Origin of the sequence: Mesobacillus jeotgali, from assembly GCF_031759225.1 — a bacterium.
GTDB classification, from domain to species: domain Bacteria; phylum Bacillota; class Bacilli; order Bacillales; family Cytobacillaceae; genus Mesobacillus; species Mesobacillus jeotgali_B.
In genome coordinates this window covers 1,398,529-1,513,871 of the sequence record NZ_CP134494.1, presented here as the reverse complement: position 1 = coordinate 1,513,871, position 115,343 = coordinate 1,398,529, and the positions used below count along the sequence as shown (strand labels likewise).

Below are 115,343 nucleotides of genomic sequence, written 5' to 3'. Positions count from 1 at the left end.
TGTAAAAGGTGACTCTGAAAGAGATGTACGGACAAAAATAGCTGATCGCCAATATAATATTGAATATGTCGAGGCAGTTGAGGGTAACTATTTTGAGTACGAAAGACAAAAAGAAGACTTTGAAGTATTGGAGATCGAATAATTTATGAAATTTGTTAAAAATGACCAAACGGCCGTTTTTGCGCTTGGTGGTTTAGGCGAAATCGGTAAAAACACATACGGGGTGCAGTTCCAGGATGAAATCATCTTGATTGACGCTGGAATCAAATTCCCTGAGGATGAATTGCTGGGGATTGATTACGTTATTCCTGACTATTCGTACCTTGTAAAAAATGAAGATAAAATCAAAGGACTATTCATTACACATGGCCATGAAGACCATATTGGCGGCATCCCCTATTTGCTGAGAGAAATCAACGTCCCAATTTATGGCGGCAAGCTTGCATTGGGCTTGATCAAAAACAAGCTAGAAGAGCACGGTCTATTGCGAAAAGCGAAGCTGATCGAAATCAAGGAAGACGACATCATCAAGTTCCGTAAAACTTCGGTCACATTCTTCAGGACAACACACAGTATACCTGATTCATATGGTGTCGTCGTGAAAACACCTCCTGGGCAAATCGTCCACACGGGTGATTTCAAGTTCGATTTCACACCAGTTGGTGAACCTGCCAACCTGACTAAAATGGCTGAAATCGGCAAAGAGGGTGTCCTCTGTTTGCTATCGGACAGCACTAATGCTGAAGTACCGCACTTCACAATGTCTGAGCGCCGTGTTGGTGAAAGCATTCATGATATTTTCCGAAAAGTGGATGGACGGATCATTTTCGCCACATTCGCATCCAATATCCATCGCTTGCAGCAGGTAGTCGAAGCTGCAGTCGCAAATGGAAGAAAAGTCGCTGTTTTCGGCCGAAGCATGGAATCAGCCATCAATATCGGACAAGAACTAGGGTATATTACTGCACCGAAGGATACATTCATCGATGCACAGCAAATCAACAGACTCCCTGCCAATCAGGTTACAATCCTTTGTACTGGAAGCCAGGGCGAGCCTATGGCCGCTTTATCAAGGATTGCCAACGGAACACATCGTCAGATCCAGATTCAGCCTGGCGATACAGTAGTGTTCTCATCTTCACCTATTCCAGGGAACACAATCAGTGTTAACAGAACGATCAATATGCTCTCCCGTGCAGGTGCCGATGTCATCCACGGTTCATTAAATGACATCCATACTTCCGGACACGGTGGTCAGGAAGAACAGAAATTGATGCTTCGCCTGATCAAACCAAAATACTTCATGCCTATCCATGGTGAGTACCGTATGCAAAAAATGCACACAAAACTCGCTACCGATTGTGGAGTACCTGAAGAAAACTGTTTTATTATGGATAACGGAGAAGTTCTTGCTCTTGGGGACAATGAAGTGGGTGTTGCCGGTAAGATCCCTTCTGGGAATGTATATATTGATGGAAGCGGTGTTGGCGACATCGGGAACATTGTTCTTCGCGACCGACGAATCCTTTCCGAGGAAGGCCTCGTCGTTGTTGTAGTCAGCATCAATATGAAGGAATTTAAGATTGCTGCGGGTCCAGACTTGATTTCGCGTGGATTTGTCTATATGAGAGAATCTGGCGACCTGATCAATGATGCCCAGAGCCTGATCAATAAGCACTTGAATAAAGTAATGGAAAGAAAAACAACTCAGTGGTCAGAAATCAAAAACGAAATCACTGATACACTTGCGCCTTTCCTTTATGAAAAAACAAAACGCCGCCCAATGATCCTGCCGATCATTATGGAGGTTTAATAGAAAAGCCGTTGCGATTATGGTCGCAACGGCTTTTTCCTGCTTTGAATTAAATTTCAATCAGGATCCTGGCACCTCTTTTCTTTAGCTATTGGAATCCACGTTATTATTTTGCCTTCGCAAAGCTTTCTTTCTAACAAAATAAATGACCGCTGCTACCACGGCTCCTACGATTAAGAGAATTGGCAGGTTTCCAATAAAGAATACAATGATCCCTGAGCCAGCTGCCAGCAAGATATTGATATTATCTGCGAACTGCTTTTTGATTTTCTGCCAGGTATTGAGGCTGTCATTGTCTATTTTCGGAACAGGCACTTCATTTTCCTGCAGGGTAATGGTCACCGTAGAAAGTGCAGTCTGGTTTTCGAGGAATTTCTTCCTTCCGGCAATTTGTTCAATTTCCTCCTGGACATTGGCCAGGTCAGACGAAATTTTCAACAGGTCCTCCGTTTTCTGAGCCTGCTTCATGAAATCCAGCAGCCTCCCTTCAACAGCTTTCTTGGACTTTAATCGTGATTCAAGGTCTACATACTCCTCCGTAACGTCCTGACCGCTAACACGGCGATGATTAACTTGAACAGATAAACCCTCAGCCTCACTCAAGAAAGCATTAAAATGCTCCTGAGGAATCCTGAAAGTCATCGTACCGCTTTGCTGTTCTCCATCAAAACGATTTGAATCAGACTGTACAATATAGCCATTATAGGCTATTGCTTTTTGCTCAAGGGCATTGCGCGCTTTTTCAAAGCTCTCCACCCTGATATCCATTTCTGCATTATAGATGACCATCCGCTGGGCTGCCGTATCGTCTGCCTTTAGCTCGGACTGTTCCTCTGCTTTTGATTTCTCTCCGGCAACAGCGTTATCTTCTTCATTTTCCGAAAAAGCAATATCATCACTTGAATTTTCCATGTCAGCAGCAGAATTCATATCACCTTCAGAACTCATCTTGCTACTGTCATCCTGTGACATCCCCCCGCTGCAGCCTGCCAGCAAAAGGACGAACAGAATACCCATAATACCTATCTTTCTCAACAATGAAAGGCCCCCTTAAAGCACGTCTATTTATCAATTGGACGGTTACTCTGCTAAAAAGTTACAGATTGGCTGAGAAACCAGTTTTGCTTCAGCTTCGAAAAAAAAGCCTTCACAAGGAAGGCTTTTTACACTGCATCAAGCATATTGAATTGTGCTTTAACAAGATCATGGTATTCTCCCTGAAGATCCATCAATTGATCATGATTGCCTCGTTCAATGATCAGGCCATTCTCCAGCACGAAGATATTATCCGCTTCCCGGATGGTCGAAAGTCTGTGGGCAATGATGATCGCCGTTCTGCCGTTCAACAGTGTTTTCAATGCCTTTTGGATTTTCACTTCTGTTTCAGTATCAATGCTGGCTGTCGCTTCATCCATGATCAGGATTCTTGGATTCGCAAGCAATGCCCTGGCGAAGGAAAGGAGCTGCCTTTCACCGACTGAAAGGATATTTCCCCTCTCTTCCACTTCTGTTTGATAGCCATTAGGGAGTTTCTTGATGAATTCTGACGCCCCTACAGCTTCGGCAGCCGCCTTTACTTCTTCCTCTGTGGCATCCGGCCGGCCAAAAAGAATATTATCGTAAATCGTCCCAGAAAAAATGAAGGTATCCTGCAGGACTATGCTGATATGTTTCCTAAGGCTGCCTATAGAAACCTCTTTTAAATCATGGCCATCTACCAATACTTTCCCTGAAGTAGGGTCATAGAACCTGCTGATCAAATTGGCGATCGTTGTCTTACCAGACCCTGTGTGGCCGACGAGGGCAACCGTTTGGCCAGCCTTCATTTCAAGATTGATTCCTTTTAGTGCCGTTCGCTTGTCATCATAGGAAAACACGACTTTGTCAAACTTGATTTCCCCTCGCATATCTTCAAGTTCGATAGCTTGATCCGCTTCAGAAACAATTGGTTTTTCATCAAGGAACTCAAAGATACGTTCTGATGAAGCCATCCCCATTAATAATTGATTATACACCTGTCCGAGCCTTGAAATTGGCTCCCAGAACATGCCAAGGTAAAACGCAAATGAGACGAATACCCCAATTGAGATCGTTCCATTCTGGATCAAGCTTGCTCCGTACCAAATCAAAACTGCCGTTCCAAGAGCATTGGTCAGTTCAACCATCGGACGGAACATCGCATTTTTCTGTGAAGCAGACTTCCAGCTCTGGAAGGTCTCATCATTGACTCCATCAAAAAAGGCCATGTTTTCTTTTTCCTGAGTAAAAGATTGTGTAACCCTGATTCCTTGAATGCTTTCATTCAAGTGGGAATTCAACTTGGATTGCTTCATACGCACATCCTGCCAGGAGCGTCGGATGTTTTTTCTCAGCTTTGTTGAGATCAAGAACATGATCGGTAAAATGATCATGATTGCCAATGTAAGCTGTGGACTTAGCGAAAACAGGATAAAGAAGATACCGATCAGCAAAACGATGTCCATCAATAAATTGATGACACCATTGGTGAATAATTCCTGGAGGGAATTGATATCATTCATGATTCTGACTAGTATGGACCCCGCTGAACGCTGGTCAAAAAAGCGATGAGATAGATTTTGCACATGTGTGAATAAATGTTTGCGCAAATCATAAATGACATTCTGGCCTAATTGATTCATCCAGCGAATCCTGAATATATTTGCGAAATAAGAAGCTGAATAAAGCCCTGCTATGAGTGCGACCAGCCAGAAAAGCATTGTGGCGTCCTTGTTTTTTACAGCTCTGTCAAGTGTGTAGATCCCAATCAAAATTGGGATCGCCAATCTTACTGCTGTTGTGATTAATACCATAGCAATCGACAGCGGAACTAGCGTCTTTTTGTATGGAAGCATATAACCGAAAAGCCTTGACATTTGTTTCCAGTTAAAAGGTTTATCAATAACCTGGTCAGTAGAATAATGGAACCTTTTTAAAACTTGAGAGTTTTTATTCTTGCTCAAAACCTTCCCCCCTGTACATTGTAGATAACTGGTGCAATGACCAAAACGGCGAACAGATATTAACCATTTTCAGTTTCCATTTCAGCCAGTTTGCGATACCTTCTGGCGGTCTTTAAACTGAATATCATAGATTTTTTGATAGCTTCCGCCATTTTTGATCAGTTGTTCATGGGTTCCTCGCTCAGCAATTGACCCATTTTCAAGAACAAGAATTTCATCTGCATGCTTCAGGGAGGAAATACGGTGTGCGATGATGAAGGTCGTCCGTCCCTTCATGACTTCCATCAGCGCTTGTTGAATCTTGAATTCAGTTTCCATATCTACTGCGCTTGTGGCATCATCAAGGATCAAAATGCTTGGATTGACACAAATCGCCCTGGCAATCGCAATCCTTTGCTTTTGGCCACCAGACAACCCCATTCCTCTTTCTCCAAGAATCGTATCGTAGCCATCCGGAAGCTCCATTATAAAACTATGTGCCTGAGCCCTTTTAGCAGCAGCGATGATTTCCTCCATCGTGGCATCTGGATTCCCGTAAGAAATATTGGCCTTGATCGAGGAAGAAAAGAGGAAGGATTCCTGAAGGACAATTCCTATATTGCTCCGAAGCGAACGAATGGAATAATCCTTTATATCCCTGCCATCGATCAGTACCTGGCCAGCGACCGGTTCATAAAACCTAGTCATCAGCTGGGTAATGCTTGTTTTTCCTGAACCTGTCGAACCGATCAAACCAATGGTCTGCCCAGGCCGTGCTTTAAAGGTAATATCATATAATGCTTCATTTTCGTCATTTCCATAACGGAGGGTTACATTTTTGAACTCCACATCACCCGACAGCTTTTCAATCTGCAGTGCTCCACGCTTCTCTTCAATCTCCTCATCAGCTTCAAGAATTTCCAATAATCTTTCGCCCGATGCTTTCGATTGGGAAAATAGGTTCACAACGAATCCCAAGTTCATGATTGGCCACATGATGTACCAAACAAGACTGTAGAAAGCTACCAGCTCCCCTGGAAGCAAGGAGTCATTCATAACCAGGAAACCACCATATCCTAAGAGAAGGACGACACTCAGATTGCCCAAAAACTCCATTAACGGGAAATATTTAGCCCAAATTTCTGAAGTGAACAAATATTGGTCTTTGTAATTTCCATTCGATGCATTGAATCTGCCTATCTCATAATCTTCACGGGAAAGAGATTTGACCGTGTTGATGCCACTGATATTCTCCTGGACTTTAGTATTCAGCTTACCGAATGATTTACGGATTCCCCTGAACGCCGGATGGACTGCCCGGTCAAATTTATAAACAACAACAGCCAGGAATGGCAGCGTAGCTAGAGTCACAAAAGTCAATGAAATAGAATAATAGAACATGACTGAAAAACTAATTCCAATCAAAAGGACAAAACGGATTAATTCCGAGAAGCCAAAGCTGAGGAAAAAGCGGAATCCTTCCACATCGGCAGTAAGCCTCGACATTAAATCTCCGGTCTTCGCATTGTCATAGTATCGGAAGGATAAAAACTGAAGCTTTTCATAGAGCGAGTTTCTTAGCTTATAGACGGAATGGATCCCGAACAGGTCGCCTGTATATTGATAAACGTAAGTACAGATCCCTTTCACGACCATAGATCCCACAAAACCGGCAGCCAGGATCGGAATCAGATCATAGCGCCCCCCAATGACTGCTTCATCGATGGTAAGCTGCAGGATCATCGGATAAACGACTGTGATTGCCGTTACGACCAACATGAATAATATTGACCATATAAAATAATTTTTAAAAGGCCAATAATACTCCTTTAATTTTTTGAATGTCTCCATTCATTTCCCCCCCTTTGGAAAATTAGAGATCTTTAGGCGTTTTTCTTTCTCTGTAAAAGCTTAAAGGTCCCAGCAATTCGAAAAATTATGGAAAAGCTTAGTAAAAATAAAATGCACGTATACATTAATATATCGAGTTTCGAAATATTTTTCCAGTACTTTGTTAGAATTTTTTTATTTTTTTGTATATGGGAATTGTCTGATATTTACTGATAAGAGGAAAATTCGAAGGTTTGATTGGAAGAAACCAAATAGTTTGCAAACAAATGCCCGTTAGAGAAACTCTAACGGACAAACTCATGGTTTTATGAAGGAAAATGTCCATTAGAAGAGCTCTATCGGACAAATTTGGAATCATAATGAAGAAAAATGTCCGTAAGAAGCATCCTATCGGACAAATTCGGAATCTTTATGAAGGTAAATGTCCTTTAACAGACCCTCTAATCAACTCTATTCTTCTTTTTCCGTTTCTTCGAGGACTCGGATCACACGCTTTTCAAGCATCTTCAGCCCACTGCCGCCTGCCTGGAAATGCCTCAATTGACCGCTTCTGTCAAAGAGATAGTAGGCAGGGACATATTGGTTTTCAAAGGATCCAGTTAATTTAAGTTCATCATCAACGAAGATTGGCTGGGTAATCTGATGTTCTTCTGCGACCTGTTGGATTTCATCGATATTCTTGTCTTTTTCTGACCTGGGCATATGGACAGACATCACATTCAATTTGTCTTTATAATTGTCACGAAGTTCATTCACTGATGGCATCGCTACCTTGCATAGATGACAGCTGATTGACCAAAAATGGATCAATGTCGGTTTTTCACCAACCAGCTGTCCTCTAGTATACTCGCCATTGAGCCATTGAGTGGCTCCGGAAATTTCAGGCATAGGCTGGCGCAATCTCATATCGAACACCTCTTTATTGGAATGTCAGTTATAATCGGTCATTAAAGATGAATGACAAACCCAGTGATCTATTTACTTTTATACTTAATATAAGTAGTAAGAAGGTCAACTGCCGTCTTAATAGCATCCTCATCCGGATCCAGCTTTGCATGATGAAGTCCATGGTCTGAATTAACGCCGAGCCAGAACATGAAGCCAGGAATTTCTTTAAGCATATAGCCAAAGTCTTCTCCCGTCATTGCTTCTTTACAAACAATCACGTCGATATTCTCTTTTTCCTCAGCAAATGCGATAAAGTCACGTGCCAGTTCTTCATTATTATAGACTTGATGGTACATGGCTCCATAGTCGATCGACGTCCTGCATTGATAGCCGACCTCAACTCCCTTGACCAGTGCCTCAATTCTTTCCTTCACTCTAGCCATGGATTCAACAGACAGGGTGCGAATCGTTCCTTCAAGCCTTGCTGTTTCTGCGATGATGTTTTGCACGGTGCCTCCAGTGATCTTGCCAATCGTAATGACAGCACTGTCGAGTGGATCAACGTTTCTAGAAATAACAGACTGAAGCTGATTCACAAGAGCACATGCTGCGACGACCATATCATTAGTCTGGTGCGGATATGCCGCATGCCCGCCTTTTCCTTCAAGATCAATGAACAACTCGGATGTATTGGCGAAAAGCAGGCCTTCTCGTGTTGCAATCGTTCCTACCGGGTATTCAGGAGCAATATGCAAGGCAATGATCATATCTGGCTTCCATTCCTGCATGACCTCAGTCTTAAGCATTGGCTCGGCACCACCGGGCCCTTCCTCCGCAGGCTGGAAGATGAACAGCAAATGGTCATCAATCGGATGAGCAACGAAATAGGAAATCAACCCAAGAGCTATGGTCATATGAAAGTCATGGCCGCATGCATGCATTTGCCCATCGTGAAGGGACTTGAATTCCAAACCGGTTGCTTCTGTGATCGGAAGTCCGTCGATATCTGCTCTATAACCAATCGTTTTTTTGGGGTTCATTCCCTTAACCCTTACAAAAATCCCGGTCTTCCATGTCTTAATTTCCAGGGTGTCCTGGGGAAGTCTGCTTAAGTATTCAAGGAGATAAGCCTGAGTTTTGAACTCCTTGAAACCCAATTCAGGAATTTGATGCAAATCTCTTCTAATTTTAATGAAAGTATTAAAATCCATAGCGTTCTCTCCCTTACTAAAGAAAGCGCGGACCCAATATCCACGCTTTCTTTCTCCCTATTAAAGCTGGCGAAGCTCTTGCTTGATTTCAGTTTTTGATTTCGTTTTCTCATCGATTTCCTTGATGACGCGTGCTGGTGTTCCAGCTACAACTGTGTAAGGAGGCACATCGTCGATTACAATTGCTCCCGCAGCGACTACAGCACCCTTACCTACTGTTACGCCCTCAAGGACAACAGCATTTGCACCGATGACTACATCATCTTCAACAACAACTGGCTTAGCTGAAGGTGGCTCAATGACACCAGCAAGCACAGAGCCAGCACCGATGTGGCAATTCTTGCCGACAGTTGCACGTCCGCCAAGGACAACATTCATGTCGATCATCGTGCCCTCGCCTACAACAGCACCAATATTAATGGATGCACCCATCATGATAACTGCATTGTCTCCGATTTCAACCTGGTCCCTGATGATGGCACCTGGTTCAATACGTGCCTTGATATTTTTCATGTCCAACAATGGAATGGCTGAATTCCTGCGGTCATTTTCAATGACATAATCTTCAATTTTAGCCTGGTTAGCTTCGATTGCCGGGTTGATTTCAGCCCACTCACCGAAAATAACGCCAGTGTTGCCTGTGATGAATGTCTTGGCATTCTCGCCAAAGTCGATTCCTTCAAGATCACCTTTAATATATACCTTTACTGGAGTTGCTTTTTTGCTATTTTGAATAAACGAAATAATTTCGTTTGCATCCATCATCTTCATATACGTTTACCTCCAAATTATGTATGATTTGCCTCATCCCGCTAGCGTGATGTCTTTAATAGAATTAATCTATTTAAGCAAAACAGGGGAAACAGGCTTTTCTAAAAATTACTTTAACAAACAAAAGTTTTTAAAACAAGAAAAACTATTTATCGGATTCGTTCGTTTCAACTATATGTTCTTTGACGATATCAATGAAAGCCTGGACTTGCTTCAAACGGAAGGCAGATTCATACCCCAGAAGCCAGGTATCCCTTCCCAAAGGTTCATTGTTTTCGTCATGAAGCGGAACTTTAAAGATGTCTTTTTCCGCCCCGTTCAGGGTTATTGCCGGAAGAATTGCGTAGCCAATGCCGTTGAAGGTCATTTGTTTACAGGTTTCAATCTGGTCAACAATGATTGTTCTTTTCGGCGCTGTCTGGAATTGCCTCAACCACCAATCCTGTATTTCCTGATAATAATTCGAATCACTTTTAAACTGGATAAATGGCCTGTCTGTATCCAATACTTGTTCAGGACTCGTTATTTCTGTATCAACTAAATAAAGACTGTCCTTGAATAAGTGGATTTTGACACCCTTCCAATCTGGTGTGCCCCTGATGATCCCTATGTGCACCTGATCTTCATATAATGCCTTTGATATTTCACTGCTCCAGCCAGTCACAAGTGATATTTTCGCCTGGGGATAACGGTTAACGTATTTCTTTAAGACCTGGGGCAGCCAATTCTGTCCAACAATAGATGCTACAGCTATTTTAAGGGTTCCATACACCTCCGAATTAAATGCATGGATGGATTCCCTGGCTTTTTCTTCCCTGGCAATGGTGTCGTTGACAAATTGGATGACGACTTCTCCCGCAGGAGTCAATGTCAGCCCTTTCTGGGAGCGGAGGAACAATTTTGTCCCCCAATCCTTCTCAATCGATTGCAGTCTTTGGGATAAAGCAGGCTGTGAAACAAATAACCTCTCCGCTGCCTTACGCATATTCATTTCCTGCGCTAGCACAGACAATAGGTGGAATTCGGAAATTGATGACATAACTAGACCTCTTCATAAGTATTTCTTATATTATAAATAAAATTCTTGTCTATTACATTATAATATAGGCCTGGCTAGACATTGGCTTGTTGTTTTTGAACATATGGAATTTACGAAAAAGCATAAGAAGAAACTGCAGATCACTCACTCTGCAGTTTCTTCTTTTTTGGGTAAGAATAGGATGAACAGCAAACTGACGATAGCAAAAATGAAAACGACAATGTAAACCGAATGAAGTGCAGTCGTCAGTGCATCCTGAAGAATTGTCTTAAATTCCACCGTAAGTTTCATCCGCTCTGATTCATTGAGCAGGACATTCGCTGCATCTATCGAGAGATCCTGACCTTGGGCTCCATTGCTTTTCATGTAGCTCAAGATACTGCTATTCAATACCCCTCCAAGTAAGGCAGCTCCCACTGTATTTCCAAGGTTCCTCATGAACATATTGGCTGCGGTCGCAATCCCTCTTTGCTGCCAGGCAACAGTGCTTTGGATGGAAACAATGAATGCCGTACTAGTAAGACCCATCCCGACACCAACGAAAAACGACCCTGCTGCTGCCCACAAAGGTCCAGCTTCAGGTTTCAGGGTCACAAACAAAATACTTCCGAGTATCAATGCTGCACCGCCAAATAAGGATGTCTTGCGGTAGCCGATACTCAAGAGCAAACGCCCGCTGGCAGCAGATGCAATCGGCCATCCTATTGACATGGCTGTCAAGGTGAATCCAGCCACAATCGGTGACCTCTCCATGACTCCCTGTACAAAAGCTGGCAAAAAGCTTGAAATACCAATCAGCATGACACCCGTTGTCAAGGAAGTCATGTTGGCAATGAATATCGAACGTTCCCGCCAAATATTAAATGGCATCATCGGTTCTTCTGCCCTTCTCTCTTGAAGGATAAAGAGGATCAAGGTCAGCACGCTAAGTGTGATCAGGCCTAAAGTTTTAGGTGATGTCCACGGCCAATTCGCACCCGCTTCAACCAGGACAATCATCAGCGAACTTATGGCTACTGTAAGGAGAATTGCTCCTGGATAATCGATCTTATGCTTCTTTTTCTCAATATCTTCATGCAGGTAAAGCCAGAGGCCTGCGATTGCCAGGATTCCAAGTGGGACATTGATCCAGAAGACATACCGCCAGCTTGCATATTCCACCAGCAAGCCCCCAAGCGCTGGTCCCGATACAGCTGATATGCCCCATACACTGGAGAGATACCCCTGTACCTTCGCACGCTCTTCCCTGGAATAGATGTCCCCTACTATGGTAGTAGCGATCGGCATGACTGCACCTGCTCCAAAACCCTGTATGAACCGGTAGAGGATCAGCATTTCCATCGTTTCTGCCGTTCCGGATAAAATCGAACCGATCAAAAAAATGATAATCCCAAAAGTTAAAATTGGTTTCCTTCCAAATAAGTCCGATAATTTCCCATATATAAGGACAGTAACGGCATTCATCAGCAAATAAGCAGAGAAAACCCAGCTATATAAGGCAAAACCGCCGAGGTCACCGACAATTGCCGGCATGGCGGTAGAAACTATCGTGCCTTCAACCGCTCCCATAAACATGGCAAGCATGACTGTTGCCAGTACAAAAGAGCGTTTCGTTTCCTTCTTGTTCATTTTTTGTTCAGCTTGTCCCATTTACACACCTCTAAAAGAAAAGCGCAAGCGCCTTGCTCAGCCCAGACAAGCGCTGGAGCTGGCCAGTAGTCAAGTATTAGTTTCTCATAAAGTAAAAAATTCAGCCCCCGAATCCGGGAGCTGCCGATTTCTCTATTTCTTATTATACCTTTTAACTTGTTTGCTCAATTTCAGCAATACGGTCCGCCTTGTCAGGATACCCTCAAATATACCAGAGTCATCTTCTATGCAGAGAAAGGGGTGATCAACAAGAAGGTCTAATGAGGATATAAGGGTTGAGTGGATGTTGATTCTGGGTATTTTCGTGTTCATGGCTTCTTCTACTCGCTTCCTCTCAAGCTGTTCAAACTCGATTCTTTCGAGGCCGAGGATGGAATCCATTATGATCGGTGTACTGATTAAACCCATTAGACGATAATGAGGATCAAGAACGGGAATCGCAGTGTACCCGCTTTTCGTTAGAACAAGCAGTGCATGCTCCAGGCTATTGCCAACTTGGACATGTGCTACGCGTTCAGAAGGAATCATCAGGTCTTTAATTGACACTTCCAAAAACTCACCGCTGTAAAGACTAATCATGGCGAAAACTCCCTAAAATGGATTTCTTCTTTCCTTACCATTTTATCACAAAATGGAGGAAGAGGCTTTTATTTAGTTTACTGCTTATAAGCGAGGAAATAAAAAGGGACCTCAAATGGGTCCCATTGTCATGATGGATTACTGAATGAGATCAAAGATTTCGATCGTAATCATATCAATGTTGTCGAATTGATATTTCTTAGGCTTTTCCTTGTCATTGTATATTTCCAATTCGTATGTTTCCGTTTTTGGATGGTATGTAACCTGGCATTTACGCTCACCATTCACTTCAAAAAAGCGTTGAGCAGGTTCTCCTCCATTGGACTGCTCTTGCAAATTCTTCAAACGAGTGATTATTCCCTGAAGCTGTGACATTATGCTCCCTCTCCTTTCAAAACAAAAACCAATAACTTATAAATAGATTTTGCAATTGGCCTATTTATATCCATGTAAAATGATTTCAGAATCTTCTATACACAATTCTTTACATGTCAATATTAACAGAATAAAATAATGTCAGACGATGTACAAGTAAAAGCTTTGAGAAAAGGAGTGATTTTTTGAAAAAACCAGTGCAGTTAACAGAAAATGTCTTTCTAATCGATGATTTTGACCTAAGTATGCCAGAACGCACCGGTACATATGTTTTAACAGAGGATAAGGTGACGCTTATCGAAACTTCAGCAAGCCCGTCCATTCCCCATATCCTTGAAGGCTTACGAGCACTAGGAATATCACCTAGTGAGATTTCATACATCATCGTGACACATATACACCTCGACCATGCAGGCGGTGCAGGCGTGATGCTTCAGCATTGCCCGAACGCGAAGGTAATCGTACATCCCAAGGGTGCAAGGCATTTGGCTGATCCTTCAAGACTGATTATGGGAGCTAAAGCTGTTTATGGGGAAAAGTTTTCGGAACTTTTTGATCCAATCATTGCCATTCCGGAAGATCGCCTGATTATTAAAGGTGATGGTGAAACTCTAAAACTAAGCGAAAAGCTTACCCTGAAGTTCTTGGATACTCCAGGCCATGCCAACCACCACTTCAGTATCTATCATCCGCTTACTGACGGAATCTTCTCTGGTGACACCGCCGGTATTTTCTACCCGCAGCTTGACCGCGAAGGCATTGAATTCTACCTGCCTACGACTTCGCCTAACCAGTTCGATCCTGAAAAGATGCTGCAATCCATCAGCACTTTTAAAGCACTCGAAATAGAAAGGATTTATTTCGGACATTATGGAATGTCCGAAAATCCAATTGAAGCATTCAGGCAAGTAGAGAGTTGGCTTGAAGTTTTCATTGAAGAAGCAAAACATGTTTCCCAGGAAGAAAAGAATCCGCAAAAACAAGTTGAGCAGATTACACAGAGGCTTTATGATAAAATAAAAGCCCACTTGACCAAGCGAGGACTGGCTGACAAGCACCCTATCTATGAACTGCTATATCTTGATGTCAATGTCAGCGCCATGGGGCTTGCTCATTATTTGACTAAAAACGCCGGAGGAACCAAATAAAATGAACGACATCATCGTATATACCCAGAACGACTGCCCTCCTTGCCAGATCATAAAATTGTTCTTAAAGGAATTCGGTTTTTCGTACACAGAGAAAAATATCACCCTTGATGACAAAAGCAAGCAGGAGCTCACACAAAATTACAACTCCTATTCCACACCAACCATTGTGATTGGGGAAGAAGTAATCACAGGGTTTGATCTTGAGAGACTGAAAAAAGTATTGGATATCCGGGAATAATCAAATATAAAAGGCGTGAAATCCAATCAGGTTTCACGCCTTTTCTTTATAATAACCCGAACAATATTGTTCTGTTTTCGTTCCTGAAAATAACTCCCAGCTCCATGAAAGTCTTCAGCATGGAGAAGTTTGGTGCAAAGACGATTTTCCCAACCATATCCTCATCTTCATTGGCAGCTTCTGCAGCCTGTTTCTGTTCCTTTGCTTTTTCCGGGTAGGCTTTGTCGATTACTTCCTGTGGAACTTCATCATAGAGGTAATCAGCTACCTTCCAGCTGCCTTCACTCATGACAAGCTTCAACCCTTCATAATGATCATCATAGCCTACAGGTCCTTCCGCATTGCCAGGAAAAAATTCGACTACATAAATTTCGTTTTCCATTTCCACTACCTTCGTCTTTTCTGAGAAAGCGTAAAACGGAATGTAATATGGAGCGAAATCTGTTCCATAGGTCTGGTATTCATTTTCCTGTCCTACCACGTTTTCATCAATGAATCGGGACTTATAGTCTTTTGTAAAATAAGGATCCAATACTGTTTCAATTTCTTCCATCGTCCTGGCCTTCTCACTTAAGGATACTTGTGAATCAAAGGCTTTTCCGAGGAATGAAAAAACTTCTTCCCTGCCATCCAGATCGGAATTGGCAAACGCATTCGCAGGCAAAACCAACAAAAATGATAACAAAAATAATAGCTTTAACCGCTTGTCCATTTTCTCCCCTCCTCCATGATGACTAGTAAATACAATTTTACCAACATTTACCCTATTTGATTACGAAATTCATTCGCAAAATAACATCAGCATCTGACACGAAATATGGTGAACATTATCAATTTACCCTTATCTGCCTCGAACTAACGCAAATGTTAAAAAAATTGTAATATTATCAGGAACTTATACAAAAGCTTATTCGTAGCTGTTTTACCTTTCGGTTACAAAAGCACTAAAGGTTACGCAAAAGTTTTCAATAAAAAAAATAACCCCCGCTTTGGAGGTTAATATCCGGTTCCTGTGGTCACGGCAAAATAAACGACGAACAACAGGGCAATGGAGATGACGATTATATAGGTTAAAAAAATCGGGTTGCGGATGTAAGCATGCTCCTGGACAGCCTCTGGGGCCTGTGAATCGAGATTGCCATGAGCCCTTTTCTGCCCTTTTCCGAAAGCCCAGGTATAGAAAAGGCCGGCAACCAGAACCCCTGCCCCTGCCAATAAGAGCATGGTTGTATATATACTCATATGAAATCCCCCTTTATAGAAGGCTGTATATATAAATTGCACATTTTTCAAATAGGCTATGCGCTATCCTGTTTGTCAAAATAACCCTTCCCGTTCATTAAGAAAAGATGCGCTTAAATCCACAAATAAGAATTCAGACCCATTCAAAGGCAATGAAAACGTCCGGATTACCTCCCCTGTTTCAATATCACTGTATCGGTCTGACAGGATTCCCTTTTTCCCTGTTCTCATCCTAATGATGTTCTCAAGAAAATAGGGTCTCCAGCTCCAATTCTTATCCATATATTTTGGCTGGAGAATCCACTCTTCACCTGATTTATAAAGGTTGGGTGATAACTGGAATCCGTCTTCATCACATATATACATTCTAAATGCGATGCCGTCTAGGCTTGCACCCAGAGACATCAGGAACTCATTTGAATTCTGCCCTTTTTTATTGCGGCTGATCAGTTCCTGGAACTTCGTGTTCAACTCGATGCGCAGATCAAAAAAAGAGTGAAGACGTTTCTTTTCGGATAAGATAAACCCGTGAATTTCTGACTTAATTTTTTCCTTAAGAACATTCTTATCCACCAAGTTACGCTCTGGTTTCCTCAAATAAAACCCTTGATAAAACCTGCCTCCGTTCTTCCAGGCAAACTGTAACTGATAGGGTGTTTCAATGTTCTCAAATAATAGCGTCGCGCCAATTTTGCGTGCAAGGATGGATAAAGAGTGAAGGACATCAAGATAAGCAGGGCCTGTATGATTTGACCTTAACGAGGACATATCGATTTTCAGGATTTCAGGTTCAATGCCAGCTATCCGCTCAAAGTAGCTCCCTTCACTTCCGACTTGTGCCATGGCAATTTTTATCCCAAAGGATTTGTAGTAATTGATGAGATGCTCTATTGGGCTTTGTACGTTCCGATCAGAGATTTCCAGAACGATTTGGTCGGGTCGGATCCCCTGTTCATGAAATGAAAGGAGCAACTGCAAAAACCCCTCTCCATCATCCACCATCAATAAACCAGCATCCTTGTTGACAAACCAAAGAAGATCCTGGTCACCTGAATGGGAAGCCGTTTCCATCGCTTTGGAAAAAACAACATTCTCCACTTCTATTCGATACTCTTCAGGGATGGTATCATCCTGAAAAAAAGAGCCAAGGCTGATCTCATCATTTCCGCTTATAAAACGGCCTAAAATTTCATATCCAATGACTTTATGCTCCTCCGCATTGAAGATTGGCTGAAAAAATGGGACGACATGTTCTAGGTCGGTTAAAATATCAAGAGCATCCAATTTAAACTGAAACCTCCCCCAACATCTTCATAATATGTTCTTTCCATATTTATATTTAATGTCTTATCATTAATTTGATATGAACAATTTTACCATAATATGAGCATTCCCTCAGTTATACTGTTTCCATTTTCCTCATGTTATAAAAACAGCATTTGGACTAAAAATATAAATAAGCTTATGGAAGGATGATGACATGAAAAAGTGGCATTTCATCGGCATTCTTCTTCCATTGCTTGGATGCAGCCACGGCTCGCCCGCCGAAAATGAAGCACAAACACAACAAAAGAAAGATGAACCCTTCATTATGGAAAGTCCTGAGCCAATTCAGGAAATGGCGGTCCCAAAACCTATTCAGAAACAGGAACAACAGCAACAGAGGAAAACCAATGCGTTATTGAACGTACCCTTGATAAAACAAAATCCAGAACTGAAGTATGGATGTGAAGTGACCAGCCTGGCGATGATGCTGAAATATGCCGGAGCTGAAACGAATAAAATGAAGCTTTACACGGAGATTCAAAAAGATCCTGATCCTTTGAAAAGATCGGCAAGTGGTGATATTTTAAGTTGGGGCAACCCAGATGAAGGTTTCGTTGGAGATATGAAAGGTAAAAGCGCCGGCTATGCCGTCTTCGATAAACCGATGATTGATTTGATCAACCGATATCTACCAGGAAGAGCCGTTAACTTGACCGGAAAGGATTTCGAGAATGTACTTGACCATGTATCCTCTGGTTACCCTGTGGTTTTATGGACTACAGGTGACTACAGGCTGCCAGATCGCTGGGAATCCTGGACGCATGGCAATGAGGTGATCAAGACACCATTGGACTTGCATGTAGTCGTCCTTGTGGGGTTCAATGAAACCACCGTCTACCTGAATGACCCCCTATCCGGTCGAAAGCAAGTCCCGGTAAATAAAAAGCGCTTCGTTGAAACATGGAAAGTGATGCAGTCAAGAGCAGTCAGTTACCGTTGATGATATTATATGATAAGGCTGGATATTATTCCGGCCTTGTCTTTTGTTTTTACAATTTATAAAAACTCTTTTACGCATACTGCAAAAACAGTTAGTTTTCCCTCCTTTTTTTTACAAGCAATCTGTGAAGCTTTGAAAGGGAATGGACGATTGTCCTCTTTTTATTGAAGCCTTTAGCGCTGGCGCTTACCCCATTAAAGACAGCTACTGCACTTCCCGATGTGCCTAAACGATTAAAGCCGTAAACAAACACCTTAATATATCCATTTTTTGATGGTATAAAAATCATTTCCATCCTAGTATCGTAATCGACCAACAATAACACCTCGATTTCCGCTTAGCTATAGAAGGCTCGTCATATTTCCTTTCTCTTCCCTTATGTCATATGTTGAAAACACCCAAATATCATCATTAAAGGACCTTCCCTAAAATGGCACTTCTATTTTCCATGTATGTTTGCTAGTATAGTAGAGAAAATTCGGAGATAGGTTGGTATTTTTCATGTCTGAACAAATCACTCGGAGGACTTTTATCAAAAGGGCAGCTGGAACGGTTTTAACTGCTGCAGGACTTGGCACAGGGGGATATTTTTATGCCCGTGAAGTCGAACCGCGCATGCTTGATATTACCCGGCACAGTATTAAAAATGCAGCATTGCCGTCTGGCTTTGATGGCATTAAGCTAGTTCAATTCAGCGATACACATATTGGATTTCAGTATTCAATGGAACAGCTGATGCAGTTGATAACGAAAATTAATAAGCTGGCCCCTGATTTGATTGTTTTTACAGGGGATTTACTCGATGATCCGCGACACTTCACTGAAAAAACCAAGATTATTTCCATGTTAAGCAGCTTGAAAGCCCCTATGGGTAAGTTTGCCGTGTACGGTAACCATGACCACGGAGGATACGGATCCGACCTTTATAAACAAATAATGGAGCAATCAGGATTCACTTTATTACTTAACAATTCAGCTAACATTAAGCTTCTTGATGGCAGTTCGATCTGGATTGCCGGAATCGATGATGCCATGCTCGGCAAACCTGATTTAAAGGCATCTATGGCCAATATACCCAATGACTCGTATACCATCCTTTTATCGCATGCCCCTGACAAAGCAGAAGAGGCTGCGCATTTCCCGATTCAAATGCAGTTAAGCGGTCATAGCCATGGCGGCCAGATTCAAATCCCATTTTACGGACCGCTGGTCACTCCGCCTTTTGCCGAAAAATATGTGGAAGGCTTTTATACAGCAGGCCCCCAAAACTCTCTGACTCTATATGTAAATCGCGGACTTGGAACGACCAGGCTCCCGTTCAGGTTTTTATCTCAGCCTGAACTTGCCGTTTTTACCTTTATAAGCGAAAAAACAAGCAGCTGATCAGCTGCTTGTTTTTGATTTCAGAATGAATTTACCCTCTGCTTCTTGAGCCCTTAATGGCCTGGCGAAAAAATATCCCTGTGCCTTTTCGCAATCTGCATTCAACAGGAAATCAACCTGACTCTGCTCCTCGACTCCTTCAGCAATCACTTCCATGCCAAGACTGTTGCCCAGGTGGATGATTGTCGTGATGATCGCGGCGTCCTTACCATTGTACTTGATATCTCTTATGAAGCTTTGATCAATTTTCAGGACATCAATCGGGAACTGCTTCAGATAACTAAGCGAAGAATAGCCCGTACCAAAGTCATCTACCGAGATTTTAATTCCCAGATCCTTCAACCTTTTCAGGATGGGAATCGTTTCTTTTGTATCCTGCATGGCGCCCTCGGTAATTTCTATTTCCAAAAGGGATGGATCAATATTATGCTTCTCGATACAGCTCTTGATGACCCTCACTAAGTCGAGCTGCATGAATTGCTTAGGAGATATATTGATGGCAATCCTGATAGGCTTTCCTGCTTTATCTGTCCATTCATTGATTTGCCTGCATGCCTGGTCAATCACCCAATTCCCAATCGGGATAATCAATCCGGTATCCTCTGCAAGAGGAATGAATTCAGCTGGGGAAATAAAACCCAACTCTCTGTTGTTCCAGCGCAGCAATGCCTCGAAGCTCGATATTTCATTGGAAACTAAATGGATTTGCGGCTGGTAATAGAGTTCAAGTTCATCACGTTCGATTGCTTTTCGCAAATGAGCCTCAAGTGCAATGATATTAACCCCGGTGGACTGCATATCAGAACGATAAAATTGATAGTGGGCCTTCCCTTTTTCTTTAACACTATATAAGGCTTCATCAGCATGCTTAATCAGTGATTCTGCATCCTTTCCATCATTCGGAAAAAGGCTGATCCCAATACTTGGTGTAATATAATACTCCTGGGAATCGAAATAAAAAGATTCATTGAATCTTAATAATACTTTTTGAGCAAACTCCCCAGCATCATTCCTGCTTGTTTTTTCAAGGACAATGATAAATTCATCGCCGCCCTGTCTATAAACCGTACAGTTTTCTTTTTGGATATCGATTAAGCGATCAGCTACTTGCTTCAAAATCTGGTCACCTACAAGATGCCCCAGCGTATCATTCAAGTACTTGAAACGATCTATATCCAGAAACAGAAGGGCAAACTCCTTTTTTTGCTTTTCCACATTTTTAACAAGACTATCCAGTTGATCCAGAAGTGCACGCCTGTTGCGCAAACCTGTCAGCTGGTCATGGAATGCCATGTACTTAATGAGTTCTGTACTTTTCGCCTGGTCGGATAAATCACGAATGATGATGTACATACCCTTTATTTCAGAATGGATCACAATGGGAATCGTCTTAAGATGGATCGTCAAGAATTTACCTTTTCGGTGCATGAACCGGCAATCGAGCGATTCTTTTGAATTACCCAATTTTGTATCTGATAAGACATCCTTAAAAGTCGGCAGATCACTTTCACATATCAAGCTGCTGATTTTTTTAGTCTTAAGCTGTTTGACAGTATAACCTGTCAATAAATGCGCTGCCGGGTTGACATCAAGGATTTTCCCGTTTAAATCAACAGAAAAGACAGCATCCAGATTATGGTCAATAAGTGAGCGATACCGCTGCTCGCTATCAATCAATCTATTCTTTTCCCTGAAATTCTCTGTCATATCCCTTGTGATTGCAACAACATATTGAACTTCCCCGTCTGCTGCCTTAATCGGGGTTAAAAGGGTCTCAGCAAAAACCTGCCTTTCGTTCTCCAAACCTACCTCATCATGGAAAACAACCTCCACTCCCTCTTTAACCGTCTTCATATATTGTTTTTTCAAAGGGTGCAGATGAGTCTGAGGCAGCACCTCATCCATCGTCCTGCCAATATCATGCGGAGCCATCCTGGCGTGGAGCAGACCGTTCTCATTGGCAAATAGATATCGGAATTGGTTGCCAGGTTCGACCTTCATAATAAAAACAAGATCCTTTACATGTTTAAAGATGATATCTGTAATCATCTTTTCTATTTTTTCAGGAGGTTTGCTCCTTCGTTTCGTTATTCTTGATTGCTTGATCTGATTCATCTAACCATCCTCATTCCAGAAGTACAATAGTACCTGGTTCATGACTTGGAACTAGTTTTATATTCCTATTTTACCTTTTAAAATATGGAAAAACGATACTATTTTTTAAAAATTTACACTGTTTCGCTAAAAAACGACATTTTCCAACCGCAGGGAGCCCTCTCCTGTCATTCAGCATAGACTGCATTGAGGAGGAGATTCTATGTATCATATTGTTAAAAGAGGCGAAACGCTGGCAGTAATTGCCGCAAATTACCGCAGGCCATTTCAGCAAATCCTTGGAGCAAACCCCAGTATTGCAAATCCCTCACTTATCTATCCTGGCCAGCGAATTTTGATTCCGGGTCTCCCTGATCCTGCTTCCATCCCTTTCTCGATCTCGGTATCATTGGGCGGTAAGAGGCTTACACTATATCGTTCCGGCAGACAGGTTAAAACTTATCCTGTTGGTATAGGGAAAATGCTGACGCAAACTCCTGTTGGTGAATTTGTGATTGTGAATAGAGAACCTAATCCTGGCGGACCATACGGCGCCATGTGGCTGTCATTATCAAAACTCGGTTATGGCATACATGGTACAAACAATCCTGGCTCAATTGGCAAGGCCGTTTCGAAGGGGTGTATTCGGATGCATAATAAAGATGTACTAGAGTTGGCAAGGCAAGTACCGAATGGAACAAGAGTGACGATCACACGATAGTTCTCAAGGCTACTATTTCTCAATCAGCCAGATAAAGGGTATAATGGTATTAGGGTATTAAATGCCTTGTAAAAACATTGCTTTAAAAATGAAAGGAGCCTAATCCATTGTATAATGAAAGGAACAAGATCCCCCAACTCCGTCCAACGATTGAGAACCTCTCACAAGCAATCTTCACTGTGAATCGTCATGCCAAGACTGCTCCAAATCCAAAATTTTTATATCAGTTAAAACATGATGCGATTAAAAAAATGCTGCAAGAAGGCAAAGCTAAAAAAACCGGACTTCACTTTTCCAACAACCCGAGAAACAGCCAGCAGCAATCCGACGTCTTAGTTGTTTGCGGTGAATACACCTTCCATATCCCGCCGACAAAACAGGATTTCGAGCAGCTTCCGCATCTGGGAAAGCTTGATCAGTCAGTAAGGAATCCACGAGCTTCCATTTCATTGACCAGTGCAAAAAGGTTATTGTCAACCTACACAGGATTGAAGGAATCCAGCGAAACCGCTGCAGACGGCAAGACGAGGAAATATGCCAAGCCGGTATTCAAGAAACTTGGAGAACGTTACCCTTAAAAGAAAGCTGGAAATCAGCTTTCTTTTTTTATTTACTCAGTCTATAAAATCAGCTCATCCATTTTTAGGACGAGTTTACTGATCTCCGGCTTGCTAATCTGGGCATCCGCTCCCACAATGCTGCCCTTGTGGCGCAATTCATTTGTGATAAGGGATGAAAAAATAATGACGGGCAGTTTTTCAAGGACAGGATGCTCCTTGATCCTCTTTGTCAGATGATGTCCATCCATCTGCGGCATCTCTATATCTGTGATGACAAGCTGTACGGCCTCTGAAAAGACATTTTCATTTTCCGCAAGATGTTCTAGGTATGTAATTGCATCCTGGCCATTTTCAAAGAATTCAAGGTACTGGAATCCGGCTTCAGTTAAAGTGTCGTGCAGCATTTTCCTTAACATCGCCGAATCTTCCGCAATCACGATTCTTTTCGTGGAGCGTTCTCTCGGACCAAGTTTTTTGACATCGCTCACTTTTATTCCAGACTCAGGATTGATTTCCAGAAGGATTTTTTCAAAGTCCAGGAAAAGGACCATATCTCCTCCCAGCTTGATTACTCCGATAATTTGGCTCTCTTGCCCCTGATACATATCTGACGGCTTTTCAATTTGGGTCCAGGAAATGCGGTGGATTTGTGAAACGGTATGGACATGGAATACCGCCTTTTGCTGATTGAATTCCGCAACGATCAACTTATCCAGCTGCGGATTCGTCGATTCCTGAAGTCCTAACGCCGCTGCGACATTGATGACTGGCAGCACTTCACCCCTCAGTTCCATAATTCCTTCCACATAATGATGGGCGTTCGGGATCCCCACTACCGGTACAGGGTTGAGAATTTCTTTGACTTTCATGACATTTATCGCAAATTTATTCTGGCCTATGCCAAACTCGACAATTTCAAGTTCATTCGTGCCTGATTCTAATAAAATACTGCTATCATTCATCTTTTTCTACCTTCTCTTTATAAAATTAGTCCTATATACCTCTTATCGGCAGTATGCTTTGGACTGTTTAGTTTAAAGAGTGCCCTTATTATCAAACAAAAAAAAACAAACCGAAACTTCGGTTTGCTCTGTATATTACACCAGTGTCTTGCCTAATGCCTGGTTGACCTGCTGTTGATGATGAATGTCGTGCTCGATAAAATCCTTGATATATGTACCGACCGTCAAGTGGTGATCAGATATTTTGAATGACACAGCCAACTTTTCATTGTCCATCCCATCAAGCATCCTATGAAATTCTGCGCGGACGGCAAGAAGTCCATCAAGGATTTCTTCCTTTGAACCAGTATTTTCGGCGTACTCTCTTGCACGTTCGTTGACACTTTGAAAATCAGGAAACGAAGGCAGCTCGGCTCCCTCTTTGAAATAAGGGAATCTTTCTTTTAATGAGTATTGGTCCCAGAGAAGCAAATGTGATACAACCGCTGCAACAGACCACTTCCCCTCTCCCAGAGGCATATTCCACTCAGCGTCCGTTAGTGCTTTCAATGAATGAATCCATCCATCAAATTCTTTATAATGTGCTTTTATTTCTTCCAATTTCAATCAAACCACTCCTTTTGGTTACTACATTAATAATATTCTACTCTTAAATGAATTTACCTTTTTGTTTATGGCGACGATTTTTACACCTTTGAAGTTCGTCATGGTAAAATAGTGATATTCAATCGGAGGGATGAAAGAAGTGGAACATTTAATTAACGATAGAGTAAAGAGTATTGAAATTTCGGGAATCAGGAAATTCTTCAATATGGTGGCAGATGTTGAAGGCATGGTGTCCCTGACTATAGGCCAGCCTGACTTTCCGACACCCGATCATGTCAAAGAAGCGGGCAAGAACGCAATAGATGAAAACATCACTACATACACCCATAATGCTGGACTAATCCAGCTAAGAAAAGCAGCAGCTGATTTTTATCGAAAAAAATATAACGTAAATTATTCAGCCGAACACGAAGCGATTATCACAGTAGGCGCGAGCGAGGCTATCGATATCACTTTCAGGACCATTCTTGATGAAGGATGTGAAGTCATCATCCCAGGTCCTGTTTACCCGGGCTATGAACCAATCATCAAGCTATGCGGAGCCAAACCCGTCTATGCAGATATCAGAAATACACAATTCAAGATGACTGCACAGCTGATCGAAGGTTTGATTACTGATAAAACAAGATGTATTGTCCTTCCCTATCCATCGAACCCTACAGGAGTCAGTTTGAACGAAGAAGAACTGAAGGAAATAGCTCAGCTGCTTGAGGACAAGGACATCTTTGTACTTGCAGATGAAATATATAGTGAGCTTGTTTATGAACAGCAGCATATTTCCATTGCTCAGTTAATCAAGGAAAAAACAATTGTCATCAACGGTCTATCTAAATCCCACTCCATGACCGGATGGCGGATTGGCATGTTATTTGCGCCTGAATATCTTGCGCAGCATATCCTGAAAGTGCATCAGTACAATGTGACCTGTGCAACTTCGATTTCGCAAATGGCTGCTTTAGAGGCTTTGACAGCAGGAATCGATGACGCATTGCCGTTAAAAAAGGAATATGCTTCAAGAAGAGATTATGTATTCAGCAGACTGCAGTCAATGGGACTTGATGTAATCAAGCCTGATGGCGCGTTTTATTTCTTCATCAAAATCCCAGCCAACAATATTTCATCATTCGATTTTTGCATGGATTTGGTCAATGAAGCTAAATTGGCAGTCGTTCCAGGGAGTGCATTCTCTGAATTTGGAGAAGGTTATTTCCGCCTTTCATATGCTTACTCAATGGACACGCTAAAAGAAGGACTTGACCGGTTGGAAAGGTATTTAAATTAAGAGGAAGGCCGTTCCTGCACTGGAACGGCTTTTTGTTTTGGAATCACGTTGGAGAGTGTTATTAACCCTTGTATTTCCCGTTATTCTTTGGTGCTTTCTCTTTTTTCGCTTTATCCTTGTGAATCTTATTTGTCGCTGCACTGCCAATCTCATGTGAGAACTCAGAATCAATTACAGCAGAATCAAACCCTTTTTTGTTCTTTTGCTGCGGGTCGTTCTTTTTCGTCCTTTTAGCCATAGATATCCCCTCCTTTAGGTTTATTATCTTTACCCAAGGAGGGGTCTATGACTAGCAAATATTATGATTGTTTCCAGTACTTATACAGCGCCTGTGTGCCGCTGTTTTCTTCGCCTTTTTCCGCAAGCTGTTCATATAATGATAAGGCAAGCGACAGGCCAGGCACTTCTATATCCATCCGCGTTGCTTCATCCAAGGCGATTTTCATATCCTTGATAAAGTGCTTGATGTAAAAGCCTGGTTCAAAATTACCGTCGATCATCCTCGGTGCCAGATTAGAGAGCGACCAGCTGCCTGCAGCTCCCGTCGAAATGCTTTTTAAAACGGTTTCCGGATCCAGACCTGCTTTTTCAGCATAAATAACCGCTTCGCATACACCGATCATATTGGAGGCAATCGAGATTTGGTTGCACATCTTCGTGTGCTGCCCGGCACCAGCCCCACCCTGATGAACAATATTGGTTCCAAGGATATTGAGGAGAGGTTCTACCTGAAGAAAAGCTTCATCATCACCGCCTGCCATGATTGCGAGCTTTGCTTCACGGGCACCAATATCCCCTCCCGAAACAGGGGCATCAATTGCGTGAATGCCTTTATCTTTTGCTTGATTGTAAATTCTTTGTGCCAGGGACGGAGTCGAAGTCGTCATATCAATCAAATAACTGCCCTGCTTCGCATTGGCAATAAGTCCGTCCTCACCCAGATAAATTTCCTCCACGTCTGAAGGATATCCGACAATTGTAAAAATGACATCTGCCTTCTGAGCCATGTCACGTGGTGAATCTGACCAAACAGCTCCTTTTTCCAGCAAATCATCTGCCTTTTCCTTCGTTCTAGTATAGACAGTGAGCTGATAGCCCGCCTCAAGCAAATGCCTTGCCATACTCTTCCCCATAACTCCAGTACCAATGAAACCAATGACCGTATCTTCCTTAGACAGCATATGACTCCCTCTTCCCTTATGTATTTTAGATATATTTTAACATTAGAAACAGCAAAAGGCCGAGAATTTACTTCTCGGCCTCCAGAGCGATCTACCATTTTATGCGCAATATTAGTGTACCCTGACAGCGGCAAATCCAAACCTAAAAACATCGGTTTTTGTTTAGCTTAACAGGTAAACATTAATAAAATGTAAAAACTGCGGATTGTTCAATTTGACCTTGAGACAAATATCTACCTATACTATGTCTATACTATTGATAGAGGTGCAGATATGTTTTATAAAGAGCTTTATGTATTTGACAGCAACAAACCAATAAAAGCAACCATCCGTAATTATACAAAAGATGATTTTGACCAATTGATCAGAGTACAAAAGGAAGCCTTTCCTCCTCCTTTTCCAGAAGAACTTTTGTGGAATGGCGAACAGCTGACCAACCATATCACTTTATTTCCGGAAGGTGCACTTTGTGTAGAAATTGAAGGCAGAATTGCTGGTTCCATAACTGGCCTCGTTGTTCAGTTGGCAAAAGGTGATGAAGATCATCCTTGGGCAGAAATAACTGACAATGGCTACATACGGAATCATGATCCAGAAGGCAACACCCTCTATATTGTCGATATTTGCATAAGCCCCGCTTATCGTAAACTCGGTCTTGGAAAATGGATGATGCAAGCTATGTATGAGACAGTCGTCCATCTGGGTCTTGATAGACTCTTGGGTGGCGGCCGGATGCCAGGATACCACCAGCACTCTGCCGACATGTCCATAAACCAGTATGCAGAAAAGGTGCTGAAAGGAGATTTGAAGGACCCCGTCGTTTCCTTTTTGCTGCGCTGTGGCCGTACACCAGTTAAACCCGTAGCAAATTATCTAGAAGACGAAGAGTCGTTGAATTATGGGATGTTGATGGAATGGAAGAATCCTTTTAAAGTTTAGAAGCTGCATGTTTTGGCAGTTTTTTTACTTGTACAGCCTTTTTTGGGGGAATTAATCGGTACTTTATGAACTGGTTTTCTGCTTTTTCCTACAAACCTGTCTGAAGTTGCTCTTTCTTTTGACAGCTTTTCTCCTTTTTCCTCTGAACCTGTCTTAAGTTGGCCCTTCTTCTGACAGCTTTTCTGTTTTTTCCTTCAAACCTGTCTGAAGTTGCTCCTTCTTTTGACAGCTTTTCTGCTTTTTCCTCTGAACCTGTCGGAAGTTGACCTTTCTTTTGACAGCTTTTCTGCTTTTTCCTCTGAACCTGTCGGAAGTTGATCCTTCTTTTGACAGCTTTTCTCCTTTTTCCTCTGAACCTGTCTTAAGTTGGCCTTTCTTCTTACAGCTTTTCTCCTTTTTCCTCTGAACCTGTCTTAAGTTGGCCCTTCTTCTGACAGATTTTCTGCTTTTTCCTTCAAACCTGTCTGAAGTTGGCCCTTCTTCTGACAGCTTTTCTCCTTTTTCCTCTGAACCTGTCTGAAGTTGGCCCTTCTTCTGACAGCTTTTCTGCTTTTTCCTTCAAACCTGTCTGAAGTTGACCTTTCTTTTGACAGCTTTTCTGCTTTTTCCTCTGAACCTGTCTGAAGTTGATCCTTCTTTTGACCGCTTTTCTGCTTTTTCCTTCAAACCTGTCTGAAGTTGCTCTTTCTTATGTCCTGCAGCATAGCTTTTAACAAAAAAAATGCCGGCTGATTAACAGCCGGCCAAATCTGGGGGAAAATGAGAATGATTAGCTTACTTTCAGTCTAACCAAAGTGCTTACTCATCTATACCCGCCCTATATGGGTTAAAACATTTTTTATATTACAGTTATGTTACAAAGAAATTGCCTGGTTTACTGCTTCAACAACTTCTTCTGTGGTGCTCATGTTCAAGACCTCAGAAGCGAGCTTTTCCATATCGGCTTTGTTCAGGTTCCTGATCAATGAGCGTGCTTTCAGAATCGAAGAGGCACTCATTGAGAACTCATCAAGGCCAAGGCCAAGCAGGATTGGAATCGCTGTTTCATCACCGGCCATTTCACCGCACATTCCAGCCCATTTACCTTCTTTATGAGCGGCATCAATGACCATCTTTACAAGACGAAGGATTGATGGGTTATATGGCTGGTACAGGTATGATACTTGCTGGTTCATCCTGTCGGCTGCCATCGTGTATTGAATTAAATCGTTTGTCCCGATGCTGAAGAAGTCGACTTCCTTCGCAAACTGGTCTGCAAGGACAGCAGTTGAAGGAATCTCCACCATGATGCCGAGCTCGATATGTTCAGCAACCTCGACGCCTTCCTGAACCAATTTTGCTCTTTCTTCTTCAAGCATTGCTTTCGCTTCCCTGAACTCGTTCAGAGTAGCGATCATCGGGAACATCACTTTCAGATTGCCATGGACACTAGCTCGCAATAGCGCGCGGAGTTGTGTACGGAAAATATCCACTTCTTCAAGGCAAAGGCGAATCGCCCTGAAACCAAGGAAAGGATTCATTTCTTTCGGCAAGTTCAAGTATGGAAGTTCTTTGTCGCCTCCGATGTCCAATGTACGAACAACAACCGGCTTTCCTTCCATACCTTCAAGCACAGCTTTATATGCTGTATATTGTTCCTCTTCAGTAGGAAGCTGGTCCCTGTCCATGTAAAGGAACTCTGTACGGTAAAGACCTACACCCTCGCCGCCATTTTCAACTACACCTTTCAAATCCTTAGGTGTACCGATATTAGCTGCAAGTTCAACATGATGGCCATCAGCCGTCACAGACTTTTCATTGACTAGTTTAGCCCACTCGGCTTTTTGTTTTTCGAAATCTTCCTGAATCTTCTTATAAGCTTCAAGCACTTCAGGAGTAGGATTGAAATGAACTTCGCCTTTCAAACCATCAACAACGACAATATCCCCATTGTTGATCTCTTCTGTTGCAGCCTTTGTGCCTACAACTGCAGGAATTTCCATGGAACGAGCCATGATCGCAGAGTGTGAAGTCCGGCCGCCGATATTCGTAGTAAAGCCTTTGACAAACTCGCGATTCAATTGAGCAGTATCTGAAGGAGTCAGGTCCTCAGCCACGATGACCACTTCTTCAGCAATCATGCTAGGATTAGGAATCTGGATTCCAAGCAGGTGAGCTAATACCCGTTTTGTTACGTCGCGGATATCTGCAGCTCGTTCTTTCATATATTCATTGTCCATTGACTCGAACATGCCAATGAACATATCTGCCGTTTCTTTTAATGCATGCTCTGCATTGACATTTTCAGTCTTGATTTTATCTTCGATGGGTGAAATCAATTCTGGATCGCTTAATACTAGAAGATGAGCATCAAAAATGGCTGCTTTATCGGCTCCTAAAGCAGTGCCAGCGTGGTCGCGGATTTTTTCAAGCTCAGCTTTCGCTGTCTGAAGCGCTGATTGGAAACGAGCAATTTCTTCAGCAGGAGCATCGATTGTCTTTTTTTCAAAAGAAAAATCCGGTTCTACAAGCTTATAGGCTTTCGCGATCGCAATGCCGTTTGAAGCTGCAATACCTTGAAGAAAGCCCATTATTCAGCTAAACCTTCTTTTTTCAAAGTTTCTTCTAGTGTATTAAGAGCATCTTGCTCGTCGCTTCCTTCAGCGATGATCGTGATTTCAGCTCCCTGGCCGATACCTAATGACATTACACCCATGATTGACTTAAGGTTAACCTTTTTTTCTTTATATTCTAAGTGTACTTCTGAATCGAACTTGCTTGCCGCCTGTACCAGCATTGTAGCAGGGCGTGCGTGGATTCCTGTTTCAGCAACAACCTTGAATTGTTTTTGTACCATATTATATCAGTCTCCTTTTAAATAGTTGATTAAGATGACTATACATGATGCCTTTCCAAACTAAATGGTTCAATTCAGCGAAAGGTCAAGACTCAGGCCTAGCCAAAATGATATTTGTATTTTACCCATTTGTATTGTTCTTTCACACCATATATTGTTTCCAATCATTTCCTCAGAAATTTGGATTGGCATCCCACACAAAAGAATAGCATGTTGCATAGGCATAGACAATGAAAAAACCTTGATTTTTAAAGGTTTAGAGCATTTTTTTCAGTAAAACGTTTTCATTTTAACGAAATTGTGACAAAAAGTTTTTTACCGTCTGAAAAGGTGTTTAAAGTTTTCCTTCAAACTTTTTTTGTTCTCATCCTTTTTTAATTTTTCCAGTGCAATAATTTGCTTTTTTATCTTCTTTATTTCGTCTTTGAACCAGCCATTCGATATTTCGTCCAGATGGTCACCATACCTAACTCTTTCATACTTCTGGATTGTCCGTGGGTCATATTGTATCTCGAGTCTGTCGAACCATTCTTTGACATCTTCATGGGTTAGCCTGCCTAGTTGCTTTTTATGAGCATATTTTTCAAGCTGGAAAACTTCCTTCCTTATATAATTTTCAGGTGCCGATCTCTGCCTTCCTGTAAATTCACTACTATTTGCTCCCCCTTCGATTTGGGCAATCGTGATAAATCCTGCTTCTGACGCTTCTTCCTCCTTCAGCGTGCTGAAAAGACTGGTCTTTTTATAAATGAAATAAAATCCAATGCCAATCAGGGTAGCGAAAAGAATAGGTCCCCAAAAATCCGGGTCGAAAACCTGCTTGGCCTGCTTAATTGATGTTTCATTTTCCATATTGGGCAAATTCTCAGAAAATACTTTGTTGGCTCTGGCCTGCATATCCGCAGAACCAATCCAGGCAAAAAAGGGATACAGCAGCATGGAAAGCGTCCACCCAACCAATTGCAGTACAAAAAAGAAAAATTCTTTTAATATTCCTCTTCCGAAAGTTAATACAGCAACAAGAAGAAAAATCATCCCCAGCAGCTTCGAGTAGGTAACTGCAAATCTCTTTTTCGAGGCAAGTTCGACATCAATCCACTTCAGTAAAAATTGACCTGACAGGATAAAGAGCAACTGAAAGATTAGAAGGAAGACAATTTGAATTAAATATGAACCGCCATAAAAATAAGCAAGCGGGGATACAAATATCCCTATCAGAAAGGTGAGGACAAGCCATACACTTTCTGAATGGCTCGTTGAATCCTGATGGAACTTAAGTACTCTCCAAAAAAGAAATAACGCCATAACCCCTGTATAAAAGTTTCCCAGATTGCTCAAGTTGCCTGCAACAAAAAGAAGGGGCATGATTGCAAGTAAATATATAGGCTTCGCAAGCTGCGGCTTCAACTCCAATACAAATACGAAAAGAACGGAAGCTGCAGCGGCCAGGATCATCGTTGAATACAATGGCATTCGTTGTGAAGATAGTAAGTGAAATAACACCAGAATGAGGCTTACAAAAGTCCACTCTATAAAAAAGCGAAAAAATACATTTAAGACACGGCTCTTCATTTACCCGCCACATCCTTCAGAATAATTTTCATCGGCTCCAATACTGCATGTTCCTTATCTGTGTTCAGCTCGAGTAACTGGACACTTGCATTTGCCCATTCCTGGATATAGGCATCTGCTGCTCTTGTCCGGATTCCTGCATGGATCATGGTCGGCGCTACAGGCAAATGCCGCTTGTAAAAATAAAGCATCTGCTCGTACGGGATCGTTGGTGAATGAAAATCGGCAATAGCCAGAAGGTCAAGAAGTTTTTGCAGATGATCCTTGCCAGACCCTAATGGCAGATAAGTAAACGGCGTGAATCCAGCAGACCTGATATTCATGCAGAGCGAGAATGGAATATTCCTTCGGTTAAAGAAGTAAGCCATATCCGCTGTGCTGCTCATCAAAAATTCCAGCTTCCCAGTAACTGAATAACCATCTGAAATATTGATGAACAATACAGCACCTGCTTCATTAATTCGTTCATATTCTTTCGTCTGCAGGATCATCTTCCTAGCACTGGCTTTCCAATTGATTCTGTTGAAGCTGTCTGTCGGCAGATAATCCCTTGTACCAATTGGTCCCATATTGTCTTCAAACAGTGAAAAGGATGAAGGATTCTGGCCTGGCTTAACTGACTTATGCTTATCCATGTTTTTCACCGAAATAGTTTTTGGATAGACGAGTGCCTCGATATTAATCACGTCAGAGAACTCAAGAATTGTATCTCCAAAACCAAAGAAATGCGGGATATGAATCTCCATTTTCCTTATTTTTGATAATCCTCGCTTTTCTGCGGCAAATGGAACATTAACAGTAATTCTTTCTCGCTGTCCAACCGAAAACGGCAGGCTTACATCGACCCTTGACGAATGGATATGATACTCGCCCGCTACAGGGACAACCGCACTATCAAAATAAATAGAGAGATTCCCTTTCATGATTGGAAGTCCTTGATTTTGGAATTGAAGACTCCACTCGCCTTTATCCCCGATAAAAAAGCGATTCCGCTTCCGATCATTATCAAAGAACAAGCCTTCTCCTATATGTTTCAGATAATAGGAATTGCCTCCTGCGATGAATAGGACCATCAGGCCGACTCCAAACATCAGCCAGGAATTTATGTAAAAGCTTGCGATCAGTAATAGAAGCGCGAGAAAAGCCAATATGGATAGAAAACGGTCCTCAATGACGATTTTTTTCCATTGCATGTGCTTAAACCTCAACTTCAACAGGGAGAGGAATGGATTCCAGCAATTCTTCAAGTACTTTTTCCGGGGTCATGGTCAGCGATGCTTCTGCAGATAAATATATTCTGTGCCCCAATACGAAGGGAGCCATCTCTTTGACATCATTCGGCACTACATATTTCCGCCCCTTAATCAGGGCTCTTCCTTGGGCAGCCTTTACTAATGCAAGCGTCCCCCTAGGACTGATACCTAATTCGATTGAAGAATGGTTCCTAGTTTTCCGTACGATTTGCAATAAATAATCTTCGACAACCTCAGTTAACTTCACATTCATGATTTCCTGCTTCAATGAATTGATATCCTCTTCATTCATAACCGGTTTGACTTCCTTCGCTGATGTTCCAAACCTATGTTTCTTGATCATTTCCCTCTCTTCATTTATTTCTGGATACCGGAGGGATAACTTAATAAAGAAGCGGTCCATCTGTGCAACCGGAAGCTGGAATGTCCCCTGCTGTGATTCCACAGGATTTTGGGTCGCGATTACAAGGAAAGGAAATTTCAAGGGAATCGTGTGGCCGTCTATTGTAACTTGGTGTTCTTCCATCGCTTCCAGCAGGCTTGACTGTGTCCTAGGTGTGGCGCGATTGATTTCATCTGCCAGAAGGATATTGGTGACAATTGGACCTGGTTTTAATTCGAACTCCTGAAGCTTAGGATTAAAAAACTGAATACCTGTAATATCACTAGGCAAGACATCAGGTGTAAACTGAATTCTGGAGAACTGTCCGCTTATTGTACATGCAAATGTTTTAGCAAGTAATGTTTTCCCCGTCCCAGGCACACTTTCCATGAGAATATGGCCATTACTCAGAAGGGCAATCATCATCATCTCTATTTCGTCATCTCTGCCTACCACATTTCTGCCTATTTCTATTTTTAACTGCTCCAGTTTATTTGCCACTTCCATTCAATTTCCCCCTATTGTGTTTTCTATTTTTACTATTTCTTATAGAAAGTTTACCATCTGTCAATAAAAATGTGAATTTTCAACCAATTTTATCCAAATGAAAAGGAGCACTTTAAAAAGTGCTCCCGACAGATTTATTTTGCTGAAATGAACTGTTCTTCCTGAACTACATTTAATAGCTTGGCCAGCTCCTGGCTTGCTAATATGGTCTGAACGCTTAGAAAACCTGTTTCCTTCGCGGCTGAAATCATTTCTTTCCGTTTTTGTTCGATTTCTGTCATTAACCTTTCCGGGCAATAGGTTCCCATACGCGCTCACCTCACCAGTCTGTGTTAATATTTTACTACTATTCCACTAATAGGGATAGCAAAACTTGGACTGAAAAGTCATTTTCTTCATTTAACTTCTGGCCTCATCCATATATGTAAAGATTACATCTCCGCCTCTTTGAGCGATTCCCCTGAAATGTTTGAAATCCTCTCTTTTCACCAGATATTCGCGAAATTCCATAAAATCTTGTTTCGCGACGAAGATTTCTTCTACTTCTTTATTTTTCAAGCTTTCCAGCATCCTAATAGCCTGTTCTTTATCCAACTCAACCACCTCAAGTTTCTTATACTATGACTATTTTATCGTCTGGTGATGAATTTGCAAATTCCTTTGGCCATGTTTCTGGTTATGTATAATGGGGTATAATGGGACTATTTTCATTTTAATGATGTTGTTCGTCCATGTTCCAGAAAAGCCTAAAGGTTGCAAAGCAACAAAGTTTACAAAAAAGAGCCTATGGGAATGAAAAGGATAACATTATCATTTTTTTCTGGATGGAAATGTAATTATTTTATATAATAGGTTATATAAATTGAATTTTCTAACTTTTATAAAATGAAAATTTCGTGAACATTCAAATTTAATGCGAATTTTCCTTTACGCAAGTTAAAAATTAAGGCAAAATGTTAGTAATTCGAAATATAACGAAGGAGCGAGTTTATTTGAAGAAAGCCGAAGTTGGAAATGTAATCGAATTCAAAGAAGGTCTGCAAGGTGTTGTAGAGAAGGTAAATGAGAACTCAGTAATTGTTGATTTGACATATATGAACAATTTCAGGGATCTGGAACTCGATCAACGTACTGTCATCAATCATAAAAACTATAAAATTGTTAAAGAAGCAGCCTACTAATATAGTAAGGGGAAAAGCAGCCTGAGCTGCTTTTTCTTGTTTTAGCTTTTATTTTCCTTCCCGGCAAGCTCTTTAAAGGATTTTACTTTTCCGTGCGGATGCTGATCCTGCTTGCGGACAGTCCAATTGCGTTCTTGTTCGCGCTTTGATTCTGACATGGTCTTCCCTCCATTCAATTGTGGTTCCTCATTACTATTCCCAAACTGGAAGAAATCATTTCCTTACAAATTCAATGAATTATTTGGTACAATAAATTTTGTTTCTGGAAAGGGGTTTTTTTAAAAATGAGGAATTGGATGGCGGATCGCAGATTAATCATTGGTGTTTTGATCGCGCATCTTCTAATGTTTTTTACCTTCGAGGATAAAAACGTATTCTGGTATATATTCACAGCTTCAATGCTGGTTATGATCAGTTATTCGATTATACACGAAGAAATCGAAGACGATACTCCGACTATATCTTATTTAACGCTAGGAGTTGCTTCCGGACTCGGTTTATTTGGTCTCTTCTGGCTTGGGAGCTTCCTGATCGATCTACTCAACTTGCCCTTCGCTAATCAAATTTCCCGTCTGTACAGCAGATATTCACCTGACTTATTCTGGCATTATCTTGTCCTGGTGTTAATCATTGCTCCCGGCGAAGAAATATTTTGGCGAGGATTCATTCAAAAACGGCTCAGCCAATACTTTAATGTGAAATTGTCGATTAGTCTTTCCGTTTTATTATATGCTTCTGTCCACCTCTATTCCGGTGAGTTCATCCTGGTTTTAGCGGCAATCATTGCTGGAATGGCGTGGAGTGCTTTATACGCATGGAAACGGAGTATGCCTCTTGTAATCGTCTCACATATCGTATTTGATTTATTACTATTTGTTTTTCTTCCACTTAACTAGGAAAAAACAAAAGGTTTTACCTTGACAATGACCCATGCCACTTACGGCTATGGGTCATTTTCATTATTGTCCAATCCGCCCGTCCATGATATTTTGTAAATGCGACAAAAATTGTAACTTTCGTCATTCCATTCCGTCTAAAAATGTAGAAATCATCATCATACGAAATATCAGGGGGTAAACAGACATGAATAAGCTTTTAAAACCTTTAGCACTTATCGGACTATCATCAATAATCATTGCAGGCTGCGGCTCTGCCGAAGAATCAAAGTCCACAGACAAGGCACCAGCAGCACAGCCGGCTGCTGCTCCTGAAAAAAATGAAGAGAACCACCAGGAAGAAAATAACGAAGAGGGCTTGATCCGGATCATGGAGCAAAACATTTCCTATACCGTGGGCGGTGAACAAAAGGAACAGACTGCTTTCCTGAAATACAATGATAATCAAAACTACTCCATGTACGTTTTGCCGGAATATGAATTGACAGCAGAGGAACCAAACAAAGATGTGCTAATGTGGACTGAAGACGACAGTGTATTCATGCGGATTGAACTACTGCCAGCTGATGCAGAGTGGTCGTTAGTCGAAGAAAATTCAAAAGCCCAGCTTGCTGCTGTCGGTCCTGAAGTAAAAGAGGTGCAAACACCTGAAGACCCATTCTTCAACAATGCATGGGCAATGGAAACTCAAAGCGGATCAGATATCGTAACTACTTATATAATAAAAGATGAAGTACAACCATTAAAGCTGACTTTGTTCACAAAAGATGGTGCTGACCACCGAAGTGCATTCCTGGAAATGGCCCAGACAATTATGAAAGAAAATAAATAAATAAATGAAAAAGAAGGGGCTGCCCCCTTCTTTTTTCATTTATCCACATGGACCGGTTTCATCCATAACAAGACTATAAATATCAGACTGATATAGCCAAAGACCGGGTACAAGACTGAAAGAAGCGTCCCATAATCGATCAGGCTGATGAAATAACAAATGACAAAGAGCAGTGAAACGACGAGAAGGCTTGGCACCCTGATATACTTTTGGATCTGCCTTTCCAGGCCAAAAATATTGCCGATTACTGAAGTAAAGATTTCTCCATATACGATCAGGACAAAAATCCAGTAAAGACCTGCTGCAAGCTGTTTCATGACTACAGCCATCGGGATCTCAAATGTTTCGAATCCAGGGAGCATGATTAAAGTCAAATGGCTTGATAACAAAATCAAGGTCAGCGCAATGCCTCCCAGGATTCCACCCCATTTTACAGTATTATCATCTTTGATTTCTGCTGCCACAGGAACGAGGACTGCCTGGGCAAGTGACAGGTTCAGAGCTGTATATGAAAATGGTCCGATCACAGCCTTCCAGCCATCCTCTGCATATGGAATAAAAACAACCTGTTCAATGAATCCTGGCAATTTAACTGACAGGAAGAATAAGATAAGACTGAACAAGATCATCATCGGCACGACAAAAGTGTTCACAGCGAAGACGCCCTTTAACCCGACAACCATGACGGCAAGTGACAGTGCTATGGTGATAAAGATCCCCAATGATTTGGTCAATCCTAGCTGCTCCTCAAAAACGGCCCCTGCACCCGATAACATTACAGCACAAACTCCAAGCAGCATAAATAGCATCAAAACATTGATGATTCCACCAAAAAATTTCCCGAACAAATGTACATTCATTTCTTCATATGAACGGGCGCCGATTGCCGCTGCGATACGCATCAATTTTGCACCCATATATGTAAGAATATATCCCGCCATGAAAACACCAATCAATCCAAAAAGTCCAAAGCGGGAAAAGAATTCGACGATTTCCCTCCCTGTCGCAAAGCCGGCGCCCACAACAGTACCGACATAAACAGCAGCGATTTGAAAGGCAGCACCCCAATTTGTCTTCAAAGCGTTCCCCTCCCTCCTTCTCAATATATGTATGGATAGACAAACCATGACGAGCTTTTTTAAATAGTTGCTTTGACAAAACATCAACCAAAAATTTCCACAAACAAATATCTTGAAAGTCAAAAAAGGTCAAAGTATAATAAGGTTAAATTGATCAAAGATAGTCAAAGTCAAAAAACTATATTTGATCAATAAATATAGAAATGAATTTTTGAAGGAGGAATTTAAATGCTTTGCCAAAATTGCCACGAGAAACACGCCAATATTCAGTTAAGAGTCAATTTAAACGGTAATCAGAAGCATTTAATGCTCTGCGAAGATTGCTACAAAACAGAAAAAGAAAAATTAGGTGCTTCCTTTGGCAGCCAAATGTCCGGTTTTTCCGGTTTTGGAGGCTCGCCTTTCAATGATATATTCAAACAGTTTCCAGGCAACATGAATAATCCAGACCAGAACCATAATCCAGCGGCAGCTACAAAAACAGCCGGCGGAGGAAATGGCTTTATTGACCAATATGGCAGGAACTTGACCCAAATCGCCAAGACCGGCTTGATTGACCCGGTGATTGGACGAGACGAAGAAGTCACACGAGTAATCGAAATCTTAAATAGACGGAATAAAAATAACCCTGTTTTGATTGGGGAACCTGGCGTAGGTAAAACAGCCATCGCTGAAGGACTCGCTCTTAAGATTGTTGAAGGCGATGTTCCGGATAAGCTGAAAAACAAAGAAGTTTATTTATTGGATGTCGCGTCAATGGTTTCGAATACAGGTATTCGCGGGCAATTCGAGGAAAGAATGAAACAGCTGATTTCTGAATTGCAGGCTCGCAAAAATATCATTCTGTTCATCGATGAAATTCATCAGCTTGTTGGAGCAGGATCTGCCGAAGGATCCATGGATGCAGGCAATATCCTGAAGCCAGCACTAGCCCGCGGTGAGCTTCAAGTGGTCGGTGCAACAACACTGAAGGAGTATCGACAAATCGAAAAAGATGCGGCGCTTGAAAGACGTTTCCAGCCAGTTCATGTCCTCGAACCAACAGTGGATGAGGCTGTCGAAATCCTGAAGGGAATTCAGTCCAAGTATGAAGATTTCCATCAGGTCACTTTCCCGGAAGAAACAATTAAGGCATGTGTACAGCTTTCACACCGTTATATACAGGATCGCTTCCTTCCTGACAAAGCGATTGATTTAATGGACGAAGCTGGGTCAAAGCTTAACCTAGTTTCAGATTACACAAATAAAAATGATGCTGAAAGCCGCCTAGCTGAAATCGTAAAGGAAAAGGAAGAGGCATTAAAGCAAGAGGACTATGAAACAGCTGCAAAGCTGCGTGATGAGGAAACCAAGCTTGAAAAGGCATTGAATGAAAATCGCAACACAGCACGTCCTTTTGTCACAATCCAGCATATCCAGGAAATCATTGAGAAGAAGACTGGAATTCCAGTGGGCAAACTACAGGAGGACGAACAAGTCAGGATGAAGAATCTTGTCGCAAACCTTAATGGCAAGGTCATCGGCCAGGAGGATGCTGTACAGAAAGTAGCCAAAGCAATCCGCCGCAGCCGTGCAGGTCTGAAATCTAAAAACCGTCCGATTGGGTCCTTCCTATTCGTCGGCCCAACAGGTGTCGGTAAAACAGAACTGACCAAAACATTGGCAGAAGAACTGTTTGGCTCCAAAGATGCAATGGTGCGTCTTGATATGAGTGAATACATGGAAAAACACAGCGTTTCCAAGCTGATTGGTTCACCTCCAGGTTATGTAGGCCATGATGAAGCCGGCCAGCTGACCGAAAAGGTAAGGAGAAATCCATACAGTATCATTCTGCTGGATGAAATTGAGAAAGCACACCCAGATGTACAGCATATGTTCTTGCAGATTCTTGAAGACGGACGCCTGACTGACAGCCAGGGCCGCACCGTAAGCTTCAAGGACACTGTCATCATCATGACAAGCAACGCTGGAGTCGGACATAAAACAATCAAGGTAGGATTCGACCAGAGCACCGCTGTCAACGAATCAAGTATCCTTGACTCCCTGGGTGGCTTCTTCAAGCCTGAATTCCTGAACCGCTTTGACAGCATCATCGAGTTCAAGGCACTTGAAAAAGAACATCTTCTTCAAATCGTTGACTTGATGATTTCTGAACTGAAGGAAACACTTTCAGAGCAGAACATCAGCCTTGAAGTCGAAGCTGAAGTGAAGGAAAAGCTTGCTGAGCTGGGATACCATCCAGCATTTGGTGCACGCCCTCTGCGCCGCTCCATTCAAGAACAGCTTGAGGATTCCATCGCGGACTTCATTCTTGAAGAACCAGATGCGATTGAATTGAAAGCAGTCATCGAAAATGATGATATCACCATAAAACGCAAATAATTACCTCGAAGGTTCGGATTGACTCCGAATCTTCTTTTTTATGCCGTGCAATTTAAAATATCCCTTTGAAAAGCGCTCCGGTTAGCCTGTTCCTGCAACCGCATCATGGCAAGTAAACTATTTTTAAATTTTACAGTTTAAAAATGAAATATACATAAAAGACATATAGAATAAGAGCATAACTTTTTAGAAGAAACGAGGTATACCTAATGGGGTTTCTGACACGGTTCAGTCTGAAAAATGCTTTTGCTGTTTTTATTATTTCATTTTTACTGATACTCGGCGGACTGTATTCCTTCACTCGTCTGAAGGTCGATTTACTGCCGAATATTGAATTCCCTCAGCTATCTGTGGAAGTCTTTTATCCTGGTGCATCACCTCAGGATATCAATGAGCAAGTGACCGAAAAGCTGGAGACTAAATTCAAAGGGATAGATGGATTAAAGAAAATCCAGAGTTCTTCCTTTGAAAGCATCGCAATAATCAATCTGGAGTTCCCTTTCGATACCGAACTTGATGATGCTGAACAGCAGGTCAATTCCTTCATCAAGGAGGCAGGACTACCCGAAACAGTTGAGACAAATGTAAACCGATTCTCATTTGGCACATTCCCGATCTTCAATATTTCCCTGTTTGCAAAAGGAGATCAGGACCTGGAACAGCTTGTGAACGAGGAGATCATTCCTGAACTGAATAAGATCCAGGGAATAAACAGTGTTTCAGTTGGCGGCATGACGGAGGATATCCTTCAAATTACCGTTGATCAGGAAAAGGCTGCCCAGCTTGCCCTTAGCTTGAATGAGATTAAAGAAAGTATTAATGCTAAAAAATTCAGCTTTCCAGCTGGCAACTTGAATGAAAATGAAATCCAGGTACCGGTAAGGGTTCAGGAAAAAATTGAAGAAATCAATGAACTAGAAAACCTGGTTTTACAGTCAAAATTCGCTCCAAATGCACCACCAGTTAAGCTGGGGGATATTGCCTCGATTGAGGTTGTAACCGAAAAGCCTGAAATCACCCGCTATAACGAAAAAGAATCTTTATCGATGGCTATCACGAAAAAGCAGGATGCGAATACGGTTGAAGTTGCCGAGAAGGTATTATCAGTCATAAACAGCTATGACGACCGGCTTGAATACGCGATTGGGTTTGATTCCGCGGAAGGAATTGAAAAATCGGTCAATACCCTCGTAAAGGAAGGTTTGCTCGGAGCCCTGTTCGCATCAATCGCTGTATTGATCTTCCTAAGGAACTTCAGGGCGACGATTATTGCCATTGTATCGATTCCGCTTTCGCTATTGATTTCGTCAATCTTTTTGAACCAGCTTGATATCTCATTGAACATCATGACGCTAGGCGGCATGGCTGTCGCAGTTGGCCGGGTGGTCGATGATAGTATCGTAGTTATTGAGAACATTTTCCGAAGAGTCCGTAAAGAAAATAAAGCCATGACAGATGAACTGATCCAGGATTCCACGAAGGAAATTCTGAAGGCGATCACGTCCTCAACCATAACCACGGTTGTTGTATTTTTACCATTGGGACTTGTCGGGGGCATTACCGGGGAATTCTTCCTTCCGTTTGCACTGACAATTGTGTTTTCATTGCTGGCATCTTTGATTGTAGCCGTAACAATCGTTCCGATCCTGGCAAAATTCTCTTTCAAGAAGGTGCCTAAGGAAGAAAAAGAAGGTGCAATGCAAAGAGCATATGCGTCATCAATCAAATGGTCACTGAACCATAAAACCCTTGTCATCTTCCTGTCCATTGCCCTGCTTGCGGGTTCAGGATTCCTTGTCAAAGGTCTTGGTTTCACATTCATTCCAAATGAAGAGCAAAAACTCCTGGTTGCTACATTCCAATTGCCATCTTCAACATCATTGGAAAAGACGAATGAAGTTTCTTTGAAGGTCGAGAACATGTTCGCAGAACAAAAAGATATCAATGATGTCACCGTTGGAATCGGCAGCCGGGACTTCCAGACCGGACTCAAACGCCAGAACCAGGCTAACTATTTTATTAGTCTTGGAGATGGTGTAAGTGTTTCTGAGTTTATACCAATGCTTGAAAAAGAAATGGAAGAAATCGTCCTATCAATAGAGCCAGATGCAAAGATCGGCATTCAGGAACAATCTACAGGCGGTCCACCATCAAATAATAATGTCAATATTGACTTATATTCTACTGACCTTGCTGTCTTGCAGGACGCAGCTGCAAGTGTTGAAGATTATATGATGAAGCAGGAAGACCTGAAATATGTATCCAACAATTTTTCCGAGAAACAAAAGCAAGTGATTGTCGATATCGACCCTGAAAAATCTGCTCAATTAGGGGTTTCCGGGTTCCAGGTTCTTGGTACGATCACTGATAAAACCAAACCTGTAGATGCTGGTTCCATGAAACTCGGCGGTGAAGAACGACGTGTTTCCATTACCTATGATGAAAAATCCAAAACGATTGAGGACCTCAGAAACACGATGATCTTCACTCAACAAGGGCCGGTTCCTATCACTGAAATAGCCAGTATCACCGAATCGGAAGCTTTTACCTCGATCCAGAAATTAGACGGCAAGATATTCGCCCGCGTTTCTGCACAAATCGATTCAAATGATATAAGAGCCGTTTCAAGTGCTGTCATTGATGGTGTCCAAAATGACATCGAACTCCCTGAGGGTGTTTCCCTTGAAGGTGGAGGAGGCAGTGACGAGACAGTTGAAACATTCACTCAGCTGGGAATTGCGATGGTCGTGGCCATTGGGCTTGTCTATCTGACGATGCTGATTACTTTCGGCCAGGCGAGGATTCCGTTCATTATCCTCTCATCCTTGATTTTCGTCCCAATCGGCTCTCTGCTCGGATTGTGGATTGCCGATGAACCGATGTCAGTAAGCGTCATGATTGGACTGCTGATGCTGATCGGGATCGTAACGACGAATGCAATTGTCATGGTCGACCGTATTGGCCAGAACCGTACAGAGAAAGGAATGCCTATACGCGAGGCACTTATTGAAGCAGGCATCACAAGACTGCGGCCAATCCTGATGACTGCCTTTGCGACGATCGCTGCATTGATTCCATTGGCGCTCACTACTTCATCAGGCACCCTGATCTCCAAAGGTCTGGCAGTAACCGTAATTGGAGGCCTGACCTCCTCCACCCTTTTGACGTTGATTCTGATTCCTGTTATTTATGAAGTATTTTTCTACAGACAGGTGAAAAAAGAACGAAATATGTAAGGAGAAAGCCCGCATGAAAATGCGGGCTTTTTGAATGAGAAGGTGAAGACAACTGTAAGTGCGATTGGTGACCAATATTCGTCAAAATCTCGAAAAGTAGTCACCAATAAGGGCTATTGGTGACCTAAAATCCTCGAATTCTCGAAAAGAGGTAACCAATAAGGGCTATTGGTGACCTAAAATCCTCAAATTCTCGAAAAGTGGTAACCAATAAGGGCTATTGGTGACCTAAAATCCTCGAATTCTCGAAAAGTGGTAACCAATAAGGCGGTTTAGCAACTCACATATCTAACAAAGAGAATAAAAAAACTGCAGACAAACTGATTTTCATCAAGTTTGCCTGCAGTCTGAAGCGAAACCACTAGAAGCTTCGTATTTCCTATTTACAGCTTGCTATCGTCAACCGAATCAAGCCAGTTTTCGATTTCGCCAATCACTGACTGGACACAGCCTTCTTCGAATGGGGAAATCAGGTTCGCTTCCTTGACGAGGTCAGTGAAAGCCATACTTCCTCCCAGCTTGCATAGGTTAGCATAATCATTCCATGCTTCTTCCTGATTTTCCCTTGAACGCTTCCAGAACTGGAATGCACAAATCTGCGCAAGGGTGTAATCGATATAGTAGAAAGGTGAATTATAGATATGGCCTTGTCTCTGCCAGAATCCTCCTTCTTCCAAGTAAGTGTTTCCGTCATAGTCTTTATGAGGAAGGTACTTCTTCTCAATTTCTCTCCATTGTTGCTTTCTTTCTGCCGGTGTTGCTTCAGGATTCTCATAAACCCAGTGCTGGAATTCGTCGACAGATACTCCGTATGGCAGGAATAGCAGCCCGCTGCTTAGGTGCGAGAATTTATATTTATCGGTATCCTCTTTGAAGAATAATTCCATCCATGGCCATGTAAAGAATTCCATGCTCATCGAGTGGATTTCACACGCTTCATAGGTTGGCCAGTTATATTCAGGTATCTCAAAATGGCGGCTGGAATATACCTGGAACGCATGCCCTGCTTCATGTGTAAGGACATCAATATCGCCTGAGGTGCCGTTAAAGTTCGAGAATATGAATGGTGACTTATAGTTTTCAATGTATGTGCAATAGCCTCCGCCTGCTTTGCCTTTCTTCGCCACCAGGTCCATCAGGTTGTTTTCATTCATATATCTGAAAAATTCACCGGTTTCAGAAGATAGCTCATCATACATTTTTTGACCATTTTCAATGATCCACTCAGGACTTCCTTTTGGAGCCGCATTGCCAGTTTTGAAGTCAAATGGCTCATCAAAGTACTTTAACTCTTCCACACCAATACGATTCTTTTGGCGTTCCTTAAGCTTTGAAGCTACCGGAACAATGTATTTATGAACCTGGTCCCTGAATGCTGCTACCATGCTGCTGTCATAGTCCGTACGGAACATACGGTAGTATGCCAGCTCTACAAAATTGCTATAGCCAAGCTTGTGGGCCATTTCAGTCCTGACTTTGACAAGCTCATCATAAATCCTGTCGAACTCTTCTCCATGCTCAGAAAAGAATGCAAATTTTGCTTCACTTGCTTTCTTTCTTGTTTCACGGTCTTTTGACTCTGTAAAAGGATCAAGCTGGGCAAGAGTCCTCTCTTCCCCTTCAAACATGATTTTCGCTGATGCAACAAGCTTTGTATATTCTGTGGAAAGCTTGTTTTCCTTCTGCATCAATGGAACGATTTCAGGTGAAAACTGCTTTAACTGTGCTTCAGCCAGAGCAAAAAGCTGACGTCCCCATTTTGCTTCTAGTTCATCGCGGAAAGAGGACGAAACAAGTGCTTCATAATATTTTGTCACCAAGCCCTCTACCTGTGGAGCCAGTTCATCAAGGAAATCCTGCTCTTGCTTATAGAACTCATCTTCGGTATCGATAGAATGGCGGATATAGCAAAGATTGAACATCGTGCCTACATCATTGCGCAAATCATTGATCCCATTCATTGCCGTGCTTTGCTCCTCAACAGAACCTGCACTTTTGAATTGCTCAAGCAGTTTATCGAATTTGGCAGTGACTTCATCCAAATTCGGGCGAGTGTATGTATATTGTTCAAATTTCACGGTATTGCCCCCTTTTTCTTTATACGGGAAGTATTATCCCCATCCCTTTCCTATTCTACGGATATTCCCTTTTTCCCTTTTTATTACTTGTTCTTTCCATAAAATTTTCAGAAAAGGCAATAAAAAAAACGGCATCCGCCGTTTTTTAATATTTGCTCACAGAAAGGCCCAGCTTTTTTAGCAATTCAATCGCTGTGTCTTTTTCATCATCATTAAGACTGTCCATGAGTTCATGGATCAAGGCGCTATGTTCAGGGAAGATTTCTTCTATTAATTTTCTTCCATCATCAGAAATTTTCGCATATGTGACTCTTCGATCTTTTGGACAGGCTACTCTATTTAAATAACCCTTCTCTTCAAGCTTATCGACTACATAGGTAATGCTGCCGCTGGCGAGCAGAATCTTGCCCCCAATTTGCTGCAATGGCTGTTCGCCTTTATGGTATAAAAGCTCTAACACAGCAAATTCTGTCGGGTTGAGTCCATTTCTTTGGATGACCTTGTTCACCTTTTCATTGACAGCCCTGTACGCTCTGGACAATACAATGAATAACTTCAAAGATTTTTCTGTCTCATTGTTCATACAAATTCATTCCTTTACCTTAAACGACTAATCCATAACTAGAGTATATCTGAATTCGTTGTTTTTATCAGTATTTCCCTTAATTTTATATCAAAAACTAAATAAAGTCCTTCCTGAGTATCTAATCTTCCAAAGCGAAAGAGAAATCATCAGCAATAAGTTTAAAACTCTTGCATTTGAGGGAAAAATACGGGCATCAACAAACAACTAAGAATTAGGAGTGGCTATAGTGAAAAAAGGATTAGGAATTGTTATTGGAATATTAGTGATACTAGGAATCTTCATCATGATGGGAGTTGGCAGCTATAATAATTTTGTCGCCGAGGAAGAGAATGTCAATCAGGCATATGCGCAGGTAGAGAACCAGCTGCAGCGGAGGCTTGACCTCATTCCCAATCTTGTCAATTCGGTAAAGGGCTATGCAGCTCATGAAAAAGAAGTCATACAATCCATTTCGGATGCTCGCGCCAGATTAGCAGGAGCGAATACACCGGAGGAACAGGCAACTGCTAATGCCGAGTTGTCCAGCGCATTGAGCCGCTTACTTGTCGTTGTTGAAAATTACCCAAACTTGAAAGCGGATAAGCAGTTCACTCAATTGATGGATGAGCTTGCCGGTACAGAGAACAGGTTGGCTGTGGCAAGAAAAGATTATAATGATCAGGTATCCGTTTATAACCGGAAAGTGAAGCAATTTCCAGGTGCCATCATCGCGAACATAACAGGTTTCGATGCTAAGGAATACTTCAAGGCGGACCCTCAGGCACAGGAAGCCCCTGAGGTTGACTTTGGAGGCTGACGATGAGCATTAATAGATTCCCTCGCCTGGCAGCAATAATTGGCATCCTGCTATTGCTGCTTCCTGCCGGGGCAATCGCGGCACCAAATGAGATACCTGCACCAGTAGGTGATATCTATGTTCAGGATTTCGCCAATGTTTTAAGCGAGAAAGAAGAAATACAATTAAAGAACATCGGAAGGTCGATTGATGATCAGACTTCTTCTCAGATTGCTGTCCTGACCGTTGACTCGATTGGTGAATCCAGCATTGAGGAATACACGGTCGAAGCTTATCGCCAGTACGGACTGGGCACAGCAGAAGATGATAATGGCGTTTTGCTTGTAATTGCCATGCAGGAAAAGAAAATCAGGATTGAAGTCGGCTATGGGCTTGAGGGAATCATTCCCGACGGCAAGGCAGGTCGCATCCTTGATGAATATGCGATTCCGCATCTGCAAAATGGGCAGCCTAACCTTGCTGTCATGAATACGTATCAGGCGCTTGCCAATGAAGTATCAGGTACAAATGAATTCGGGAGTGCACGAGGTGATGTTCAGCAACAGCAAGAACTGCCGATACCTTCGTGGCTGATTGTCATCATCGTAATCGGCGTCGTTGTCCTCGATTTTATGTTCTTCGGCGGGACCTTAACCTATCTGCTTTTATCGATCATTTCGAGAGGCGGCGGTGGCGGCGGACCTCGAGGAGGAGGAGGAGGCTCATCCGGGGGCGGCGGTGCAAGCCGTGGCTGGTAAATGACAAAACCACCAGAAGCATTTGCTCTGGTGGTTCCTTTTTATATTTTTATATTTATGATTGGCTGTTTATTCCGGATCCTGTTCGCGATTTCTTCCATCATCTCCTTCAATTTTTCGTCCCTATCTTCTGGGGCGATTTTTTTATGGAGAACTGCGTACAGTACAATATCACGAAGCATCAGGAACAAAGGTACTTGTTCTTTCCAGCCGTCTGGCAGCGAATTCGCTTTTTGATATCCCTCGATAAAAGCATCCAGAAATAATTTGCCAAAACGATTTCGTTCTGCTTCCTCGCTGGCAGGGATTCGGTATATGATCGAATAGTACAGAGGGATCGCGATATCCGAAGTGAACCAGTGGTAACTCGCATCATCGAAATCGAAAACATGAATCTGTTCTCCATCATAAAAGAAATTCCCGGAATGGATATCAGTATGGATGATCCCGTAATTATCCTTGTTTTTTGGCAGGTCTGAAATCAAGGCAATCACTTCTTTTGCATTTTCTACTAATTGCCTCTCTTCGGAAGGATAATATTTTTCAATTGACAAGAGATCGTCATCATCCCAGCTTGATCGTTCTTTTATTCCTTTAGACGGCTCATAGGATTTTGTGGCATGATGCATCCTTCCAGTCGTTTCTCCCCATTTTTTGAACAAATCTTCATTGAATTCATCAGAACGGACACTGATAGCCTTCCCATTGGCTTTGGCGTATAGGCAGCCATAAAATGAACTATCATCGGCTGCCCTGATTTCTTCTGCGAAGTTACCGTCTTCCGATGGAAAAACCTCGGGAACAGACAAACCTCTGCTATTCAAATGCCTCATCCAGTCCAATTCAGATAATACCTCATCCATGTCCCGGTGCGAACTGTGGGTGAGCCTCATGATATATGGCTGGCCATTTTTATAAGTTTCATAAACATAATTCTCGAAATCCCCAAGTTTCTTCACTTCCTTCTCCAGCCCGAAGCGCCCCAGGAATTCGTCTAAAATTTCTTGGTTCATCAAATTGCTTACGGCTTTTTCCATACACTGTTTCCCCCGAATGAATAATCTGTATTTTCTAAATTATATTAGACCATATTTTTCACCAGAAAAGCTATTTTTATCTGGTGACTTTTTCTGTAAAATGATATGTAGGAAACCGAAATATTTTTAGAAGGAGACAAACATGAGCCAATCAGCCGCCGCCGTTAGCGCCAAACCGCAGAATCAAAATGAGACAGCATATAAGATACTCTTTATCATCGGGTTAGTACATTTATTGAATGACTCCATTCAATCCGTCATTCCCGCCATGTTCCCTATCCTTGAGAAATCGATGGGTCTGTCATTCACTCAATTAGGAATGATCGCCTTTTCATTGAATATCGTTTCTTCCATCCTTCAGCCTTTGATAGGTATGGCAACCGACAAGAAGCCCATGCCTTATGCCTTGCCGCTGGGTTTGACCTCGACCATGTTCGGAGTTCTTGGACTCGCATTCGCTTCGAGCTTTGAGTTTGTTATTCTTTCCGTTTTATTCATCGGACTTGGGTCAGCCGTGTTCCATCCTGAAGGTTCCCGGGTTGCCTATATGGCAGCCGGTCCGCGCAGGGGACTGGCACAATCCATTTACCAGGTTGGAGGCAACTCCGGACAGGCCCTTGCCCCTTTGATCACGGCACTCATCCTTGTTCCGCTCGGCCAATTTGGAGCAGTATGGTTTACGATTGTCGCGGCTATTGCTGTTGGGCTGCTTTTATACATCGCCGCCTGGTACAGCAGGAAACTGGATTATGAAAAAATAGCTGCCAAGGTCAATCAAGCTAACAAACGAGTAAATAAAGGTATCTCAAAAAATATCAAAATGGCGCTTGTCCTGATTTTATTTTTGATTTTCGCGCGTTCCTGGTATATCTCAGGTATGACGAATTTCTACGCATTCTATACAATCGACAAATATGGCCTATCGATTAAAGAGGCGCAAATCTTCTTATTTGCCTTCCTTGTTGCCGGTGCATTCGGCACTTTTTTCGGAGGCCCGCTGGCAGATCGTTTTGGCAAGAAAAATATTATTTTCATTTCAATGATTGCGGCTGCGCCTCTGTCCGCCATCATCCCATTTATGCCGTATAGCATCGCCTTTGCCCTGCTTACCCTTAGCGGCTTTATCCTGATGTCGAGCTTTTCTGTTACTGTTGTATACGCACAGGAGCTTGTTCCAGGCAAAATCGGCACGATGGCTGGATTGACAGTCGGTCTTGCATTCGGTATGGGGGCCATTGGTTCAGTCGGTCTCGGGTATCTTGCTGACCTAATCGGATTGCCATTGATGATCATCTGTGTCGGATTCCTGCCCTTGCTGGGAATACTGACTATGTTCCTTCCTTCAGATGAAAAACTGGCTGAATGGCACAGATAGGAAAGTTCGAATAATTACTGTTTTGTGGAATTAATTATTTCCATTTTCACTTTTATGTTTAGGCATGCCCCTGATAAGGAAAGAAAGAAAGTGAGGATTTAATGAAGGGAGATTATCATGTCTACGTTTAAGATCAATTATTTTTTCGAAAAAGATTTTTCCGTTTCACGACCAATCGAGGTGGAGGACATTTCTGGAGCCATCCAGGATGCCAAAGATCAAGAAGGGTTGATCGAATTCACTGATGAAGATGATGTTTTTTATCGTTTCGATACAAAAGACATAAAATTAGTTACAATTACTAAAGCTTAAAACGATTTAGGAAGGGTGAAGCAATCGCTGCTTCACCCTTTTTGTCTTCTTTATATTAACTGAATGCGTTCAGCCAATTCCTGTTTTTCTTCCTCGCTGAACATATTCTCCGCCATCGGGAAAAGAATGCTTTCCTCTTTGGCGAAGTGGCTCACCAAAGTGTAATTAGCATTTTTTATCATCTGGGCATTCTCAATCATCTTATCTCGTGAAAAACCTGTGGTACCATCCTTTGTATTATGAAGGAACGTTCCGATAAATCGCTTTGCCTGATCATGTTCATATTCCATAACCGCAATAGGTCCCATTTCTCTTCCAATATAGGCTGCCATCATTTCGAACAGCACGCCTTCTTCCCTCTCTGAATGCGGCTCCAGCTCTGCAAGGAACTCAATGACCATTTCCCTAAGCCTTGAGAAATTCTCTTCCATTTGCTCCCCTTCTTCGATTTTCTGTGAAAGATCCAAAAGGGTCGCAAGCATCTCCAATAGTGGTGGATGTTCATTTTTTAATTGCTGAAGACCTGCACTTAATGTAAAACTTGAATCCTGGTTAATACCGCTCATACAACCTGTCATTTTTAACGGCCTCCTATATGTTTTTATAATTTCATTATAGAAACCAATGCAATCTCAGGTTGTGATGGGTATCACAATTAATATTTATTTAGGAAAATGTGAAGGAAAAATGACACTTTGTTAAAATTTCTAAAAATTTTAACAATTCACCTTCAAATATTATCATTCCTTACATATAATAAAGTTATAGCTTATTGTAAAAGGAGTGATTTTACCTTGCAGAATAATTTGTACCGAGAATTTTATCAAAAGTCACTTATGCCAGCGGGATTAAGCGACAAACAGGCTTTCCTCGACATCCAGAATGACATGCTGCATACCCATTTATTGATTGGGCTTCAAGGGCACCAAAAAGGTGACAGTGAATATTTCAATTGGAATGTGACAATATACAAATCTGATTCTTCAGGAATTTATGATGCGGGCAAACCGGTATATGCATCAACTCTATTTGACCGTTTTGATGATGCTGTTGAAGCAGCTCGGAATATAGAAAAAGAGATCCTTAGTGACCAGCTTCACACAATGCGCAAACAAGAAAAAATCAGTTAACCCCCACCCTAAACCCTCTTTCTAAAGCTCCACCTTTTTTTGAACCCATTTGTGAATTAACTTACATATGATGTAAATAGAGCAATTATTGAAAGCTAGCTATTAAAGTATTTTTACCATCACCTTTTTTCGTTCTTTGTTCCCACTTCCAGTCCACTTATTTCATTTACCCATCTGATTCTGACTCATTATTTCGCATGTTTGAAACTAAAAAGACCGGCGAACTTTTTGTCCGCCAGTCTTTTCTTGTTAACCATTAAGCAAGCCTGAATACAATGCCGTGTCCACCCTTTGGATATTCCCATTTGATATTCTGGTAAGGGCAGCCGATCCGGCAGCTGCCGCATTCATGACAGCCTTCATAGCCTACCTGCATCCTTTTCCCTTCCCACTTGTATACTTCAGCCGGGCAGAATACTGTACAGAGTTTGTCAGGACACTGCGTCATGCAGACGTCATGGTCCAAAACTGTCAGATGTGATTTCGTGTCACACTTAAACCTTAAAAGAAATTGTTTTTCCTCGATGTTCGTCGTTGACATTATTTCACCGCCTTCCAGGCACGATAGATGTCTTGCATTACTTTAAAGGTTCCTTTTTCAGCTGTCACGCTGCGCATGATTTCCTTTTGTTTTTCTCTCTTAGGTGTTCCATCTACTGTAAAGAACTTGCTCATTGCTTTGTTCATCATTGGCAGATATTCCTTGAAATACTGCGGGTATGTCTCAAAGGTATGTGCAGCATCCTTATATTTTTCGAGGTCTTTAATGATAAAGCTGCCGAACAGTGCTTCTTTATAGCGGTTCAGGCTGTTTTCGCTAAAGTCGCCATCTTTTTTGGCTTCTACGATCGCTTCTGCAGCCATTTGGCCTGAAGCCATCGCCATGTTTGAGCCCTCACGGTGGATGGCATTGACCAGCTGTGCAGCATCTCCTACTACAAGCACACCGTTACCGGCTACCCTAGGCACGGAATTGAATCCTCCCTCAGGAATTAAGTGGGCCAGGTACTCTGCGGATTCCCCTCCCTCCAGATAAGGACGGACCATCGGATGTTTCTTGAGATAATCAAGCAGCTCATATGGCTTCAATTTGGCTTTGATCATACTTGAGAGTGTAGTACCCACTCCAATATTCAAACTTTCTTTGTTTGTATAAAGGAAGGCGGTGCCAAGATTGCCTTTTGTTGAATCACCGAATATCTCAATTGTCGTTCCATGATTTCCTTCAAGATTAAAACGTTCATTGATTTTATCCTTTGGCAGATTGATAACTTCCATAACCGTAAGGGCAACCTCATCAGGACGGAATTCCCTGTGGAAGCCAAGCTGTTTGGAAAGCAGGGAGTTTACACCGTCTGCAAGCACGACAACATCTGCAAATGCTTCTCCATCGGGGCGATCCGTACGCACACCTACAACCTTGCCATTTTCTACAATACATTCAGTGACAACAGTTTCATTGATCAACAATGCACCCTGTTCCACCGCTTTCTTTGCGAACCACTGGTCAAAGTGTGCACGCAATACTGTAAAGTTATTATATGGTTCAACTGCCCATTCGAGACCTTTGTAACCTAACTGGACGACCGATTCTTTATCCATCATCCAGAATCGCTGCTCAACAACCGGCCGCTCCAGTGGGGCTTCCTTCCAAAATTCCGGAATGATGTCCTCCATCTGTTTGCGATAAAGAACCCCGCCCATTACGTTCTTTGATCCTGGGTATTCACCACGTTCAATCAGCAATACTTTCAATCCGCTTTTGGCACAGTTGTAGGCACATGATGTTCCAGCAGGGCCGGCTCCTACGACGATTACATCAAATTTTTCAGACATAGCTCATTTCCCCGCCCTTCTCTTTGCTGAGCTCTTTGAACTGCTTGATTAGTTTCGGTACAATTTCCAATGCATCGCCAACAATGCCATATGTGGCTACGTCGAAAATCGGAGCGTTCGGATCCTTGTTGATAGCAATGATCAGCTCAGAGTTCTTCATTCCTTCGACATGCTGGATTGCCCCTGAGATCCCGATGGCAAAATAGATCTTCGGAGTGACGGTCTCGCCAGTCTGGCCTATTTGCTGTTCATGCTTCAGCCAGCCTGCCTCTACAACATCCCTTGTGCCGCCAACACTTGCTCCAATTACTTCTGCTAACTCATGAATTAGCTGGAATCCCTGGATATCGCCTAAACCTTTTCCTCCAGCGACGATGACATGGGCTTCTGCCAGGCTGGCCTTTTTTGTTACGTCCTTCACAATTTTAAGCACCTTTGTGCGCATATCCTCTTCCCTAAGTTCTAACTCTTCTTCGATGATGACTCCCTTCCTGCCTTCATCTGCTTCAAGGGCTTTCATCACCTTAGGGCGCACTGTGGCCATTTGCGGCCTGTGTTTTTTACATAGAATGGTTGCCATTATATTACCGCCAAAAGCAGGACGGCTCGCTTCAAGCAGCCTTTTCTCGATATCGACATCAAGCATTGTAGTATCCGCTGTCAAACCGGTGCTTAAATCCGTTGCGACCGCACTTGCCAAGTCCTTTCCATTTGGTGTCGCTCCATAAAGGAAGATTTCCGGCTTGTATTTTTCAGCAAGGATACAGACACCCTTCATATATGACTCAGTCCGATAATCTTTTAGGACCGGATGGTCAACAACGTAAACCTGGTCTGCACCTGCATAGATGACTTCATTCGCTAAAGGCATGACACCTTCCCCGAGCATAACTCCGGAAAGCGGCACTTCCAGCTTGTCTGCAAGCTTCCTTCCTGCACCAAGCAATTCCAGTGAAACTCCTTCGATTTTTCCATCATTTACTTCAATGAATACCCAGACTCCCTGGTTTTCTTCCATCCTGCATTCCCCCTTTTAAATCAATCAAGAGTTGGCTGTTTTTAATTTGAATAAGTCCTTTCTTTCCATCAGAATTCCCATTAACTGATCTACCTGGGCATCGGGATTTCCTTCGATCCTTTTCCCGCCTTCAAGCTTAGGGGGACTGAACATTTTTCCGACAATCGTTGGCGATCCTTTTAGTCCCAACTGGGTCTTGTCAACATCCTCAAGGTCATTCACAGACCAGATGACAGGTTCATATCGCGCGGCATTGATCATATTAGGAAGTGGTGCATACTCTATGTCATTAATCTCTTTTTCCACAGTCAGCAAGCAAGGCAGCTGCGATTGCAGGACTTCGTAGCCGTCAATTTGCTTGCGCTTGATATGGACATATTTTTCTTCCTTATTAACCTCTGAAACTTCAATTACATTCGTGATAGGGGGAATATCAAGCCGGCGCGCAATACCCGGTCCTACTTGTCCTGTATCACCATCAATTGCATGCTTCCCGCAAATGATCAGGTCGATCGGATTGTCCTTCGAGATTTTTTCAAGTGCTTTGGACAGCGCATAACTTGTAGCAAGGGTATCTGCACCTGCGAAAGCCCTGTCTGAAATCAGGTATCCACGATCAGCGCCAATTTCTACACTTTTCTTGATAACAGCGACTGCCTGTGGAGGTCCCATTGAAAGAACTGAAATTGTTCCTCCTGTTTTATTCCTGATTTTGACTGCCTCCTGTACAGCATGAGCATCATACGGATTCAAGATGGCTGGTGCGCTTCGCCTGTCCAGAGTATTGGTCTTAGGATTGATTTTGATGATTTTCGTATCGGGCACTTGCTTGACACATACGACAATGTGCATACTCTCTTTCCCCCTCCTCAAAATGTAAAACTATTAATTTGTAAGCGGTTACTTTTAGCTATTTTCGGATCAACATCGTTTTCTATAAATGAGGGTAATTATTATGCCTTGCAGAAAACGAGCAGATGAAAATAGCCGAATTTAAAGACTTATGTGACATTATTTTATGATCAATCCAGTAAAATACTTTTCACACAGCCTTATTTAAATAAAATGCTATGTAGTACGATATATGAATCGTATTACATGCATAGTACCAACAATTAAAAAAGTAGATAACATAGTTGAATTTGTTTTGTGAAATATGAGGTTCAAACATTCACGAATCTGAAGAAGTCTAATGTAAAAAAGTGATTGAAAGTAAAGAGACATATTGAGGTGTGTTAACAGTATGATGATAAGAAGCTATCTATGTTAAAAATATATAAAATAAACATATAAAAATATGATAAAAATCACACAAAGATATATTATCGTGAAAATTTGAGCAAATTGTTAAATTTTTCTCAAGTGCTAAAAGCATTGGCCGTTCCTTCGTGTTCCATTATTCCGTACATCCTCTGCCTTTTATCTTTGCCTATTATACAATTAGCCACCGCCCGTTTTACTGGCAGTGGCTAATTGTTTGCGTATGTCTGCATGTTATCACGCATGCGATAAAATATATTGTTTCTTTGTGAGCAGGATCATTTGCCTGAAAAGAATTTTAGTTTTTTGCCGCTGTAATTCTGTCTCCCTGCATAATGACTGATATTCATAAATCAGAGTGTCGAGCTCCTGGCTGCGGCGGACTGTTTCAGCACTTGTATATCCTGTTTCCAGTGCAGAAGCCACCATCAATTCCCTAACGCGATCGATTTCCTTCAACAAAGCATTTTGCGATTGATACACTTCTATATCTCCTCTACTACTTTAATTGCTTAATAAAATAAATAGATTACTTGAAGAATTATGTCAAATGCCTAGATGAATGTAAATAGAATCGCAAAATAAGACAAGATTCACGGCTGAAAAAATTTACTTCGACAAAGTTTGTGGTTTGTCCTGATTACTGGCTCACTTTTTCCTCTTCGTAAATAGGAACCCAGCCTTCAGTTGTAACGAAAATTCTAACTGCAACTACCTGTCTGTCGTCCTGAAGCGTAAAGTAGTGCCGTGTATTTTCAGGGACTGAGATCAAGTCTCCAGGATTCAGGAACACTTCAAAAAATTCTCCGTCCTTCCCCTGAATGACAAACACTCCATGTCCGCTGACAATGAATCTTACCTCATCATCTGTATGATGGTGTTCCTGCTTGAAATTCGCCAAAAGCTGATCAAGATTCGGTGTATTGTCTGACAGTGAAATGACGTCTTGAGCTTTGTAACCTCTGCGTGCAGAGATATCTTCAATCTCCTCCTTGAAGGCTTCGAGGATTTGTTGTTTTTCTTCATCCGTTAACAAGAATTTTTCTTGAAGATTTGCAGGCAATTTATTGATCTCCCATTTTTCATAGATGACTTCCTGTTCATTCAGAAATGCTTCAACCTGCTGTTCATCGAGTATTCTTTCCTGTGTGTTTTGCTTTACGATAAATGCCATGTGAATCTCTCCTTTAGTTTAATTGTTTGCTGAACGATTCCTTAGACGACCTTGAACAGTTGGAATGGTTTGTGTTCGAGCAGCCTTAACTGGTAGCGGAATAAAAATTCCGTAGCCTCAAGAATTTTCTTTGCTTCAAATGCATTCCTTCCCCAAACAGTAATTCCATGGTTACGGATCAAAACCGCGCCAGTATCCCCTTTAACGTGCTCTGAAAATGCCTTTGCCAGGGTTGGTATATGTGCATAATTCGGAATAATAGGAATCTTAAGAACAGCATCTTCCTCCCAAATATTAAATGCCTTAATCAATTCCTGCCCCTGGAATTGTACCTCCCCCCTGTCTCCATAGACCTCGGAGATGACATTGTTGTCAATGGTATGCACATGGAGGCTGCAGCCAGCGTCTGTCTTTTTGTATACCTCGACATGCAGCAGTGTCTCAGCCGATGGCTTTAAACATGTTTCGTCAACCGGACGGCCGAATTGGTCAACAAGCAAAAAGTCTTCATCCGTCCGTTTACGCTTATCTTTCCCGCTCGCCGTTACAAGGAATTGCACCGGGTCACTGTTCACTTTAATTGCCAGGTTGCCGCTCGTTCCCATGAACCAATCACGCTCAGCCAGTTCTGCTTTGACGTCGGCCAGCTCTTCCCACTTACTTTCTAATGAGCTCATCCTCTCACCCCTGTCTCAGTTTTAAGTGCTTCAATACAGTCATAAAACGTTTCAAATGGTCTATGTTCTATCTCCCATTCTTCGCATTTATCCTTTAAGTAGTCTCTGGCAAGCACAAGATCTGCTTGTTTTGCAGCTTCCAGATCAGTTACGGAGTCCCCGATGACGATTTTATAGGCGCTGCTTTTTTCAAGTTTTCTCATGATGGATGGTTTACAGCAGCCGCAATCATTTGAACATTGATCATCGCAGCTGTTGGGCCATTCAATTTTTATCGTTTCTCCTGAAAAATCCGAACTGTTGCAGTAAACGCCAGCGAGGGGTCCGAATTGTTGAATGATAGGTTCTACGAAAAAATCAATTCCCCCGCTGACGATGTAAACAGGTATGCCTTCATCGCTCGCATAATCCAGGAATTCCTGAAAGCCTTGGCGGATCCTGGCATTCTGTACAGCAAACTGAATAATTTCTTCCTTTTTGGAGACCGGCAGTAGGGAAAACATTTTCCCTACTCCTTCCCTGATTGAAATACTGCGGTCAAGCACTGCTTCTTTAATCTCATCCCAGCCATCAGGCGCGAATTCTTTCATGATGGCAATGATATTGTCCTTTTCGGTTACTGTTCCGTCAAAGTCACAAAAAATAACTGGCTGTCTCACTTTGCCACCGCCTCTGACGAACCCCACAGACCTAAAGCTGTTTTCAACTCAGCATGCTCCAGCGCGCCTTCTTCAAGGCTTTTTTCCTGGAGTACGGTTTCAATAGCCTGTCTGAATGCCTTGCCGCCTCCCTGCGCTCCACCAGGATGACCATGGACACCTCCGCCTGCATTTATGATTGAATCTACTCCAAAATCATTAATTAACAGCGGCACCATTCCAGGATGTATGCCTGCCGATGGAACGGGAAATGCTCTCTTGAATACATCCTTGGATGTAAGTGCATCCGCAATGGAGAGTGCCTGCTCCTTTTCCAGGGCCACACTTCCATAAGGAGATGGGAATAGGGAAAAGTCTGCACCCGCATAGCGGATTAGCTTGCCGAGCAGCAATGAATGGGAAAAACCATATTCATCAGCCGATGTCAGCGCCCCACTAACCGCAGGGTGAGCCATGATTGGAATGCCGATTTCATCATCTTCTCTTAATTCCTGCAGGACATCGAGGCCATAGGCGAACACATTGAACAATAGCGCGTCAGCTCCAAGTTCAGCCGCTTTTCTGGCTTTGTCTTTCAACTGTGAGGTCCTTCCTGTCAGATTGGCCGCGTATAAGGTCCTGTGCCCAGTAGTTTCATAGACTTCCTCGAGAACCTGTTTACCAAACGTGACTCTCTTTTCGATCGGTGTAAGCTCATTCTCGAAGAGGATTTCGTCGTCCTTGATCAGATCCACTCCTCCAAGGCTTTGCTTTTTAAGCTGTTTTAGCAGGAAGTCCATATCACGTCCGATGACCCCTTTGAAGATGCTCATGAGCAACGGGCGATCATGGACACCAAGCTTCCTCCTGATTCCTTCAATCCCGAAGCGAGGACCCGGGAAGGCTTTTTTCAATTCTTTACCAAATTCAAGATCAACCAGCTTTACTTTGCCATCAAGCGAGAGTTTACCAAAAACAGTTGTCAAAATGGCTGGCAGGTCTGATGAAAAATTGAGGGCAGGATAAGCGATTTTGATTGTTGCCACTGTTTCTGAATTGTGGTCCAGACTTGAACCTTCTACAGAAACCACTCTCCCCTTATGCTTTTTTAATTGTCTTTGGTCCAGTTCCGGCAGGTCAGTCCAGGAACCCACTGTCAAACCAAGAGCGATTCCCTCTGCTTTTTTCTCCGGATTATGTTTGGCGTCATGGACTATGTAGGTCGCTGTAATTTCACTCATGAAGATCAATTCCTTTCAGTAGAAAAGCGCAAGCGCCTTGTCCAGCCCCGACAAGCGTTGGAGGGCCGGCCAGTGAAGTCGTTCTTTGACTTCATTGGCCGGACCGAAACGATCGAGGGGCTAGGCGCTGGAGCTAGACATTAATTTATTAACAAATAAAAAAACCTCTTCACAAAGAAGAGGTTAGAAAATACACTAAACTCTTCTCATCTTTCAGCTTTCGCTGCAAGAATTAGCACCGTGCCCAGCTATCGCTGGATCGGTTGCCGGGCTTCATCGGGCTCGTCCCTCCGCCTGCTCTTGATAAGAAAATAATTTAATCAAGTTATTTAATTGGTTAAAGTAAATTTGTTAATTAGGATTATGTCAGGTTCGCATTTCAATGTCAACTATTTTTTTTGAATATTTCCAAGCTTTCAATTCTGCTGACTGCTTCACGCATTCTCTCTTCCGAAGTCAGCAAGCCAACCCTCACAAAACCCTCACCATGCTCACCGAAGCCTACGCCAGGTGCAACGGCTATGTGTGCTTTTTCCAGCAAGTAATCCGCGAATCCAACTGAAGTGAATGGTTCCGGAACCTTCAGCCAGGCAAAAAATGAGCCTTTTGGGGCAGACACCTGCCAGCCAATCTTTGTCAGACCGTCAATAAGTACGTTTCTTCTAGATTCATATAAATCATTCAACTCAGCGACGCATTCCTGGGGTCCCAGCAAAGCTTCCGCTGCTGCTTCCTGCACCGCACCAAACAAGCTGACATACATATGGTCCTGCAGCAAATTGATTGCGGCAATCACACTCTTATTACCTGCCGCAAAACCAACACGCCAACCTGCCATGTTATAGGTTTTGGACAGCGTATAAATTTCGATTCCTACGTCCTTCGCGCCTTCGGACTGTAAAAAGCTTTGCGGGCGGTTCCCATCAAAGCCAATTGCTCCATACGCAAAATCGTGCACTACACAGATTTCATTTTTTCGAGCCAGCTCGATTGTCTGGTCAAAAAACTCTTTATCGGCCACTGCACCTGTAGGATTATTGGGATAGTTAAGAAACATCAGCTTCGCTTTTTCCAATTGTTCGGCAGTTAACTCATCATAATCAGGGAGAAAATCATTCTCTTCACGAAGTGGCATCGTTACCATCTTTGCCCTGGCCAGCTCGACTCCAGACCAGTAGTCAGGATAGCCGGGATCAGGAACAAGAATCGTATCCCCAGGATTCAACAGACATTGAGGAATTTCTACTAGGCCGGCCTTGCCTCCGAATAGGATGGCAATTTCTTCTTCTGGATCAAGGTCAACTCCGTACTCCCTTTTATAAAATGCTGCCGCAGCCTCTTTTAACGAACGCTGTCCTCTGAAGGGGGAATATTTATGGTTCACCGGATTCTCTCCAGCTCGCTTCAATTTTTCAACAATATGCGTTGGTGTCGGTTGGTCAGGGTTTCCCTGCCCCAGATTGATAATGTCTGCCCCTTTTTCTGTATATGCGCCAACCTTTTGCACCAGTGAAGCAAAAAATTGCTTGGGCAGGCTTTTCAGTAAATCCGATTGTGTAAATTCCATTTTTTCTCACCTGCTTAGGAAATATATTATTATTTGAAAATTTTAATTTGAAATTCTAGTCACAAATGATATAACGTAAATAGTAACTTGTAAAGAAATAATTTTCAGAAATTATGGCGGTGATCAATGATGAAATTTAAAATAGCTTGTCTGCAAATGGATATTGCGTTTGGGGATCCTGCAAATAACTACAAACATGCAGCTAAACTGATGGAACAGGCAAATGCCCAAAAACCTGATATTACAGTCCTCCCCGAACTATGGACTACCGGATATGATCTCGATAATTTAAAAACCACAGCAGAAGCAGGGGCACAAACAGCCAAAGCGTTTTTCAAGGATGCAGCTGTGAAATACAATTCGCATTTCATTGGCGGATCTGTTGCCAATAAAACAGAATCAGGCATTGAAAATACACTTCTTGTATTCGACAAAAATGGAGATCAGGCAGGAACCTATAGCAAGCTTCATTTGTTCAAGCTGATGGATGAGCATTTGCACCTGGCTGCCGGAAAGGGAAAAGGGCTGTTTTCCTTGGATGACCATAAATTTGCCGGCCTGATCTGCTATGATATCAGGTTCCCTGAATGGGTCCGTGCCCATGCACTAGATGATGTCGAAGCGATGTTTGTAGTCGCTGAATGGCCTATCCAGCGTATGGAGCACTGGAGGGCATTGCTCATCGCCCGTGCGATTGAGAACCAATGCTTTGTGGTTGCCTGCAACCGTGCTGGCTCTGACCCCAACAATACATTCGCCGGCCATTCGATGGTTATTAATCCATGGGGTGAAGTAATCGCTGAAGCTGGGGAAGGAGAGGAAATCCTTACTGCCGAAATCGATCTCGTCGAGGTTACGGAGGCAAGGAGCAGGATTCCTATCTTTACCGATCGCAGGCCAGAATTTTATTAATTTCCATTTAAATGAAAAACCGCCAAAGACTAAGCCTGTGGCGGTTTTCATGCTTCATCATAGGGAATCACTCAGGTTTTGCCCACATTTCTTCAGGGTTCAATTCATAGATCCCATTTTCACGATACATGTAATGATTGATGATGAATTCTCTCCTGATTGTCGCATAATCCTCATGGAACTTCGTGATATATTCGTTCAGCTCCTTTTCCGGATATTTTTTCCCGGCTATCAGACCACGAACCATATATTCGAAGACCATCAGCTTTTTCTTGCGTTGTGCCGGAATATTTTTTAGTTTTCCATCCTTCGTCAGGAAATTCTCGATCACCTTTTGCCTTTCGATATTTTGCTCGACCATTGCATCCACCTCCCCTTCTTTTTTCTGTATTAATTTTCCTAGCGTCCTTGCCTGTTGCTTGATTACTGACTCATTCAGGTGAAAATAAATCGTATTTTTATCCCTGCGTTCAACAATCACATTGATATCACGTAATTTCTTGATATGATGGGTAATCGTTGGCGGGGTAAGACCCAGCTTTCCGGCAATCGCCTGGCCATGCAATGGCCCATTGGCAAGTAATGCTATGATCCTGATCCTTGTAGGATCTCCCATCGCTTTATGGAAAGCGACTATTCTGTCCAATTGCATAGAACCACTCCGATAGATTTAATGTTTATCTAATTAGGTGTATATCTAATATAAATCATTCTGCCGGAAATTTAAAGGGGCTATTTGGAAATTTTTGATTTTTAATGGATTGGTCGTACCGTAGACAATGAAAAAAACGCCTGATTGATTTCAATCAGACGTTTCCTTGGTTACTGGCAAATAAATATGAAAGATCGTTCCGTGCCCCACTTCGCTCTCTATTTCAATTGTACCCCCGTGTTCTTCAACGATTTTGAAACTCACCATCAGGCCGAGTCCTGTTCCTCTCTCCTTTGTGGTGTAAAAAGGTTCCCCTAGCTTTTTAATTTGTTCAGCCGGAATTCCTTCACCTTCGTCCTTGATGCAAATATGTATTCTGTTCCCAGGGGCCTGACTGACGGTCACAGTCACAAAGCCGCCTTTTGACATAACTTCTATTGCGTTTTTTATGATATTGATAAATACCTTTTTTAATTGATTAGGTTCACACATAAGATCTGGCAATTCACCGTCATAAATGGTTTTGATTTGCACATCGTGGAGCACCGCCTGGGCGGTCAGAAGAGACACGGTCTCATTCATGATCTTTGAAATATCTGTATATTCGAATTTAATAGATTGAGGTTTTGCCAAAACCAGGAATTCATTGATGATTGAATCAATCCTTTGCAGTTCGGTCTTGATTACCTGGAAATATAGCGAATAAGCATCACCCGAGCTGCTCTCTAGCAGCTGGATGAACCCTTTTAGAGCTGTCATCGGATTGCGGATTTCATGAGCGATGCCTGCAGCCAGTTCCCCTAACATATTAAGAGTATCTGATTTATGCAGCTGGGCTTCCATCTCAATTTTTTCAGTGATGTTCCTGAAAACAACGAGATTCAAGTTATCGACCAAATGACGTTTGATACTGTATTCAAAATGCTTCATCCGGCCATCTTCATAGGGAATGGTAATCCTGCCGTCCAGCCTCCCTTTTCGAAGCAGTGCCTGTAACTTTTCATCAATTAATTCTTCGGAAAGTCCCAGATTCATGAAAAGCATCCTAAAGTTTTCCTCTTTCAGGTCCTCAGGCTTCAATTCGAGTTTTTCTAAACCTGAAGGATTAATCTCGTAGTGTTTACAATCTTCATCCCAAAGAATCATTCCTTCAAGCGATCCTTCAAAAATTCTCCTGAAACGCTCTTCACTTTTCCGGAGCTGCTGTTCCATATGATAACGGTCACTGGCATCACGGACAATTGTCATGTGATAGCCATCGCCGGCATTAAGCTTTACAGTAAATTCGAGCAGCCTCTTCTCCCCATTCGGCAGAAGAAAGAACGCTTCTTCACGCAATGCTCCTTTTTCATTGATCGTTTGTTTCATCGCTTTATATTTCTCGTCTTTTTGATAAATGAAGTCTGATATTTTATGTTTTAACATTTCGTCATGAGTGAGCCCAAAAATTTTACAGGTTGCTTCATTTACTTCAATGATTTTCCCGCACTTGCCCCAAAACACGATTCCATCCAATGTTTCCATGAAAAAAATTTTTAACAAACCATCATCCGTAATGATTTTTTCAGTAAAATTTGTAGCCCGGCCTTCTGCAGGGACCATATATACAAAAGAGTCAGATGCTGTTCTCTGATCATTATTGAACTTCTCTTTTAATGAGGAATTTTCTTGTTCTAAAGCGGCTATTTTTTCCTTCAGTGCCTTAATTTCATCTGCCATGCTAGCACTACTCACCAGAAAGCCTCCTTGCCGGATTCCCATTTTTCTAGTAATTTCTACATGGATGGTAAAAATCCCTTTAAAGTCGCGATTATTTTCTGAAGATCCGCAAACTTTCCAGCGAGGGATTATTCAACATAGTCTGGCAGTGACGGCTTGCTCTATGAAAAAGAGAAGCCAGGTCAATGGCTTCTCTTCGTATTTTATAGGTATTCGTTCTCATGCTTAGCCTTCAGGCGCTGCCATCTTTTCTCGACTTCTTCTTCAAATTCCACAAGCATATCCTTATTTTCTTCTTTCAAAAGATGCTTGGTTTTACCCATATACTTCAACCAGTCTGCCAACGGAATTTTCTTGTTTTTGGCTTCTGGATCATAAGTGATGTTTGTAATTCCTTGTTCCACCTCATAAAGCGGGAAGAAGTTCGAATTCACTGCTGCTTCGACAATTGTCTGGCCAAATCGGTCCTCTGATTTCCAGTTGAGCGGGCATGTGATCAATAGCTTACCGTAAACTGTGCCTACATTTTGCGCATACCACTGTGCCTTTGCAGCCTTCTTCACAAGGTCCTGCGGGAAAGCTTCTGTCCCAGTGAATACATAAGGGATATTGGTAGCTGCCATGATCTGGGCTGTATCCTTATGGTGGAATGCCTTACCCTTTTGTGCCTTTCCTACGTTAGATGTGCTCGTCATGTGTCCGAAAGGCGTGGAATAGGACAGCTGTGAACCAGTATTCATATAACCCTCATTATCGTATTCAAGCATGATCAGCTTGTGACCGCGAAGTGCTGTACCAATAGCCGATCCCATTCCGATGTCCATACCGCCATCACCGGTAACCATCACGAAGGTTGCATCTGCAGACACTTCGATTTCGCCGCGTCGCTTCAGTTCAAGGAAGGCCTCAAGCGTTCCTGATAACGTTGCCGCTCCATTCTGGAACAGATTATGGATTGTCGTCTGCTTATGAGATGTATGAGGATACGCTGTTGTAACAACGTACGCACAACCAGTTTGGAAAAGAATGACGAGATCTCCTTCAATCCCTTTAAAGAACAGCTCCAATCCGCCAAAGATTCCGCAGCCGGGGCATGCACCATGTCCTGATGCAATACGTTTCGGCTTGGAAGTCAAAGCTCTTAAAGGCGGAATTTTGACATTCAATTTATTTTTTTCTTCATCCCTTGATACCTGGATCAGCCCTGACTTATAGACATCCCCGTGCTGCGGTTCAATGACCTGCTTCAATACCTTTTCAGGATCTCCAGCAACGTGTCCATAGTAGTCGAACGGCTTTTCTGCGTAACCTTTTTCCATTGCATCAACCGCCATGGTGAAAAATGCTTCCGCATCATCTGCATAGAAATCTTTGCCGCCAAGCCCAAACACTCTGCTCTGGACGATTGTCGCATTGCTCTTATCTTCCTGAAGTGCTGATTTAATTTCGTGTGTAAGATTAGGACCATTTCCTCCGTAGGAATCAGCACGCTCACCTACAAGAAGTGATTTCACATTTTTCAATGCTTCCCTGATTTCCTGTGCCGGGAATGGGCGAATGATGTTTGGACTGATGACGCCGGCTTTGATTCCCTTCTCGCGAAGTCTGTCAACAACATCCTTGGCAGATTCTGCTGCCGAATTCAACAGGAACAAGGCAACATCTGCATCTTCCATTTTATATAGGTCGAGAATATCATAGCTGCGTCCTGATAGTTTCGCATATTCTGCAGCTACTTCCTTATAGACATCCTTCGCTTTGTAAATCGCTTCTGATTGCTGGAAGTGGTTGTTCATCAAGTCGTCGCCATTCATATGGGCGCCGATTGTCAATGGCTTCTTTGGATCCCTGGCAAAATTATATTCAGTCGGTGCCTCGCCAACAAATCTCTGTACTATAGCACGGTCTTTAAAATAGTTCACTTTACGCTTTTGGTGGGATGTAAAGAACCCATCATATGCAACCATTACAGGCAGGCGCACATCTGAGTGTTCTGCAATCTTCAGTGCCATAATGTTCATATCGTACACAGCCTGTGGAGTCCTGGCAGTAAGGATCACCCATCCTGTATTTAAGGCGAAATACAGATCCGAGTGGTCGCCGCGGATATCCAGCGGACCACTGATTGATCGAGTTACCAGGTTCAGGACCATTGGATAACGTGTACCTGATTGGACTGGAAGCTGCTCCAGCATATACATCAACCCGTTCGCACTGGTCGCGTTGAATACGCGGGCTCCGGTTGCTGCTGCACCGTAACAGATCCCTGCGGAGCCATGTTCTCCATCAGCAGGGATCAATTTGATATCATGCTCACCTCTTGATTTCATCATATCCAGATATTGCGCAACTTCTGTAGAAGGGGTAATCGGGAAATAGCCCATAATATGATAATTGATCTGAGCTGCCGCCATAGCCGCCATTTCATTTCCGGATTCAAAGGTTGTCACCTGTTCTGCTGTACTCATTGCCTTTACGTTTTCTTCAAGAATGGACATTAAGAAACCCCTCCAGTCACATAAGGATAGTTATGTTTTACTTGATTCTCCTCGGCATAGCCGATCATTTCCCTCAGCTCGCTCAACGCCGTAGTTGGACATGCCTCGACACACTTCAGGCAGCCTTTGCAATATTGATAATCAATTCCCTTAAGGAACATCTGCTTTCTGCCGCGTTTGTCTTCTCCTTCTTCCCAAACAAAGCAATAATCTGGACATGCAGTATCACATGCAGCGCAGTTGATGCATTCCTGCTGATTGAATTGAGGCAGGAACCCCTGTCTAGAACCGCTCAGATCCTTAAGGACACTATTTGCCTGGGCAGTGATGACTCCGCCGATTTCCTGTGTTTGATACCCAAGAAACGGCAAAGGACGCTCGAATTTCTTGCCTTGAGCCCCTTCTTCCGGTATATACGTTTTGAATTGAACTTCATTGTAGCCTCTCTCAAAGGTCCTGATATTCGGCTCTACAAAATGAGGATATTTTTTTTCAAACGTTTTGCGGATAACATTTTTCATCGCTCCAGGGTCAAGGAAATCAAGGATGCGGTACAACGCTCCCAGCATCGCTGTATTTACCTTTGTTTTTTCCTCGACAGCAATTGAAAGTGCATCGACAATTGCCAGGGTTCCGTGCTCTAGATTAAGATCTTTTTTGATGTCGTCAAAATCTCTCGTTGAATTGACCAAAAGAATACCGTCCGGTCGCAGTCCGCTGACTACATCGACCATTTTATAAAGTGCTTCATGGAATACACCGACCACATGCGGCTCTTCTATCGGACTGTGGACCCTGATTTCAGTTTCAGGTTCACAGAAGCGGACAAAGCTTTTTACCGGTGACCCCTTCTTCTCCGATCCATAAGAAGAAAAGTTGGAACCGTTCAAACCGAGACCGAGGACACCTGCTTCCGCAAGCATCTTTCCTGCAAGGTTTGCGCCAAGGCCTCCAATCGATTCAAGTCTTATCTCATAAAACCCTAATTCATTTTTCTTCGGTAAGATAGACATAATCTCCCTCCCCAATTTGGTTGTTAAGGTAATTGACTTAAAAACATTCCCCAATAATATTTTATAGACTTTAAGTTCATTAAGCTGTGACATAAATCAAACATTAGAGCTTTTTTATTGAAACACACCCAAAAAAATTTAATATAGGCCGTATGTTATAATGAAAAAGCTTTTATATAACAGAGACAAATTTGTAATAGCACAGAACCATATTCAGGAATTGGTTCCTTTATTTAGAGCAATTAGCCTAGTTTGATTTATCCATGGAAGGGTAAAAAAGGGTTAGTATTTTGGGGGTCTCTAATTAAGGGAGGAAATATGAAACAACGAGATTACTACTTTGACAATGCCAAGTTCATCTTGATTTTTTTCGTCGTATTTGGCCATCTTTTGCGCTCGTTCATTGAAGACAATGAAATGATCTATAATCTTTATAAAGTCATTTATACATTCCATATGCCAGCCTTCATCCTTGTTTCCGGTTTTTTTGCGAGGGGCTTCAATAAAAAAGGCTATGTAATGAAAATTGCCAAAAAATTAATACTGCCTTATTTCATCTTTCAGATGATCTATTCTGTTTTCTATTATTTCCTGTACAGCAAGTCTACTTTTACGATGGACCCGCTTAATCCACACTGGTCCCTATGGTTTTTGATCAGTCTTTTCTGCTGGAACATCATGCTGATTGGCTTTGCAAGACTTAACGCTCCTATTGGATTGTTGGTTGCCTTTGGATTGGGATTAGGTGTCGGCTATGTAGACTGGATATCCAACTACCTGAGCCTATCAAGGACCTTTGTCTTCTTTCCATTGTTCCTGCTTGGGTACCACTTGACGAAGGACCATATAAAAACATTGACAAGGCCCGCCTTCAAGGCTGGTGCATTGGTAACCTTCGCGATTGTCTTTTTTGGGTTCTATTTCAATCCAGATATAGACTATAAATGGCTTCTCGGTTCTAAACCATATTCATTGATGGAAGCAGCTTCGATATCAAGCATGTTCACACGGTTAGGCTTTTATCTATTAAGCCTGCTGATGGTTTTCAGCTTCCTGACCATTGTCCCGAAGAAGCAATATTTCTTTACAGACCTTGGCAAGAATACACTATATGTTTATCTGCTGCATGGATTTTTTGTACGAACCTTCCGCGAAAGCGAAGTCCAGGACTTCTTCCATAGTCCCGAGCGCTTCCTCTTGCTGGCGGCCATCGCCTTGCTGCTGACCTTCCTGTTGTCCAGCAAATACGCTGCCGCCATCGCACAACCGCTGATCGAATTCAAGACCTCACGGATCAGCCGGCTAAAATTAAGGTTTAACGCTATACTTCGCTTCTATCGTCGGAAGCTTTCAAGCCAGTAAATTTAGGATGAGATTTTAAGAGGCTGTCAAAATGGACCATATGTCCTTTTTGACAGCCTCTTTTCCTTATTCTCCTATTGAATTCAACCTGTCTTTTTTGTCCAAACTGAGATATAATTAAAAGTTGATTTGCTGCTGGATTTTTATAAAGGAGATTTTTCTATGAATATCGTTTTAACAACGCTTAACGCGAAATATATACACACAAACCTTGCAATCAGGTACCTGAAGGCATATGCTCAGCCTGAGTTTGACGTAAATCTTGTTGAGTATACCATCAAGGATCCTGTGATCAATATTGTGTCTGACTTGATTCAAAAGCAGCCTGATATTATTGGATTCAGCTGCTATATCTGGAATATTGAAGAGAGTATCAAAGTCATCAAGATGATTAAAAAAATCAACCCTGACATTAAAATCGTCGCAGGCGGCCCTGAGGTCACTTATGATGTCCTGGATTGGATGAAGGAAGTGCCGGAATTTGATTTCATTGTCATCGGTGAAGGTGAACAAACCTTCAAGCAGCTTCTTTCTGCAATGGCTTCTGGAGCAGGGTTTACGGAAGTACCTGGGATAGCCTATCGAAAGGGCGACAGCATCTCTATGAATCCTCAACAGAATAAGCTGGATTTAAAAGAGCTTCCGTCCCCATATCGGTTTGACGAAGACCTCCCACATCTTTCTAAAAGGGTAACCTATCTCGAAACAAGCCGCGGCTGCCCATTCAGCTGCCAATTTTGCCTATCTTCCATTGAAGTCGGTGTCCGCTACTTCGACAGGGAAAAGATCAAGGAAGATATCCGTTATCTAATGGCAAATGGTGCGAAGACCATCAAATTCGTCGACAGGACGTTCAATATCAGCCGAAGCTATGCAATGGAAATGTTTCGTTTCCTGATAGATGAACATCTGCCAGGGACAGTGTTCCAGTTTGAAATCACAGCTGACATCATGCGGCCTGAGGTTATTCAATTCCTGAATGATGAAGCGCCTGCCGGCTTGTTCCGCTTTGAAATTGGCGTACAGTCGACTAATGATTATACAAATGAGTTGGTCATGAGGAAACAGAATTTCGACAAGCTAAAGCGTACCGTAACAATGGTAAAGGATGGCGGCAAAATTGATCAGCATCTTGATTTAATTGCAGGTTTGCCGGAAGAGGATTATCAATCGTTCAAAAAGACGTTTAATGATGTATTTGCCATGCGGCCCGAAGAATTGCAGCTTGGCTTCCTGAAGATGCTCAGAGGGACAGGTTTGAGACTCAGGGCTGAACAGCATGATTATGTGTACATGGATCATTCTCCATATGAAATCCTCGGAAATAATGTCCTTGATTTCAATGACATCATAAAAATCAAACAGGTTGAAGACGTTCTTGAAAAATATTGGAATGATCATCGGATGGACCGTACTGTAGAATATCTGGTCACTAAGGTATTTCCATCACCATTTGATTTCTTCCAGGACTTCGGCTCTTATTGGGAGACAAAAGGTTGGTCCCGGATCGGGCATCAGCTTGAGGACTTGTTCAAGAGACTATACAACTTCCTTCGTGAAAAAGGTGTGGAAAATTTAGATTCGATCGAGAGCTTGATGAAATATGATTACCTGGCCAGCATGAAACACAAGCCACGGAAGCCATGGTGGGAACTTAGTCTGGACAAGCAGGATCGTTCTGAACTATACCGGGGAATCATCCAGAAACCTGCCGCCCTTGGCAATCAGTACTCTGAAATGAATATTAGTGAAAAGGATTTATATAAACACACTTTGCTTGAGGATATCACTATTGACCTGGTGAAGTTTATGGAAGATGGAGAAATCGAGCACTCTCCTTCTTATATGCTTGTATATTTTGATTCTAAGTTGAATACTCCACAGTTTTTCACTTTTAAAATGGAAGATGTAAAGCCGGCTTAATGCCGGCTTTTTATTTTGGCTCGCATCATTTGCAGTCTTTATCTGCTTTATTTTTCGCTTTTTTGCTATTAAAAGGAATTTCATACAGTTTACCAGCATTTATATCGCCAAATTCCATGCCAAATTCAACATTCAAAGGCTTTTGGTGCCGACCTTCATGCTTTTTCATCACGATCTTCCTTTCCTGCCTTGCTTTGAATTTCTGTTTGCAAATTTGCCAGGATCTTCACCGTGGGCAAACTCTGCAGAGAATTCACTTTCCTGAAGGTTTTTCTTAGGTGTGTTTGTATATTTAGCCAAAGCATTTCTTTCTGCCTTCCGTTTAGCCATTCTAACCACCTCCATACTCCTATTTTTTTCAATAAAAGATTACCTATGTACTAATTTGATTACCTAATTTTACAAAGGGGATTTCCTGATAAAAAACAGAATGAAACAAAAAATAAGCTCAAAAAGGAGGAGCAGAAATGGAAAAAAAAGAACGAGAGCTAAAACCATTGGATATTGAGGATACATTGCCTCACCAAATTAACGCTCCTAGTTTCAAGGACACTGGCATTGAAATGAAGGCGCCTTTCAAGAATGAACATGGTGTTATCATTGGAGACAGCCTGTACGCGTCCGAAAACTCCCCTCTTGAGAATTGGACTGACGAGACAGATCCCGCAGTCATGGCTGGTGATGAATGGGTTCATCCTACCAACGATATTGGCTGGAACACTGCGGAAAACAGAGAGCTTCTGGAAGAAAAGAGAAAGCCGCAGGGCTATCCATTCATGCACCCTACAAAAGATGTGAGCAAAGGCCAGGACTAGCAAAGTTTTCTGCCATTAGAACTGACAGATGTTTAAAAGCACAAAAAAATCCGGCATAACCCGGATTTTTTTTCTTTAACCTATGATCACTCGTTCTTGTGGATAATGAATTGCTTCTTTCTCTGTTTTTCCGCCAATGATCAACAGGAAGGAGATCACACCTACCCTTCCGATGAACATCAGAATAATCAGTACCATTTTTCCAATATCCGAAAGCTCTGGTGTGATTCCCATGGATAGCCCAGTTGTTCCAAAAGCCGATGCGACTTCAAATATGATCGCCAATAGCGTCTGGTTCTCTGTCATCATCAGAATAAGGACTGCAAAAAAACAAATAAGGACAGCCATGATGGATACAACCAAAGACTTGATTATATCGTCCTGATGCAATTCTCTATTAAATATTTTGATAGCCCTTCTGCCCCTTGCAAAGTGGTAAAGGAACAAGAGATTAAGCGCAAAAGTAGTCGTCCGGATCCCTCCGCCAACAGAGCTTGGAGATGCACCAATAAACATCAAAGCTGCCATCAGGAATAAGGTAGGATCGGTAAAATCATTTACATCCATCGTCGCCAATCCACCACTTCTGGTTGTGGTCGACTGGAAAAAAGCATAAAAGAATGAATCCAACAATGATTTATCAGATAAGAAATGATTATACTCCAGTGCCCAGATTGCAACCGTCCCGAAAATAAGGAGGCCAAGGAAAGTAATAGTTGTGATCTTGAGAAAAAGGGTGAAACGAAATGGGTGACTTTTTTTCCTTCTGAAAAGGAAACTCTTCAGTTCAACCAGTACAGGGAATCCAATAGCACCAAGGGTAATCAACAGCATATTGATGGTAACCACAAAATAATCCTGTGCATACGGAATCAGGGAGGCTCCTGTTATATCGAATCCTCCATTTGTCGTGGCACTGACGGATGAAAATAATCCATGGAGGAAAGCTTCTTGCCATGTCGGATAGTATTTTAAAAAATATAACCCTAATAGCAATGCCCCTATTAATTCAATAATGACAATAATCACAAGAATTTCTTTCAGCAGCTTCACAAGGCCTGCCATGGAAGTCTGATTCTGGTCCATCATGATCAATCTTCGCTCTTTGAGCCCGATTTTCTTCCTGATGATCAGCCAGAAGAATGTACCAAGTGCCATCACACCAATACCGCCGAACTGCAGGACGAACATGAGAATGAAAATTCCGGGTACAGTAAAAGTATCGCGGACGCTAATGACCGAAAGCCCGGTAACACTCACGGCACTTGCTGCAGTGAATAACGCATCCATGAAAGTCCATTTAGCACCGGGCTGGATGGCAACAGGCAAACTTAATAAGCTCATCGAGACAACTACCGCTATCATATAGTACGCAACGATAATTTGTGCAGGTGATAATTTGTCTAATCTTCTTCTTATATTAATCCACATAATTGCTTCCTTTCAGCCCTCATTCATATACATACCTATGATAAAGAATATCACCTGAATAATAAAGTACTTTCTTGCAATCATCGTCTCATCATCAAAACACGGTAAACATTATCCAAAAGGATAAAAGATTACCATTCATGAACTTACAAGCATTGCTTAAACTAACATTACAGAGAAAATCTCTCTGTATACTATCAAAGGAGATGACATCAATGGCTCGAAATTCAAATAAATTGCTTGTTCCTGGCGTTGAACAATTCATGGACCAGGTTAAATATGAAATTGCTCAGGAATTCGGAGTTAGTCTCGGTTCTGATACAGTTTCCAGAGCAAACGGTTCAGTTGGCGGAGAGATCACAAAACGCCTTGTTCAGCAGGCACAGGCACAGCTCTCAGGAAAAGGCCAACAATAATATTGAGATCCAGCTATATATAAGATTTCCATTACGTCCCAAACAATTGAATATGACATGGAAAAAAGTCCGGATCGAAATCCGGACTTTTAAAATACTGGCTATTTTTTACCATTATTGCCTTTGTTTTCACCCTGAATGGCTTGCTTTTTACCTGATTGGCCTCTGTTGTTCTCAGTAGGCCCTTTTTGTGAATTAGGCTTTTTTTCATTTTTATATTGTTTTCCGTTATGAGCAATATTTTTATTAGGCTTATTGCCTGTATCAGAATGCTTGTTGTTATCCTGACCACGATTGTTTTTATCACTATTGTTGTTTCCCCTGCTTTGTTCAGGGAGAGACGGCTTTTCTTGTTTCGCTTTCCCGCTTTCACTTTCAGGATCATTCTTCTTTAACTGACCTGGCGGTATCTTCTTTTCTGGCTGTGGAGCAACAGAAGGTGCAGGCAGATCTTTCTTCACAGGCTCTGGCTTGGCGTTTTGACCTTTATCAGCCGGCTTTGCGGCAGGCTTCGATTTTTGCTTTTCTTTATAGACACCAATTGTGATTCCCTGCTTTTTTGCCTTCTCCCTTTCTTCACTTGTTGCTTCCATTACCTTTAAATCCAGGTCTTCTTTTTGTACTGAACTTTTAATTTCAGAAATCTTCTTTTCTAAAACCCGGTCTACAGATTCTTTTGCCTTCTTATTATGAACTGTTGCGATGACAACATCATTTTTTTCTTTAAAGAATCCATCTTCCTCGATTTCCTCGAGGATCATCTCTGCGACCCTGGCCGCATCTTCCTTTTTCCAATCCTTTATTTTCCCGATGATTTCTTCCCCTTCAGGGTTGTAGCCTTTCATGCGCAGGACCTTTAATTCATCATTGACTGCCAATTCAATGCTTGGATTCACATCAATGGACATGTAGGCGTACACCTGGCCGTTTTGATATGCAGGAACGAGTGCAGTCATAACAAGCATTAATGCCGCAGCAAGTGCAATGGTTTTCCCCTTGAAGCTATTTAAAAACCATAGATTGAATTTCTTTTCTTTAACTGCTTGCGTTTCTGGAAAAAAATGAATTTCTTCTCCTACCTGATAATCTTGTTGAAGCTTTCGGGCCCGTAAAAACTCGCCTTCGGGGGTCAACAATGTTAGGTAAAGATCATTGATTTCGAGGATAACCCCTTTTCTCATGTCTCTAACACCCCTTTAATATAATCCTTTAAATATACATAATCCCCAATTAATATAAGTGCAATTGCAATAATATATTTTCTGTTTCTCTCTATGGTTTTTCTGCTTACTTTGACCATGTCTTCCAGTTGCTTGATCGGAAGGCGCTTTTTATCTAGAAGCAAATTCTTTAGTTCCTCATTCTCAACCATGGATTTTGCAACAAGCATCGCGTTCTTCCGGGCATCCGCATGCTTAGGCGACTGCTCGAGCAGATCCTGGAAAGACAAATCAAATTCTTTCAGTACAGCTTGAAATTGGATGATTTCTTCTCTTCTAATTTCCTGTTCTGTTTTTTTCCGGAAATCATCGAGAGAAAGTTCATCTTCAATCGTCGACCTCTGCTGTTCTTCCTCATTTGGGTCATTCGATATATGGAAGCTGAGATTTTGATTCCGGCTTTGCTGACGGATATAATCAATTACTCTCCGCTTAATCATGACTTCTGCAAAGCTTAATAATGAATTCCCTTTTTCAGATGAATATTTTTGGATTGCCTCATTGAAAGCAATGAGGCCAATGCTAAATTCATCGTCCGATTCATGTATGTATCTCTTGCAGACAGACGAAACAGTCTTTGCGATAAATGGCTTATAAGAATCAATTAATTCATCTCTTAAAGCAGCATCCCCCTGGTGGATTTTTTCTACTGTTTCCTCCAGCGGCCTGCGCTTTTTCTTCGCCATGAACAATAAACTTAGCAATAGCCTCACCTCTTTCCTCCCCACATTATATCACAGCTTGTCAATTTCTCTTTCTGTGGGTAGGCAGTGAAAAGATAGCCTGTTTTGGCTACCTTTTCGAGTGTATTGTTCATTATGACTAATTTTTATCGTTACCTTTTCCGTTACCGTTACCTTTGCCGTTGTCATTGCCTTTGTTTCCAGGATTGTTCGATTTCTTTTCTGCTTTCTTTTCCTGTTTAGCCTGTTGTTTTTCTTCTTTCTTTTGATGCTGAGCTTCCTTGCGTTCTTGCTTTTCAGCAGCCTTCTGTCCTTTACGTTCTTGCTTCGCTTTTTCTTTTTCTACTTTTGGCGATACAACCGGAACTACAGTTGTGTCATCATTCACAGGCATTGTTTCATCTGCAGGTTCCTCAACAACAGGTGTTGGGAGAAGGTCTGGCTCAACAATTGGTTCTAATTCAACTGGTTCAGTTGTTTCTACTTCTTCCTCAACTGGTTTTTCAGCATACTTTCCCTCTAATTTAGCCAATTTTTTTGCCATTTTTGCGTATGTCTTGTCAATATTCTTTTGAAGCTGCGCTCTGGCATTGTCATTGCCAACATGCTCCATTGCTGCTTTCAATGCAATGATATTTTGTCTAAGCATTCCTTCAATCTGTTCGAAGGGATCTTCACTTTCAACTTCTTCTTCAGAACCTTCTTCCACTACTTCATCACCTGGCTCTTCAGTGACTTCATCATCGCCAGGCTCTTCCACGTCTTCAGCCGAGTCTTCTGGAGTTGTTTCTTCTGCATTTTCATCAGAGGCGGCGCCATCTTCCACTTCTGTTTCCTCTTCTGACTCAGCATCATCTTCCTTTGGAGCTTCTTCGTCTACAATATCCTGGGAAGTTTCCATGTACTGAACAGCAGCTTCGATTACTTGAAGCGCTTCTTCTTCTTTCCCTTCAGCGAACAATGCTCCCGCCTCTTGAAGGCGTTCTGCAGCATATGTAGCAAGCAATTCTGCTTCTTTAGCATTATCAAATGTAAAAGCGAGCCTTATTTTCTCCAATGCAATTTTCGCAAAGTAGAAGAAGTCGCCAGGAATCAAAGATGGATTTGTTTCTTCAAGCTCGTCAACCTGAGTCTTAGCTTCTTCAATCTCTTCCGGGCTGACATTCTGCAATTCAACAGTCTCGATCTCAGAATTGTTTTCTTCTGCCATTGCGATTGGCGAAAAAGTAAATGTTCCAGCTAGCACTAAAGCCAATGTACTCTTGGCAATTTTTTTCATCTCTTGGTTAGAAAGTTTCTTCATTCTCATTTCACCTCGTAAGTTTTGGGAGCGGCCGCTTTAATCACTACAAAGTTACGTTTGTGCTAAGTATGTTATGGGGGTTTTTTCAAAAAAAATAAAAAGCTTCAGCCAAAAATATGACTGAAGTGTTAGAAGATTGTTGTTATAGAGTAAATTATTACGAAATTTAGCGTTCCAAAAACCTAGTTATAATAAAACTTGAGTAATAACTTCCTGATGAGGAATCCGGTGAGTACGCCTGGAATGACAAAAAGCATTGGAAGAAATACGGGTCCTGGAAAGAGGCCGAATATTTTAACCTTTGGTGAGATCATCAAACCAACAGTTACAAAATAAGCAGAAAATGCAAAAGGCAAAAAGGTGATTTTTTCCTCCTCTGGCATGACGCTTCTATACGCATCCCACATGGCGAACATATATAAACATGGATAAAACATCAGCCACTGATAGTCAAGCACATGCATTGCCTTCTCAGTCTCCCCGAGGAAGCTGTACATGATTCCTTTGTTAAAATTGCTATTCACATTAACAAGGAACTCGAGTATGACAAAGAAGATCCCCTTGACAAGGTTTCCAGTCAGTAACTGAGCAAACCCTGGCAGTGCGATGCTCCACATTACCGCTTCTAGTTTGGTTAAGTTCTTTTTAATCGCCACGTCACGTTTCATCCTTTAGTCATATTATTAGTACTTTATGAGTCCCCAGGTCTCCACGTTGTCAAAAGGACACACGCTTTTAAAATTCCGCTTCAACTTGCTACTTGTTTTAGATTGTCCAAATTGTGCTTAGATTTATCATTTTTCCAGTTAATTGTTAAACTTATTTTGGATTACATCTTTTACCTTATTTAATGAACAAAGAAAACCGCCCCAAATATACCGGGACGGCCAATGATTATTTATTGTTCTTTAATAGGGCGATATAGTTTTTCACAAAGGAAAACCAATCTCTTTTTTCGGAAAAATAGCTTTTGAATAAATTCAGGAATAACGGATATTTACCTTTATATGGGTACCATTGTATTTCCGATTTCATGAAACCCATGTCTTCCATGATGGCTTTTTCATGACAAAAGATCCTTAATCCTGCTTCAGAATGATACCTGCCTATGCCGCTCTCCTTGGTCCCTCCAAACGGCAGGCCGTGGTTTGCCACTGTAATGAGTACATCATTGATGACGACAGCTCCAGACACAAGCCTGGAAGCGACACGGCGAGCCTTGGCTTTATCATTAGTCCAGACACTGGCATTCAGACCAAATACAGTACCATTTGCAAAGGTAATGGCTTCTTCTTCTGTATCGAATGGGACAACAGGAAGCAATGGGCCGAAAGATTCTTCCTGGATGATTTTCATATCCTGCTTCACTTCAGTAACAACTGTCAGCGGCAAAAACATGTCGCCCTTCCAGTCAGAAGGTTTCAATCCTGTTTCCAATTTCGCTCCTCGTTCAAGTGCTTCATCCAGCTGAGCTTTCACAACGTCTTTCTGACCAGGGAACGTCATGGATCCGACGTCCGCATCGATATCACTCCCTTGCTGAAGGGAATTGACTTCTTTTTTCAATTTCTCAAGGAACTTGCCATAGATTGACCGTTCAACATACAATCGCTCTGCACTCATGCAAACCTGGCCGCTATTTGTGAATGCGCCCCAGGCTGCTGCTTTTACCGCTCTATCGATGTTTGCATCCCCAAATACGATCATCGGGTCCTTGCCTCCAAGCTCCAGGGTCGTTGGAATTAAATCTTTCGCAGCCTGCTGCTGGATGATTTTTCCTGTCCGGACAGAGCCTGTAAAAAAGATATAGTCTGGCTTACCCGCAGTAAAAGCAGCACCTACTTCTTTTCCGCCATGAGCAACCTGGACGGTTCCTTCAGGGAAGCCGCAGCGCTTGAACAAATCCTCGATGCATTTCCCCACAAGCGGAGTCACTTCTGATGGTTTTAAAATGACAGAATTGCCACCTGCAAGTGCACTGATCATCGGAACCATTGCCAGCTGAAGCGGGTAATTCCATGGAGAAATAACAAGTACGACACCACGTGGCATATATTCAACAAAGGATTTTTTGCCGAAAAGCAACAATGGTGTTTTTACCTTTCTCCGGCTTAATACCTTTTCCGCATGTCTGATAATATGATCGATTGCATCAAGAGTCGGCATAATATCCGCCACGATTGATTCTGTCAACACCTTGCCGGTATCTTCTGAGATGATTTTTGCAATCTCGTCCATTTCCTCTACCATCAGCTGTTTCAGCTTCCTCAAGTACCGGGTACGCTCAGAAATGGCCAGGCTGCTCCAATATGAAAAACCATCCCTTGCCCCCTGGTACAGGAATGGAACTTCTTGGACAGGCGTCTCTTCGATTTCGGCTATAACCTTTCCAGTCGCTGGTGCCACAACAGATATCTTTTGTACCTCTTTAACTGAATGCATGTTCATTCACCTGCCAAAAATCATTAAATTTAAGATATATTGATCTGGAATTGTCTTTTATGTTTGTTCTCTTGGTAGAAAGCCGCCATAGCAGCAATTCCTTCCTTGAAATCTGGGCATCTTATTCCTGAATCCTTTAAGTCCTCCTGAGCCTGGGAGGAATCAAAACTTCCCTTCCATGTAAAATAATCAAGTGCTTCCTTTTCGACTCCAAGATACCTCCTGAGCACCTTGAAATTGAGTCCTCCTTTTGCCAGAGCGAGCGGAACGGCTCCTTTTGGCTGCTTTTTCATCAGTTCATACATCATCATGGCGTAAAGCTCAGATACCTTATATGGTTTAGGGTCTGTAAGATGATATGTTTTCCCTGCTCCCTTATCAACAAATGATAAATAGGTTGTGGCCTCAATAATATAATCCACCGGAACCAGATTGACAACACTCTCGCCCTTTCCGAGCTTTGGCAAAAATGGCATGAAGCTGAGGCGGTCGATAAAATTCATGATAAAATAAGGGCCATCAAACTTGATGGTTTCTCCTGTTCTTGAATGCCCCTTCACAATCCCAGGCCTGATGATTGTCACAGGCACTTCAGATTTCAATGCCTCTACAAGGACTTCTGCTTCATATTTAGTTTCTTCATAAAAGTTTTTAAAACCGGGGGGCTTGATTAATTCATTCTCGTACAAGATACCTTCCCGTTTGCCGGCAACAAAAGCAGTGCTGAAGTAAGTATATCGCTGGATATTCTTTAATGACTTCGACCAATCATTGACGTTCCTGGTACCCTCTACGTTGACACGATAGGCAATATCCTTTGGCACTGCCAGGTCATATATGGCTGCCAGATGGAAAACATGTGTTACTTCTGATTCGAGTTGAGCCTGTATCTCTTGGTCGATAGCCAGGCCACTGGCAGTAATGTCACCTTTAATGATCTCAAACTGGCTCTCCGACAGATTGAACTCTTGAATGATCGCTGCTCTCTCAGTATTTGCCTGATCAAACATATTAGGCAGTACTAGTACATGAACCTTTCCGTTACACTCATTTTTCCGCAAAACCTCTCGAATCAATTGATTGCTTATGAAACCCGGAAATCCTGTAAAAAAGTATCCGTACTCCATGAATGTCCTCCTCAACGTTAATTAGCTATATTTTAACGATTGGAGCAGACAACCGCAATAACTTTCCTGACTATTCAGAAAAATACGATGGATAACGGGGGCCAAAGCCTCGATTAAGCCCCTCATTTTCAGTGTCGTCATAAAGTAGCTGTTTTCAAAAAAGAAAAAATGCCTGGCATTGATCTTTGCCAGGCATCTTCATATTATCTTCTTCTTCTTAAATCATGATTTGAATCTTCATCTTCTTTTATGAGTTCAAGAAGCTCTTCTAACATTCCCGCCATTTCTTCTTTCGAATACTTCCCTTTTTGAAAGGATGTGTGTTTTCCTTCAACCTCTGAATAACCTGACTCTGTATGCTCTTTTAGCAGGTAGGCTGGAACAAGATGTCCATCTGGGGTCGCATACATTTTATTTCTTCTTCGATAATCCTTATCAAAGAAGCTATAGACCACCGGAATGACAAACAGTGTCAGGAAGGTACTGCTGATCAAGCCGCCAATGACCGTAATTCCCATTGGCTGATTGATTTCTGTCCCTTCCCCGACACCAAGGGCTAGCGGGAGCAGACCCAGGATCGTCGTCAGCGCCGTCATCAGGATAGGCCGTGTCCTATCCTTAACCGAAAGGACAATCGCTTCATGCGGAATCAATCCACGCTTTTTCTTCTGGTTAATATAGTCAACGATCACTATCGCATTGTTAACAACAATACCAGCAAGCACAATGATTCCGATAATCACTGTCAAGCTGACTGGTGTCCTGGTTGCTGTCAGTGCCACCGCAACACCAATTACCATTAACGGAACCGTAAACATGATGACAAAAGGATACTTCAATGACTCGAACTGAGCCGCCATGACAAGGTAAATCAAGATGATTGCCAGAACGAACGCCAAAACAAGATCATCAATTGAAGACTCGAGCAGCTCCCTATCTCCACTGAAGACAACTTCCGTTTCTTCCGGCAAGTCAAGTTCTTCTATCTTTTCATCAACCTTTTTGGAAATATCGCCAAGATTCGTTGAGGATTTGTATTTCATCGTGAATTCAACTGCACCCTGCTGATTGATTCTCTGAATTTTGACAGGACCGCTTCCTGTTTCAATATTAGCCACCTGTCCAAGAGTGACGTAATTCCCATCAGGCTTTTTGATTAAAAGCTGTTTCAGCTTATCGATATTCTCCGTTACTTCACTGTCATATTCCACATATACACCAAGAATTTCACCATCATTCCCAGGCATTTGCGTCGCCATATCCCCTCTGGTCACATTGTTGACGACCATGGCAATCTGAGCTGGTGCAAGTCCCTGGGCAAGTGCCTTTTCCCTGTCCACAGTTATTTGAATTTCCTCGACTGTTTCATTCTTGCTTGTAGTGAGTTCATTGACATCATCAAGTTCCCTTAATGAATCAGCTATTCGATCCACTGACTCATTCAGCCGTTTTTCACTGGAATCTCGAACGTTGAAAGTCAGGGTGTTCGGCGCGGACCCGGATGTGGACTGCATATTAAAATTAAGTTCAGCAGAGCTGTTTGAATTTGCCGCAGCTTGTTCCAGCTCTTTTTTTACATCATCGACAAACTGGAATGTACTGATTTCCCGTTCTTCAAGATCATCCATCTTTACATAAAGCTCACCGACATTTGCATTTGTCGTGCCCCTGAATGATGCCTCTTGAGTAGTGCCGATCAAACTTACATAGACATCGACATCTTCTTTATCTTTCAATTTATCTTCGAGTGCTGTCATGACCTTTTGAGTTTCTGAAAGAGCCGCCCCATTTTCGAGATTCACCCTGATGCTGAAGAATCCTTCATCAGTAGGAGGAATAAACTGAGTTCCTACTGTTGTCAGTCCATAACCGCCTCCGGCGAGCATGAGCAAAGTGACCAGGATGACAATGAAACGATGGCGGAGAGCCCACCTGATCGATTTTTCCAAACCTCTCATCGATCCTGAACGCTGCCTTCTTGCTTCCATGTTTTTCTTTGGCGCCTTCAACAGCCTGCTCGCCAACATAGGAACGACGGTCAATGCTACTACTAAGGAAGCAAATAAACTGAAAGAGATCGTCAATGCAAACTCTGTAAACAACTCGCCGATGATACCCGAAATGAATACGACCGGCAAAAACACAGCAACAGTCGTTAGAGTAGAAGCAGTAATGGCCGCTCCTACCTCCTTGGCTCCATCCCTGGCAGCAGTTTTCGGATCTTTGCCCATTGAAAGATGGCGATAAATATTTTCGATGACGACAATGGCATTATCAACTAGCATTCCTATCCCGAGTGCCAGCCCGCCAAGTGTCATGATATTAAGAGTGAAATCTGCAAAGAACATTAATACAAAGGTAAAGATGACTGAATATGGAATCGCAATCCCTATGATCAGTGGACTCTTTACATTTCTCAGGAAGAAGAACAGGACGGCCATCGCAAGCAATCCCCCGACAATCAGGGAATTGGAAATATTGCCAATCGCCATTTTGATATAATCACCTTGGTCAAAGAGGACCCCCGACTCGATTCCGGAGTATTTATCCCTTTCTAGCAAGGTCTCCAATTCCTTAAGAAAAGCCTCAGAAACTTCTGCAGTATTGGCATCGGATTGCTGGAGTACACTCAGCAGAACAGAGGGAGATTGATTCGTCCTTGTAATAGTGTTATCATCCTGTTTCTGCAGTTCAACCTTTCCAACATCCTCTAGTGTGACCTTTTGCTTTGTCAAAGGATTATTGAATACTGTCAGATTCTTCAAGGTATCTACTGAATCCAAAGTGCTGATGATCCTGGTCGTCAGTTCCTTGCCATCTGTCAAAATCGTGTCGCCTGGCATCGAAACATCATTCGCCCTGATCAGGTCGACAATATCAGACTGGCTCAGCTTGTAGTCCCTTAACTTCTCCTGGTCGAGTTCCACCCTTACTTCCTGGATGGATGTACCGGATAAATTGACACTTGCCACTCCATCAACCTTTGTGAGCTCCAATTCCAGCTCTTCGGCCAGTTCCCTTAGTGCGGATTCATCCTGGTCTGAGCTTAATGATAACTGGATGACTGGAAATTGAGATGGATCGAATTTCATGAATCTTGGCTTATTCGCATCGTCCGGAATCGGTGTCATATCCAGCCTTTGGATGACCTCATCCTGAATATCATCAATATTGGTTGTCCATGAAAACTGCATCAGGATAAGGTTGGCACCCTCCTGTGATGTCGATGTCATCGTCTTGATTCCTGGAAGCGTAGCCAGATTCGCTTCAAGTGGCTTAGTGACCTTTTCGACTACTTCCTGCGGACTTGCTCCCTGATAATTGGTCACAACGACCCCAACAGGAGGATTTATATCCGGAATCAGTTTCAGAGGAATCCTCATCAATGAAACAACCCCAAGTATCAGGACCAAAAACATGGTCACTAATGTAAAAACAGGTCTTCTGATTGAAAAATTACTGATTTTCATATGCGAACTCCTTTCGGCAATAAACACAATGACTGACCGGACGGTTATTATTCTACCATCCTAAATATAGTGAAGCACGGTGGATATTTCAACTATCCAGTATGCAATTTAAAAGAACAATTTTTAACATTCGTTTAGCGTAAGCATACCTTCCATTTTATATGAAACAAGTGATTAATGAAAATTTTAGGCGTATAGTATTATCATCTATTTCAACTAAAAGATCATGGTCCGAGTCAAAACTGTTCGGGCACATATATACTTCTTATGTTACGCGTTTTCTGCTTTGCCACCGAGTTCGGATATATCCCTTTTTTGTTCCTGGTTTCCTGCTTTGCCATCGAGTTCGTGCACATAATTAACATTATGAAAGCAACAAAAAAGCGGCAGCTTATGCCACCGCATTTTTCCCAGTATTCGATAAGGTTATGCCAGTAAATCCTGCCGCCAGTGTCAATACTGGTGACAGTAAACAAAAGAACGCAAATGGTAGATACTCCATCGTGCTGACTCCTAGGACGCTAGTGAGGAACACGCCGCATACACTCCAGGGAACAAGCGGGTTAAGTACAGTCCCGGCATCCTCCAGGACACGGGAAAGATTTTTCGGATGAAGTCCTGCTTTTTCAAAATGGCCTGCAAATGTGTTCCCGGTTAAAATGATCGAGAGATATTGCTCACCAATCAAAAAGTTGATTCCAATCGCAGATAAAGCTGTGGAACCAATCAGGACAGGCACCTTTTCAAGATTGCCGGCGAGCCCTTTCAATAGAGCAGGAAGAACGCCGAGCTTAAACAGCAATCCTCCCATGCTTAAGGCGAGAAGTACAAGGGATACTGAAAAAAACATACTTTCAAGTCCCCCGCGGGATAACAGCGAATCTAGCTGCTTGTTTCCACTTTCAGAAACATACCCTGTGTATAGAATTCCTGGAAGCGACCCCCAATCTTTTTGAGGGACAACCATCATACTGATGATCATTGCGGAAACCGTACCTGCTCCAAGTGTTAGTATAGAAGATACTTTTTTCACGGCAAGAATCGCAAGGATCCCCAGCGGAATGAGCGAGTACCAGTGGACAAGATTCATCTCTAGGAGAGTATTTTTTAAATTTTTTAGTTTCGTAAAGTCAGCTGAACTTAATTCTGGCGACAAGGAAGCGAACAAGACAACTGAAATGACGAACGCAGGTACCGTTGTCCAGGACATATTTTTAATATGTTCAAATAGATCGACTTTCACAGTAGAAGACGCCAGGACCGTCGTATCCGATAGCGGTGACATTTTATCCCCCAGGAATGCACCCGAAACTACTGCACCAGCTGTGATTGCCAATGAGAAGCCCAGTGTTTCACTGACAGCGATGAACGCGACACCGATTACCGCGGAGGTTGTCAGTGAACTGCCAATGCTCAACCCAATAACAGATGTGACGATAAAGACAATCGCATAAAACCACTTTCCAGTCACTAACTCAAATGCAAAATAAATCAATGTAGGTATGGTTCCTGCAGCAATCCAGCTGCTGACCAGCATCCCAATGAAGAAAAAAATCATTACAGCACCGAGCCCAGCCTTTGCACCGTCAATCATACTTTGTTCAAGCTCAGACATCTTGATTTTTTTCAACAATCCATAAAGGATCAAAAAGCCGATCCCCGCCAGGACCGGAATATGTGGCATTAATTCCAGTTTTATCATGCCATAACCGATTCCTGTCAGAAGCAAAAATATGACAGCAGCTGCCTCTGAAGTTTTCAGTGTAATGGTCTGGTTTTGGTTTAACATGATGATTCCCCCAATTAGAAGTAAAATACAAAAAGCTCCACTAAGTCTAGGGACGAAGGAGCTCCGCGGTACCACCCTAATTGGCAAACAAAATCTGCCCACTTCATTAACAGTGCCTGTTCACGACAGGTGTAATTCGAATCAGCCATTGCCTGGATTTTCAGCAACCATCCAGTTTCTTTTTGCTGCTCATGGGGATTCTACTAATTTCTGTCCGCACTGTTCGTTAACTTTTGTACTTAAACGCTTTTATGCATAAAAGCGTTATAGAATAATATTAATATAGTACCTGGCCTGGGAAATGTCAATAGATTTCTACTTCTAAAGTTGAAATTTTGCAATGCCTTCGTATAGATGTCTATAAAAAAAGAGCCGGCATTGAAATGCCGGCTCTAGCTTTTATGAAGCATCCATAGGATTATAAAGTTTTACTTCTGGATTCTTGTCCTGGAACCATCTTAAAGCAAATTCATTCTCGAATAGAAAAACTTTTTTGTCATAACGGTCCGTCACAAGCAGGCTTCTTGAGCTGGACAGGTTTTCGTTAACATCATCGCCTTCAATCCAGCGTGCAATCTTCGAACCCTGTCTTTCCATCAGGACTTCAACATTATATTCATTTCGCATCCTTGCTTCGAATACTTCGAATTGAAGCTGGCCTACAGCGCCAAGGAGGTACTCTTCCGTCTTCAAGGTCTTGAATAGCTGAATGGCCCCCTCCTGTACAAGCTGCTGGATCCCTTTGTGGAAATGCTTCTGTTTCATGACGTTCTTGGCAGTAACCCTTACGAATAATTCTGGTGTGAACTGCGGAAGCCTTTCATATTGGAATCCTTCCTTGCCAGAAACGATCGTATCGCCAATCTGGTATGTGCCCGGATCGTAAAGCCCGATGATGTCACCTGCAACAGCTTCCTCAACGGTACTGCGATCATCAGCCATGAACTGGGTTGATTGCGCAAGTTTCATTGCTTTTCCTGTACGGCTAAGCTGGACGGTCATACCTCGTTCAAACTTGCCAGAGCAGATGCGGAGAAAAGCAATTCTATCGCGGTGGGCAGGGTTCATGTTCGCCTGTATTTTAAAAATGAACCCAGAAAACTCTTCTGATTGTGGATCAATTTCCCCTGCCGTCGAATTCCTTGGCTGTGGCTCTGGAGCAAATTGCAGATAAGAATCCAGGAATGTTTGGACACCGAAAGTCGTAAGGGCACTTCCGAAAAATACAGGTGTCAATGTTCCATCGGCAATCCGTTCCTTGGAAAACTCATTTCCCGCCTCATCCAATAGCATGATTTCTTCTAATGTCTGGTCATACAAGGAAGACTCTTTCATAGAATGGTCTCCATCTATTTCGCCTTCTTCATTTAATGGAATAAAGCGTTGGTCTTCATCTACACGGAACTGCTCGATCCGTTTGTTGAAACGGTCATAGATTCCGAGGAACTCCTTGCCCATGCCAATTGGCCAGTTCATCGGATATGATTCAATCCCAAGCACCTCTTCCAATTCAGCTAAAAGTTCCAGTGGCGCTTTCCCCTGACGGTCCAGCTTGTTGATGAAAGTGAAGATTGGAATTCCTCTCATTCGGCAAACCTTAAAAAGCTTCAGAGTTTGGTCCTCAATACCCTTTGCGGAGTCAATGATCATCACGGCACTGTCGACCGCAGTTAATGTTCTATAGGTATCCTCAGAGAAATCCTGGTGGCCTGGAGTGTCAAGAATGTTGACCTTGAAGCCATCATACTCAAATTGCATGACACTGGAGGTTACGGAAATTCCACGCTGCTTCTCGATTTCCATCCAGTCACTCGTCGCGAACTTCCCTGTCTTTTTTGCTTTTACCGTACCAGCATCACGGATTGCGCCGCCGAATAACAGCAATTTTTCCGTAAGCGTCGTTTTCCCGGCATCCGGGTGGGAAATAATCGCGAATGTTCTTCGCGATTGTACTTCATCTCTTAATTTTTTCATGATTATATGTTTCCTTTCTGTTTAAAGGGAAAATCCTCATAAATTTAATCTTATCTTTCTGGCGGTAAGTTTGCAATCCTGCAAATGCATATCAGAACTTTTAAAAATTTTCCTTTACCGTTTATAATAGCTTCAGGAGGTGCAACATGGATTCAATTACACATACACTTTTCGGTTTAGCCTTGTATGGCGCCGTTGATAAAAAACATATGGAAAAATCGCAAAAGCGAGCCTATCTGCTCACCGCAGTCGGCGCAAGCCAGATTCCGGACATTGATGTCATTTCACAACTCTGGGATCAAGAAGGACTTTACCAGATGTGGCACCGCGGCATCACCCACTCGATTTTCCTGACCCCATTATGGGCCGCTTTATTTATTCTACTATCTTTCCTTCTATTTAAAGTAAAAGATGTAAAACTTTTTTTCCTGGGGTGGCTGGCAGTCGTCATCCATAATACAAGCGATCTATTCAACGCATGGGGAACTGGCTATCTCGAGCCATTTTCCAATATCAGAGTCACATTTGGGACGATCCCCATCATTGACTTCGTATTCTGGGTGATTCTTGGCACAGCATTTGTTGCTTCAAAGTTCAATAAGCTAAAAAGTCCAGCCTACTTCAAACTAGCTTGGATGTTCATAGCTCTGCACGTTGTGATCCAAAGTGTCCAGGGATGGATTTTATATAATCAATATGAGGAAGAATATGAGCAAATTGCCCTCTCAGCAGGTTTCATTCCATGGACATATACGGTCATTGCCAAAAATAATGATGAAGTCACCATTTTTAACGATAACCTATTTAAAGAAAGAACCCTTCAATATGAGCTAACTTCTGCTGAGAATGCAGACCTCAATGATTTATTCACTAAGAAGCCTGAAGCTAAGACACTTACTGAATGGTCGCCTTTTGTCGTGATTGTTGACGACGGAGATAGATTGGGAGTATACGACCCACGCTTTTACCGAAATGGACAATCCTTTCTGTTTGAATACATTGATAAAACTCAGTAAAGTTTCTTACCAAACAAGCAAAAAGAGCAGCCAAAATTTTTCTGGCTGCTCCGTCTATACCCAATTACATTTTTTCTGCTATGTCATCCATCATTTCATCTATAGTAACAGTTATCTCATTTGTTTTCCTTGCTACTGCAATCGTGAATTCCAATAACTCTTTATATTTTTCTACTGGAATCATTGAATTCGTCTTCTCGTATTCATTCACTTTAAGACCGAGATTTTGCAGAATCATGATTGCCTCTTCTACAGATCCTCTTTCAACTTCAAACATTCTGATTCCCCCTATTTCTCTGGTTGAATTCCATTATGAGGGAGTTAAACCTATTTTTAAATGGTAAAACTTTCATTAATAACCAATTACAATGTCAAAATTAGGTTATAAGTCGGTGTTTTTCATGATGCAACAGTAAAAATAGTAGTTAAGATGATTTTTCGTAAGAATTCACCACTTTAGAACTAGATCTATCTGCCTTAAAATCGTTTTGATATTTCATATTCTATTCACAAGATTGGATAAATCCGGTAACCTTCCTGATGAATTCTTCACCAGAAATCAACTTGCCTCCGCCCTGTACGAGGGTTTCGTTTCCGCCTCCCTTTCCCTCAATAAGGGACAGGGCCTCCTTTGCCCATTCCTTCAAATTGCCTTCTGCATTCTTTCCCTTTGCCAACACAAACTGCAGCTTGTCTTTATTTTCAGACACAAGCAAAAATACCTTTTCTTCTGCATCCACTGCCAGCAGCCTGGCCAGCTTTTGAAGTTCCTGAATGCTCCTGTCCTGAAATACAGTGCTCACGATATCGGTTTTTCCTGCCCTGATAATCTCTGCTGCCTCGAATTTTAATAATTTTTCCTTCAATTCTTCAACAGACTTTTCAAGTTCTTTCTTTTGTCCAAGGAGCCGATTTACTGCTGCACTCAAATCCTGTTCTGGTGCATTGAGCTGGACTGTAAGTTCCTTGATGATTTCATGTTTTTTGCCAAGCTGGTTTATTACCCTCTGGCCGCAAACAAACTCAACACGGACGATTTTCTTTTGTCTTTCCCAACCGAGGATTTTCAACGAGCCAACCTCTGCAGTGCTGTTTGGATGTGTTCCGCCACAGCCATTATAGTCAAAGTCAGGTATGATGACGAGCCTGATATTATGTGATACTGATAACTCTTTCCTAAGCCTGTACAGCTTCAATTCTTCTTCATCAACCCATTTAGTGATAATTGGGCGGTTTTCGAGAATCACCTGGTTAGCCAGTTCCTCTACCTTTGCCGCCTCTTTAGCAACTAGCCTTTCTGTGTCAAGGTCAATTGTCAATGTATCTTTACCAAGATGGAAGCTCACCGTTTTATAACCATACATCTCCTCAAATGCTGCGGAAAGAATATGCTGCCCGGCATGCTGCTGCATATGGTCAAATCTGCGCTCCCAATTTATTTCCCCTTCAATATGATCACATACAACTAAACTATCTTTTATGTAATGACGGATCTCGTCGTCAACCTCCTCGACATCCACTACCTCAATTCCATTCAGGTATCCAGTATCGAATGGCTGTCCGCCGCCAGTCGGATAAAAAGCGGTCTCTGAAAGGGTGACATACTTCCTTCCTGCGGTATCTTCTTTTTGCTCAATCAATTCCGCAGAAAACTTTTTTAAGTATGCATCCCGATAATACAATTTATGTTCCATGGCAATATTCACGCTCCGATATGTAACTTATGGTTTCCAGTATAGCATTTTTAAAGGAAGCAGTAGTATTGTCCAATAGAAAATCCACATAAAAGACAGCTCCCTGAAATGGAAGCTGCCTCCTCTACACTATTAAACACCTAATGCCTGTTCGGCCCTGTTGATCAGTGCTTCCCCTCTTTCAACAAGTTCCTTTGGGAATGGAGCATCCTTGTCAGCAGGAGCTTTAAATTGGTTTAAGGAGCCGGTTAGTGCACCGATATTGCCTTCCTCATCAACATCTGTCTCAAATTGATGATCCAGCAGGAACGGCGTCCCAATCTGCACGAATGTGCCTTCATCATCCAGCGGACCTCCCGTTGACTTGAATGGAATCCGTACGTATTGGCGGTCACCATGGTCATCATTCAATTTGTAGTCAATGTACGCATGGTCATATTCCCACTGGCCATTGACATTGAAACCAAGCGGTCCTAGTTTTTGTTTCAATTCTCCTACAGTAAGCTCTTTTCCGTCTATATTTGATTGAATCGGAATCATAGCATAAACCTCATTTCATTTGGGATCGTCTCTTAACTTACTTTTTCCACCCAGAAATGAACATCAAACCTGCTTTAGCATACTGGGAATAAGAGAATCGTCCATTATCGCAGTTCAACAATGCATATGGATATTAATCCCGTACTATCAGGGATGTGAATCTCTACAATGATTCTCTATAACTTCACTATGGATTTCTACGAAATGGCTGTTATTCTCTACAAATTCCAAAAACTTAAAAAAAGTGGAGACCACAAAGGGCCTCCACTTTTCATTCTTATTTATTTAAATAATAAATAACCGATTCGTAAGGACGAAGTTTAATCCGTGATACATCTTCCCCAGAATCTTGATAGTTCGAGAGCAGAATCTCCACCTTATATCCATCTGCCTCTACAGTCTCTGGCAGTTCAAAAACAGTATCTTTTCCATAAAAATTATTAACGACAAGCAGTTTTTCATCCTGTCCGTTTCTGACATAAGCAAAAATTTCAGGATCTTCCTCAAGAATCAGCTGATAATCTCCATAGGTGATGATGTCATATTGCTTCCGCAATTGTATCAGCTTTTTATAATGATAAAACACTGAATTTTCATCTGCGAGCGCATTTTCAACATTCACCGTTTGATAATTTCCGGCAACACTGATCCATGGAGTACCGCTTGTAAATCCTGCATGCTTTTCTGCATTCCATTGTACAGGAGTCCTCGAGTTGTCTCGCGACTTGCTTTGCAAAATCTTAAGGATCTTCTCCTTGGACATGCCTTCTTCCATTTTCATTTTATAAATATTCAAGGATTCAACATCCCGGTAATCCTCGATTTTTTTAAAATATGGATTGGTCATGCCGATTTCTTCACCCTGATAGATATAAGGTGTCCCCTGCAGCATATGCACTGCGGTTCCCAGCATTTTAGCTGATTCAAGGCGGTATTGACCATCATCTCCATAACGGGAAACGACCCTCGGCTGGTCATGATTGCACCAGAACAGGGCATTCCAACCGCCTCCCTTGTGCATTTCCACCTGCCATAAAGACAGGATCCGTTTAAGGGCTAGAAAATCAAAATCAGCAAGAGTCCACTTGTCACCATTCTCATAGTCCACCTTTAAGTGATGGAAGTTGAAGGTCATGCTTAATTCGTTCCGCTCAGGATTCGAATATTTGATGCAGTTCTCAATCGTTGTAGATGACATCTCGCCAACCGTCATACTGTCATACTTAGAAAGAACCTCAGAATTCATTTCCTGCAAATACTCGTGCACCTTTGGTCCATCTGTATAAAATTTCCGGCCATCTCCCGGAGGTACCGAGCCATCATCATCAGGGAATTCCTGATCCTTTGAAATTAGGTTAATAACATCAAGCCTGAAGCCATCAATCCCTTTTTTAAACCAATAATGCATCATTTCATAAACATCATTGCGGACCTGTTCATTTTCCCAATTCAGATCAGCCTGTGTCACATCGAATAAATGAAGGTAATATTGTCCTGTTGCCTCATCATATTCCCATGCATTCCCGCCGAATTTGGATTCCCAATTAGTAGGTGCACTTCCGTCTTCCTTTGGGTCTTTCCAGATATAATAATTGCGGTAACGGCTGTCCCTGGATTTCAAGGCATCCTGGAACCACTCATGCTCAGTTGATGAGTGGTTCACGACTAAATCCATGATAATTTTGATGCCGCGTGAATGTGCTTCCTCAAGCATACGGTCGAAGTCATCCATCGTCCCGTATTCTTCATATATTTGATAATAATTTCTTATATCGTAGCCATTATCTCGCTGCGGTGAATCATAGACTGGCGTCAGCCATAACACGTCCACTCCCAGCTCTTTCAAATAATCCAGCTTGGCGATAATCCCCGGCAGGTCGCCTGTTCCATTGCCAGTTGTATCATAAAAACTCTTTGGATAGATTTGATAGACAACCGACTTTTTCCACCATGGTTCAGTCATGATAAAATATCCACCTCCATCAGGATTTACTCTCTAGTTGCGATTATGCTTCTTTTTTCTTTCTAGTTTTAGCCATAATGAATGTCAGCACGAAAGGTACGACAATCGCGATTCCCATGCCGATGAAGAAAACTCCCCAGAACTCTGTGAAGATGGAAAGAAAAGCTGGCAATCCGCCTACACCGATTGATGGTGCCATGACTCCGCGAAGGGTGATGACGATTCCCGCGATTGCTGAACCGATGATCGCTGCGATAAATGGATATCTGTAGCGAAGGTTCACACCGAACATAGCTGGCTCAGTGATTCCCAGCCAAGCTGAAATTCCCGATGTCATGGACAGACCTTTTAATTTTTCATTGTTCTTCTCAGCAAACATCATGGCAAAAGCTGCTGATCCCTGCGCGATATTGGATAGGGCTACCATCGGCCATAGGAATGTTCCGCCGATTGATCCGATCAGCTGTAAATCCACAGCCAGGAAGGTATGGTGCATACCAGTGATAACTAGTGGGGCATATAAACCACCATAAATAAGGCCGCCGATAGCAGGTACTGCATCGAAAATTCCTACGACGCCGTTTGTGATCAAGTTACCGATTGCAAAAGTGATCGGCCCAATTACGATGAATGATAGGAAACCTGTTACCAATAAAGCAATCGGAGCCACTGTCAACAGTTGGAACGCATCAGGGATACGCTTGCGCAGGAAAATTTCCATCTTCGCAAGAACATAAGATGCTAACAATACTGGTAATACCTGTCCTTGATAGCCTACTTTCTCAATGGTCAATCCAAACAAGTTCCACGCTGGGATCTCCCCTTCTTGCTGTGCCGCCCCGTAACCCCACGCGTTCAGCAGGTCCGGATGCACAAGCATGAGTCCCAATACAATACCAAGAAGCGGACTTCCGCCAAACTTATTGACAGCACTCCAGCCAATCAAGCCTGGCAGGAATACGAATGCTGTATTAGCAATCAAGTTGATGATGCTGGCAAAATCAGCCCAGCCAGTGTAAACATCAATCAGTGCCTTGCCTTCAAAAAAGATATCCTTACCAGTCAGGATATTATTGATCCCCATCAACAGACCAGCAGTGACAATAGCCGGCAGGATTGGGATGAAAATGTCAGCAAGTGTCTTTATTGCCCTTTGAAGAGGGTTCAAGTTTTGAGCTGCAGCATCTTTGATTTCTTCTTTCGAAGCTTCACCAATTCCTGTAATCGCAACCATTTCTGCGTAAACCTTATCAACCAGTCCCTGTCCAATAACTACCTGATACTGGCCGTTTGCGGAAAAAGATCCTTTTACAAGATCACTATTCTCCAGTTTTTCTTTATCCACTTTTCCTTCATCCTTCAAGGCAAAACGCAGCCTTGTAACACAGTGGGTGGCAGCAGCAATGTTTTCTTTGCCCCCGACAGCTTCAATAATCTGTTCAACTGCTTGTCGATCCATAGTTTTCTCCTCCTGTTACCGTTTTCATTTCCTATAAAAATAAGAACTCATCAATCTCCTTGTATATACATGTTGATTACGTTTTCATTTTACTTGTATATACATGATTAGTCAACTTTTTTTAATCTCCCTTTAAATTTCCCAAAACAACTGAATTGAAACGAGGTTTTACTTCTACTAGCTGTCAGGATAAAAATTTACCAATTACTAGAGATGTTTTGAGAAAAGCAGGTAAAGGGTAAAAATAAAAGATAAAGAATATATGCAGGAAGGGGTTCTTGGTATGTTAGGACCAAAGAAGCTTGAAGAAGGCTATAAAAAGTTTGAATCTAAAGCAAAAGAGTATATAAAGAAACCTGAGAAAACCGACATTCTAATGAAGGATGCCAGCAAAAAAGCTGATGATCATAAAGGTTCTCTTGCCGGAATTTGGGACAACCTGCAGCTGCTGTTTGATTTGATAGGAGCCTGGCGTCGAGGAGAATACCGAAAAATACCTACCAGATCTATTGTGACAATCATCGCTTCGATTATTTACTTCGTCTCCCCCATTGATTTAATTCCAGATTTCCTCATCGGGCTTGGAATTGTCGATGACGCCGCTGTAATCGGTTTTGTTCTGAAACAAATCACAACTGACCTTGAAAGGTTCCGTGATTGGAAGGAAAATCATGTAGCGGTCAGTGAAATTATTGAGGAAGCCCCACTTGAAAAAATGCAATAGACATGACCTGATTTAGTCCGTATGTTACGGGCTATTTTCATGGGGAAAATTACTGCTCTGTTTCTAGTTCTAAAGTGGTCTTTTAATGAATAAACATTTTGTCCTATTCTAATTCCATCTCCCCTTCCGTAATTTATTAATAATAGTAAATTTTTTACAAAGATTGCTATTGTACAATTCTATAAAAATAAGGGGGATGCACCATGCAAAAACTTTTCATGTTAACTTTCGTATTTTTGCTCATTTTTTCAGGTTCTGTCATTGCCTCTTCTTCACAAAACCAAAATAGGAGCACCAGTCCTGTCCAGGATTACCAGCCTGCTACAGAAGTCAGTCAAGCTGGTTACACATGCTGGCAATGCACTAGGTACGTCTATCATAATGGATATAGAACATGCGTATCGGGCGTTTGGCTGACAACCTGCCCAGTCATGAATTAATCGAGTAGGAGGGGGTGACTAACCCCCGACCTCTCACACCACCGTACGTACCGTTCGGTATACGGCGGTTCAATTAAGTGTGACGTAGAAATTCATATCTTTGATATAGACTTTTGAGCCCTCGATGACTCCAATAAGAGTTATCGAGGGTTTTGTGTAAGATTGGACTTGAGGCAATTCTCCAAAATTTCTTTCTGGAATTTCCCCATTCGTATGCCTTTTGGTCTGGAACGCCAAGACTTTTGAGTTTTCTTACTCTTGTCTTCGGGTTCTTCCATTGTTTCCATTCAATCATACGGAGTCTTCTTCTAATCCACTCATCAAATTCTTTGAATTTACTTGGTGTATCAGCTAATGCAAAATATCCACACCATCCCGTTAGAAATTGATTCAATTTCTCAATTCTAACTTCCATGGGGATTGGTTTAGAACGGGATGTTAACTTTCGTATTTTAGCTTTTAGCCTTTTAACACTTTCGTTGGCTATTCGAACCTTCGGTTTCTTATTAACCGTAAAGCTAAAGCCAAGGAATTTTCGTTTCCACGGGCGGTCAACCGCTGATTTCCCTCTGTTTACTTTGAGCTTTAATTTCTGCTCAATGAAGCATGTAATGGAGTTCATTACTCGTTCTCCAGCTTTCTTCGATTTCATGTAAATATTACAATCATCGGCGTATCGGACAAACTTGTGACCTCTCCTTTCTAGTTCTTTATCAAGCTTATCCAAAAGTATATTCGAAAGAAGAGGGCTCAGGGGACCTCCTTGTGGTGTTCCTTCTTCTGCATCGTAGACTACACCATTTATCATGATTCCTGCTTGGAGATATTTTCGAATTAGCTTCAAGACCAATCGGTCTTGGATTCTGCTTGCCAATATCCCCATCAGCTTGTCATGATTCACTTTGTCAAAGAACTTCTCCAAGTCCATGTCAATCACCCATCTGTAACCTTCACTTATATATCCCCTTGCTTTACGTACAGCGTCATGGCCTCTTCGGCTTGGCCTAAACCCATAACTATGTTCCGAGAAGGTTGGGTCAAAAAGCGGAGTTAAAACTTGGGCGATTGCCTGTTGGATGAAACGATCTATCACGGTAGGTATTCCAAGTAACCTTACTCCACCGTTCGGTTTCGGGATTTCGACTCGACGTACTGGGTTAGGTTGATAGGTACCTTTCCTTAAAGAATCACAAAGGGTGTCCCAGTTCTCATAGAGATGTCTTCGTAGGGATTTTACGGACATTCCATCTATGCCGTGACTCCCTTTGTTCTTCTCCACACGTTTAAGTGCTTCTATTAAGTTTTCCCGTGATAGAATCAGATTCATTAACATGTGATATTTCCTTTCGACGTGAACGTAGAAATCTAATTATGTTATTCCTGCTCCACCCTCATGAAGTCCCCTGTGGATTCACCACTTCCTCCTTCAAGTAAGTCCTTTCGGATTGTCTGCTTCTACACAGGAATTGTATGCCTAGTTCTCGTTCTTCCTAATTGTTCAGTCCTTCCCTTACCGTCTCGAGCCGGTAAAGTACTATGACCTCTGCTGACTTCTGATTGTTCAGCTATCTATTGCTAGATAGGTTACCAAGTGTACTTGGCTTTCCAATCAGACCTCCCCGGGTAAGAGTACAGTCTTTCCCTCCATCTATCTGCTTCATTTACTCTGTACCACCTTCGGCAGTAAGGACTTTGTTTTGTTCTGCAAACTCATCCAATGGTACCTAGCCTTATATGAAGTTCGTGTTCCTCAGACCGGAGGTTTGCCGCTCGCTTCCTTCAGATTCCGCGTCACCGCGGACACCCTTGCGTTAAGCTAACCACTACTACTGCCTTCATGGCTCGGGACTTACACCCTATAGACTGCACCCATGCCGGGCGCACAGAATGAAAAGAGGATGCTGGTCTCAGCATCCTCTTTTTGCTCATTATCCTTTGGTACCTGAAGAAAGATTTGAGCCTTCAATGAAGTATCTCTGGAAAAAGAAAAACAACAAGATGACTGGCAATAATACAGTCACCGACATTGCCATCAAGTAATGCCACTGGGTCTGCACAGTTCCCTTGCAGGTCTGCAGCCCAATCTGTAAGGTATATTTACTTTCATCATTGATGTAAAGCAATGGACCTAAAAGATCATTCCAGGCACCGTTGAATGAAAAGATTGCAACTGTAATTAATGCTGGCTTTGTCAGCGGAATCATGATATTCCACCAGATTTGCAGGTGGCCTGCCCCATCCAGCACAGCTGCTTCGATTAGTTCATTCGGGATCCCCATCATGAACTGGCGCAGTAAAAAGATAAAAAATGCGCTGCCCAGGAAGGCCGGTACCAGCAATGGCAGATAAGTATCAATCCAGCCAAGTTTTGAAAAGAGAATATACTGCGGCACCATTGTCACAAATCCTGGAATCAGCATGGTGGATAAAACAAGGACAAAGATCGTATTTCTGCCTTTGAATTTAATCTTCGCAAAAGCATATGCTACCAGCGAATTGACAAGTACACTGCCAATCGTGCCGACTACTGCCAGGAAAAGCGTATTCAATGCCCAGCGAGTGAAAGGGGCAGTCTGCCAGGCTTCTATATAATTGCTGAAGTTGAATTCTTTAGGTATAAAAGTCGGCGGATACTGTGCGATCTCAGCTGGGGACTTAAGTGATGTTGATATCATCCACCATAATGGCAGAAGGATCAAAGTACTGCCGGCAATAAGAAGCAGCGTCACAATCGTGAGCCGTACATTCTCCTTGAATTTCTTCGTCTCGTGAAATTTCGGTGCAGTTGTGGACCTCATTTGCCGTCCCCCCCTTCGTAATGTACCCAGCGTTTGCCAAGCTTCATATTCACAGCTGTCAGAACCATGACAATTATGAACAATAGCCACGCCATGGCGGAAGCGTAACCCATGTCGAAAACTTCAAAAGCATTATTCCACATATGAAGGTTGTAGAATAATAGTGAATTTCCAGGACCACCACTTCCATTTTCAGTCATGACATATGCCTCCTGGAATATCTGGAATGCGCCGATCGTACTTGTGATTACATCAAAAAAGATGATCGGTGATATCATGGGAAGGGTTATATAATAAAACTTTTGCCAAGGGGATGCGCCTTCAATATCGGCAGCTTCATACATTTGCGGCGAAACCCCTTGCATGATTGCCAGGTATAAAAGCATTCCACCTCCTACACTCCACATTTTCATCATAAGCAATGCCGGTTTTGTCCATTCAGGATCAAACAGCCAGGCCGGGCCTTCAATTCCGAACCATCCAAGCATCGTGTTTACCAGTCCTGTTGATGGACTTAACAGCTGCATCCAGAGAAAATATACGGCAACACCCGATAAGACCGCAGGCAAATAATAGATTGTCCTGAAAAACTTCATTCCTTTGATCTTCTGGTTCAACAGGACAGCCAGCACAATCGCTCCCGCAGTCGTCAATGGAACCGAGAAAATAACATAATAAACAGTATTAAAAAGAGAAGTGCGGAATAAATCGTCCATCGTAAACATGCGTTTGTAGTTATCCAAACCAATGAAATTCATTTTTGAAGTAATATTGTAATCTGTGAAACTTGCGGCCAGACTGAATAATAATGGACCTAAAGTCAAACCCAGAAACCCAATAAGCCAAGGAGAAATGAATAAATAACCTGCCAGATTATCTTTTGCTTTCCTGCTGAGGCCCTTCGTTCGGGCTGTTTCAATGGTTTTACTTCCTCTTATTACTTTAGACCCAGTTTCTGTGTGCACTAATGTACTCTCTGATGACTTCATACGATCCTAACCCCCCTGTTGCATTTAATAGTCCTTTAAATTGACTATTTTGAAAATACTTGTTGCTAAGTCACCTTTCCCTCACATATTTAGGAAATTTTTAAAAAGAGAGAAGGGCGGAATGCGCCTTCTCTAAATCTGTTCCTTACTTCTTCATTTTTTCGATATCTTCTTCCGCTTGCTTCAATGCTTTTTCTGGTGTTGTTTTGCCCAATAGTGCATTGTCAATATGCGGGTTCAGCCTGCTATGATAATCAGGGTACTCTACTGGTACCGGGAACATTTTGGTTTGCTCCAGATTTTTAACTGAGGCTTCATAAACCATTTTGTCAGGACCTTGAAGCTCATTTAAAGCAGCCTCTGCTGCTTCGATGTTGGCAACATTGTCGTAGTTTTTAACGGACCAATGTTTCTGTGCTTCAACATCTGTCAAGTACTTAATAAAGTCCATTGCTTCTTCTGGGTGTTTGGCTCCTTTCGGGATTTCGACAACAAACCCGCCGCCTTCAGCCCAGTTGCCTGAACCTTCCTCATATGCAGGGATTGGTGCTACACCAAATTCAACATCCTGTCCATAATCTCTTAATTGTGTGTAGAATGTTCCTACATCCACCCACATGGCAACTTTGCCAGCGATAAATGGATTTGCCTGTTCACTTCCGAACTCTGCCTGGAAAGCTTGGACAGTCTTTTCTCCAAGACGTTTTTTCCAATCAATGATCCAATTCATGGCTTCAACTTTTTTCGGTGTGTTGATTGACAGCTCTCCATCCTCAATAAACCCATTCCCGTCATCAGCGTTCGTCATCCAGCTTGATGCGCCAACGCTGCCCCATAATGGGTAGAAGCCGACTCGTTCGTATTTGTCACCATTCTTGATATCCAATTTCTTTGCGTACTCCTCGAGCTCTGCCCAGGTTGCAGGCGGCTTTTCAGGATCCAGTCCCGCTTCCTTGAATGCTGTTTTATTGTAGAAAAGAAGGCGTGTATCTGTATTGAATGGAACAGCATATGATTTTCCGTCATATTCGACTGTTTCCCATAAGTGCGGGTAAAACTTTTGCTTGAATGAATCATCTATATATTGGCTTAGGTCCTCGACTTGCTTATTTTCTGCACGCTGGGCAACCGTGTTGATGTCATTGACGATAACATCTGCTGGATTGCCGGCAGCGACTGAAGCAAGATTTTTGGTCCAAATATCACCCCATGGCAGGAATGTGTGTTTCACAAAAACTTTATCCTGGGAATTGTTATAATCATCGATGATTTTTTCAATGATCGGTCGACGGGTTTCTGAACCCCAGAATGTCCAGAAATCCACAATTACTTTCCCGTCTTTCGTTTTTTCGGCTTCAGCTTTCTGCTCCCCAGAACAGCCAGCCAGCAAACCAATTAGCATAAATACTGCAAGAATAACTGCTAGACCCCTCTTCATAACTCTTCCTCCTGTATATCCAAGTTGATTAATAAGTACAACCCTTTTCTTACCACGCTTGGCTGAAACATAAACATGTTATGTAAGTTTTTTTGAAAAACAGGAGTAAAGTTGCATAAAAAAAACAGATTCAGAACTGAACCTGTTTTTCCATATCATCAATCATGGCGATCACTTTGTCTGACTGACTATCCTCTACTTTATATACCTTATTTTCTTTCATTCTTTTGATATAGACATGATCTTTACTGATCCATACCTTGCATTTATCCGGTTTTTTCCCCTCATAGATTAACAGCAAATCATAGGCCTCCTCCATTTCAGGGGGGTTTTTCACAGGGGTTCTCCCATTCACCGTGGTGTTCATGATCTCCAGCCACCCTGGTTCGTCAATGATGGAAATTCCTTTTCTCGTCAGGTTCGAGTGAAGATTAAAATGGTCAGCAGAATCAGATTTAGTAAGATAAGTAATGACAACCTCGCTCTCTGCAGCGATTTCTGCAGAGTGGAGAGCAGCCAGCCCATTCCGGGCAGGAGCTTGAATTTCCGTTAGGAGGTAAACCCCGCACACCAATATCATCACAACCGTCAAGAGACTGCCTGTCCAATTTGCTAAGCATTGATTAGGCATCTGTTTCCTTCCGGATTGGAGAATTGTATTATAGGTTTTTCGTTTTTGAATCTCCGACCTTGGAATTTGGTTGAGGCTCCTGAAGGCGTCTTCCAGTTCAAATGATTTCTTCAATTATTTCCCCTCTTCTCTTTAACTCTTTTTTTAAGGCTGCCATTGCCCGGGAAGTCGTGATCTTCACTTTGCTTTCGCTCCAGCCAAGGATCAAAGCGGTTTCCCTAATCGAAAACTCTTTGATTTTCCTTAAAATCAATACTTCCTGGTAGCTTAGCTTCAGAGCTTTGATTCCTTTATAAAGGTGTGAAGTCTTCTCCCCTTTTACAATAATTTCGACCGGAGAAGGCTGACATGATTGAATGACATACTTATCCAATGAAAAGAAACGCAGTCTCCTTCGTCTTCTTAGATGGTCAATAGCAACATTTCGGGCGATTTTAACAAGCCATGTGAATATTTGTGAATCACCGTTAAACTGGTGAATATGCTTGTACACCCTTAAAAATGTTTCCTGGGTTAGATCCTCTGCGACTTCTTTCTTTCCGGTCAATAACAGGAGATAGCCATAGACCTTGTCACTGTACTCCACATATACCTCATGGAAATGTTTGCTGTAATGATCGCTCAAAATTCTCCCCCCTTTTACAGACAGTTAGACGAACAAGAATAAAAAAAGAATCACTGTTTTTGGAATATTTTAAATTTATTTAAAAATAGCAAAAATTACTAACTTTTTCATCGGCCTAATTGACTAAGGAGTAAGGCGCCGTATATAGTCGGCTGATTTTCAGGATGGATTTGAGACTTTATTATTGCTGCAAAAAAAAGAGGCTGTCAAAAGGTCACAAACGATGACCTTTTAAGACAGCCTCTTTCAATGGTTTCTTAGCGATAACATGAGCAGCCAACGATGATCAAGAGGATAAATAGCACAACGATTAAAACAAAACCGCTGCCATATCCAGCTCCTCCTACACTGTAACCGCCATATCCACAGCCGCTGTATCCGTACATGATAAAACCTCCTAATGAAGTTTACTTATTCGCAGTTTAGTAACCGAAACCCCAAGAAGCTCCGATTATGATCAAAAGAATGAACAATACTACAAGCAGTGCGAAACCGCCACCATAGCCGCATCCATCAGACATCGTAACAACCTCCTTTTTTTATGTCCCTATATCCTATTCAGGTCGGGACATTTGTGCAATTAAACACCAGAAAAAATACTAGCCCAATTAATTATGGAAGAAGGACAAGAAAAAAGAGGACCTTGATTGGTCCTCTCCTTCGCAATAGTGCCTATCCAATTTTCACTTGATCCTCTTGGGTCTCATTTAGAAATTCATATGTAATCAAAGGTTTGACCGGTATTTCCAGCCATCTAGTTACACCATTATTAGTCACTTTTTCTTTGTATACAGGCTTGCAGTCTTCAAGAAGGCACAGCTTCAATGTTTCAAACCCGTTTAATTCCTGAACTGCTTCCTCGATCTCTTTTGTCTCTTCCGCAGTCGCAAGGACTTTTTCTTTTTTCGGCTCCAGCAGGACCACAATCAATTCCTTCCGCATCTGCTTTTCCAGTTCCATTCTTGCGAAAGCCAATTTTTTCAAGTTCCTGTTCAATTGCCACATGCTGATACCAGCTATTTTTTTATAAATCATTCTTATTGCCTCCAGTATTCCCCCAACTCTTATTCTAAAAGACAATTCGAATGAATGTAAGATTATATTAGGGTATGGAAAAAATTCCAAAGGATGTTTTTGGTATCTTTTGAGGTTCGGGCCTGGTGGGACTTCTGACAAAATCAACAGGTTGAAACGGATTTTTTTCCGAACCTGGTACGACTTCAGACAAATTCAGCAGGTTGAAACGGATTTTTTTCCGAACCTGGTACGACTTCAGACAAATTCAGCAGGTTGGACAAATTTATCAGTAAAGACAGTTTTTTTGTCCGAACCTGCCATGACTTCTAACAAAATCATCAAAATGTATCGGTGTATTGACCGAACCCGTTAAGAGTTCTGTCAAATCGCCGTTTCACTCTTCATTTGAATTTTTCGCTACCCTTAAATCCCCCATACATAAAAAAAGATTGCGATCCACCGCAATCTTTCCAGAGTGAGTATTTAGAGATCCAGTAAATATTTTGCGTATTGGGACATACGGTCTTTTGTCCATTTAGGAGCTGAGACCATTTTAATATCAATATGGTCTAGGTTCCCTATATGTCCAGCCAGGTGTTCTCGTGCTGAGAGAGCGATATATTCAGCAAGCATGCAGTCTTCATTCCTTGTGGTCATAACGATTTCGACATCTTTATCGTCCTTGACACAGACTTCATAGACGAGGCCAAGGTTCACAATATCGACTCCAAGCATTGGTTCTTCTACCTCTGCAAGCATTTTATAAATTTCTTTTTTATCCACATTGAGTACCTCCTCCCATTATAGTCAGGTCAAGTTGCTTTGCTTACTTTTATCATAAATGATGGCGGGAAAATAATGGAGTGACACACTTCACCTTTCATATTATTGTCAATTTTTGAAGGAAAATTTGTGTCAGTTTACTCGAATGGGATTACATTCTAAAAAAACAGGCTGATTCTTCATCAGCCTGCCCTTAATTCAACCAATTATCTTTTCCTTGTTCTGCATCTTTTTTAAATATAAGAGCGTTTCTTTATCTGTAGTCGTTGGAAGTTCGTACATGGACTGATACTCCTCTGGTCCTTTTCCAGTGATGAGAATCCACTCCCCGCTCTGGGCGTTTTCCCATGCATTCTGGATTGCTAGGGTCCGGTCTGTAATGACTTTCCCTTTATTTTTGCCAAATCGGACATTCAGATCCTGTAATTCTTTGGCCATCTCATCTTCTGATATGCCGTTCAGGTCATCGAAGGTCAAAGTGAACTCATCACTCATTGCGGCCGACGCTTTAACCATATGTTCTCTTTTCGTCTTATCCCGCTCACCACGGAAGCCGAATATATGCTTCACCTTTACAGCCTCATGCTCGTGGGCTGCTTGCAGACAGTATTCAATCGCATCCTTTGTATGTGCATAATCGACGATGAAAGTAGCACCTTCTGGATGGGAAATCATTTCGAACCTTCCCGGTACACCTGGGAAAGTTTTAAGCGCCTCCGTAATCGCATCTGGACTGATACCGATTTTCACAGCTGTCAAAAAGGCCAATGCTGCATTATAGACGTTATGGAGACCTGGTGATGGGAAAGTCAGCGGATATGTGATGCCTCCCATCTTGATGTCAAACCTGGTTTCGCCATTCAATTTGATATCCTCTATCTTCAAGTCATGGCAATCGTCATAGCCAAGAGAATATACCGGGATATCTTTAGCTCTTAAAATACTCGACAGCTTGTCTCCCCATTCTCCCAATCTGCTGACGACTGCTGAACCCTCTTTTTTCATGTAATTGTACATCAATGTTTTTGCTTCGAAATAATCCTCGATGGTCGGATGGTAATCAAGATGATCATGGGATAAGTTCGTGAATAGTCCATAGTCCAGCTCAAGGCCTTCAATCCTGTATTGTTTCAGCGCATGTGACGACACTTCCAGCACTACAAACTCATCTTTGCTTTTGTATATCAATTCCTGGATCTGCAAAGCATCCGGAGTCGTATTCGAGGGCTTGTACACCTCATTATTTATAATATAAGACACTGTGCCCAGCAAAGAGCAGCTTTTTCCTGCACTCTCCAGAATATGTCTTAAAATGTATGAAACAGTAGTTTTCCCGTTTGTACCAGTAACTCCGATTACCGTATGATTTCTCGACGGGTGATCGTAGAATGCACTCGCTGCCCTGCCCAGTGCTTGCCTGCTGTCAAAAACCTGGATATATGGGATCTCCAGTTCGAGCTCATTTTCCCCTATGACGGCTGCAGCCCCATTGTCCATGGCTTGGGTAATAAACTTGTGGCCATCTATCTGGAAACCTTTAATCGCGACAAATAAATCGCCTGGCTTCACTTTACGTGAATCCATCTGAATTCCAGTCAAGACAGGATCTGCATCATTCTTATATTTTTTCACACTGCCGCCGAGTGCTTCAAGCACCTTGGTTAATCTCATTTCCAAAACTCCCTTTTTAACATGCCTAAAGATTCCACATCCGAAATTAGAAATGTATATAATATGTCTCTTTTTATATTCCCCTGTTTTTTAAAACTATGCCTCGTAAATGATACAAGTTTTCCTTTTAAAAAAAATGAGCAAAAGGAAATAGAAAAAAAGACCGGCAATTTAGCCAGCCTTTTACTATTTTCCCGGTATTCACTTGGAGAATTGGGACAAATATTTGAAATTCAGCCTGCTATGCTGTTGAAGCATGAATGCTGAGGTTGTGGAACCTTCTTTTCGAAGTGTATTCAGTGCGTTAATCATTTCTTCTGCTGTCCCAATACCTATGCCATGCCCATAATATAACCCATTCCCAAGGACGACAGCGTTTTCTCCTCTCCAGATGGGCTTGTCAAAATCCGGATTCATGAAATAAATCACATCTCCGGGAATAAACTCACTACCTTCAAGGGTGATAATAGCTAGATCGGAGTCATGGTTCCAATTCCAAACCAGCAACCCCCTGAATAAGTAATTGAAATCCCTCAATCTAATTGAATCAAGAACAGCTTTGTAAAAAATGACAACCATTGCCGTGGAGCATTCAAATGCATACTCTTGCCCATTTTCATATATATCATTGATTGCGTCAGAAGGCTGGACAGTCGGATTCAACAAATAGCCTCTAGGTCCTTTCGTCCAATATCTCGGGTTGAACCTAGAATATTTGAAGGAGGTAAAGGCTGGTGAAGCATCCTTAAGTTTCAATGCTGCATCAATGATATTCTCACGAAGATTTATTTCAAAAAGAAGCTGAAATGTAGTGTCATACTCAAACATCGTGAGGCTATTGTCTAGATGGTCGTATATTTGCTTCTGTTTTCCAGATAGATTCTGCAGCTTCTGGGCGCTTGCACCATCTGGAAACCTGATGATTATCATCACTCTCCCCCTCCATATCCCTTTAGTTACGCATACATTCTAACTATATGAAGGTGATGGGCTTAAAAGACATTGGACAGGATTGTTAAATGCTGAGCGCATCCTTTGAATGCTCATCTGGCATTTATTTTGTTTTACTTTCCTTTAAAAGGGTATTTTCATAATAATCACAAAGACAAGGAGGCTTTACTATGCCGGAAAACACTCATGGTAAGAACGATGGTTCAGTTGAACAAGAGAAGAAACAGGAAAACAACAAGGATATTGAGCCTCAAAGGGATCCAGTGAAACCCCAGGAAGGATCCGCAACTGACAAATAATCATTCTCGCTAGTAAATATAACGGAGAGGTGATCATCGTGGGAAAAGAAAATAAAAAAAACATTCCAGTCGATAATACTCAAAACATGGACAACCCAGAGCAATATGAAACCAGGACGAAAAGTCTTCATGACAAATTCAAAAGTGAATTGACTGTCGATCCAATTCCGATGGAAGACCTGAAGCAGGAACAACATGAAGAAAAGGATGGACATCACTCAAAGGACTCTTCTTCAAGTGAAAAGAAGTATAATGTAGAGATCGACAATGAATTATAATGACATGCTCTGGTAAGTCCAGAGCTTTTTTTGGTTTATAAAGTCTTGCAAGGGAAAATGCTAAATAGGTACAAAAAAGGAGGAATCTAAATGAATGATCAAAATTTGAAGGATAAAATCACTCAGGTTATGGGGGAATCAAAGGTCGGGACGCTGGCAACGGTTGTCGGCAATAAGCCGCACTCCCGCTATATGACCTTTTTTAATGAGGATTTGATCTTGTACACACCGACAAGCAAAGAAACGTATAAAGCGGAAGAGATTGAAAAGAACCCATATGTCCATGTCCTTCTTGGATATGAAGGAGAAGGAATGGGTGATGCCTATATTGAGGTCCAGGGTAGGGCTTCCATTCGCGAAGATCAGTCTCTTAAGGATAAATTCTGGAATAATAAAATGGAAAAACGGATTGAAAGTCCCAATGATCCTGAATACATTATTCTTGAGATAACCCCGGAAACGATTCGGCTTATGAATGATCACGGTGAGCCAGAAACATTGAATTTATAAGCACTTACCAAGGAGATGGATTCCCCATCTCCTCCTCATTGAAGATTTAATTTAACCATTTGTCAAACTTTTGTTGATTTTATATGGCAAATTCGTATTGATATAAAATTACTATTATCGTAATCTATTGGTAGATAATATTTTGTGAATTTATTCACAAATAACTTAATACAACAAAGGAATTTATTTTTTTCGAACTAACATGTGAATAGTTTCACAATTAAACAACCAGAAAGAGGGAAATTTCGATGCAAACTCCGAAAATTGTTATTTTAGGTGCTGGATATGGTGGGCTTATCACTAGCCGACAGTTGGAAAAAACTCTTAAGAACGGCGAAGCTGAAGTAACCTTAATCAATAAACATGATTATCACTATATCTCTACTCAGTTGCATAAGACAGGGGCGGGCACGGCTCCGGATGAAAAAATCACGTTACATATACCTGATCTTCTTAAAACAGGCAAAGTACAATTCAAAAGAGGAACTGTACAAAATGTAAACTTCACTGCAAAGAAAGTACAGCTAGAGTCTGGTGAAGTTATTGATTATGACTACCTGATGATTGGTCTTGGATTTGATGTGAGTACGTTCGGGATTCCTGGCGTGGAAGAAAATGCTTTTAAGATCAAAAGCTTCAGAAGCACAAAAGCAATTCACAATCATATGCTCAGGCAGTTTGCTGCTTTTAAGGAAGACCAGGACCCTTCAAGATTGACTTTTGCCGTTGCTGGGGCCGGTTTTACCGGAATTGAAATGATAGGCGAACTAATCGAAGCAATGCCTAAGCTTTGCCGCAAATATGATATACCTGTGTCAGAGACCCGAATCATCAATATAGAAGCATATGAAACTGTTCTCCCAGGTTTTGATCAGAAGGCCATTGATTTCACTGCAGGCTACTTAAGGAAGAATGGCGTTGAACTGATGACTTCAACGAAGATACTTGAATGCTCTCCAACATCTATAACATTGGACAATGGTGAAGAACTTCCGTCCAGGACATTGATCTGGTCTGGCGGAGTCCGCGGCAATACCCTCCTTGAAGAATTGGCTTTGCCCATTTCCAAGGGCCGCATCGTGATTGACAAGTTTTTACGGGTAAAAGGAATGGACAATGTCTTTTGTATCGGTGATGCAGCATTGTTTTTGAAAAATGACGGAACCCCACTTCCTCCGACCGCACAGGTGGCAATTCAACAGGCAGAGGTGTGCGGACCAAATTTAGTGGCGACCTTAAGAGGGCAACAGCTTAAAGCATTTGAATATCACCATAAAGGTACAGTCGCTTCCATTGGTAACAAAGCGGCCGTTGGCAAGGTCTTCGGTCTGAAAATCAGCGGTTTATTCGCTGCATTGATGAAGCAAGTGATTGAAGCACGTTACCTCTTCGTACTTGGAGGACCAGGACTGGTCATCAAGCAACTATTCAGGGCCGGAAAGCCACAATCAGAGCTGGCTGTCTCCAAACAAAAATGATGAACCTTTACTAAAATATTCTCTAGAAAAAGCATCAATTGATGCTTTTTCTTTAATTTTGCGAGGCTGTCAGTGCGTCATCCGGCGGGCGCTTCCCTCGTTTCAAGTCATTGATACTGAGGCCAAAACGCATTTCCAAGTGTGGATAGTCTTTAAAGCGTTTCCAGTCTCCTCCCCATGTAAATCCAAGCTCCTTGGCAATGTCCACCACTTCCATCCAATCGGACTTTCCATTGCCATTCCCATCATAAGCAGTGTCCCACAGCGCCTTTCCTTGTTCATTCAATAAAGCGAAATCAATTGCCAACCCGAAATTATGGTACGACTCCCCTGCTTTAGCATGAGTGACTATTTGGCCTTCTGTCGATCTTCCCTTATCATATAACTCATTCTGTTCTTCAAAACTCCTGAACCCATCAGTCACCAAGACTCGAATCCCTCTCTCAGCTGCCGTCTTGACCAGAACATCCGTGTTCTTTTCGACCACTGGATGCAAACCCTGAGGCAATGGTACATTTTCATTCAATTCAGGCTTTGTAAGGAATTGATAATATAGGAGAAGCGCAGCAATAATCAGCAGAAACGTGATGAATGCGTTCCCGAATAGTTTCTTTTTCACAATTAAAATTCCTTTCAGCTTTTCTTCCAATCTATTATATTACGAATTTCCTTCAGTATTGGTTTCATGGAAGGTTTTTCAAAATCAATAAAACCTGGCAATCAATCTTGCCAGGCAATTTTTCTTGTTCACGAGTCTATTCGAATGTGTACCTTTCTAAAATGCGTTCAGCAATCAGTTTGTAGCCTTTATCATTTAAATGTAGAGAATCACTGAAGTACTGCCTTTTGTCTGTTCCTTTGAACAGATCATTGGTTGGGATGAAAACGATCTGTTTTTCATTTTCAGCCTCTTTCATGATTTCCTTATTCCAATCATCAATTACCGCTTCAATCGCCATGCTGTCGGGGTAAGGATTGTATAGGCCCAGAAGCAAGATTGGTGCCTCCTCGTTATTATCCCCCAAGATATTGAGGATGGCACTTAGGTTTTTCAAATAAACTGCCTGCCCTTTCTTTATTTTTTCATGCTTCAGATTCTCTAAATTCTCTCCATTGCTATTGATCAAATCATTAGTACCGATAAATAGGATAAAATAATCTGCTTCATCCAGCTTTCCCCTGATACCTACATCCGATAATTGGCTGAGGATTCCAGAAGATTCAAGACCATAAATAGCTTCATTATCAAATTTGTAGTTTTCCTTATTTTTGGTGTTCAAGCTGGTTTGCAGGGTATCGATATAACCGGAACCTTTCTGGTCTCCATATCCATAAGTGAGTGAATCGCCAAATGCCACTACAAGCCTGTCTCCTTTATCTTTTTCAGGATTGAGGATACTGAAAGCAGCCAGCAAGACGAATATTACGATCAAAGATGACATTAGTAATGTATTTTTCTTCATGATGTGCTCCTACTCTTTTTCTTTTCATTTTTTACCCAGCCTGATATGAACACGAAACATGAAGAATTCACCAATAAACTTCCTCTTGCTTATACTTCTCCATCGTGTTATATTTATCAAGCGATGAGCTGAATTGTGTAAGCCGACCGACACTCCTTTATGGAAATGCACGATGTGGCGTGCAGTCAGTCGCCTCAATACGCAGAAAAGACGCCTTCTGGGCGTCTTTTCTTATTATTCAGGATATTATCTTCTATCCTTATAACCGTCACGGTCTAGATCTGAATTGTTCTTAAGTGAGTTGCTATTGCGGTCAAGGCCTGCTTCGTTGACGATACGGTCGTCATCAGCCTCAAGATGGGCTTCCTCATGCTTTACACTTTCGACGACTTGTTCAGTATCTGTCACTTCTCGCTTGCCAATGACAAGCTCTTCAGAAACAACCGGTTTCTTTGTAACCTCTACCTTCTCTTCCATGATAGGCACACGGATGGTTTCATCGTCATCCATCACGGCATCAGTACCTGAAGCAGTCTCATTCACCTCACGTCTTTCCACGTAAACTTCCTCACGTGTGACTGGGATGTTAACCTTCTGCTGTTCTTCGACTACTTCTTTGTGGACTTCCACTTCACCCGCCTGGACTCTTTCTTTAGAAACATCCAATTGTTCTTCCCTTAACTGCAATCTTTGTTCTTCATTGTTGTATCGGTCCGTTTCAAGGTTGTTTCGGGCATAATTGTCTGTTTCGTAATTCCCTTGAACACCAGTTCCTGTTACGGATGTGTCGGTAACATAGCCTGTTTCTTCAACATCTAGTCCGGATGCAGTCGTTTCTGCCAGAAGAATGATGCGTCCATTTCGGACATCCTCTTCATATTCTCTTGCAGCATCATCTGTTAGTCCGACACCCACCAGACGGTCGGTAATTGATGGCTCATTGCCACCTAGATTTCTGTCCGCGTCAAATGCTGTCATCAGGCTTTGCCAGAAACCGCCCTCTTTATGATCGTCAGTATCAGTTCCAATATTTTCAGTCGTTACACCAGTTCTGCTTTGAAGGGCAGAAGTAACATCGTTCGTATCACCGATGATTGAGAAATCCTGAACGGCATAGCCGTTGTTTTTGTATTCTTCAATTGCTTCAATTAGTTCTGTTTGATTATCATATACTCCAACTACTTTTTTAGCCATTTTAAATTCCTCCAATTCAATGTATGATTCATCCGGCTGCACCGGTAGTGTATTCTTACCCGGCATGGACATACACTCAAACTATTTAGGGCTTGCCAAAATTAGCCACAGCTTTTATCAAAAAAAAAAAGCCGGAATCAGTCCGGCTTTTCGTCTTGGTCAATTTTCATAACCTCTAAGTAGGCAATATGGTATTCATCAATTTCGATAATCTTGAAAACATAACCTTCTTCTTCTATTTCATCACCAATTTGGGCATCAATGTTCTTTGTCATGAACCACCCGCCTATAGTATCCACGTCTTCTTCTGATATATGGATTCCCAACAGGTCATTTACTTCATCGATCAGTACCCGGGAACTGAACAGATAATGGTTTTCTTTCACTTTTCTGATTTCAGCGATTTCATCGATATCAAACTCATCACGGATGTCGCCAACAATTTCTTCTATAATATCCTCTACTGTCACCAGACCAGAGGTTCCGCCATACTCATCAATCAAGATAGCCATATGAATGCGTTCCTTTTGCATTTTAACGAGCAAATCATGTATAGGGATTGTTTCAATCACTCGTATGACAGGCTTAATGAATGAAGACAATATCGATTCTACTTGCAGATCCTTTCGCGTCAATTTAGCAGTTAATATTTCCTTTATATTGATCATTCCAACTATATTGTCCTTCTCTCCATCGATCACAGGATAACGCGTATATTTCTCCTTCTGGATCACTTCAATTATCGTTTCAATTTCATCTGATATATCGAATGTGACGATTTCCGTCCGCGGCACCATGATCTCTTTGGCAATTCGCTCATCAAACTCAAATATATTGTTTACATAGTTCAATTCGTTTTGATTGATTTCACCGCTTTCATAACTCTCTGATAAAAGAATCCGGAGCTCCTCTTCAGAATGGGCAATTTCATGCTCGGAAGCGGACTTTAACCCAAACAGTCCTACAAGAAGCCTGGCTGAACCATTCAATAACCAGATAAAAGGATACATAATCTTATAAAACCAGATAATTGGTTTGGAAAAAGCGAGGGTGATGGCTTCAGCTTTTTGGATTGCGACCGTTTTTGGAGCCAGCTCCCCAACTACAACATGCAAAAAAGTGATTGAAACAAAGGCGATTCCAAACGACAATATGCCTGATAAGGAAGCATTCAAATGAAAGTTTTCAAACACAGGATGGAGCATTTCTTCAACCGTTGGCTCCCCCAGCCACCCAAGGCCTAAGGCTGTAATCGTGATTCCCAGCTGACAGGCCGAGAGATATTCATCGAGATGTGTGACTACATGCTTTGCGGATTGTGCTCCCTTCCTCCCTTCAGAAATCAGCTGGTCGATTCTTGAACCCCTGACTTTAACGATGGCAAACTCTGTCGCAACGAAAAACCCTGTCAATGCGATCAATAAGACAACTAGTAGCAAATTAGTAATAATCAATGGGCAAGCCCTACATCCGTAAGGCAGTCACCTCCTAATAACATTTACTGCAATTATAAGTACTTGATCTGTGCAAAAGAATTTAGCTTCAGCACATGATGTTAACCATTTTTTAAATTATACCCTTATACTGAACAGCTAACGCATAATAGATGAAAAACGTGAATCAATTCGTCCTTATTATTGGTCATCACGCAAGAATCTATTAAGAATATAGCTTGTATCATGCATGGATGACGCTTTTTTTATGGAGTACTCCTTTTTATGTCTCCACCGCCTTTATGGATGACGCTTTCTTCATGGAGTACCCCTTTCTGTCCCATCGCCTTCATGGATAGCTCACAGATTAAAAATTATTAATCTTCAGCTTCATACCATTCGGATCCTTTTCTGACGGTTTCAGTAGTTTTTTCGTTTTCTAAAAAGAAACCACTAATTCTAGCTCTTTTTGCTTAACTAATTTTGAAAATTGCCGAAAATAAAAATAATATGAGAACAAAATCCTAGCATTCGCCCCCTTTTTAAAGGTGGATAAAATTTTGTTCATAAAAAATACTGTACGCCTATGAAGATCAGAAGGAGTGGACAAATTGCTTTTCAAAAAGAAAAAAAACATCGGGAATATTGTAGAACCCAAGCAGAAAAAGAGCAGAAAATACCTAAGCAAAAACATGAGCCTCAAAATAAAGATCGTATCTTTAAGCATCATATCGATGCTGGTTCTTGCTTTGGCGACAACTGCTTATGCTCAATACACGATCAGGTCAAGCAATCTAGAATCGATGGAAGCTGAGCTGAATACAATCTCAGCCCTGTTATCCGATCAGATTTCTGCAGGCAAAGCAAAAACAATCATTGCGAATCCTTCAAAAAATAATCCAGGAACCACTTCAATGCAAAAACAAATGGACCAAATACTTAAGGAAAATCCGTTGATACATAATCTGTACTTAATCACGATGGATGGAAATCAATTCATCATCCCAACAATGAGCTCTGCCATGATGACTAAGGATCTCACATACGGGTCGAGTTATTCAGGCGGCAAAGAATTTGATCAAGCCGCACTCGAAGCTTTTAAGGAAAATAAAAGGACAACAACTGACATATATAAATCGCAAAACGGAGAAAAAATGACTGGCTTCGCGCCAATCACCGATATGTCCGGAAAAACGATCGCCCTGTATGGTGTCGAATTTGACGTTTCACAGGTAAATAAAAAGATCAATGCCGAGGTTGGAGGTATTTGGGTTCTTTCTCTCATCATCCTTGGCCTCTCAAGCGCGGCGATGTATTTCCTGGTGTCCAGGCTGATCAAGCCACTTAACAAAATTAAAGTTCTGACAGCAAACATCGCTAAAGGTGACTTGTCGCAAGAGGATATTGTCGTCAAATCAAGGGATGAAGTTGGTGCGCTGGCTGAGAGTATCAATACGATGGCCGCATCACTCAGGACGCTGGTTTCCCAGGTGCAGACAACTTCAAGCGAAGTTTCGAGTGAAACAGTTGGCTTAACCAGGGTAGCCTCGAGTTCGGTTGATGCAATCCGTGAGCTGACCGCTGCCAACCAGCAGGCGGCCGCCAGTACACAAGAGCAGAACGCCAACATTGAAGAAATGCAGGCAACATTGGAAGAAATCAATGCAGGTATCGAAGAAATCAATGCTTCTGCACAACAGGCAAGTTATATCGCAAAAAATTCAACAGTTACATCCAAAGAAGGAACCGTCAGGATTGACGAAATGCTTGCAGGACTTGAAGGCGTTGATGAGAACACAAACAAGCTGGCTGAGATCATT

At 42.1% G+C, this 115,343-nt stretch carries 111 protein-coding genes and 1 riboswitch (2 of these 112 only partly in view); of the genes, 33 read left to right on the top strand and 78 right to left on the bottom strand.

Going from position 1 to position 115,343, the window contains the following annotated elements:
• A protein-coding gene (locus RH061_RS07450) for a DNA-dependent RNA polymerase subunit epsilon (protein ID WP_311075060.1) crosses the window boundary here: on the top strand, positions 1 to 142 show its 3' portion. 71 nt of this gene lie to the left of the window's left edge; the window shows 142 of its 213 coding nt (coding positions 72-213); its start codon lies beyond the left edge, outside the window; its stop codon occupies positions 140 to 142.
• Positions 143 to 145: 3 nt separating this feature from the next.
• Positions 146 to 1,813, top strand: a complete 1,668-nt coding sequence (gene rnjA / locus RH061_RS07445) for a ribonuclease J1 (protein ID WP_311075058.1) — start codon at positions 146 to 148, stop codon at positions 1,811 to 1,813.
• A gap of 84 nt (positions 1,814 to 1,897) precedes the next feature.
• On the opposite strand, the gene RH061_RS07440 is transcribed toward rnjA, so the two are convergent.
• The 10 genes from RH061_RS07440 to RH061_RS07395 form a co-directional block, all read right to left on the bottom strand.
• The gene (locus RH061_RS07440; protein ID WP_311075056.1) at positions 1,898 to 2,851 is read right to left on the bottom strand and encodes a DUF4349 domain-containing protein; all 954 of its coding nucleotides are present in this window, start codon (positions 2,849 to 2,851) and stop codon (positions 1,898 to 1,900) included.
• A 125-nt stretch (positions 2,852 to 2,976) separates the two neighbouring features.
• On the bottom strand, positions 2,977 to 4,794 hold the full coding sequence (locus tag RH061_RS07435) for an ABC transporter ATP-binding protein (protein ID WP_311075054.1): 1,818 nt from the start codon (positions 4,792 to 4,794) through the stop codon (positions 2,977 to 2,979).
• A gap of 81 nt (positions 4,795 to 4,875) precedes the next feature.
• Positions 4,876 to 6,624 (bottom strand): ABC transporter ATP-binding protein, encoded by a 1,749-nt coding sequence (locus RH061_RS07430; RefSeq protein WP_311075053.1) that lies wholly within the window; start codon positions 6,622 to 6,624, stop codon positions 4,876 to 4,878.
• Between the two features lie 450 nt (positions 6,625 to 7,074).
• Positions 7,075 to 7,530 (bottom strand): TlpA family protein disulfide reductase, encoded by a 456-nt coding sequence (locus RH061_RS07425; protein WP_311075051.1) that lies wholly within the window; start codon positions 7,528 to 7,530, stop codon positions 7,075 to 7,077.
• Between the two features lie 68 nt (positions 7,531 to 7,598).
• On the bottom strand, positions 7,599 to 8,723 hold the full coding sequence (locus RH061_RS07420; protein ID WP_311075050.1) for an N-acetyldiaminopimelate deacetylase: 1,125 nt from the start codon (positions 8,721 to 8,723) through the stop codon (positions 7,599 to 7,601).
• Between the two features lie 60 nt (positions 8,724 to 8,783).
• On the bottom strand, positions 8,784 to 9,494 hold the full coding sequence (gene dapD / locus RH061_RS07415; RefSeq protein ID WP_214741335.1) for a 2,3,4,5-tetrahydropyridine-2,6-dicarboxylate N-acetyltransferase: 711 nt from the start codon (positions 9,492 to 9,494) through the stop codon (positions 8,784 to 8,786).
• Positions 9,495 to 9,639: 145 nt separating this feature from the next.
• On the bottom strand, positions 9,640 to 10,533 hold the full coding sequence (locus RH061_RS07410; protein WP_311075049.1) for a transcriptional regulator CcpC: 894 nt from the start codon (positions 10,531 to 10,533) through the stop codon (positions 9,640 to 9,642).
• Between the two features lie 144 nt (positions 10,534 to 10,677).
• Positions 10,678 to 12,183, bottom strand: coding sequence for an MDR family MFS transporter (locus RH061_RS07405; protein ID WP_311075048.1), 1,506 nt, complete (start codon positions 12,181 to 12,183; stop codon positions 10,678 to 10,680).
• A 132-nt stretch (positions 12,184 to 12,315) separates the two neighbouring features.
• Complete coding sequence (cbpB, locus tag RH061_RS07400; RefSeq protein ID WP_167831902.1) at positions 12,316 to 12,762, bottom strand: cyclic-di-AMP-binding protein CbpB; 447 nt, start codon at positions 12,760 to 12,762, stop codon at positions 12,316 to 12,318.
• Between the two features lie 138 nt (positions 12,763 to 12,900).
• Positions 12,901 to 13,137, bottom strand: a complete 237-nt coding sequence (locus RH061_RS07395) for a YkuJ family protein (RefSeq protein ID WP_023627836.1) — start codon at positions 13,135 to 13,137, stop codon at positions 12,901 to 12,903.
• Positions 13,138 to 13,322: 185 nt separating this feature from the next.
• Between RH061_RS07395 and RH061_RS07390 the strand changes: the two genes are divergently transcribed.
• Both RH061_RS07390 and RH061_RS07385 read left to right on the top strand, forming a co-directional pair.
• Complete coding sequence (locus RH061_RS07390; RefSeq protein WP_311075042.1) at positions 13,323 to 14,285, top strand: MBL fold metallo-hydrolase; 963 nt, start codon at positions 13,323 to 13,325, stop codon at positions 14,283 to 14,285.
• 1 nt (position 14,286) lies between these two features.
• Positions 14,287 to 14,526 carry a glutaredoxin family protein gene (locus tag RH061_RS07385; RefSeq protein ID WP_311075041.1) on the top strand — a complete coding sequence of 80 codons (240 nt, stop codon included), beginning with the start codon at positions 14,287 to 14,289 and terminating at the stop codon, positions 14,524 to 14,526.
• A 46-nt stretch (positions 14,527 to 14,572) separates the two neighbouring features.
• On the opposite strand, the gene RH061_RS07380 is transcribed toward RH061_RS07385, so the two are convergent.
• The 3 genes from RH061_RS07380 to RH061_RS07370 all read right to left on the bottom strand — a co-directional run bounded on the left by RH061_RS07380 (position 14,573) and on the right by RH061_RS07370 (position 17,052).
• Positions 14,573 to 15,238, bottom strand: coding sequence for a DUF3993 domain-containing protein (locus tag RH061_RS07380; RefSeq protein ID WP_311075040.1), 666 nt, complete (start codon positions 15,236 to 15,238; stop codon positions 14,573 to 14,575).
• A gap of 284 nt (positions 15,239 to 15,522) precedes the next feature.
• Entirely contained in the window at positions 15,523 to 15,768 is a 246-nt protein-coding gene (locus RH061_RS07375) for a hypothetical protein (RefSeq protein ID WP_311075038.1), read from the bottom strand.
• Positions 15,769 to 15,843: 75 nt separating this feature from the next.
• Positions 15,844 to 17,052 (bottom strand): EAL domain-containing protein, encoded by a 1,209-nt coding sequence (locus RH061_RS07370; protein ID WP_311075036.1) that lies wholly within the window; start codon positions 17,050 to 17,052, stop codon positions 15,844 to 15,846.
• Between the two features lie 196 nt (positions 17,053 to 17,248).
• Here RH061_RS07370 and RH061_RS07365 point away from each other — a divergent pair, with 196 nt between their 5' ends.
• Positions 17,249 to 18,034, top strand: coding sequence for a C39 family peptidase (locus RH061_RS07365; RefSeq protein ID WP_311075034.1), 786 nt, complete (start codon positions 17,249 to 17,251; stop codon positions 18,032 to 18,034).
• 501 nt (positions 18,035 to 18,535) lie between these two features.
• Positions 18,536 to 19,417 (top strand): metallophosphoesterase, encoded by an 882-nt coding sequence (locus RH061_RS07360; RefSeq protein WP_311075033.1) that lies wholly within the window; start codon positions 18,536 to 18,538, stop codon positions 19,415 to 19,417.
• Here RH061_RS07360 and RH061_RS07355 read toward each other — a convergent pair whose 3' ends face one another.
• The gene (locus RH061_RS07355) at positions 19,418 to 21,532 is read right to left on the bottom strand and encodes a sensor domain-containing protein (protein WP_311075031.1); all 2,115 of its coding nucleotides are present in this window, start codon (positions 21,530 to 21,532) and stop codon (positions 19,418 to 19,420) included.
• A 202-nt stretch (positions 21,533 to 21,734) separates the two neighbouring features.
• Here RH061_RS07355 and RH061_RS07350 point away from each other — a divergent pair, with 202 nt between their 5' ends.
• A complete protein-coding gene (locus RH061_RS07350) occupies positions 21,735 to 22,232 on the top strand; it encodes a L,D-transpeptidase family protein (protein WP_311075029.1) in 498 nt (165 codons plus the stop codon).
• Between the two features lie 107 nt (positions 22,233 to 22,339).
• Positions 22,340 to 22,810, top strand: coding sequence for a YkyB family protein (locus RH061_RS07345; protein WP_311075027.1), 471 nt, complete (start codon positions 22,340 to 22,342; stop codon positions 22,808 to 22,810).
• Positions 22,811 to 22,851: 41 nt separating this feature from the next.
• On the opposite strand, the gene RH061_RS07340 is transcribed toward RH061_RS07345, so the two are convergent.
• Complete coding sequence (locus RH061_RS07340; RefSeq protein ID WP_311075025.1) at positions 22,852 to 23,754, bottom strand: chemotaxis protein; 903 nt, start codon at positions 23,752 to 23,754, stop codon at positions 22,852 to 22,854.
• A gap of 135 nt (positions 23,755 to 23,889) precedes the next feature.
• Complete coding sequence (locus RH061_RS07335) at positions 23,890 to 24,360, bottom strand: DinB family protein (protein ID WP_311075023.1); 471 nt, start codon at positions 24,358 to 24,360, stop codon at positions 23,890 to 23,892.
• 139 nt (positions 24,361 to 24,499) lie between these two features.
• Between RH061_RS07335 and RH061_RS07330 the strand changes: the two genes are divergently transcribed.
• The gene (locus RH061_RS07330; protein WP_311075021.1) at positions 24,500 to 25,642 is read left to right on the top strand and encodes an aminotransferase A; all 1,143 of its coding nucleotides are present in this window, start codon (positions 24,500 to 24,502) and stop codon (positions 25,640 to 25,642) included.
• A gap of 61 nt (positions 25,643 to 25,703) precedes the next feature.
• Here the strand turns inward: RH061_RS07330 and RH061_RS07325 are convergent, their stop codons facing one another.
• Both RH061_RS07325 and RH061_RS07320 read right to left on the bottom strand, forming a co-directional pair.
• Complete coding sequence (locus tag RH061_RS07325; protein ID WP_167831916.1) at positions 25,704 to 25,880, bottom strand: hypothetical protein; 177 nt, start codon at positions 25,878 to 25,880, stop codon at positions 25,704 to 25,706.
• Positions 25,881 to 25,941: 61 nt separating this feature from the next.
• Positions 25,942 to 26,823 carry an NAD(P)-dependent oxidoreductase gene (locus tag RH061_RS07320; protein ID WP_311075020.1) on the bottom strand — a complete coding sequence of 294 codons (882 nt, stop codon included), beginning with the start codon at positions 26,821 to 26,823 and terminating at the stop codon, positions 25,942 to 25,944.
• Between the two features lie 273 nt (positions 26,824 to 27,096).
• Here RH061_RS07320 and RH061_RS07315 point away from each other — a divergent pair, with 273 nt between their 5' ends.
• Positions 27,097 to 27,762 carry a GNAT family N-acetyltransferase gene (locus tag RH061_RS07315; protein WP_311075019.1) on the top strand — a complete coding sequence of 222 codons (666 nt, stop codon included), beginning with the start codon at positions 27,097 to 27,099 and terminating at the stop codon, positions 27,760 to 27,762.
• A gap of 854 nt (positions 27,763 to 28,616) precedes the next feature.
• Here the strand turns inward: RH061_RS07315 and ptsP are convergent.
• From ptsP to RH061_RS07280, 7 genes are all read right to left on the bottom strand, one after another.
• Positions 28,617 to 30,332, bottom strand: coding sequence for a phosphoenolpyruvate--protein phosphotransferase (gene ptsP, locus RH061_RS07310; RefSeq protein ID WP_311075017.1), 1,716 nt, complete (start codon positions 30,330 to 30,332; stop codon positions 28,617 to 28,619).
• Complete coding sequence (locus tag RH061_RS07305) at positions 30,332 to 30,598, bottom strand: phosphocarrier protein HPr (RefSeq protein WP_167831919.1); 267 nt, start codon at positions 30,596 to 30,598, stop codon at positions 30,332 to 30,334. The genes ptsP and RH061_RS07305 overlap by 1 nt, the downstream gene beginning before the upstream one ends.
• Positions 30,599 to 30,913: 315 nt before the next feature.
• On the bottom strand, positions 30,914 to 32,170 hold the full coding sequence (locus tag RH061_RS07300) for a hypothetical protein (protein WP_311075015.1): 1,257 nt from the start codon (positions 32,168 to 32,170) through the stop codon (positions 30,914 to 30,916).
• On the bottom strand, positions 32,167 to 33,363 hold the full coding sequence (locus RH061_RS07295) for a DUF58 domain-containing protein (RefSeq protein ID WP_311075013.1): 1,197 nt from the start codon (positions 33,361 to 33,363) through the stop codon (positions 32,167 to 32,169). The genes RH061_RS07300 and RH061_RS07295 overlap by 4 nt, the downstream gene beginning before the upstream one ends.
• Before the next feature lie 4 nt (positions 33,364 to 33,367).
• Complete coding sequence (locus RH061_RS07290; protein ID WP_311075011.1) at positions 33,368 to 34,312, bottom strand: AAA family ATPase; 945 nt, start codon at positions 34,310 to 34,312, stop codon at positions 33,368 to 33,370.
• A gap of 134 nt (positions 34,313 to 34,446) precedes the next feature.
• Positions 34,447 to 34,620 carry a Spo0E family sporulation regulatory protein-aspartic acid phosphatase gene (locus tag RH061_RS07285; RefSeq protein ID WP_311075009.1) on the bottom strand — a complete coding sequence of 58 codons (174 nt, stop codon included), beginning with the start codon at positions 34,618 to 34,620 and terminating at the stop codon, positions 34,447 to 34,449.
• A 91-nt stretch (positions 34,621 to 34,711) separates the two neighbouring features.
• Positions 34,712 to 34,906 (bottom strand): hypothetical protein, encoded by a 195-nt coding sequence (locus RH061_RS07280; RefSeq protein ID WP_311075008.1) that lies wholly within the window; start codon positions 34,904 to 34,906, stop codon positions 34,712 to 34,714.
• A gap of 398 nt (positions 34,907 to 35,304) precedes the next feature.
• Between RH061_RS07280 and RH061_RS07275 the strand changes: the two genes are divergently transcribed.
• Positions 35,305 to 35,493 carry a YkvS family protein gene (locus tag RH061_RS07275; RefSeq protein ID WP_311075006.1) on the top strand — a complete coding sequence of 63 codons (189 nt, stop codon included), beginning with the start codon at positions 35,305 to 35,307 and terminating at the stop codon, positions 35,491 to 35,493.
• Between the two features lie 41 nt (positions 35,494 to 35,534).
• On the opposite strand, the gene RH061_RS07270 is transcribed toward RH061_RS07275, so the two are convergent.
• Complete coding sequence (locus RH061_RS07270; RefSeq protein WP_311075004.1) at positions 35,535 to 35,651, bottom strand: DUF6254 family protein; 117 nt, start codon at positions 35,649 to 35,651, stop codon at positions 35,535 to 35,537.
• 138 nt (positions 35,652 to 35,789) lie between these two features.
• On the opposite strand from RH061_RS07270, the gene RH061_RS07265 reads away from it, so the two are divergent.
• Positions 35,790 to 36,389 carry a CPBP family intramembrane glutamic endopeptidase gene (locus RH061_RS07265; protein WP_311075002.1) on the top strand — a complete coding sequence of 200 codons (600 nt, stop codon included), beginning with the start codon at positions 35,790 to 35,792 and terminating at the stop codon, positions 36,387 to 36,389.
• A 187-nt stretch (positions 36,390 to 36,576) separates the two neighbouring features.
• The gene (locus tag RH061_RS07260; protein WP_311075000.1) at positions 36,577 to 37,221 is read left to right on the top strand and encodes a hypothetical protein; all 645 of its coding nucleotides are present in this window, start codon (positions 36,577 to 36,579) and stop codon (positions 37,219 to 37,221) included.
• A 35-nt stretch (positions 37,222 to 37,256) separates the two neighbouring features.
• On the opposite strand, the gene RH061_RS07255 is transcribed toward RH061_RS07260, so the two are convergent.
• On the bottom strand, positions 37,257 to 38,300 hold the full coding sequence (locus RH061_RS07255; protein ID WP_311074998.1) for a YkvI family membrane protein: 1,044 nt from the start codon (positions 38,298 to 38,300) through the stop codon (positions 37,257 to 37,259).
• Between the two features lie 228 nt (positions 38,301 to 38,528).
• On the opposite strand from RH061_RS07255, the gene RH061_RS07250 reads away from it, so the two are divergent.
• Together RH061_RS07250 and RH061_RS07245 are read left to right on the top strand one after the other, a co-directional pair.
• On the top strand, positions 38,529 to 40,682 hold the full coding sequence (locus RH061_RS07250) for an ATP-dependent Clp protease ATP-binding subunit (RefSeq protein WP_311074997.1): 2,154 nt from the start codon (positions 38,529 to 38,531) through the stop codon (positions 40,680 to 40,682).
• 209 nt (positions 40,683 to 40,891) lie between these two features.
• On the top strand, positions 40,892 to 43,918 hold the full coding sequence (locus RH061_RS07245; RefSeq protein WP_311074996.1) for an efflux RND transporter permease subunit: 3,027 nt from the start codon (positions 40,892 to 40,894) through the stop codon (positions 43,916 to 43,918).
• Between the two features lie 383 nt (positions 43,919 to 44,301).
• Here RH061_RS07245 and RH061_RS07240 read toward each other — a convergent pair whose 3' ends face one another.
• Together RH061_RS07240 and RH061_RS07235 are read right to left on the bottom strand one after the other, a co-directional pair.
• Entirely contained in the window at positions 44,302 to 45,996 is a 1,695-nt protein-coding gene (locus RH061_RS07240) for a M3 family oligoendopeptidase (RefSeq protein ID WP_311074995.1), read from the bottom strand.
• Between the two features lie 145 nt (positions 45,997 to 46,141).
• Positions 46,142 to 46,579, bottom strand: coding sequence for a MarR family winged helix-turn-helix transcriptional regulator (locus tag RH061_RS07235; RefSeq protein ID WP_311074994.1), 438 nt, complete (start codon positions 46,577 to 46,579; stop codon positions 46,142 to 46,144).
• Positions 46,580 to 46,808: 229 nt separating this feature from the next.
• Between RH061_RS07235 and RH061_RS07230 the strand changes: the two genes are divergently transcribed.
• Positions 46,809 to 47,378, top strand: a complete 570-nt coding sequence (locus RH061_RS07230) for a LemA family protein (protein ID WP_311074992.1) — start codon at positions 46,809 to 46,811, stop codon at positions 47,376 to 47,378.
• A gap of 2 nt (positions 47,379 to 47,380) precedes the next feature.
• Complete coding sequence (locus RH061_RS07225) at positions 47,381 to 48,115, top strand: TPM domain-containing protein (RefSeq protein WP_311074990.1); 735 nt, start codon at positions 47,381 to 47,383, stop codon at positions 48,113 to 48,115.
• Positions 48,116 to 48,156: 41 nt separating this feature from the next.
• Here RH061_RS07225 and RH061_RS07220 read toward each other — a convergent pair whose 3' ends face one another.
• Complete coding sequence (locus RH061_RS07220) at positions 48,157 to 49,152, bottom strand: phosphotransferase enzyme family protein (RefSeq protein ID WP_311074988.1); 996 nt, start codon at positions 49,150 to 49,152, stop codon at positions 48,157 to 48,159.
• Between the two features lie 142 nt (positions 49,153 to 49,294).
• On the opposite strand from RH061_RS07220, the gene RH061_RS07215 reads away from it, so the two are divergent.
• Together RH061_RS07215 and RH061_RS07210 are read left to right on the top strand one after the other, a co-directional pair.
• Positions 49,295 to 50,527, top strand: coding sequence for an MFS transporter (locus tag RH061_RS07215; RefSeq protein ID WP_311074987.1), 1,233 nt, complete (start codon positions 49,295 to 49,297; stop codon positions 50,525 to 50,527).
• A gap of 117 nt (positions 50,528 to 50,644) precedes the next feature.
• The gene (locus RH061_RS07210) at positions 50,645 to 50,839 is read left to right on the top strand and encodes a hypothetical protein (RefSeq protein WP_311074985.1); all 195 of its coding nucleotides are present in this window, start codon (positions 50,645 to 50,647) and stop codon (positions 50,837 to 50,839) included.
• Positions 50,840 to 50,889: 50 nt separating this feature from the next.
• Here the strand turns inward: RH061_RS07210 and RH061_RS07205 are convergent, their stop codons facing one another.
• A complete protein-coding gene (locus RH061_RS07205) occupies positions 50,890 to 51,417 on the bottom strand; it encodes a hemerythrin domain-containing protein (RefSeq protein ID WP_311074984.1) in 528 nt (175 codons plus the stop codon).
• Positions 51,418 to 51,633: 216 nt separating this feature from the next.
• Between RH061_RS07205 and RH061_RS07200 the strand changes: the two genes are divergently transcribed.
• Entirely contained in the window at positions 51,634 to 51,969 is a 336-nt protein-coding gene (locus RH061_RS07200; protein WP_311074983.1) for a hypothetical protein, read from the top strand.
• A gap of 256 nt (positions 51,970 to 52,225) precedes the next feature.
• Here the strand turns inward: RH061_RS07200 and RH061_RS07195 are convergent, their stop codons facing one another.
• From RH061_RS07195 to RH061_RS07150, 10 genes are all read right to left on the bottom strand, one after another.
• Entirely contained in the window at positions 52,226 to 52,510 is a 285-nt protein-coding gene (locus RH061_RS07195) for a ferredoxin family protein (RefSeq protein WP_023615122.1), read from the bottom strand.
• On the bottom strand, positions 52,510 to 53,805 hold the full coding sequence (locus tag RH061_RS07190; protein ID WP_311074980.1) for an FAD-dependent oxidoreductase: 1,296 nt from the start codon (positions 53,803 to 53,805) through the stop codon (positions 52,510 to 52,512). Before RH061_RS07190 ends, RH061_RS07195 begins: the two co-directional genes overlap by 1 nt.
• Entirely contained in the window at positions 53,798 to 54,823 is a 1,026-nt protein-coding gene (locus RH061_RS07185) for an electron transfer flavoprotein subunit alpha/FixB family protein (protein WP_311074979.1), read from the bottom strand. The genes RH061_RS07190 and RH061_RS07185 overlap by 8 nt, the downstream gene beginning before the upstream one ends.
• 24 nt (positions 54,824 to 54,847) lie before the next feature.
• Positions 54,848 to 55,675, bottom strand: coding sequence for an electron transfer flavoprotein subunit beta/FixA family protein (locus tag RH061_RS07180; protein WP_311074978.1), 828 nt, complete (start codon positions 55,673 to 55,675; stop codon positions 54,848 to 54,850).
• 645 nt (positions 55,676 to 56,320) lie between these two features.
• Positions 56,321 to 56,566, bottom strand: coding sequence for an aspartyl-phosphate phosphatase Spo0E family protein (locus RH061_RS07175; protein WP_311074977.1), 246 nt, complete (start codon positions 56,564 to 56,566; stop codon positions 56,321 to 56,323).
• 157 nt (positions 56,567 to 56,723) lie between these two features.
• Entirely contained in the window at positions 56,724 to 57,257 is a 534-nt protein-coding gene (locus RH061_RS07170; RefSeq protein ID WP_311074976.1) for a 1,2-dihydroxy-3-keto-5-methylthiopentene dioxygenase, read from the bottom strand.
• A gap of 41 nt (positions 57,258 to 57,298) precedes the next feature.
• Positions 57,299 to 57,934: a methylthioribulose 1-phosphate dehydratase gene (locus RH061_RS07165; protein WP_311074974.1), complete on the bottom strand. Its 636-nt coding sequence runs from the start codon at positions 57,932 to 57,934 to the stop codon at positions 57,299 to 57,301.
• Entirely contained in the window at positions 57,931 to 58,593 is a 663-nt protein-coding gene (locus tag RH061_RS07160; RefSeq protein WP_311074972.1) for a 2-hydroxy-3-keto-5-methylthiopentenyl-1-phosphate phosphatase, read from the bottom strand. The genes RH061_RS07165 and RH061_RS07160 overlap by 4 nt, the downstream gene beginning before the upstream one ends.
• Positions 58,590 to 59,813 (bottom strand): 2,3-diketo-5-methylthiopentyl-1-phosphate enolase, encoded by a 1,224-nt coding sequence (mtnW, locus tag RH061_RS07155; RefSeq protein ID WP_311074970.1) that lies wholly within the window; start codon positions 59,811 to 59,813, stop codon positions 58,590 to 58,592. The genes RH061_RS07160 and mtnW overlap by 4 nt, the downstream gene beginning before the upstream one ends.
• 203 nt (positions 59,814 to 60,016) lie before the next feature.
• Positions 60,017 to 60,123, bottom strand: a riboswitch (SAM riboswitch).
• A 75-nt stretch (positions 60,124 to 60,198) separates the two neighbouring features.
• Entirely contained in the window at positions 60,199 to 61,380 is a 1,182-nt protein-coding gene (locus RH061_RS07150; RefSeq protein ID WP_311074968.1) for a pyridoxal phosphate-dependent aminotransferase, read from the bottom strand.
• Positions 61,381 to 61,509: 129 nt separating this feature from the next.
• Here RH061_RS07150 and RH061_RS07145 point away from each other — a divergent pair, with 129 nt between their 5' ends.
• On the top strand, positions 61,510 to 62,292 hold the full coding sequence (locus RH061_RS07145; protein WP_311076315.1) for a carbon-nitrogen family hydrolase: 783 nt from the start codon (positions 61,510 to 61,512) through the stop codon (positions 62,290 to 62,292).
• 67 nt (positions 62,293 to 62,359) lie between these two features.
• On the opposite strand, the gene RH061_RS07140 is transcribed toward RH061_RS07145, so the two are convergent.
• From RH061_RS07140 to RH061_RS07125, 4 genes are all read right to left on the bottom strand, one after another.
• A complete protein-coding gene (locus tag RH061_RS07140; RefSeq protein ID WP_311074966.1) occupies positions 62,360 to 62,944 on the bottom strand; it encodes a DUF2087 domain-containing protein in 585 nt (194 codons plus the stop codon).
• A 150-nt stretch (positions 62,945 to 63,094) separates the two neighbouring features.
• A complete protein-coding gene (locus RH061_RS07135; RefSeq protein WP_311074964.1) occupies positions 63,095 to 64,678 on the bottom strand; it encodes a PAS domain-containing sensor histidine kinase in 1,584 nt (527 codons plus the stop codon).
• 188 nt (positions 64,679 to 64,866) lie between these two features.
• Positions 64,867 to 67,161 (bottom strand): thiamine pyrophosphate-dependent enzyme, encoded by a 2,295-nt coding sequence (locus RH061_RS07130; RefSeq protein WP_311074963.1) that lies wholly within the window; start codon positions 67,159 to 67,161, stop codon positions 64,867 to 64,869.
• Positions 67,161 to 68,174: a 2-oxoacid:acceptor oxidoreductase family protein gene (locus RH061_RS07125; RefSeq protein WP_311074962.1), complete on the bottom strand. Its 1,014-nt coding sequence runs from the start codon at positions 68,172 to 68,174 to the stop codon at positions 67,161 to 67,163. The genes RH061_RS07130 and RH061_RS07125 overlap by 1 nt, the downstream gene beginning before the upstream one ends.
• A gap of 318 nt (positions 68,175 to 68,492) precedes the next feature.
• On the opposite strand from RH061_RS07125, the gene RH061_RS07120 reads away from it, so the two are divergent.
• A complete protein-coding gene (locus tag RH061_RS07120; RefSeq protein WP_311074961.1) occupies positions 68,493 to 69,536 on the top strand; it encodes an acyltransferase family protein in 1,044 nt (347 codons plus the stop codon).
• Between the two features lie 162 nt (positions 69,537 to 69,698).
• Positions 69,699 to 71,459 (top strand): B12-binding domain-containing radical SAM protein, encoded by a 1,761-nt coding sequence (locus RH061_RS07115; protein WP_311074960.1) that lies wholly within the window; start codon positions 69,699 to 69,701, stop codon positions 71,457 to 71,459.
• Positions 71,460 to 71,484: 25 nt separating this feature from the next.
• Here RH061_RS07115 and RH061_RS07110 read toward each other — a convergent pair whose 3' ends face one another.
• Both RH061_RS07110 and RH061_RS07105 read right to left on the bottom strand, forming a co-directional pair.
• Positions 71,485 to 71,628, bottom strand: coding sequence for a hypothetical protein (locus RH061_RS07110; RefSeq protein WP_311074959.1), 144 nt, complete (start codon positions 71,626 to 71,628; stop codon positions 71,485 to 71,487).
• Positions 71,628 to 71,789, bottom strand: coding sequence for a hypothetical protein (locus tag RH061_RS07105; protein ID WP_023615140.1), 162 nt, complete (start codon positions 71,787 to 71,789; stop codon positions 71,628 to 71,630). The genes RH061_RS07110 and RH061_RS07105 overlap by 1 nt, the downstream gene beginning before the upstream one ends.
• Positions 71,790 to 71,926: 137 nt before the next feature.
• Between RH061_RS07105 and RH061_RS07100 the strand changes: the two genes are divergently transcribed.
• The gene (locus tag RH061_RS07100) at positions 71,927 to 72,274 is read left to right on the top strand and encodes a DUF3905 domain-containing protein (protein ID WP_311074952.1); all 348 of its coding nucleotides are present in this window, start codon (positions 71,927 to 71,929) and stop codon (positions 72,272 to 72,274) included.
• Positions 72,275 to 72,349: 75 nt separating this feature from the next.
• On the opposite strand, the gene RH061_RS07095 is transcribed toward RH061_RS07100, so the two are convergent.
• Positions 72,350 to 73,705, bottom strand: coding sequence for a TrkH family potassium uptake protein (locus RH061_RS07095; protein WP_311074950.1), 1,356 nt, complete (start codon positions 73,703 to 73,705; stop codon positions 72,350 to 72,352).
• 215 nt (positions 73,706 to 73,920) lie between these two features.
• Here RH061_RS07095 and RH061_RS07090 point away from each other — a divergent pair, with 215 nt between their 5' ends.
• Entirely contained in the window at positions 73,921 to 74,121 is a 201-nt protein-coding gene (locus RH061_RS07090) for an alpha/beta-type small acid-soluble spore protein (RefSeq protein ID WP_167831954.1), read from the top strand.
• 101 nt (positions 74,122 to 74,222) lie between these two features.
• Here the strand turns inward: RH061_RS07090 and RH061_RS07085 are convergent, their stop codons facing one another.
• From RH061_RS07085 to RH061_RS07045, 9 genes are all read right to left on the bottom strand, one after another.
• Complete coding sequence (locus tag RH061_RS07085; RefSeq protein WP_311074948.1) at positions 74,223 to 75,302, bottom strand: anti-sigma factor domain-containing protein; 1,080 nt, start codon at positions 75,300 to 75,302, stop codon at positions 74,223 to 74,225.
• Positions 75,299 to 76,045, bottom strand: a complete 747-nt coding sequence (gene sigI / locus RH061_RS07080; RefSeq protein ID WP_311076314.1) for an RNA polymerase sigma factor SigI — start codon at positions 76,043 to 76,045, stop codon at positions 75,299 to 75,301. The genes RH061_RS07085 and sigI overlap by 4 nt, the downstream gene beginning before the upstream one ends.
• A 118-nt stretch (positions 76,046 to 76,163) precedes the next feature.
• A complete protein-coding gene (locus RH061_RS07075; protein ID WP_311074946.1) occupies positions 76,164 to 77,327 on the bottom strand; it encodes a DUF5667 domain-containing protein in 1,164 nt (387 codons plus the stop codon).
• A gap of 182 nt (positions 77,328 to 77,509) precedes the next feature.
• Positions 77,510 to 77,944 carry a hypothetical protein gene (locus RH061_RS07070; protein ID WP_311076313.1) on the bottom strand — a complete coding sequence of 145 codons (435 nt, stop codon included), beginning with the start codon at positions 77,942 to 77,944 and terminating at the stop codon, positions 77,510 to 77,512.
• 277 nt (positions 77,945 to 78,221) lie between these two features.
• On the bottom strand, positions 78,222 to 79,769 hold the full coding sequence (locus RH061_RS07065; protein ID WP_311074945.1) for an aldehyde dehydrogenase family protein: 1,548 nt from the start codon (positions 79,767 to 79,769) through the stop codon (positions 78,222 to 78,224).
• A gap of 29 nt (positions 79,770 to 79,798) precedes the next feature.
• Complete coding sequence (locus RH061_RS07060) at positions 79,799 to 80,896, bottom strand: SDR family oxidoreductase (RefSeq protein WP_311074943.1); 1,098 nt, start codon at positions 80,894 to 80,896, stop codon at positions 79,799 to 79,801.
• Between the two features lie 203 nt (positions 80,897 to 81,099).
• Positions 81,100 to 84,366, bottom strand: coding sequence for an efflux RND transporter permease subunit (locus tag RH061_RS07055; RefSeq protein ID WP_311074941.1), 3,267 nt, complete (start codon positions 84,364 to 84,366; stop codon positions 81,100 to 81,102).
• A gap of 391 nt (positions 84,367 to 84,757) precedes the next feature.
• Positions 84,758 to 86,155: a Na+/H+ antiporter NhaC family protein gene (locus tag RH061_RS07050; RefSeq protein ID WP_311074938.1), complete on the bottom strand. Its 1,398-nt coding sequence runs from the start codon at positions 86,153 to 86,155 to the stop codon at positions 84,758 to 84,760.
• Positions 86,156 to 86,554: 399 nt separating this feature from the next.
• Positions 86,555 to 88,129: a peptide chain release factor 3 gene (locus RH061_RS07045; protein ID WP_311074936.1), complete on the bottom strand. Its 1,575-nt coding sequence runs from the start codon at positions 88,127 to 88,129 to the stop codon at positions 86,555 to 86,557.
• Between the two features lie 146 nt (positions 88,130 to 88,275).
• On the opposite strand from RH061_RS07045, the gene RH061_RS07040 reads away from it, so the two are divergent.
• A complete protein-coding gene (locus RH061_RS07040) occupies positions 88,276 to 89,145 on the top strand; it encodes a metal-dependent hydrolase (RefSeq protein ID WP_311074934.1) in 870 nt (289 codons plus the stop codon).
• A 64-nt stretch (positions 89,146 to 89,209) separates the two neighbouring features.
• Here RH061_RS07040 and RH061_RS07035 read toward each other — a convergent pair whose 3' ends face one another.
• The 5 genes from RH061_RS07035 to treP form a co-directional block, all read right to left on the bottom strand.
• Positions 89,210 to 89,422 (bottom strand): hypothetical protein, encoded by a 213-nt coding sequence (locus tag RH061_RS07035; RefSeq protein ID WP_311074932.1) that lies wholly within the window; start codon positions 89,420 to 89,422, stop codon positions 89,210 to 89,212.
• Positions 89,423 to 89,648: 226 nt separating this feature from the next.
• Positions 89,649 to 90,839, bottom strand: a complete 1,191-nt coding sequence (locus RH061_RS07030) for an alanyl-tRNA editing protein (protein ID WP_311074931.1) — start codon at positions 90,837 to 90,839, stop codon at positions 89,649 to 89,651.
• Between the two features lie 132 nt (positions 90,840 to 90,971).
• Positions 90,972 to 91,379 carry a YugN family protein gene (locus RH061_RS07025; RefSeq protein WP_311074929.1) on the bottom strand — a complete coding sequence of 136 codons (408 nt, stop codon included), beginning with the start codon at positions 91,377 to 91,379 and terminating at the stop codon, positions 90,972 to 90,974.
• 277 nt (positions 91,380 to 91,656) lie between these two features.
• Complete coding sequence (treC, locus tag RH061_RS07020) at positions 91,657 to 93,342, bottom strand: alpha,alpha-phosphotrehalase (protein WP_311074927.1); 1,686 nt, start codon at positions 93,340 to 93,342, stop codon at positions 91,657 to 91,659.
• A 43-nt stretch (positions 93,343 to 93,385) separates the two neighbouring features.
• The gene (gene treP, locus RH061_RS07015) at positions 93,386 to 94,801 is read right to left on the bottom strand and encodes a PTS system trehalose-specific EIIBC component (RefSeq protein WP_311074926.1); all 1,416 of its coding nucleotides are present in this window, start codon (positions 94,799 to 94,801) and stop codon (positions 93,386 to 93,388) included.
• A gap of 283 nt (positions 94,802 to 95,084) precedes the next feature.
• Between treP and RH061_RS07010 the strand changes: the two genes are divergently transcribed.
• Positions 95,085 to 95,525, top strand: coding sequence for a YkvA family protein (locus tag RH061_RS07010; RefSeq protein ID WP_311074924.1), 441 nt, complete (start codon positions 95,085 to 95,087; stop codon positions 95,523 to 95,525).
• Between the two features lie 203 nt (positions 95,526 to 95,728).
• The gene (locus RH061_RS07005; RefSeq protein ID WP_311074922.1) at positions 95,729 to 95,965 is read left to right on the top strand and encodes a hypothetical protein; all 237 of its coding nucleotides are present in this window, start codon (positions 95,729 to 95,731) and stop codon (positions 95,963 to 95,965) included.
• A 73-nt stretch (positions 95,966 to 96,038) separates the two neighbouring features.
• On the opposite strand, the gene ltrA is transcribed toward RH061_RS07005, so the two are convergent.
• The 12 genes from ltrA to RH061_RS06945 all read right to left on the bottom strand — a co-directional run bounded on the left by ltrA (position 96,039) and on the right by RH061_RS06945 (position 106,847).
• Positions 96,039 to 97,298: a group II intron reverse transcriptase/maturase gene (gene ltrA / locus RH061_RS07000; protein ID WP_311070432.1), complete on the bottom strand. Its 1,260-nt coding sequence runs from the start codon at positions 97,296 to 97,298 to the stop codon at positions 96,039 to 96,041.
• A 595-nt stretch (positions 97,299 to 97,893) separates the two neighbouring features.
• A complete protein-coding gene (locus RH061_RS06995; protein WP_311074919.1) occupies positions 97,894 to 98,763 on the bottom strand; it encodes a carbohydrate ABC transporter permease in 870 nt (289 codons plus the stop codon).
• Positions 98,760 to 99,752 carry a carbohydrate ABC transporter permease gene (locus tag RH061_RS06990; protein WP_311074917.1) on the bottom strand — a complete coding sequence of 331 codons (993 nt, stop codon included), beginning with the start codon at positions 99,750 to 99,752 and terminating at the stop codon, positions 98,760 to 98,762. Before RH061_RS06990 ends, RH061_RS06995 begins: the two co-directional genes overlap by 4 nt.
• A gap of 145 nt (positions 99,753 to 99,897) precedes the next feature.
• Positions 99,898 to 101,190: an ABC transporter substrate-binding protein gene (locus RH061_RS06985; protein ID WP_311074915.1), complete on the bottom strand. Its 1,293-nt coding sequence runs from the start codon at positions 101,188 to 101,190 to the stop codon at positions 99,898 to 99,900.
• A 130-nt stretch (positions 101,191 to 101,320) separates the two neighbouring features.
• Positions 101,321 to 101,935, bottom strand: a complete 615-nt coding sequence (locus tag RH061_RS06980; RefSeq protein WP_311074914.1) for a hypothetical protein — start codon at positions 101,933 to 101,935, stop codon at positions 101,321 to 101,323.
• Positions 101,919 to 102,446 (bottom strand): RNA polymerase sigma factor, encoded by a 528-nt coding sequence (locus RH061_RS06975; protein WP_311074912.1) that lies wholly within the window; start codon positions 102,444 to 102,446, stop codon positions 101,919 to 101,921. Before RH061_RS06975 ends, RH061_RS06980 begins: the two co-directional genes overlap by 17 nt.
• 257 nt (positions 102,447 to 102,703) lie before the next feature.
• Complete coding sequence (locus RH061_RS06970) at positions 102,704 to 102,832, bottom strand: YjcZ family sporulation protein (protein ID WP_311074910.1); 129 nt, start codon at positions 102,830 to 102,832, stop codon at positions 102,704 to 102,706.
• Positions 102,833 to 102,868: 36 nt separating this feature from the next.
• Positions 102,869 to 102,967 (bottom strand): YjcZ family sporulation protein, encoded by a 99-nt coding sequence (locus RH061_RS06965; protein ID WP_079508178.1) that lies wholly within the window; start codon positions 102,965 to 102,967, stop codon positions 102,869 to 102,871.
• 151 nt (positions 102,968 to 103,118) lie between these two features.
• The gene (locus RH061_RS06960; RefSeq protein ID WP_311074907.1) at positions 103,119 to 103,481 is read right to left on the bottom strand and encodes a hypothetical protein; all 363 of its coding nucleotides are present in this window, start codon (positions 103,479 to 103,481) and stop codon (positions 103,119 to 103,121) included.
• A 465-nt stretch (positions 103,482 to 103,946) separates the two neighbouring features.
• Entirely contained in the window at positions 103,947 to 104,246 is a 300-nt protein-coding gene (locus tag RH061_RS06955; protein ID WP_311074905.1) for a metal-sulfur cluster assembly factor, read from the bottom strand.
• A gap of 198 nt (positions 104,247 to 104,444) precedes the next feature.
• On the bottom strand, positions 104,445 to 105,917 hold the full coding sequence (locus RH061_RS06950) for a UDP-N-acetylmuramoyl-L-alanyl-D-glutamate--2,6-diaminopimelate ligase (protein ID WP_311074903.1): 1,473 nt from the start codon (positions 105,915 to 105,917) through the stop codon (positions 104,445 to 104,447).
• Between the two features lie 201 nt (positions 105,918 to 106,118).
• Positions 106,119 to 106,847: a protein-glutamine gamma-glutamyltransferase gene (locus tag RH061_RS06945; RefSeq protein WP_311074901.1), complete on the bottom strand. Its 729-nt coding sequence runs from the start codon at positions 106,845 to 106,847 to the stop codon at positions 106,119 to 106,121.
• A gap of 191 nt (positions 106,848 to 107,038) precedes the next feature.
• Between RH061_RS06945 and RH061_RS06940 the strand changes: the two genes are divergently transcribed.
• From RH061_RS06940 to RH061_RS06925, 4 genes are all read left to right on the top strand, one after another.
• The gene (locus tag RH061_RS06940; RefSeq protein ID WP_311074899.1) at positions 107,039 to 107,167 is read left to right on the top strand and encodes a 3-methyladenine DNA glycosylase; all 129 of its coding nucleotides are present in this window, start codon (positions 107,039 to 107,041) and stop codon (positions 107,165 to 107,167) included.
• Positions 107,168 to 107,205: 38 nt separating this feature from the next.
• Positions 107,206 to 107,445, top strand: coding sequence for a hypothetical protein (locus RH061_RS06935; protein WP_311074897.1), 240 nt, complete (start codon positions 107,206 to 107,208; stop codon positions 107,443 to 107,445).
• A gap of 90 nt (positions 107,446 to 107,535) precedes the next feature.
• Positions 107,536 to 107,955: a pyridoxamine 5'-phosphate oxidase family protein gene (locus RH061_RS06930; RefSeq protein WP_311074895.1), complete on the top strand. Its 420-nt coding sequence runs from the start codon at positions 107,536 to 107,538 to the stop codon at positions 107,953 to 107,955.
• 248 nt (positions 107,956 to 108,203) lie between these two features.
• On the top strand, positions 108,204 to 109,433 hold the full coding sequence (locus tag RH061_RS06925) for an NAD(P)/FAD-dependent oxidoreductase (RefSeq protein ID WP_311074893.1): 1,230 nt from the start codon (positions 108,204 to 108,206) through the stop codon (positions 109,431 to 109,433).
• 52 nt (positions 109,434 to 109,485) lie between these two features.
• Here RH061_RS06925 and RH061_RS06920 read toward each other — a convergent pair whose 3' ends face one another.
• The 4 genes from RH061_RS06920 to RH061_RS06905 all read right to left on the bottom strand — a co-directional run bounded on the left by RH061_RS06920 (position 109,486) and on the right by RH061_RS06905 (position 113,544).
• Positions 109,486 to 110,052 carry a M15 family metallopeptidase gene (locus RH061_RS06920; RefSeq protein WP_311074891.1) on the bottom strand — a complete coding sequence of 189 codons (567 nt, stop codon included), beginning with the start codon at positions 110,050 to 110,052 and terminating at the stop codon, positions 109,486 to 109,488.
• A gap of 136 nt (positions 110,053 to 110,188) precedes the next feature.
• Positions 110,189 to 110,896, bottom strand: coding sequence for a GDSL-type esterase/lipase family protein (locus RH061_RS06915; RefSeq protein WP_311074889.1), 708 nt, complete (start codon positions 110,894 to 110,896; stop codon positions 110,189 to 110,191).
• A 246-nt stretch (positions 110,897 to 111,142) separates the two neighbouring features.
• Positions 111,143 to 112,090, bottom strand: coding sequence for a YsnF/AvaK domain-containing protein (locus RH061_RS06910; RefSeq protein WP_311074887.1), 948 nt, complete (start codon positions 112,088 to 112,090; stop codon positions 111,143 to 111,145).
• A gap of 137 nt (positions 112,091 to 112,227) precedes the next feature.
• Positions 112,228 to 113,544, bottom strand: coding sequence for a hemolysin family protein (locus tag RH061_RS06905; protein WP_311074886.1), 1,317 nt, complete (start codon positions 113,542 to 113,544; stop codon positions 112,228 to 112,230).
• A gap of 590 nt (positions 113,545 to 114,134) precedes the next feature.
• On the opposite strand from RH061_RS06905, the gene RH061_RS06900 reads away from it, so the two are divergent.
• Positions 114,135 to 115,343, top strand: the 5' portion of a protein-coding gene (locus RH061_RS06900) for a methyl-accepting chemotaxis protein (protein ID WP_311074884.1). 585 nt of this gene lie beyond the right edge of the window; the window shows 1,209 of its 1,794 coding nt (coding positions 1-1,209); its start codon is at positions 114,135 to 114,137; its stop codon lies off the right edge, out of view.

What these genes read in the sequence shown, in the direction of transcription:
- RH061_RS07095 (WP_311074950.1), bottom strand. Translation starts at nt 73,705, where the DNA reads ATGTGGATTAATATAAGAAGAAGATTAGACAAATTATCACCTGCACAA.
- RH061_RS07090 (WP_167831954.1), top strand. Translation starts at nt 73,921, where the DNA reads ATGGCTCGAAATTCAAATAAATTGCTTGTTCCTGGCGTTGAACAATTC.
- RH061_RS07150 (WP_311074968.1), bottom strand. Translation starts at nt 61,380, where the DNA reads ATGGAATTTACACAATCGGATTTACTGAAAAGCCTGCCCAAGCAATTT.
- RH061_RS07325 (WP_167831916.1), bottom strand. Translation starts at nt 25,880, where the DNA reads ATGGCTAAAAGGACGAAAAAGAACGACCCGCAGCAAAAGAACAAAAAA.
- RH061_RS07405 (WP_311075048.1), bottom strand. Translation starts at nt 12,183, where the DNA reads ATGGGACAAGCTGAACAAAAAATGAACAAGAAGGAAACGAAACGCTCT.
- RH061_RS07025 (WP_311074929.1), bottom strand. Translation starts at nt 91,379, where the DNA reads ATGATTCCGATTCAATCAAATATAGACGGAAAAGAGCTTACTGTAGGA.
- RH061_RS07295 (WP_311075013.1), bottom strand. Translation starts at nt 33,363, where the DNA reads ATGCAATGGAAAAAAATCGTCATTGAGGACCGTTTTCTATCCATATTG.
- RH061_RS06930 (WP_311074895.1), top strand. Translation starts at nt 107,536, where the DNA reads ATGAATGATCAAAATTTGAAGGATAAAATCACTCAGGTTATGGGGGAA.
- mtnW (WP_311074970.1), bottom strand. Translation starts at nt 59,813, where the DNA reads ATGAGTGAAATTACAGCGACCTACATAGTCCATGACGCCAAACATAAT.
- RH061_RS07340 (WP_311075025.1), bottom strand. Translation starts at nt 23,754, where the DNA reads ATGAATGATAGCAGTATTTTATTAGAATCAGGCACGAATGAACTTGAA.
- RH061_RS07220 (WP_311074988.1), bottom strand. Translation starts at nt 49,152, where the DNA reads ATGGAAAAAGCCGTAAGCAATTTGATGAACCAAGAAATTTTAGACGAA.
- RH061_RS07225 (WP_311074990.1), top strand. Translation starts at nt 47,381, where the DNA reads ATGAGCATTAATAGATTCCCTCGCCTGGCAGCAATAATTGGCATCCTG.
- RH061_RS07165 (WP_311074974.1), bottom strand. Translation starts at nt 57,934, where the DNA reads ATGAGCTCATTAGAAAGTAAGTGGGAAGAGCTGGCCGACGTCAAAGCA.
- RH061_RS07140 (WP_311074966.1), bottom strand. Translation starts at nt 62,944, where the DNA reads ATGCAATTGGACAGAATAGTCGCTTTCCATAAAGCGATGGGAGATCCT.
- RH061_RS07190 (WP_311074980.1), bottom strand. Translation starts at nt 53,805, where the DNA reads ATGTCTGAAAAATTTGATGTAATCGTCGTAGGAGCCGGCCCTGCTGGA.
- RH061_RS07210 (WP_311074985.1), top strand. Translation starts at nt 50,645, where the DNA reads ATGTCTACGTTTAAGATCAATTATTTTTTCGAAAAAGATTTTTCCGTT.
- RH061_RS07075 (WP_311074946.1), bottom strand. Translation starts at nt 77,327, where the DNA reads ATGAAGAAACTTTCTAACCAAGAGATGAAAAAAATTGCCAAGAGTACA.
- RH061_RS07385 (WP_311075041.1), top strand. Translation starts at nt 14,287, where the DNA reads ATGAACGACATCATCGTATATACCCAGAACGACTGCCCTCCTTGCCAG.
- RH061_RS07085 (WP_311074948.1), bottom strand. Translation starts at nt 75,302, where the DNA reads ATGAGAAAAGGGGTTATCCTCGAAATCAATGATCTTTACCTAACATTG.
- RH061_RS07355 (WP_311075031.1), bottom strand. Translation starts at nt 21,532, where the DNA reads ATGAATCAGATCAAGCAATCAAGAATAACGAAACGAAGGAGCAAACCT.
- RH061_RS07120 (WP_311074961.1), top strand. Translation starts at nt 68,493, where the DNA reads ATGAAACAACGAGATTACTACTTTGACAATGCCAAGTTCATCTTGATT.
- RH061_RS07060 (WP_311074943.1), bottom strand. Translation starts at nt 80,896, where the DNA reads ATGGAGTACGGATACTTTTTTACAGGATTTCCGGGTTTCATAAGCAAT.
- ptsP (WP_311075017.1), bottom strand. Translation starts at nt 30,332, where the DNA reads ATGGGCTTTCTTCAAGGTATTGCAGCTTCAAACGGCATTGCGATCGCG.
- RH061_RS07305 (WP_167831919.1), bottom strand. Translation starts at nt 30,598, where the DNA reads ATGGTACAAAAACAATTCAAGGTTGTTGCTGAAACAGGAATCCACGCA.
- RH061_RS06970 (WP_311074910.1), bottom strand. Translation starts at nt 102,832, where the DNA reads ATGTACGGATACAGCGGCTGTGGATATGGCGGTTACAGTGTAGGAGGA.
- RH061_RS07035 (WP_311074932.1), bottom strand. Translation starts at nt 89,422, where the DNA reads ATGTTTGAAGTTGAAAGAGGATCTGTAGAAGAGGCAATCATGATTCTG.
- RH061_RS07180 (WP_311074978.1), bottom strand. Translation starts at nt 55,675, where the DNA reads ATGCACATTGTCGTATGTGTCAAGCAAGTGCCCGATACGAAAATCATC.
- RH061_RS07115 (WP_311074960.1), top strand. Translation starts at nt 69,699, where the DNA reads ATGAATATCGTTTTAACAACGCTTAACGCGAAATATATACACACAAAC.
- RH061_RS07250 (WP_311074997.1), top strand. Translation starts at nt 38,529, where the DNA reads ATGCTTTGCCAAAATTGCCACGAGAAACACGCCAATATTCAGTTAAGA.
- RH061_RS07300 (WP_311075015.1), bottom strand. Translation starts at nt 32,170, where the DNA reads ATGAAGAGCCGTGTCTTAAATGTATTTTTTCGCTTTTTTATAGAGTGG.
- RH061_RS07215 (WP_311074987.1), top strand. Translation starts at nt 49,295, where the DNA reads ATGAGCCAATCAGCCGCCGCCGTTAGCGCCAAACCGCAGAATCAAAAT.
- RH061_RS07245 (WP_311074996.1), top strand. Translation starts at nt 40,892, where the DNA reads ATGGGGTTTCTGACACGGTTCAGTCTGAAAAATGCTTTTGCTGTTTTT.
- rnjA (WP_311075058.1), top strand. Translation starts at nt 146, where the DNA reads ATGAAATTTGTTAAAAATGACCAAACGGCCGTTTTTGCGCTTGGTGGT.
- RH061_RS07380 (WP_311075040.1), bottom strand. Translation starts at nt 15,238, where the DNA reads ATGGACAAGCGGTTAAAGCTATTATTTTTGTTATCATTTTTGTTGGTT.
- RH061_RS07235 (WP_311074994.1), bottom strand. Translation starts at nt 46,579, where the DNA reads ATGAACAATGAGACAGAAAAATCTTTGAAGTTATTCATTGTATTGTCC.
- RH061_RS07065 (WP_311074945.1), bottom strand. Translation starts at nt 79,769, where the DNA reads ATGCATTCAGTTAAAGAGGTACAAAAGATATCTGTTGTGGCACCAGCG.
- RH061_RS07320 (WP_311075020.1), bottom strand. Translation starts at nt 26,823, where the DNA reads ATGCTGTCTAAGGAAGATACGGTCATTGGTTTCATTGGTACTGGAGTT.
- RH061_RS07005 (WP_311074922.1), top strand. Translation starts at nt 95,729, where the DNA reads ATGCAAAAACTTTTCATGTTAACTTTCGTATTTTTGCTCATTTTTTCA.
- RH061_RS06985 (WP_311074915.1), bottom strand. Translation starts at nt 101,190, where the DNA reads ATGAAGAGGGGTCTAGCAGTTATTCTTGCAGTATTTATGCTAATTGGT.
- RH061_RS06965 (WP_079508178.1), bottom strand. Translation starts at nt 102,967, where the DNA reads ATGTCTGATGGATGCGGCTATGGTGGCGGTTTCGCACTGCTTGTAGTA.
- RH061_RS07030 (WP_311074931.1), bottom strand. Translation starts at nt 90,839, where the DNA reads ATGGAACATAAATTGTATTATCGGGATGCATACTTAAAAAAGTTTTCT.
- RH061_RS07105 (WP_023615140.1), bottom strand. Translation starts at nt 71,789, where the DNA reads ATGGCTAAACGGAAGGCAGAAAGAAATGCTTTGGCTAAATATACAAAC.
- RH061_RS07285 (WP_311075009.1), bottom strand. Translation starts at nt 34,620, where the DNA reads ATGGGAACCTATTGCCCGGAAAGGTTAATGACAGAAATCGAACAAAAA.
- RH061_RS07315 (WP_311075019.1), top strand. Translation starts at nt 27,097, where the DNA reads ATGTTTTATAAAGAGCTTTATGTATTTGACAGCAACAAACCAATAAAA.
- treP (WP_311074926.1), bottom strand. Translation starts at nt 94,801, where the DNA reads ATGGATCGACAAGCAGTTGAACAGATTATTGAAGCTGTCGGGGGCAAA.
- RH061_RS06995 (WP_311074919.1), bottom strand. Translation starts at nt 98,763, where the DNA reads ATGAGGTCCACAACTGCACCGAAATTTCACGAGACGAAGAAATTCAAG.
- RH061_RS06910 (WP_311074887.1), bottom strand. Translation starts at nt 112,090, where the DNA reads ATGGCTAAAAAAGTAGTTGGAGTATATGATAATCAAACAGAACTAATT.
- RH061_RS07290 (WP_311075011.1), bottom strand. Translation starts at nt 34,312, where the DNA reads ATGGAAGTGGCAAATAAACTGGAGCAGTTAAAAATAGAAATAGGCAGA.
- RH061_RS07050 (WP_311074938.1), bottom strand. Translation starts at nt 86,155, where the DNA reads ATGTTAAACCAAAACCAGACCATTACACTGAAAACTTCAGAGGCAGCT.
- RH061_RS07185 (WP_311074979.1), bottom strand. Translation starts at nt 54,823, where the DNA reads ATGGAAGAAAACCAGGGAGTCTGGGTATTCATTGAAGTAAATGATGGA.
- RH061_RS07110 (WP_311074959.1), bottom strand. Translation starts at nt 71,628, where the DNA reads ATGAAAAAGCATGAAGGTCGGCACCAAAAGCCTTTGAATGTTGAATTT.
- dapD (WP_214741335.1), bottom strand. Translation starts at nt 9,494, where the DNA reads ATGAAGATGATGGATGCAAACGAAATTATTTCGTTTATTCAAAATAGC.
- RH061_RS07365 (WP_311075034.1), top strand. Translation starts at nt 17,249, where the DNA reads ATGAAAAAGTGGCATTTCATCGGCATTCTTCTTCCATTGCTTGGATGC.
- RH061_RS07360 (WP_311075033.1), top strand. Translation starts at nt 18,536, where the DNA reads ATGTCTGAACAAATCACTCGGAGGACTTTTATCAAAAGGGCAGCTGGA.
- RH061_RS07045 (WP_311074936.1), bottom strand. Translation starts at nt 88,129, where the DNA reads ATGAAAAAATTAAGAGATGAAGTACAATCGCGAAGAACATTCGCGATT.
- RH061_RS07205 (WP_311074984.1), bottom strand. Translation starts at nt 51,417, where the DNA reads ATGACAGGTTGTATGAGCGGTATTAACCAGGATTCAAGTTTTACATTA.
- RH061_RS07055 (WP_311074941.1), bottom strand. Translation starts at nt 84,366, where the DNA reads ATGAAAATCAGTAATTTTTCAATCAGAAGACCTGTTTTTACATTAGTG.
- RH061_RS07125 (WP_311074962.1), bottom strand. Translation starts at nt 68,174, where the DNA reads ATGTCTATCTTACCGAAGAAAAATGAATTAGGGTTTTATGAGATAAGA.
- RH061_RS06950 (WP_311074903.1), bottom strand. Translation starts at nt 105,917, where the DNA reads ATGAGATTAACCAAGGTGCTTGAAGCACTCGGCGGCAGTGTGAAAAAA.
- RH061_RS07265 (WP_311075002.1), top strand. Translation starts at nt 35,790, where the DNA reads ATGGCGGATCGCAGATTAATCATTGGTGTTTTGATCGCGCATCTTCTA.
- RH061_RS07260 (WP_311075000.1), top strand. Translation starts at nt 36,577, where the DNA reads ATGAATAAGCTTTTAAAACCTTTAGCACTTATCGGACTATCATCAATA.
- RH061_RS07070 (WP_311076313.1), bottom strand. Translation starts at nt 77,944, where the DNA reads ATGTGGAGCATCGCACTGCCAGGGTTTGCTCAGTTACTGACTGGAAAC.
- RH061_RS07420 (WP_311075050.1), bottom strand. Translation starts at nt 8,723, where the DNA reads ATGGATTTTAATACTTTCATTAAAATTAGAAGAGATTTGCATCAAATT.
- RH061_RS07145 (WP_311076315.1), top strand. Translation starts at nt 61,510, where the DNA reads ATGAAATTTAAAATAGCTTGTCTGCAAATGGATATTGCGTTTGGGGAT.
- RH061_RS07100 (WP_311074952.1), top strand. Translation starts at nt 71,927, where the DNA reads ATGGAAAAAAAAGAACGAGAGCTAAAACCATTGGATATTGAGGATACA.
- RH061_RS06915 (WP_311074889.1), bottom strand. Translation starts at nt 110,896, where the DNA reads ATGAAGAAAAATACATTACTAATGTCATCTTTGATCGTAATATTCGTC.
- ltrA (WP_311070432.1), bottom strand. Translation starts at nt 97,298, where the DNA reads ATGTTAATGAATCTGATTCTATCACGGGAAAACTTAATAGAAGCACTT.
- RH061_RS07410 (WP_311075049.1), bottom strand. Translation starts at nt 10,533, where the DNA reads ATGTCATCAATTTCCGAATTCCACCTATTGTCTGTGCTAGCGCAGGAA.
- RH061_RS07375 (WP_311075038.1), bottom strand. Translation starts at nt 15,768, where the DNA reads ATGAGTATATATACAACCATGCTCTTATTGGCAGGGGCAGGGGTTCTG.
- RH061_RS07425 (WP_311075051.1), bottom strand. Translation starts at nt 7,530, where the DNA reads ATGAGATTGCGCCAGCCTATGCCTGAAATTTCCGGAGCCACTCAATGG.
- RH061_RS07395 (WP_023627836.1), bottom strand. Translation starts at nt 13,137, where the DNA reads ATGTCACAGCTTCAGGGAATAATCACTCGTTTGAAGAATTTGCAAGAG.
- RH061_RS07010 (WP_311074924.1), top strand. Translation starts at nt 95,085, where the DNA reads ATGTTAGGACCAAAGAAGCTTGAAGAAGGCTATAAAAAGTTTGAATCT.
- RH061_RS06990 (WP_311074917.1), bottom strand. Translation starts at nt 99,752, where the DNA reads ATGAAGTCATCAGAGAGTACATTAGTGCACACAGAAACTGGGTCTAAA.
- RH061_RS07270 (WP_311075004.1), bottom strand. Translation starts at nt 35,651, where the DNA reads ATGTCAGAATCAAAGCGCGAACAAGAACGCAATTGGACTGTCCGCAAG.
- RH061_RS07170 (WP_311074976.1), bottom strand. Translation starts at nt 57,257, where the DNA reads ATGGCATTTATCGTAAAGCAAAACACACAGGAAAGAATACTCGATGAA.
- RH061_RS07040 (WP_311074934.1), top strand. Translation starts at nt 88,276, where the DNA reads ATGGATTCAATTACACATACACTTTTCGGTTTAGCCTTGTATGGCGCC.
- RH061_RS07350 (WP_311075029.1), top strand. Translation starts at nt 21,735, where the DNA reads ATGTATCATATTGTTAAAAGAGGCGAAACGCTGGCAGTAATTGCCGCA.
- RH061_RS07195 (WP_023615122.1), bottom strand. Translation starts at nt 52,510, where the DNA reads ATGTCAACGACGAACATCGAGGAAAAACAATTTCTTTTAAGGTTTAAG.
- cbpB (WP_167831902.1), bottom strand. Translation starts at nt 12,762, where the DNA reads ATGATTAGTCTTTACAGCGGTGAGTTTTTGGAAGTGTCAATTAAAGAC.
- RH061_RS06945 (WP_311074901.1), bottom strand. Translation starts at nt 106,847, where the DNA reads ATGATAATCATCAGGTTTCCAGATGGTGCAAGCGCCCAGAAGCTGCAG.
- RH061_RS06940 (WP_311074899.1), top strand. Translation starts at nt 107,039, where the DNA reads ATGCCGGAAAACACTCATGGTAAGAACGATGGTTCAGTTGAACAAGAG.
- RH061_RS07430 (WP_311075053.1), bottom strand. Translation starts at nt 6,624, where the DNA reads ATGGAGACATTCAAAAAATTAAAGGAGTATTATTGGCCTTTTAAAAAT.
- RH061_RS06925 (WP_311074893.1), top strand. Translation starts at nt 108,204, where the DNA reads ATGCAAACTCCGAAAATTGTTATTTTAGGTGCTGGATATGGTGGGCTT.
- RH061_RS07130 (WP_311074963.1), bottom strand. Translation starts at nt 67,161, where the DNA reads ATGTCCATTCTTGAAGAAAACGTAAAGGCAATGAGTACAGCAGAACAG.
- treC (WP_311074927.1), bottom strand. Translation starts at nt 93,342, where the DNA reads ATGACTGAACCATGGTGGAAAAAGTCGGTTGTCTATCAAATCTATCCA.
- RH061_RS06960 (WP_311074907.1), bottom strand. Translation starts at nt 103,481, where the DNA reads ATGATTTATAAAAAAATAGCTGGTATCAGCATGTGGCAATTGAACAGG.